General features: G+C 56.7%; 74 protein-coding genes and 1 tRNA gene (2 of these 75 only partly in view). 41 read left to right on the forward strand and 34 right to left on the reverse strand.

Going from position 1 to position 115,343, the window contains the following annotated elements; genetic code table 11:
* Together ACQK2L_RS27540 and ACQK2L_RS27545 are read right to left on the reverse strand one after the other, a co-directional pair.
* On the reverse strand, positions 1-2,462 hold the 5' portion of the coding sequence (locus ACQK2L_RS27540) for a PEP-CTERM sorting domain-containing protein (protein ID WP_425400261.1). 217 nt of this gene lie to the left of the window's left edge; only the first 2,462 of its 2,679 coding nucleotides appear in the window; the start codon lies at positions 2,460-2,462; the stop codon falls past the left edge of the window.
* A gap of 94 nt (positions 2,463-2,556) precedes the next feature.
* Positions 2,557-3,702: a DUF1559 domain-containing protein gene (locus ACQK2L_RS27545; RefSeq protein WP_425400262.1), complete on the reverse strand. Its 1,146-nt coding sequence runs from the start codon at positions 3,700-3,702 to the stop codon at positions 2,557-2,559.
* A gap of 652 nt (positions 3,703-4,354) precedes the next feature.
* On the opposite strand from ACQK2L_RS27545, the gene ACQK2L_RS27550 reads away from it, so the two are divergent.
* From ACQK2L_RS27550 to ACQK2L_RS27575, 6 genes are all read left to right on the forward strand, one after another.
* A complete protein-coding gene (locus tag ACQK2L_RS27550) occupies positions 4,355-4,873 on the forward strand; it encodes a sigma-70 family RNA polymerase sigma factor (RefSeq protein ID WP_425400263.1) in 519 nt (172 codons plus the stop codon).
* Positions 4,874-4,921: 48 nt separating this feature from the next.
* A complete protein-coding gene (locus ACQK2L_RS27555; RefSeq protein WP_425400264.1) occupies positions 4,922-6,424 on the forward strand; it encodes a hypothetical protein in 1,503 nt (500 codons plus the stop codon).
* A 197-nt stretch (positions 6,425-6,621) separates the two neighbouring features.
* Complete coding sequence (locus ACQK2L_RS27560) at positions 6,622-9,339, forward strand: DUF2961 domain-containing protein (protein ID WP_425400265.1); 2,718 nt, start codon at positions 6,622-6,624, stop codon at positions 9,337-9,339.
* Positions 9,340-9,553: 214 nt separating this feature from the next.
* On the forward strand, positions 9,554-10,303 hold the full coding sequence (locus tag ACQK2L_RS27565) for an SDR family oxidoreductase (protein WP_425400266.1): 750 nt from the start codon (positions 9,554-9,556) through the stop codon (positions 10,301-10,303).
* Between the two features lie 32 nt (positions 10,304-10,335).
* On the forward strand, positions 10,336-11,184 hold the full coding sequence (locus ACQK2L_RS27570) for a fumarylacetoacetate hydrolase family protein (protein ID WP_425400267.1): 849 nt from the start codon (positions 10,336-10,338) through the stop codon (positions 11,182-11,184).
* Positions 11,185-11,201: 17 nt separating this feature from the next.
* Entirely contained in the window at positions 11,202-12,641 is a 1,440-nt protein-coding gene (locus tag ACQK2L_RS27575) for a Gfo/Idh/MocA family protein (protein WP_425400268.1), read from the forward strand.
* On the opposite strand, the gene ACQK2L_RS27580 is transcribed toward ACQK2L_RS27575, so the two are convergent.
* From ACQK2L_RS27580 to ACQK2L_RS27590, 3 genes are read right to left on the reverse strand one after another with little or no spacing between them, the layout of a single operon-like run.
* Positions 12,634-13,476: an SMP-30/gluconolactonase/LRE family protein gene (locus tag ACQK2L_RS27580; protein WP_425400269.1), complete on the reverse strand. Its 843-nt coding sequence runs from the start codon at positions 13,474-13,476 to the stop codon at positions 12,634-12,636. The genes ACQK2L_RS27575 and ACQK2L_RS27580 overlap by 8 nt on opposite strands.
* A gap of 53 nt (positions 13,477-13,529) precedes the next feature.
* Positions 13,530-15,152 (reverse strand): LamG-like jellyroll fold domain-containing protein, encoded by a 1,623-nt coding sequence (locus ACQK2L_RS27585; RefSeq protein ID WP_425400270.1) that lies wholly within the window; start codon positions 15,150-15,152, stop codon positions 13,530-13,532.
* 11 nt (positions 15,153-15,163) lie between these two features.
* Complete coding sequence (locus ACQK2L_RS27590) at positions 15,164-18,850, reverse strand: hypothetical protein (protein ID WP_425400271.1); 3,687 nt, start codon at positions 18,848-18,850, stop codon at positions 15,164-15,166.
* Between the two features lie 147 nt (positions 18,851-18,997).
* On the opposite strand from ACQK2L_RS27590, the gene ACQK2L_RS27595 reads away from it, so the two are divergent.
* Positions 18,998-20,209: a DNA-binding transcriptional regulator gene (locus ACQK2L_RS27595; RefSeq protein ID WP_425400272.1), complete on the forward strand. Its 1,212-nt coding sequence runs from the start codon at positions 18,998-19,000 to the stop codon at positions 20,207-20,209.
* A 16-nt stretch (positions 20,210-20,225) separates the two neighbouring features.
* On the opposite strand, the gene ACQK2L_RS27600 is transcribed toward ACQK2L_RS27595, so the two are convergent.
* From ACQK2L_RS27600 to ACQK2L_RS27635, 8 genes are all read right to left on the reverse strand, one after another.
* On the reverse strand, positions 20,226-20,987 hold the full coding sequence (locus ACQK2L_RS27600; RefSeq protein ID WP_425400273.1) for an SDR family NAD(P)-dependent oxidoreductase: 762 nt from the start codon (positions 20,985-20,987) through the stop codon (positions 20,226-20,228).
* Positions 20,974-22,854 carry a sodium:solute symporter family transporter gene (locus ACQK2L_RS27605; RefSeq protein ID WP_425400274.1) on the reverse strand — a complete coding sequence of 627 codons (1,881 nt, stop codon included), beginning with the start codon at positions 22,852-22,854 and terminating at the stop codon, positions 20,974-20,976. The genes ACQK2L_RS27600 and ACQK2L_RS27605 overlap by 14 nt, the downstream gene beginning before the upstream one ends.
* A gap of 73 nt (positions 22,855-22,927) precedes the next feature.
* Positions 22,928-24,169 (reverse strand): mandelate racemase/muconate lactonizing enzyme family protein, encoded by a 1,242-nt coding sequence (locus ACQK2L_RS27610; protein WP_425400275.1) that lies wholly within the window; start codon positions 24,167-24,169, stop codon positions 22,928-22,930.
* 68 nt (positions 24,170-24,237) lie between these two features.
* Complete coding sequence (locus tag ACQK2L_RS27615; protein WP_425400276.1) at positions 24,238-25,332, reverse strand: extracellular solute-binding protein; 1,095 nt, start codon at positions 25,330-25,332, stop codon at positions 24,238-24,240.
* A 33-nt stretch (positions 25,333-25,365) separates the two neighbouring features.
* Positions 25,366-27,717, reverse strand: a complete 2,352-nt coding sequence (locus ACQK2L_RS27620) for a hypothetical protein (protein WP_425400277.1) — start codon at positions 27,715-27,717, stop codon at positions 25,366-25,368.
* Positions 27,718-27,756: 39 nt separating this feature from the next.
* Entirely contained in the window at positions 27,757-28,215 is a 459-nt protein-coding gene (locus ACQK2L_RS27625; protein WP_425400278.1) for a hypothetical protein, read from the reverse strand.
* A gap of 48 nt (positions 28,216-28,263) precedes the next feature.
* The gene (locus tag ACQK2L_RS27630; protein WP_425400279.1) at positions 28,264-29,238 is read right to left on the reverse strand and encodes a DUF1559 domain-containing protein; all 975 of its coding nucleotides are present in this window, start codon (positions 29,236-29,238) and stop codon (positions 28,264-28,266) included.
* A gap of 53 nt (positions 29,239-29,291) precedes the next feature.
* A complete protein-coding gene (locus ACQK2L_RS27635; RefSeq protein ID WP_425400280.1) occupies positions 29,292-29,990 on the reverse strand; it encodes a GntR family transcriptional regulator in 699 nt (232 codons plus the stop codon).
* An 863-nt stretch (positions 29,991-30,853) separates the two neighbouring features.
* On the opposite strand from ACQK2L_RS27635, the gene ACQK2L_RS27640 reads away from it, so the two are divergent.
* The 4 genes from ACQK2L_RS27640 (at position 30,854) to ACQK2L_RS27655 (ending at position 37,783) form a co-directional block, all read left to right on the forward strand.
* Positions 30,854-32,143, forward strand: a complete 1,290-nt coding sequence (locus ACQK2L_RS27640; RefSeq protein ID WP_425400281.1) for a hypothetical protein — start codon at positions 30,854-30,856, stop codon at positions 32,141-32,143.
* A 77-nt stretch (positions 32,144-32,220) separates the two neighbouring features.
* Entirely contained in the window at positions 32,221-34,671 is a 2,451-nt protein-coding gene (locus ACQK2L_RS27645) for a hypothetical protein (RefSeq protein ID WP_425400282.1), read from the forward strand.
* 47 nt (positions 34,672-34,718) lie between these two features.
* Complete coding sequence (locus ACQK2L_RS27650; protein ID WP_425400283.1) at positions 34,719-36,071, forward strand: hypothetical protein; 1,353 nt, start codon at positions 34,719-34,721, stop codon at positions 36,069-36,071.
* A gap of 119 nt (positions 36,072-36,190) precedes the next feature.
* Entirely contained in the window at positions 36,191-37,783 is a 1,593-nt protein-coding gene (locus ACQK2L_RS27655; RefSeq protein WP_425400284.1) for a hypothetical protein, read from the forward strand.
* 382 nt (positions 37,784-38,165) lie between these two features.
* On the opposite strand, the gene ACQK2L_RS27660 is transcribed toward ACQK2L_RS27655, so the two are convergent.
* Genes ACQK2L_RS27660 through ACQK2L_RS27670 form a run of 3 tightly spaced genes read right to left on the reverse strand, consistent with a single transcriptional unit; the run spans position 38,166 to position 41,828 of the window.
* The gene (locus tag ACQK2L_RS27660) at positions 38,166-39,689 is read right to left on the reverse strand and encodes a glycoside hydrolase family 71/99-like protein (RefSeq protein WP_425400285.1); all 1,524 of its coding nucleotides are present in this window, start codon (positions 39,687-39,689) and stop codon (positions 38,166-38,168) included.
* On the reverse strand, positions 39,652-41,235 hold the full coding sequence (locus tag ACQK2L_RS27665; RefSeq protein WP_425400286.1) for a hypothetical protein: 1,584 nt from the start codon (positions 41,233-41,235) through the stop codon (positions 39,652-39,654). Before ACQK2L_RS27665 ends, ACQK2L_RS27660 begins: the two co-directional genes overlap by 38 nt.
* Positions 41,236-41,294: 59 nt before the next feature.
* Positions 41,295-41,828: a sigma-70 family RNA polymerase sigma factor gene (locus tag ACQK2L_RS27670; RefSeq protein WP_425400287.1), complete on the reverse strand. Its 534-nt coding sequence runs from the start codon at positions 41,826-41,828 to the stop codon at positions 41,295-41,297.
* A gap of 398 nt (positions 41,829-42,226) precedes the next feature.
* On the opposite strand from ACQK2L_RS27670, the gene ACQK2L_RS27675 reads away from it, so the two are divergent.
* The 3 genes from ACQK2L_RS27675 (at position 42,227) to ACQK2L_RS27685 (ending at position 48,344) form a co-directional block, all read left to right on the forward strand.
* The gene (locus ACQK2L_RS27675; protein WP_425400288.1) at positions 42,227-43,552 is read left to right on the forward strand and encodes a Gfo/Idh/MocA family protein; all 1,326 of its coding nucleotides are present in this window, start codon (positions 42,227-42,229) and stop codon (positions 43,550-43,552) included.
* A gap of 150 nt (positions 43,553-43,702) precedes the next feature.
* Entirely contained in the window at positions 43,703-45,940 is a 2,238-nt protein-coding gene (locus ACQK2L_RS27680) for a glycoside hydrolase family 95 protein (RefSeq protein WP_425400289.1), read from the forward strand.
* A gap of 400 nt (positions 45,941-46,340) precedes the next feature.
* Positions 46,341-48,344: a sodium:solute symporter family transporter gene (locus ACQK2L_RS27685; RefSeq protein ID WP_425400290.1), complete on the forward strand. Its 2,004-nt coding sequence runs from the start codon at positions 46,341-46,343 to the stop codon at positions 48,342-48,344.
* Here ACQK2L_RS27685 and ACQK2L_RS27690 read toward each other — a convergent pair.
* A complete protein-coding gene (locus ACQK2L_RS27690) occupies positions 48,341-49,432 on the reverse strand; it encodes a substrate-binding domain-containing protein (protein ID WP_425400291.1) in 1,092 nt (363 codons plus the stop codon). The genes ACQK2L_RS27685 and ACQK2L_RS27690 overlap by 4 nt on opposite strands.
* A 404-nt stretch (positions 49,433-49,836) precedes the next feature.
* Between ACQK2L_RS27690 and ACQK2L_RS27695 the strand changes: the two genes are divergently transcribed.
* From ACQK2L_RS27695 to ACQK2L_RS27725, 7 genes are all read left to right on the forward strand, one after another.
* On the forward strand, positions 49,837-51,330 hold the full coding sequence (locus tag ACQK2L_RS27695) for a PEP-CTERM sorting domain-containing protein (protein ID WP_425400292.1): 1,494 nt from the start codon (positions 49,837-49,839) through the stop codon (positions 51,328-51,330).
* A 93-nt stretch (positions 51,331-51,423) separates the two neighbouring features.
* The gene (locus ACQK2L_RS27700; RefSeq protein ID WP_425400293.1) at positions 51,424-52,575 is read left to right on the forward strand and encodes a PEP-CTERM sorting domain-containing protein; all 1,152 of its coding nucleotides are present in this window, start codon (positions 51,424-51,426) and stop codon (positions 52,573-52,575) included.
* A 292-nt stretch (positions 52,576-52,867) separates the two neighbouring features.
* Entirely contained in the window at positions 52,868-55,846 is a 2,979-nt protein-coding gene (locus ACQK2L_RS27705) for a DUF5010 domain-containing protein (protein ID WP_425400294.1), read from the forward strand.
* Positions 55,843-56,919, forward strand: coding sequence for a DUF1559 domain-containing protein (locus ACQK2L_RS27710; protein WP_425400295.1), 1,077 nt, complete (start codon positions 55,843-55,845; stop codon positions 56,917-56,919). The genes ACQK2L_RS27705 and ACQK2L_RS27710 overlap by 4 nt, the downstream gene beginning before the upstream one ends.
* 245 nt (positions 56,920-57,164) lie before the next feature.
* Positions 57,165-57,488, forward strand: a complete 324-nt coding sequence (locus tag ACQK2L_RS27715; RefSeq protein WP_425400296.1) for a hypothetical protein — start codon at positions 57,165-57,167, stop codon at positions 57,486-57,488.
* A 39-nt stretch (positions 57,489-57,527) separates the two neighbouring features.
* Complete coding sequence (locus ACQK2L_RS27720) at positions 57,528-59,921, forward strand: GH92 family glycosyl hydrolase (protein ID WP_425400297.1); 2,394 nt, start codon at positions 57,528-57,530, stop codon at positions 59,919-59,921.
* A gap of 67 nt (positions 59,922-59,988) precedes the next feature.
* A complete protein-coding gene (locus tag ACQK2L_RS27725) occupies positions 59,989-61,359 on the forward strand; it encodes a family 43 glycosylhydrolase (protein ID WP_425400298.1) in 1,371 nt (456 codons plus the stop codon).
* A 324-nt stretch (positions 61,360-61,683) separates the two neighbouring features.
* Here ACQK2L_RS27725 and ACQK2L_RS27730 read toward each other — a convergent pair whose 3' ends face one another.
* On the reverse strand, positions 61,684-62,802 hold the full coding sequence (locus ACQK2L_RS27730) for a hypothetical protein (protein ID WP_425400299.1): 1,119 nt from the start codon (positions 62,800-62,802) through the stop codon (positions 61,684-61,686).
* Positions 62,803-63,006: 204 nt separating this feature from the next.
* Between ACQK2L_RS27730 and ACQK2L_RS27735 the strand changes: the two genes are divergently transcribed.
* From ACQK2L_RS27735 to ACQK2L_RS27755, 5 genes are all read left to right on the forward strand, one after another.
* On the forward strand, positions 63,007-64,005 hold the full coding sequence (locus tag ACQK2L_RS27735) for a hypothetical protein (protein ID WP_425400300.1): 999 nt from the start codon (positions 63,007-63,009) through the stop codon (positions 64,003-64,005).
* Between the two features lie 76 nt (positions 64,006-64,081).
* Entirely contained in the window at positions 64,082-64,453 is a 372-nt protein-coding gene (locus ACQK2L_RS27740; protein WP_425400301.1) for an ArsR/SmtB family transcription factor, read from the forward strand.
* Positions 64,447-64,875 carry an arsenate reductase ArsC gene (locus ACQK2L_RS27745; RefSeq protein ID WP_425401131.1) on the forward strand — a complete coding sequence of 143 codons (429 nt, stop codon included), beginning with the start codon at positions 64,447-64,449 and terminating at the stop codon, positions 64,873-64,875. Before ACQK2L_RS27740 ends, ACQK2L_RS27745 begins: the two co-directional genes overlap by 7 nt.
* Before the next feature lie 2 nt (positions 64,876-64,877).
* The gene (gene arsB, locus ACQK2L_RS27750; RefSeq protein ID WP_425400302.1) at positions 64,878-65,984 is read left to right on the forward strand and encodes an ACR3 family arsenite efflux transporter; all 1,107 of its coding nucleotides are present in this window, start codon (positions 64,878-64,880) and stop codon (positions 65,982-65,984) included.
* Between the two features lie 224 nt (positions 65,985-66,208).
* The gene (locus ACQK2L_RS27755) at positions 66,209-66,754 is read left to right on the forward strand and encodes a GMC family oxidoreductase N-terminal domain-containing protein (protein ID WP_425401132.1); all 546 of its coding nucleotides are present in this window, start codon (positions 66,209-66,211) and stop codon (positions 66,752-66,754) included.
* Positions 66,755-66,966: 212 nt separating this feature from the next.
* Here ACQK2L_RS27755 and ACQK2L_RS27760 read toward each other — a convergent pair whose 3' ends face one another.
* The 7 genes from ACQK2L_RS27760 to ACQK2L_RS27790 are packed head-to-tail and all read right to left on the reverse strand — an operon-like array spanning position 66,967 to position 73,179.
* Positions 66,967-67,812 (reverse strand): MBL fold metallo-hydrolase, encoded by an 846-nt coding sequence (locus tag ACQK2L_RS27760; RefSeq protein ID WP_425400303.1) that lies wholly within the window; start codon positions 67,810-67,812, stop codon positions 66,967-66,969.
* Between the two features lie 20 nt (positions 67,813-67,832).
* Complete coding sequence (locus ACQK2L_RS27765) at positions 67,833-68,954, reverse strand: alkene reductase (RefSeq protein ID WP_425400304.1); 1,122 nt, start codon at positions 68,952-68,954, stop codon at positions 67,833-67,835.
* A 56-nt stretch (positions 68,955-69,010) separates the two neighbouring features.
* Entirely contained in the window at positions 69,011-69,799 is a 789-nt protein-coding gene (locus ACQK2L_RS27770) for an SDR family NAD(P)-dependent oxidoreductase (protein WP_425400305.1), read from the reverse strand.
* Positions 69,800-69,848: 49 nt separating this feature from the next.
* Positions 69,849-70,358, reverse strand: coding sequence for a peroxiredoxin-like family protein (locus ACQK2L_RS27775; RefSeq protein WP_425400306.1), 510 nt, complete (start codon positions 70,356-70,358; stop codon positions 69,849-69,851).
* A gap of 42 nt (positions 70,359-70,400) precedes the next feature.
* Positions 70,401-71,408 carry an NADPH-dependent aldehyde reductase Ahr gene (ahr, locus tag ACQK2L_RS27780; RefSeq protein WP_425400307.1) on the reverse strand — a complete coding sequence of 336 codons (1,008 nt, stop codon included), beginning with the start codon at positions 71,406-71,408 and terminating at the stop codon, positions 70,401-70,403.
* Between the two features lie 28 nt (positions 71,409-71,436).
* Positions 71,437-71,733, reverse strand: a complete 297-nt coding sequence (locus ACQK2L_RS27785; protein ID WP_425400308.1) for a putative quinol monooxygenase — start codon at positions 71,731-71,733, stop codon at positions 71,437-71,439.
* A 42-nt stretch (positions 71,734-71,775) separates the two neighbouring features.
* Positions 71,776-73,179 (reverse strand): NAD-dependent succinate-semialdehyde dehydrogenase, encoded by a 1,404-nt coding sequence (locus tag ACQK2L_RS27790; RefSeq protein ID WP_425400309.1) that lies wholly within the window; start codon positions 73,177-73,179, stop codon positions 71,776-71,778.
* 129 nt (positions 73,180-73,308) lie between these two features.
* Here ACQK2L_RS27790 and ACQK2L_RS27795 point away from each other — a divergent pair, with 129 nt between their 5' ends.
* The 7 genes from ACQK2L_RS27795 (at position 73,309) to ACQK2L_RS27825 (ending at position 82,161) form a co-directional block, all read left to right on the forward strand.
* The gene (locus ACQK2L_RS27795) at positions 73,309-73,869 is read left to right on the forward strand and encodes a TetR/AcrR family transcriptional regulator (RefSeq protein WP_425400310.1); all 561 of its coding nucleotides are present in this window, start codon (positions 73,309-73,311) and stop codon (positions 73,867-73,869) included.
* A 7-nt stretch (positions 73,870-73,876) separates the two neighbouring features.
* Positions 73,877-74,407 carry a DinB family protein gene (locus ACQK2L_RS27800; protein WP_425400311.1) on the forward strand — a complete coding sequence of 177 codons (531 nt, stop codon included), beginning with the start codon at positions 73,877-73,879 and terminating at the stop codon, positions 74,405-74,407.
* A 472-nt stretch (positions 74,408-74,879) separates the two neighbouring features.
* Positions 74,880-75,767: a carbon-nitrogen hydrolase family protein gene (locus ACQK2L_RS27805; protein ID WP_425400312.1), complete on the forward strand. Its 888-nt coding sequence runs from the start codon at positions 74,880-74,882 to the stop codon at positions 75,765-75,767.
* Between the two features lie 5 nt (positions 75,768-75,772).
* Positions 75,773-76,762: a carbon-nitrogen hydrolase family protein gene (locus ACQK2L_RS27810; protein ID WP_425400313.1), complete on the forward strand. Its 990-nt coding sequence runs from the start codon at positions 75,773-75,775 to the stop codon at positions 76,760-76,762.
* On the forward strand, positions 76,725-78,791 hold the full coding sequence (locus tag ACQK2L_RS27815) for a polysaccharide deacetylase family protein (RefSeq protein ID WP_425400314.1): 2,067 nt from the start codon (positions 76,725-76,727) through the stop codon (positions 78,789-78,791). Before ACQK2L_RS27810 ends, ACQK2L_RS27815 begins: the two co-directional genes overlap by 38 nt.
* 201 nt (positions 78,792-78,992) lie before the next feature.
* Positions 78,993-80,189, forward strand: a complete 1,197-nt coding sequence (locus ACQK2L_RS27820; protein ID WP_425400315.1) for a Gfo/Idh/MocA family protein — start codon at positions 78,993-78,995, stop codon at positions 80,187-80,189.
* An 82-nt stretch (positions 80,190-80,271) separates the two neighbouring features.
* Entirely contained in the window at positions 80,272-82,161 is a 1,890-nt protein-coding gene (locus ACQK2L_RS27825; RefSeq protein ID WP_425400316.1) for a right-handed parallel beta-helix repeat-containing protein, read from the forward strand.
* 37 nt (positions 82,162-82,198) lie between these two features.
* On the opposite strand, the gene ACQK2L_RS27830 is transcribed toward ACQK2L_RS27825, so the two are convergent.
* The 7 genes from ACQK2L_RS27830 to ACQK2L_RS27860 all read right to left on the reverse strand — a co-directional run bounded on the left by ACQK2L_RS27830 (position 82,199) and on the right by ACQK2L_RS27860 (position 103,892).
* Positions 82,199-85,540: a right-handed parallel beta-helix repeat-containing protein gene (locus ACQK2L_RS27830; protein WP_425400317.1), complete on the reverse strand. Its 3,342-nt coding sequence runs from the start codon at positions 85,538-85,540 to the stop codon at positions 82,199-82,201.
* Between the two features lie 44 nt (positions 85,541-85,584).
* On the reverse strand, positions 85,585-87,720 hold the full coding sequence (locus ACQK2L_RS27835; protein WP_425400318.1) for an alpha-L-rhamnosidase C-terminal domain-containing protein: 2,136 nt from the start codon (positions 87,718-87,720) through the stop codon (positions 85,585-85,587).
* Positions 87,721-88,057: 337 nt separating this feature from the next.
* Positions 88,058-90,646 (reverse strand): glycoside hydrolase, encoded by a 2,589-nt coding sequence (locus ACQK2L_RS27840; protein WP_425400319.1) that lies wholly within the window; start codon positions 90,644-90,646, stop codon positions 88,058-88,060.
* A gap of 221 nt (positions 90,647-90,867) precedes the next feature.
* Positions 90,868-92,376: a CehA/McbA family metallohydrolase gene (locus ACQK2L_RS27845; protein ID WP_425400320.1), complete on the reverse strand. Its 1,509-nt coding sequence runs from the start codon at positions 92,374-92,376 to the stop codon at positions 90,868-90,870.
* 1,616 nt (positions 92,377-93,992) lie between these two features.
* The gene (locus ACQK2L_RS27850) at positions 93,993-98,711 is read right to left on the reverse strand and encodes a CehA/McbA family metallohydrolase (protein ID WP_425400321.1); all 4,719 of its coding nucleotides are present in this window, start codon (positions 98,709-98,711) and stop codon (positions 93,993-93,995) included.
* Positions 98,712-98,922: 211 nt separating this feature from the next.
* A complete protein-coding gene (locus ACQK2L_RS27855) occupies positions 98,923-100,221 on the reverse strand; it encodes a DUF1501 domain-containing protein (protein ID WP_425400322.1) in 1,299 nt (432 codons plus the stop codon).
* 131 nt (positions 100,222-100,352) lie between these two features.
* Positions 100,353-103,892 (reverse strand): PSD1 and planctomycete cytochrome C domain-containing protein, encoded by a 3,540-nt coding sequence (locus ACQK2L_RS27860; RefSeq protein ID WP_425400323.1) that lies wholly within the window; start codon positions 103,890-103,892, stop codon positions 100,353-100,355.
* Between the two features lie 335 nt (positions 103,893-104,227).
* Between ACQK2L_RS27860 and ACQK2L_RS27865 the strand changes: the two genes are divergently transcribed.
* The 7 genes from ACQK2L_RS27865 to ACQK2L_RS27895 all read left to right on the forward strand — a co-directional run bounded on the left by ACQK2L_RS27865 (position 104,228) and on the right by ACQK2L_RS27895 (position 112,915).
* On the forward strand, positions 104,228-104,713 hold the full coding sequence (locus ACQK2L_RS27865; RefSeq protein WP_425400324.1) for a sigma-70 family RNA polymerase sigma factor: 486 nt from the start codon (positions 104,228-104,230) through the stop codon (positions 104,711-104,713).
* Positions 104,714-104,746: 33 nt separating this feature from the next.
* A complete protein-coding gene (locus ACQK2L_RS27870) occupies positions 104,747-106,618 on the forward strand; it encodes a lectin-like protein (RefSeq protein ID WP_425400325.1) in 1,872 nt (623 codons plus the stop codon).
* Positions 106,608-107,609 (forward strand): hypothetical protein, encoded by a 1,002-nt coding sequence (locus ACQK2L_RS27875; RefSeq protein ID WP_425400326.1) that lies wholly within the window; start codon positions 106,608-106,610, stop codon positions 107,607-107,609. The genes ACQK2L_RS27870 and ACQK2L_RS27875 overlap by 11 nt, the downstream gene beginning before the upstream one ends.
* Before the next feature lie 176 nt (positions 107,610-107,785).
* Entirely contained in the window at positions 107,786-108,967 is a 1,182-nt protein-coding gene (locus tag ACQK2L_RS27880; protein WP_425400327.1) for a hypothetical protein, read from the forward strand.
* A 58-nt stretch (positions 108,968-109,025) separates the two neighbouring features.
* A complete protein-coding gene (locus ACQK2L_RS27885; protein ID WP_425400328.1) occupies positions 109,026-110,063 on the forward strand; it encodes a DUF1559 domain-containing protein in 1,038 nt (345 codons plus the stop codon).
* 33 nt (positions 110,064-110,096) lie between these two features.
* Complete coding sequence (locus ACQK2L_RS27890; protein WP_425400329.1) at positions 110,097-110,612, forward strand: carboxypeptidase-like regulatory domain-containing protein; 516 nt, start codon at positions 110,097-110,099, stop codon at positions 110,610-110,612.
* A gap of 230 nt (positions 110,613-110,842) precedes the next feature.
* Positions 110,843-112,915: a CehA/McbA family metallohydrolase gene (locus ACQK2L_RS27895; protein ID WP_425400330.1), complete on the forward strand. Its 2,073-nt coding sequence runs from the start codon at positions 110,843-110,845 to the stop codon at positions 112,913-112,915.
* 268 nt (positions 112,916-113,183) lie between these two features.
* Here the strand turns inward: ACQK2L_RS27895 and ACQK2L_RS27900 are convergent.
* Positions 113,184-113,270 (reverse strand) — tRNA-Ser (locus tag ACQK2L_RS27900).
* 149 nt (positions 113,271-113,419) lie between these two features.
* On the opposite strand from ACQK2L_RS27900, the gene ACQK2L_RS27905 reads away from it, so the two are divergent.
* Positions 113,420-113,611, forward strand: coding sequence for a DUF6800 family protein (locus tag ACQK2L_RS27905; RefSeq protein WP_425400331.1), 192 nt, complete (start codon positions 113,420-113,422; stop codon positions 113,609-113,611).
* Positions 113,612-113,617: 6 nt separating this feature from the next.
* Here ACQK2L_RS27905 and clpB read toward each other — a convergent pair whose 3' ends face one another.
* Positions 113,618-115,343: the 3' portion of an ATP-dependent chaperone ClpB gene (clpB, locus tag ACQK2L_RS27910; RefSeq protein ID WP_425400332.1), read on the reverse strand. The gene runs 920 nt beyond the window's last position; only the last 1,726 of its 2,646 coding nucleotides appear in the window; its start codon lies beyond the right edge, outside the window; the stop codon is at positions 113,618-113,620.

The raw sequence follows: 115,343 nt of genomic DNA on the forward strand, positions 1-115,343 counted from the left end.
AGGTTATTGCGCCATACGGTGTAGTCGGCCAGGTTGACGACACCGTCATTGTTGTAGTCGCCAGCAACGGCCGGCGCGTCGCCTATGTATTCAACGCGGGCGTTGTAGACTTCGCCTTGCTTGTTGGTCCACAGAAAGACAAGATCTTCCAGGCCCGACAGGTTGTTGTAGGCGCCACCCAGGCTGATGGGACCGGTGCCTGCGGTGAACGTCGTCTCGCCAGTGTAGAATGCCTCGACCAGGCGATTGGAGGTGCCGTTTTCGGCGAGTTCCCAACCATTGCCACTGCCGTTCCCAGCCGTGAACATCGCATCGCCCTGCACACCATCGAAGCTTCCAGGCAGCAGCGCACCGCCCGGACTTTCGATGGAGTAGCTGTCCATAAAGATGTTCTCCGCCCCTGCCAAATTGTTGCGAAGCGTCATGGATCCATCGCTTCGGTCGACTGTGAGGACTACATCGCTTGGTCCGTCGAGCAACCGGAACTCATGACCGCCGATGCGGCTGGTCGAAGTGAGGGCACCAGATTCATCCGTCTCGGTGATTCGCATCGCTACGTACCGACCGGAGTTCTCGCCTCCCAGCGTGTAGGGGCGGATCGCGCTATCGTCGATCCGATTGTCGCTGGGCAGCAGGTTCACGATTGCGTCGGCGGGGGTTGCAGGAACGACACCACCGAAATCGGTATTACTGAACCAGAACTCGAACTTGCCGACTTTATCAGCCACCGGGTTACCACCGGTGCGCTGGGCATAGGCAAACCAGTTAGCGGTGACGGAAGTCCCATAGTCCATAAACACCACCGCCGAATCGGCGACGCCTGGCATCTCGCCACCGATCGCGTACTGGCCTAAAAAGCCGCCTGGAAACAGATCAGCGTCGGTGTAGTTAGTAACGAACAGGTCGCTTTCAATCCGGGTGGGCGATTCGTCCAATACATCGTCATCGAACAACTGATCAGGGCCCGCGTTCTCCCCTTCATTCAGCTGCCCTTCAGGTATCGAAACGGTGGGAGTCGAGCCAACCACGCTAAAGCCTTGCAGCGTCTGTGCCTGCAGACTCGCACCACCGGAGATCACAGCAATTGCCACCAGCATGGCAATCGCCCGCCCCAGGCGACGCCGCCCGCAAACGACAACTCCGGCGAGCGCCAGCATTGCCACCGAGGAAGGTTCGGGAACCTGGCTCGTACCAAACAGTGTGGCAGCACCGCCTGCAAGCTCGACGAACAACTTGTAGTCAAAGACGTCGCTGTCGAAGTCGCCATCCAGGTCGCCACCCAGATAGGCTTGGGCAGCGGTCAAACCGGTATAGTCCTGACCAAGACCTGCACGGAACAAGGGCCAGTCTTGAATATCGACCGACAAGTCACCGTTGTAATCGCCCCAAGGAACGACATCGCCAACATATTGTGGAGCGAGGGCCAGCAGCGTTCCACTCTGATCGTAGATTGTGAAACCGGCATCTTCCCAGCCAGTGGGGGTCGTTCCATCGGCCCTATACGTAGGCAGAATGCTAAAGGCTTGGCCCAGGTTGAATTGCCCACCCGCGCCCAGGGATACGCCGTCGTTGGTTCCGCCTGAGCCATCTGCTTCGTGCAGCGAAGTAGCCGTTTCGCTCACGATAGACCAATCGTCGTTGGGATCGGCGCTAGTATTGGTGATGGAACTCCAGCCGGCGGGGTTTAGCGCGGCGGACGGTGATCGAATCTCGTACTCACTAAACGACAATGCCTCGTTCGCCCGAATGGAGGCAGTACCCGCGTTGGGACCGCTGCGGTTGATTTCGAGCCTTCCAATGAGATCAGACAGGTCAGGGAGCTGATTGAAGCTCAGATTGTCGACTCCATGACGACCGTTGATCGGGTCGTTGATCCCTTCGAGAACCAGCGTGTAACTCTCTCCCATCGCCCCCGTGAAATTTGGGGCGACGGTGATCGTATCGCTATCGGGGTTGGTAAGCGTAACCTGCTGACTCCAAACCACCGAATCGGAGGAGTCGGTAATCGAAAGGTCCCAAGTGCTCGAGTCCATTGTTTCCGCCGTGTTCGCGAAATCGAACGAGTTGAGCACCAAGGCGGCCCCAGGGTCGACAATGAAACCAATGGAGTGGTAGTCGAAATCGAGCTGACCAATACGCTCGTCGGGGCCCTCGTTGTCCCAATCTCCGCCGCCGATCGTATGGTTCTCGAGTTTCGCGAAGTGATCGGAGGTATGAATGTCCCAACCGTTGCTGTCAGGGTTTCCGTTGCCATCTTCGCCGTTGATATCCCAGTTCAGCGAGATATTGGGCGTCGTGCCGTTGCTGACGACAAAGCCGTTGCCATCCGCCGCTGCTCGGGATGCCAGCGTCTTCGGAACTGGTGCGTTGCTGCCACCTAGTTGACCGAAACCAACAATGGTCGCTTGGCTGATGCCAGATGCTAAGAGCGATACCGCCAGAACAATTGCCCTTTGCTTCATTGAAGTTACTCCCTGAGTGTTTACTGTCGCTTGTTTGATTGCCGCATGCGGCGAGTGTTAGATCGATACTTGCTTTGTCACATCAAAAGTGGTTCTAACGAGGCGCGATTTTGGCTACACCGTCATCGTTGCGCGCCCCCATCTGGCGAAAGACTTCTGGATCCACGTCGAACTCGACGCCTGATACCGAGCCATCGCACATGGAGAACAAGCACACCGCTGGATGGCTGCTTCCGAAAATCTCACGAGCAGCGTACTGGCCGACGTCTGCTACCACTTCATCCCAAGTTTCATTTGTCGACCGAGGCAAGTGAGTCGCCTTGCGTGGCACCCCCGAGGAAGAGACCCCGATGTAGTAGGTCGACCGAATCATGTCGTCCTGAAAGCCGACGAACTGTGCCCAGTCGTCGCCTTTGTTAAGGCCGGTCTCAAAATCTTCGGCAGGGATCCACTTCTCCCCCAAGGCGATGGTGTTGGTGAGACCATCTGTCACGGAACGCGACTTGATCGCATTGCCGCAGAACGAAACTCCCGAAAACTCCTGCAGGCTAGGAGGAAATCCGACGGGGAACGTCTCCTTGACATAGTTTTGAGGAGTGACGTTACGACAACGGCTATTGCCTGTTCGATCGTAGTCCACTTCGTCGCCCACACTGACTGCATAGTCGCAACGAGCGGCCTGGGTGTATTTGTATCGTGTCACGCCGCCTTGACCATCGCCAACCAATGCATCCCCACCGTGCGGATAGGGATAAGGCCCTCCTTTGCGTCGGGAAGGACAATTGGCAATGGAGACGGGTGTTGCGTCGCGTTGTTGCAGCAACGCCGTGCGCGTGGCGCCGGTGGTCCCCTGCCCCATATCGTGCAGCGATTGCAACTCGATGAACGGAAGTGTCACAAACAGCCATGAGCCGGGCTGCTTGGCGCCGCTTCCACGGTCGGGATCAGAGTTCCACTCTCCTGGCCAACCCGACGCAGGCCACTGGCCGTGAGTGCTCTCGTGGTTGATCATGCCTAGAGTCAGGTTCTTCAACTGGGAAGTGCACTGAGTCCGCCGCGCGGCTTCTCTCGCAGCTTGCACCGCAGGCAACAATAGCGCCACCAGGATGCCGATGATGGCGATCACCACCAGCAGTTCCACGAGCGTGAACGCGACGCGCCGGCACCTGGGCTTGGTACGATACGCCAGCATGGGAGTTGGCTGAGCACAGAAGGCGGAAGTTGATCCTTCACGATTCATAAACGGGAGCCTCTCACTGCCCTGTCGGGCAGAATCGCCGACGCAGGTCGGCGGTGTGTATTGCTTTCATCCAATGGACAACCGCGGCCGCCAAGACGCTCGTTAGAGCATCTCACCCACCTGCACGATTGCCGAGCATCTGTTCCACGGCGTTACGGCGAATACACGATGGCCGCCCAAGTGGCTAAACGAGTCCGTGCGGGAAAAGAAACTTCGATCAGTCGCGGGCGTCTCTAGCGACGCCGCCTTTTACCGCACTGTGGGACTCGCGATCCTGGGCCATTCCAACTGTCGACCACAAAAACGCCGTCTCATCAGATACATACCGGTCCAACAACATTGGTTGCGCGACAAACCAAGAACTTTCAGACTTCCGAGCCCCATGAACCGACTAGCACCCCCAAGAAACGGCTGATTGGCTCGACAAAAGGCTACCCAACCGCGAAGAGCTACAAGTGACCGAAACACGCTACGGGAGGGCAAATTAACGAAATATTCATGATTCAGCGCAACGCTTCAGTTGGCCGCGGTATGTAGGTGCAAGGAGAGGTTTGTGGACGTTTTGGGGTCGTGCTAGTCTGGTGCTCATCGGGATTCGTGGCGAATGTTGCAGGATACACCGTTGAGCAATGGGGGTTGGCGAGAGTCTGACATGAGAAATCCTCCGAGCAGGGATGCGTTCGTCCAGTCGCTTACGAAGGCGCAACTAGGGCTGCTGCGATACATCACAGCCCTGGTTGGCGACCCCGAAGCGGCCAACAACATCCTGCAAAACACCAACTTGCTGCTTTGGAAGAAGGCCGACGAGTTTGAGCCAGGAACCAACTTCGACGCCTGGGCCACCAAGGTTGCCTACTGGCAGGTCAAGGCATACTGCCGGGATCGCGGGCGTGACCGGCATGTGTTCGGCGATATGCTGGTAGAGCAGTTGGCAGATCGGGCTGGGCAGTTGGAAGACATTGACCAGACAGTTGGCTTGTTGCGAAAGTGCTTGAAGAAGCTGCATGAAAAAGACCGGGAGTTGGTTGCACTGAGGTACGACAACGCGTTTTCGGTGCAGCAGCTTTCCTCTCGCTTGGGCAGATCGCCATCGGCGATCAAAGGCGCGTTGCTCCGGGCCAGGCGCTCGTTGAGGGCATGCGTCGAACGACAAATGGCGAAGGAACTTTAGCCACAGGCGACGTTGCAACAGGCAACGTCACCCGCTCAGGAGATTGCCTTGGGTAGCAAACTGGAAGAACTCGAAAAGCTCGTATCCGAACTCTACGACGATGGCTTGTCCGATGCGGCCATGGCTCGTCTAGAGGAGTTACTTCTCGATGACGCAGAACTCCAGGACCGCTACTGTAGCTTGGTCAATACCCACATGGCCCTCTCGGTTGCAGGAGCATCGAGTATCGAGAACGCCAAGCCGCACGGTCAGCCTTCGGAGGCTGTGCCAACGTCTCCAGGAGAGCCCCAGCGGACTTCGTCGCTGAAGAAGCACAGCGAGTATAAGTACAAGTTCTGGTCGGTGGCTGCGGTCGCAGCGGCCGTTCTGATATCGGCCTTCAGTTGGTTTCAGTGGACGGATGCCCAACGTCCTCAGGCATCCGCCCCTGCGTTTCCTCCGGCTGCGAACTCGTGGTCTTCGGGCGTAAGTTCGCTGCCAACTATCACCAATGTCACTTGGGAAGGTCCGAACTTTGCTTCCAATTCCGACTACTGGCAACCGGTGGCAGCGGTGTCAGGAGGCGCAATCTCGTTACAGCAGGACCAAGGCGAGGCCGCCGATGGCTATTTGTTCTGCCTGCAACCTGGCATGTCGGTGGAGTTGATTGCAAGTTGCGATGCCACGGGACAGAACAGCCTTTCAATCACCGAAATCACTTACGACGCCAAGCCCTCAACGAAGAAACTCACCTTCCACAACAAAGGCGACGGCAAAGGTCCCAAACCACTGCACGCAAACCCACATGCCAAGCACCGTCGATATGGCGTGCTGGGGCGGTGGTCGGAAATCAACGCCACCGCGCGGCCGCGTTATTTTCTGCTGACCGGAGTCCACAAATTGGTCGACCTGTTCCCCGACGACCAATGGCGCGTGAGCGAGATGGGGGTGCTACTGGAGACCAACTCGGTCATCCATGTCGGTTGGGATGATAGTGGCCCCGCTCCTGTAGAACGTGGCGAACCCTACCAACAAGATTTGGACTATGACGACCTAGCGGCCACTTTGCTTTTTACGCCGATTGGCGGATTTGCAACCGAACAATCAGGGGAAGTCATCGTGGTTTCGCCCCATCAAGTCCCCCAGTTGAGGCTTCCGCCAGAAGGAGTGGAAGGACTTGACTTTGAGCTGGTGCCTGGCGCAACTGCTGTAGTAAAGGCCATCTCCGATGCTACCGATCCCAACGCGCTGGCTGTGATCGATCCGACAACTAACGAAGTTCTCTGGTCGAGTAGCAAAACAAGTAGTTCCTACCTGGGTACGACCGCATTGCAAAACACTTCGGAACAAACCAGGCAGCTCCGTATGGTAGGCCTGAACATCCCTAGAAGCATCGCCGAAGAGTCCCGCGAGTGGATTCCCTCTCAGTGGCAAGTATCCTACTCGCAATCCAACTTCTTCATCGTTGGGTTCGAAGACTCCCGAAACGATGGCGACTTCAACGATATCCGAGCGAGCCTTCTTCTGGAGCCCGGCGCGTCGGACGAGGCAGAGTCATCGGACGACGAGTAGCTAGTTCGCCACCTACGCAATAACGGCCACTAGGTCCAACCAGCGGCGCACTGCACAGCAGTTTGCAGTGGTTCTCGCTCAGTTCGCGCCTTCATGTGGATACACCGCTGGAGCAGGTCGCCTAGATCGTGTCGTTGCAGGCCGCCTGGGCTTTACCTAGAATCAAATGCGTTCGATTACCAGGTGGGGAGAAAGTCATGCTGAAGAATTGGCGGTACTGGTATGCATTTGGCGTGCTCCTGGCGCTTTGCTGCGCCTCGGCGTTTGGGGCCGAACCCCCGAGTATTCCAATCGGGTACGACGCCTACCTGCAATGGCACAAGTGGCCGCAGCAGCGTGTAGGCGCGCGCGCCTACATGCGGAGCACCTACGATCGTCGCGGCAACAACGAGGGGGCCGATTCGTCCCACTACCTGTACCAGGCGCGCGAGGACTTCAATGTAACCCTCGATGTCGAGGGCAAGGGGATGCTGTACTTTGCCCGGTACAATCACTGGCACGGTAGCCCATGGCACTATGAGGTGGACGGCTCCGATTACATTGTTAAAGAGACCACCACTGCCGATCCCTACTCGCCTCTCGAGGACGCCGTGTTTCTTCCCGAGGCGGCCCTGCCCCAGCCGTTGACCTTCACCTACGCGACCACCAAAGGCGCCGACCTGATGTGGGTGCCCATCGGATTTCAAGATCGGTTTCGCATGGCCTATTCGCGGACCTGCTATGGCACGGGCTATTACATCTACCATCAGTATCTTCCCGGTGCGTCGCTGAGCCAACCGATCGAGCCATGGAACGATTCCATGACTCCTCCCACCGAAGTACTCGATTTCCTGCGTAGCGCCGGAACCGATATCGCACCGCACCAGCAAGTGGAGCAACAGCAAACCAGCAAGTCCTTGGCTCCAGGTGAGGCAATGGTGGTGGAACTAGAAGGTGCAAAAACCATCAGGGCGTTTCGGCTGAGCGTTCCGGCAGACGCCGCGGTGGCCTCGGACGACCTTTGGATTCGTATGACTTGGGACGATCGCGAAGCTCCGTCGGTTGATTCGCCCGCACCACTGCTGTTTGGCACCGGTACGTTCTTTAACCCTTCGAACCGTGAGTACCTGGTCAAGGCGCTGCCTGTGAATGTACGGTTTCGCGACGGGCGGATGGAGCTAGGCTGCTATTTTCCCATGCCGTTCTTCCAGTCCGCACGAATTGAGTTGATCAACAAAGGCGACGCAGAGATCGACGACCTGCGGTGTGAGGTACGGACCGAGGAATACACCGGTCAGCCCAACGAGGTGGGCTACTTTCACGCTACCTATGTTGATCATCCGAACCCCGAAATGGGGCAGGACCTGGTGTTTCTCGATACCGACCAAGTGGAGGGAGGAGGAAGCTGGTCCGGCAGTTTTGTTGGCACCTCGTTTATCTTCTCCGATCGAGGGCGCTTGTGGACACTGGAGGGCGACCCACGGTTCTTCTTCGACGACAGCCAAAGCGCACAGGCCTATGGCACAGGCACCGAAGAGTGGGGCGGAGGTGGTGACTACTGGGGCGGCGAGGTCATGACACTGCCACTGGCGGGACATCCTGTCGGCACCGCGGGTCACCCGCGTGGCGGACGTCAGTTGGAAGTGGAACACGAGAAGGGCCTGATCGAGTCGGCCTATCGGTACTTGCTCGCCGATCTAATGCCTTTTGGGCGTCGAGCCGTGATACGTTTCGAGCATGGCGGCATCAACAACTTTCCGGAGCATTATCAAAGCCTTACCTACTGGTACGGAGCGCCATTCGAAACGCTCAAGCTGACCGACACGCTCGAAATCGGAGACCTGGCCAGCGAGGCCGCGCACGAATACCACTCCCCCGACGCCACGGAGCCAGAGGTCGTCACGTCCCGGTTCGAATGGGGGCCAGATCGCGTGCCGCTGTCCGGAAGCATGCCGCTGGTGCAGCCAGACGACTACGCCGACTTCGAGTTTCAGGCCAAGGCCGACACGCCGTACTACATTTGGGTCCGCGGACGTTCGTCGGGCGACCTGCAAAGCGACGCCACGTGGTTTCAGTTCGATCAGGATATCGGCATCGTCCGCAGCTTCTACGCCACGCAGGAGAAGGGCTTCGGTAACTGGCGCGACGATACCCTGGCCGGCGAGTGGAGTTGGTCGAGCGAACTGCCAGGCCAGCCACCAAAGACCGTGGAGTTTGATCGACCAGGGCGACATCGACTCCGCGTGCAAAGTCGCCACGGCGGTCACGACATTGATCGGATCTGGTTTAGCACAACCCAGCGCGAGCGTCCCGCCAGCGACTACATTCCCGTGGAAGACGACGATAACATCGTGCTGACGGTCGACGAAGCTCTGGCAATCGAAGGCGCCATGGAGCGACAAGAGGCCGCCGAAGGACAATCGGTACTGCATGTGGGTGGTGGATCGAAAGCCTGGCTCGAGACCTACCCAGCCCACGCCGAGACCGGGCGCACCACGACCACCAGCAGTGAATTCACGCTGGCCATCGACCCAGAAAATGTTGGCGTGCTGTTGCGCCGACTATTGGACTACAGCTACCCCAATCAGCGGGCCATCGTGAAGGTCGCAGACGATGACGGCCATTGGCATCACGCCGGTGTGTGGTACTTGGCCGGGTCGAACACCTGCTACTTCTCGTCCCCCCGTGGCCCGCGACGCGAACTTGGTAAGTCGAATCCCCAGGTGCAGACTTCAAACCGCCGATTCCGCGAAGACGAGTTCATGATCCCGAAAGATCTTACCGCTGGCCGAGACCGAATTCGGGTTCGCATCGAGTTCGAACCCGCCAACATCCCTCTGCTGCCAGACAGCGATCTGCCGGAACAAGCTTGGTCGGAGATGCGCTACAAAGCATACAGCTTCGTGTTCCCCGACTGGTCGCCAGACGCCAATTGAGCTTCCAGCGACTGGCTTGATTTTGCATCTAGGAGGTACACCCGACATCCCGGTGACCTCCTATTCGGTGAAGCCTTCCCTGAACCGCTGGCGTTTAGCTTTGCCTTAGGCGGCGCGACGCAAAATTGTCCGGCGGAAGGTGTGGACACGGGCCCCATCTTGGATACAATATCCATTCCTGGGCTGCGAAACTCCACCACTGGCGAGGGCGATCGTGAGCGACCGATTGGCGGGAAAAAGGGTCTTTATCACTGCGGCGGGCCAGGGAATTGGACGCGCGATTGCCGAGACATTCGCCGCCGAGAAAGCGGAAGTTCTTGCTACCGATGTAGACATGGCGGCGCTCGAATCCCTATTGTCGTCGGGGTGCGAGAGCATCCGGACTCATCAGCTGGACGTCACCAGTTCCCAGGCCATTGCCGGTGCCCAGCAGGAGGTTGGCGATATCGATATCCTGGTGAACTGTGCGGGATACGTCCACCACGGCACGATCCTGGACTGCGACGACGAGTCGTGGGACCGCACGTTTGAACTCAACGTCACTTCGATCCGTCACACGACTCGTGCATTCCTGCCCGGGATGCTCCAGCGCGGTACAGGAAACATCATCAACATCTCGTCGGTCGTATCGAGCTTGCGAGGAGCGCCCAACCGCTGTGCGTACGGCACCAGCAAGGCGGCGGTCATCGGTCTCACCAAAGCGGTGGCGACCGATTTCGTAGGCCAAGGCATACGTTGTAACGCGATCTGCCCCGGAACGGTCGATTCCCCTTCGCTGCAACAGCGGATGGCCGACTTGGGGGGCTCTTTGGAAGAGACCCGCGCCGCGTTCATCGCCCGTCAGCCAATGGGGCGTATTGGTCGACCAGGCGAGATTGCGATGTTGGCGTTATACTTGGCGTCAGACGAATCGGAGTATGTTACCGGCGCCGCGTGGAACATCGATGGCGGTTGGATTTGCTAGTTGACTTGCTCGAACAAAAAAGGTAGAGACGTATGCGATTAGCCAGGTATGGCGAGCCCGGTAGCGAAAAGCCGGCCTTGATAGACAACGACGGAACCTTGCGAGACTTGTCGCAAGAGGTCCCCGATATTGCCGGTGCGGTCTTGCTTCCTGAGAGCCTGGAGCGACTTCGGGCGCTCGAGCCATCGACGCTGCCGGAAGTATCCGAAGCACCGCGTCTCGGCCCGTGTGTCGGACAGGTCGGCAAGTTCCTGTGCATCGGACTGAACTACTCCGATCATGCTGCCGAGTCTGGTTTGGAAGTACCCACCGAGCCCATCCTGTTCGGCAAAGCCACGAGCGCCATCTGTGGCCCCAATGACGACGTGGTGATCCCACGACACTCGACGAAGACCGACTGGGAAGTCGAACTGGGCGTCGTAATAGGCAAGCCGGCCAAGTACGTGGAGTTGGACGACGCGTTGTCGCATGTGGCCGGTTACTGCGTTGTGAATGACCTGTCGGAGCGAGAGTTCCAACTCGAACGGAGCGGGCAATGGATCAAGGGCAAGAGTTGCGATACTTTCGGCCCCATCGGCCCTTGGCTGGTCACCGCGGATGAAGTGGGGGATCCTCAGAACCTTGCGCTGTGGCTCGAGGTCGATGGCCACCGCTATCAAAACGGCCACACCAGTACGATGGTGTTTGGGGTTGCCCAGTTGATTCACTACCTGAGTCAGTTCTTCACGCTGCACCCCGGCGATATTATCTCCACAGGGACACCGCCGGGTGTGGGCTTGGGCATCAAGCCCGAGCCGGTTTATTTGCGTGCGGGGCAAACCATGCGTCTGGGTATCGAAAAGCTCGGCGAGCAAACACAGCGAGTTGTTACCGACGACTAACCGTATGAGGTGAGGTGATGAAATTCGAGCAGAGCCGTCGTTGTTTCTTATCCGCATCGCTGGCTGCCACGATGCTTCCTCGCATCAGCAGAGCGGCGTCGCCCAACGACGAATTCCGCGTCGCGGTGCTGGGGCTTCGCTGGCGGGGGCAACAGCTAACGCACGAATTTATCAAAGTGCCGGGCGTGCGCGTCGCTGCGTTGTGCGATCCCGACAGCAAGCTGCTGGCGGAGCGATCGGAGGAACTGGCATCGCTGGCGCATGCCCCCAAGCGTTACGTCGATCCCAGGCAGGTGATGGACGACACCGAAATCGACGCGGTCGCCATCGCCACGCCCAATCACTGGCACAGTTTGCTTGGCATCTGGGCGTGTCAGGCCGGGAAAGACGTCTATATTGAGAAGCCCGTTTCGCACAACTTGTTTGAGGGCTGGCAGTTGTTGAATGCGGCGCGCAAGCATCGACGGATTGTTCAAACCGGCACGCAAAACCGCTCCGACACAGGGCTTCGCGAAGCCGCCTCGCAGATCCACAGCGGCCGACTCGGCGCCGTGAGGTTGGTGCGCGGACTTTGTTATAACCGACGCCCGTCGACCGGCATGGTGACGGCACCTCAACCGGTTCCCAAGGATGTGGACTACAACATCTGGTCGGGGCCGGCCGAGTTAGAATCCATCATGAGGAAGCAATTTCACTACGACTGGCACTGGAATTACACCTATGGCAACGGCGACGTCGGCAACCAAGGCGTGCACGAGTTGGACATTTGCCGTTGGATGATTGGCGCCGACGATCTACCCGCCACCGCAATTTCCGTGGGTGGTCGGTTCGGCTACGAGGACAACGCGAACACGCCGAACACACTAGTGACGTATCTTGGCTACGAGCCCGCGCCAATCCTCTTCGAGGTGCGTGGCCTGCCCGCCAAGGCTAATGAAAAGCGCATGGACACCCATCGAGGCAAGAGCGTCGGCTTGGTGGTGGAGTGTGAAAACGGGTACTTCGCGGGTGGTCGCGGTGGAGGCAACCTGTACGATAGCGATGGCCAACTGATCCAAAGCTGCCCGGGAGACAACGGAGATACCCACGCAGCAAACTTCATTGACGCGGTGCGAAGCCGCGATGCGACAACATTACACGCCGAGATTGCCGAAGGCGTGCTGTCGTCGGGGCTTAGCCATTTCTGCAATCTCTCCTACCAGTCAGGCGAGCCGATTGCGAGAGAGCAGATCACCGAGCGACTGCTGTCTGAGCCGATCGCCGCGAAGGCCTTTGATCGCATGGCGAATCACCTGGAGGCCAACAAGATTGACCTGAGTGAAGCCGCAGTGACCTTGGGACCCATGTTGAAGTGGGACAGCGCAACTCGGCGGTTCGAAGGCAACGATCAGGCGAACCAGTTGCTCACGCGGCAGTACCGCAAGCCATTCGTCGTGCCTGACTTGTCCACTACTTGAGTGATGGTCGATAGATTGGGGCGGGCTCCATATCAGTGTCGACAACGGTTATGTGCCAGCCGCCGACGTTCGAGATATAGAGCTTGCCGTCGCCGATGGCCACGTTCGTTGGACGACTGAGCAATTCGCCCGTAGGGTCTGCGAAGATCGTCTCGACGGAGCCATCGGGGCGGGCAACCATCACGGCGTCGGGCTTGTAGCAGCCAATCACCAGCGTGCCATCGGCGGCAAACGTCATGCCATCGGGAACCGTGCCACTGGGCAGAATGTGGGTGATTTCGACGGGGCCGTTGGGACGATCCAGCGGAATGCGAACAATATTCGCGGCCGTGCTCTGCGCTACGTACAGCCACTCACCGGTGGGATGAATGGCCACCCCGTTGGCAAACTTAAACGGTCCGGCGTGAAACATCTCCGTCGTGTCATCTGGTCGAACCACAGCCACGAAACCCGTGCCGGTAGTCTGCTGCCAGTAGTCGCCCGACTCGCTTAGATAGAAGTTTCCCGCGGCATCGAATGCCCCGTGATTGGGCACTTCGAATGGTCGATCGGTCACGCCACGGGAGCGGATGGCCGTTGTGCCGTCTGGGTCAACGCGAATGAGCGCTTGATGCTTGATGTCGCTGGCGTGGATCGCTCCGTCGCCATCCAGCGCGATGCCCAACAGAAAACCGCCAGTCGATCCGACTATGTGCTGCTGGCCGCTGGAATCGAAGTGGTAAACCTGCCCAGCCTCTCCGCCCGCGTACACGTCGCCATCGGGTCCCAGGCAAACACTTTCCGGATGGTCAAGTCCATCGCCCAAGGTCTGGCAGTTGTCGGGTGTAACGATCATGCATCTCTCCAGTGTTGCCGCTGGCTAGGTTGTTGAGTTGCTAGCCGATGAGGTCAATGTTCAACTGTCGGAAGCAACTCTCCCATCGCGTCGATATCCAGTTGGTTCACCTGGCCATCGAAGTTAACGTCTCCCGACTCCCCCAGAGGGACTCGTTTGTTCCTATTCTTCCGCACGATGGCGAGGTCCGCCACATCGACGCGACGATCGTTGTTGAAATCGCCGCGGCGATAAATCACCAGCGCGGCGTCGTCCTGTGCAAACTTGGCCGACCACGGTGCGGTGGCCTTGCCAGTTTCGAGCAAGCGGATGTTGTGGTCGATGGTGGGCAGCAGGTCGGGATCGAAGAACCCGGGCAGAACGTCGAACTGCCGTTTGTCGAGGCGCCATACGTCGTTATCGAACTGGAACGCAATGAGTCGCTTGTGCTGATAGTCGACGATCAGGTTGTAGTAGTGCCACTTGCCTAGCCCCTCGGCGTAGTCGACTTGGTAGTCGGGATCGAAGTCCCAGTGTTTCGCATCGCCATGGTACGTCACCCATCCGATGAGCAACGTTTGCTGCACTCCGTAGTGCGTCTCCCGCCCCGTCCACACTTGCTGATCCCAAAACAGCCGCACGTGATCGATACTCTCGAAACAGACCCACCCCCGCATCCCAATGATCGGATCGCCGTTCGTCGCAGCGATGGGCAGGTTGTAGTAGAGCGACGCCTCGTGATCGGTTCCAGCAGCGGCGTGGTCGTGTCGCAGCAAGTGACAATGGCGTCCCGAGTGAGCGAACTCTCTGGTGGGCTCGATGCTCACGGCGTTCGTCTCCTCAATGATCCGCCAGTGGTTGCGTTCGCCTCCCCGGCGGCTGAACCAATCGCCGAAGCCTGCGTAGTTCTCCAAGCTGTCTCCGAAGATGACTCGCGGTGGTCCGTAGTGATGGTGGAGGAGGAACTCGTCTGGCGGGACGACTCGGCTGGAAATGCGAACTTCGTCGAGCCACACTGTGGCGGATGAGCTTTCGCCGGACGCGCGGCCAAACCGCAGTGGCTCCGCATCGGTCTTAACCAAATCAGTGCAACTGCGCGTGCCGACCAACTTACCGTTCAGGCGAAGCCGAATCGTCGAGCTCTTGCTGTCAAACACCGCGGCGACGTGATACCATCGGCCAGGCACCGGGTTACATGGCTCGGATTGAACGACGTAGGCTCCGACCGAGAACTCAAAGCGATCCGATCGCCATGCCAAAGCGTAGCCAGATTGGGCATCTCCTTTCGATACCAACTGCCTTGCACCTACTGGGCTTTCGAAAGCAACCCAGCACTCGATGGTGAAGCCGCCTGACAGTTCGAGCGAAGGTTGATGAACCACCTCGACGAATCCAACACCCGACGCAAAGTGCAAACTACCATTGTAGCTGGCCGAGTTAGGGGAGTTGGTAGCATAGCGGGGCCAGCTATTGGGCTGCTGGAGCGGGGCACGCAGGCCATGGTTACCGCGGCCCGATTGGTCATAGACAGCCCAGTTCTCTTCTCCTGCGGGACCTTCCCCCTCGTCGAACAACCACCACCCGATGGTATCGGTAGCGGGCTCCGGGATGGCCGCTTGCGAGTCGGGTGCAGCGCGGGCAACCGATTGGCACAGCAACGCCATGCCTAGCACGAACCACCGTAACAACATGGGCATGGCGACCGCCATCATCGCCTCCCAATACAGGTGACAAGCTGTCGTCGATACGTCCCAAGTGCAACAAGAGCACCAATTGCCAGCAGGCCTGCAGTGTTTGCTTCAGGGACCGCTTGGGTCCCTTGCGACGGAGGGGAGGCTGTGCCGAAGTACTCGTGCTTGAATCGATCGAAGTCATAAATGTTCACCAGACCGTCGCCGGTCACATCACCGTCCTCGAATGGGGTAACTTCTTGCTGCCAATTGCTTAGCAGCGTGGCGTAGTCGTCCATGTCGACGACGTGGTTGCCATCGAAGTCGCCGATCAGATCAAACTGGTCAGCGTACTGATCGAGTTCCACTAGCGCTTCCAACAGCAGGGGCACGCCGTCCAGTTCTTCGTAGTAGGGCTTGTTGGGGTGCCCGCGGAAAAGCCCTTCGTAGTACAGGCTCGAAACCGCATCCTTCGCCAAGTCGCGGGCGGAGGAAAGATAGTGCCCTTCGCCCGTATGGTCGTACATGGTGATAAAAAAGTCGATGGTCCGACCGTAATGCTCGGCGTACGTGCCTAGCGGAGCCCACGACTCGCTGTATTCCCCATAGATCGATTGCAGCAGCGTTTCCTTGGTGGCCGCCGTTTCGCGAATGAGCTTGGCAAAGCGGTCGGCGTTCAGCCGCATTGTAGCATCGCCGGTCAGGGCAAAGGCCTTCGCGTAGGCTTGCGCCGCTTCGGCCGGAAACTCGCGATCGATGACGTTGGGCTGCCAAAAGTCAATGTGCCCCGTCGGAAATGCGATCAACCCTCCTTCGCGCGCGCTGGTATCGGGCGTACCATCGAGCGCCAGCGTGCCCCAGTAGGTTTCCGCCTGCGAATCATAGCCATACGTGGCGTAGGCTTCGAGATACGCAACGGCCTGATCGCGAAACGTCGTGTCGCCGGTATGCTCGTAAGCCTCGAGCAACCCCAAGCTCAACAGGTGCATCGTCGTAAACGCTACGAATTCGTCCTCGCGGTTCAATCCTTGGTTGGGGATGTGAGCCACCAGGTTGGTTGTAGGGTCGCGGCGACTCCATGGGTAGTTCGCCAGGCGTCTGGAGCGTTCGAGCCAAGTGTCGATCGTGTGATCGGATTCGCCTGGGATGCTCCCCGGCACTTTGGTGCTCAAGAAGGCGGTTGCCTCAATAAACGAGGCGCTCGTCATGATGAAGCTGACACCGGTGCCGCCGTGATCGTGACGATTGATCTGCCCCGTGTTCTTATTCACGACGTGACGGTTCCATATCTGCTCGATCTCGGTCTGAACCGCCGATGGATTCTGCGCCCACATACGTTCCCATTCGGGCTGGTTCACAAAGTGCATCTCGTGGTTGTCGCCGTCGCTCTTGAATTCATCGGTCACCACGTCGTACCAGCGATGCCACCCCCATTGGAACATGCCATTACCATCCACCAGGTTATTCAAGGCGTAGTTGATGTTCGAATTGGCAAAACTAGCGTAGGTCCCATCGCCTGTGATATCGGACACGCGGTACAAGGTTCGCAACAGAGGCTGCGACTGCAAGAAATTGGCCCCTTGCGGACTGCGACGCTCGAAACGGGTGTCCGCCCGCCAGTAGGTGTCGCCGTAGTCGGGGATGGTGGTCTCCTTGGTTCGCACATCGAGGATCGTGACGAGCAAATCGGACTGCTCCGATCCATAGCGATCCGTGCCATAGATCATCAGGTTGTCGAGTACTTCGGTGGACCAACTCAAGTAGGAGCGGTTTTCGACATCCCCACGCGAAACACCGCTATCGAGAACCTGCGCCGTGCCTGTTCGGCTGATGCATAACAGGCCGATGAGCAGCAAGCAGAACACAACCGCGCCTCGCGAGACTGAGTGCTTAAAACGTTGCGCGAAGATTGCCAGACCGCAAAGCCCCAACAGCAAGATGATAGCGGGGGGCTCTGGGACACCTGTTGCAGCAAGTTCGCTTGAATCGCCCTCGAAGTACTCGTGCTTGAAGCGTTCGAAGTCCAACAGATCGACAAACCCATCGCCGGAAACATCACCATCCTCGTAGGGAGCTACTTGCTTGCGCCAGTTGCCCAAGAGTGTTTGAAAATCGGTCATGTCCACGTCGTTGTCTCCGTCGAAGTCGCCGAACTTGGTGAAACTTGCTGAGTAGCCATCGAGCTGAATGAGTGAATCAACCAGCACGCCAACTCCATCGACCGCCTCAAAGTACGGTTTGTTGGGATGGCCACGAAACAGGCCTTCGTACCACAAACTCGAAATGGCCTCCTTCGCCAAGTCACGTGCCGAAAACAAGTAATGCTCCTCACCCGTCTCGTCGTGTAGAGTTACGAAGAACTCGACAAGGTGGCCGTAGTGCTCCGCGTAAGTACCGTGAGGCGCCCACTCCTCGCCGTAAGTTCCGTACCAGGTGTCGAGTAGCGTTTCAGTGGCGGGCAGATTCTTGCGCACCAGCGTAGCCCACTTCTCGGCGGTATCGAGCAAGTCTGCATCGCCAAGCTGGGCGAAGGCCAACGCGTACGTTTTGGCGGCGTCGGGATTGTACTGAGCCGTGATGAACTCGGGCGCCCACAGGTCGACAAGCCCCCGTGGTTCATAGCGTGCGTAGCCGCTTTGAGCCCAGGGCCCAGGAACAGGCGTGCCGTCGAGTTCCAGCGACGCCCAGAAACTGCCGCTCGCCGGATCGTACGCGTATTGGGCCCAACTCTCCAGGTAAGTTAACGCCTGATCGCGAAACAGGGTGTCGCCAGTGAACTCGTACGCCCGCAACAACGCGGGCACGTACACGGCGGGCGTTGTAGTAGCGCTACGCAGCCCGTCCCAGCGCTCGTTTTCGTTGGGCGTGTGAGCCAAAAGGTTGGTAGTGGGGTGCCGGTCGTTCCAGTTATAATTGGCCAGCAGCTTGGCGCGGTCGAGCCACTGCAGTTGCGTTGTTCCCGTGGTCTTGCTGCTGAGGAAGGCAAACGCATCGATAAACGACGCGGACGAAGTAATGAACGAAAGTCCGCCGGGAAAGTCATGCCGATTGATATGTCCCGTACCCTTGTCGACCACATGCCGGTCCCAGATGGTCTCGATCTCGGTTTGAACAGCGGCCGCATTGCGGTTCCACATGTCGTCCCACAAGGGGATGTCGACAAAGTGCATCTCGTGGTTGTCGCCGTCGCTGACGAATGAGTCGGTATGCACATCGTAGTGGCGATGGTAGCCCCACCAGAACAGCCCATTGCTATCGACCAGATTGCCGAGCGCCCAATCGAAGTTGCTATCCACGAAGTTCGAGTAGCTGTTATCGCCGGTAGCAAGTGACGCCGACTTCATCGCGGAGTAGATCGACTGATTGTGCAAGAAGTTCGCACCGCCGGGTGCGCGGCGCTGCCGCCGATCGGTGCGCCAGGCCTCGTCGGCAGCGGCCAATCCGCCTGCGAGGGGGTTGTTCTTGGTAGTCACATCGAGATTCGACACCAGAAGATCACTCTGCACACTGCCGTAGCGATCGGTCCCGTACTGCATCATCGTATCCAGCGATTCAGTGGCGTAGCTCAGGTAGCTTCGCGTCTCGACCTGACGTCGCGAAATGCCACTGTCGAGCGGCTCGGCAGAGGCGTCGGCGCAGCAGACAATTACCGCCAGGCACGCCATCGATGCGTGCCCACTACAGAGCTTTCGTCGTCGCAGTATCCGCCGGTGAAGAATGTTCATCTTAGGTAGGCCCCCTCCATCTGTTCCGGTACACAAGCACTCAGCGCTCGCAAATCAACAAAAAACGCCTCCGCCAGCATGCAAAATACTATTGGTTGGTGTAAGATTTTCAATAGTCGTTCCATGTCCCGCGCCACGAGAATCTGTATGGGTCGTTCCGCCTCGGAGTTTCGCGTTGCCATCGTGCCGGACTTTTCCGAGCGGTACGACCGATCGGTACTCGATGGCGTAAGTCGCTACGTGCATGAGACGAACCGTTGGCAAGTCTACGTGCCGCCCGATCCGACCCATCGCGCGTCGATGCTCGCCAAGTGGTCGGGAGCCGGCATCATTGCCAACTTCGACGATCCCGATGTAATGGAAGTCGTGCGTAAGAAACGCGTTCCCGCAGTAGGCTTTGGGGGAGGTGAGGGGCATCGCTCGCGGAGAGTTCGCTACATCGCCACTGACGACGCTCGGATTGGCCAGTTGGGCGCGGAGCACTTGATGGAGTGCGGGCTGACGAACTTCGGCTACTGTGCCATGTCGCTCGCGCGGCGGAACCAGCCCTGGAGCGAAGACCGAGGCAATGCCTTTCGGACGGCAGTCGAAAGCGCGGGCTACGCATGCACGACGTTTCGGGTGACGGAAGTGATGTCGAGCAACTGGAACCTGCTGCTCGAAGCGCTGTGCCGATGGCTGGAAGGATGCAGCTTGCCCATCGGAATCATGGCGGCGTACGATCGGCAGGCGCTGTACGTTTTGGAAGCATGCCGCGAACTGGGACTGCGTGTACCTGACGCGGTCGCCGTACTGGGCGTGGACAACGACGTGGAAGCCTGTGAACTCGGCATTCCGCCGTTGAGCAGCATCGAGCAAGGAGGTTCGCAACTGGGCTACAGAGCGGCCGAGATGCTCGACCGAATGATGCGTGGCCAGAAAGTCGAGTCGGCTAGAAGCGTTCGCATCGAACCCGTGGGGGTGGTTCAACGCCAATCGACTGATGTGCTGGCCCTCGACGACCCGGTTGTCGTGGCCGCGCTGCGGGATATTCGAGATCGGGCGTGCCAAGGAATTACGGTAAGGGATGTCGTACGCAAACTCTCGATGTCTCGCGTGGCGATTGAAAACCGCTTTAAAGCGGCCCTCGGCCACACGATGCATGAAGAGATCAAACGATTGCAGATGCAACGAGTGAAGAAAATGCTTCGCGAAACCGATCTGCCAATTCGAGAAATCGCTAGCCAAGCAGGATTTGAGTACCCGCAGTACTTGTCGAATCTTTTTCAACGCAAGTTCAAGCAGACCCCCGGCGAGTACCGGCAGCAGATGCAGGGCACGCAACACACCAAAACTGCGGCGAAGGGTGACCATCGATGAACCGGCGATTGTGCCGTCAAAAGGTAATGGTAAGACCGCCATCCACCACGAGTGTTTGGCCGGTGATGTAAGTACACTGATCGCCACACAGAAACACGATGGCGTTAGCGATCTCTTCGCTGGTGCCGGGGCGCGCCAGGGGAATCTTCCGTTGGCGAACGTACCATTCCTGGAAGAACTCGCTCTCCGTCTCGTCCACTCCGTCGATCACACTCATCTCCGTGCGCGTGCAGCCGGGCGCGACGACGTTCACCAAAATCCCGTGCTCGGCCAAGTCGACCGCCAACGCTCGGCTCCAGGCATTGATCGCCCCTTTGCTGGCAGCGTAGGCGCCCACCACCGACTCGGCCGCGATCGCCTGCGTGCTCGAGACATTCACGATGCGGCCGTAGTTCTGATCGCACATGAGGGGCACCACCAACTTGGCGAGTGCGAACATCGCTTCGACGTTCACCGCCTGAGTTTCGCGCCACTGTTCGAGCGAAGTCTCATGATGCCTGGTGTAGTAGCTGAAGCCGGCGTTGTTCACCAGAATGTCGATCCGCCCACACTGCTTGACTGCCTGCTCGACTTGCTGCTCCAGTGCATCGTGATCGCTCACGTCGCACACCGCGGGATGAATGTTTGGGTACTGCTGTTGCAGCTCGTCGAGTCGCTCGGCGCGGCGGGCCATGGCGAACACCGTAGCGCCGTCGCGGGCCAAACGCTCGGCCGTGGCGCGGCCAATGCCGGAGCTGGCGCCAGTGACTATGGCTACTCGTTGGTCAAACGGTTTCATACGCCTGCTTTCTCATGGAAACTTCTTTACTGGTGGCCGGGCGCTCGGCAACCTCGCCAGGCAGCTTGAGATACCAAGTGAAATAGAGCGCAACACTACAAATCAGTACCACACCGCCCGCCAGCGCGAATTCGCGCCATTGATGTGTGACCGCGTAGGTAGACATCAGGTAGAGAGCTTGTAGCCCGATGGCCGTAATTACTGTGGAGAGGATATCCCAGCCAAAATGCGATCCTTCGCTCGAGAACTCGTTGCCGGCTTCAGACTGCTGTTCGATCGACTTCTTCACAGGGCCCCAAAATCCAAATGGCTCGACACGGCGGTAGAACTCCTCGAGCACCGCTTGGTCCGTGGGTGGAGTGGCCAAAGCAGTTAGCACGCTCGACAGGAAGCTAATCGCCAGCAACACGGGGAACGAAACGTAAGGCGGCGCGTCGGGGAACAACAACACGCTCGCGATCGCCGCCAATACACCCAGCAAGGTGCCGATGGCGAATCCCATGCCGTTGAACCGCCACCAGAACCAGCGAAGCACGTTCGGCACCAGCACGCCGGTGCCGAGCACCATCATGATCCACTCGAAGATGGCGTTAATGTCCGGCGCCGACATGCCGATCAGGATTCCACCAATCACCACTAGCAAACTGCAAACCCAACTGGCGCGAACCAAGCCGACTTGGGTAGACGCGGGGCGCAGAAACTTGGCATACAAGTCGTAAGTCAGATACGAAGCCCCCGAGTTGACTGTCGCTGAAAACGTCGACATGAAAGCGGATAGTAACCCCGCGAGCACCAGCCCCTTGATGCCGGTGGGCAGCATCGTGCCTACGACCAACGGGTAAAGTTGCTCGGGGTTACTGATGTTGCCACCCCACTTCACCAGTCCGATCGTTCCCACCGCGGCCGCCACCATGAACATGGGCACCAGGCCGACGCCCCAGATCATGCCCGCCAGGCTGGCTTCGCGTGGTGAGCGTGCGGCGAGAAATCGCTGCAGGTCATACAGTTGCTGCGGGCCGCCGACGCCCAGAGCTGCGCCTTTGACCACCCAGGTCAAGGCCACCGGCAACAGCAACACCCATGACTGGGTAAGGCCCCACTCGCCGAGGCGGGGATTCTCCATAGCGGGGGCGAAGTGAAACCACTCCGCCGGCACCGCTTCGGCGATTTGCTCGTAGGATCCTAGTTCAATGGCTTTGACGATGAGGACCGCTGATCCGAACAGCACGATGAAGAACTGAATGAATCCGGTGAACCCGACACCGATCAATCCAGCGGCGACCGTGTAGATGGTTGTGATGCCCATCAAGCTAATCGCCAGGATGTGTGGCCAGTTCTCTGCGGCCCAACCTGTCTTCCAACTCGCAGGGCGAGGGATGAACACACTCAGAAACGAGCCGCAACCGTACTCAGCAAACCCGATGAACGCGACCGCGATCACTACGGCCATCACCGCATAGGAAGCACGGGCGATTTCGCCTTGGCTGCCTTTGCCAAAGCGGAACTCCATCCACTCGGCGCCGGTCAGCACTCCGCTACGACGAAGCCACTTGCCCATGAAAGTGGCAAAGCACGCCAGCATGGCGATGTAGCCCCACATGAACTGCGGCCAGAAGAACTGCTGGCCCATGACATAGAAGATGCCAATGGTCCACATCACGCCGGCAACGTCGAAATAGCACGCCGTGCCAGAGAGGCCCAACAGCCACCACGGCATCTTGCGGCCGCCGAGAAAGTAGTCGTCGATACTCTTGTTGGCCAACCGGGAGAGCAACGCCCCAACTGCGATGATAGCCACAAGATAAGCGCCAACGACCCAGAGGTCGAGTTGCGAGACGCTAATCCCATCGGTGTCTAACTCTTGCATCCAATTCCCAACTGGTCAAAGCGGGATAGCTTGTCACTCCCATGCTTTCATGGGCCGGAGATCCATTCGCATTCTACTGCTCTGTAGGCACTTCCTGCTGCGGATTGAAGTGCGGCATGCGGACCTGGGTCTCGGTGCGCTTCGGCTGGTAACTGTACTCTCGCACCGCGTCCATGTTCAACTCGATTCCCAAGCCGGGCTTCTGCGGAAGCGGTATGCGGCCATCCACCAGCTGCAATTCCTCAGCAACCAACTCCTTGCGAAGCGCCGACTCGCAAATGTGCGCGGGGATGAACTCGATGAACGGGCAACACGCGGTTGCCGCGGCGAAGTGGGCGCTGGCGGCGATGCCGATGCCGCTTTTCCAGCAGTGTGGCACAATCGTCAGGCCCCGTTCTTCGGCGATCTTGCCGACCTTCATGATCTCGCAAAATCCACCCACACGACCAACATCGGGTTGCAGCACGTCGAGTTTCCCGCGATCCGCCAGATCGAGGAACTCCCAGTGGGTGTTCTGCCATTCGCCGGCGGCGATTGGCACAGGCGACTCTTCCGACAACCTGCGGTAGCCGTCCAGGTCGTCGATGTCGATCGGGGTCTCGAGGAAAAGTAAGTTGAAGGGTTCGAGTTGCTTCAGGTACGGCAACGCCTCATCGGCGTCTTTCCAGCAGTACGCCACGTCAACCATCATCGTGAAGTCGGGCCCCACCACCTCTCGGCATTCTGCCACCAGTTCGATAATCGCCTCACTAGGTTCCTGCAGTCCGCGGTGGGTGTAAGGTCCGTTGATACAGACTTCCATCTTGCCGGCGTGGAAGCCAAACTCCTTGGCCTTTCTGGCCGAATCGAGCAAGCCGCGACGGTAGTATTCCAAATCGCCGCCACCTTCGGGGATCAGGCTGGCGTAAGGCGTGATGAAGTCCTTCACGGCTCCACCTAGCAGGCTGTGAACCGGTTTGTTCTCCCACTTGCCTCGAATGTCCCACAGCGCCATGTCGATCGCGCCCATCGCGCAGATCACTGCACCGCGGCGCCCCGTCATCTTCGAACCACTGTAGAGCTTCTGCCAAATGCGTTCGGGTTCTAATGGGTTCTCGCCGATCAGCATCTCCTCTAACCCCAGGCCCATACAATGGGTGCCAGGGGCGCGGATGCACTCTCGCGCTACCCACGGATTGGTGTCCGTTTCGCCAATGCCTATCACGCCTTCGTCGGTGTGGATTACAACAACGAAGTCATCCTGAGCGGAACTGCAAGCTCCCTCGTCATAGTCGGGAATGACCAGCACATACGTATCGATACGAGTGATTTTCAATGCAAAGCTCCAGGGATACCAGAATCGCAGACGTTGGTGTCAATCAGTGAAGAATGGGCTTGCGCCCTCTAAGTCATGCAAGGAATGGCGTTTTGTAAACGTTTGAGGGAGGGTTGCCGGCGGTCCGACGGATTTCCATCGGCTAGCCAGCTGTGAATCTCGCTGCCCACCGCAGACTGAATGTCGTTGAAACCAGGACAGCGCGGGCGTAATTGGGCCGTTCCCATCGCCAGTCGAGTGTCGCGGTAGAACGGGTTGGTGGTTGCCAACGCGTTCCAAGCCGCGCGATGCGCCGGTTGGCCTCCGCTAGTAGGCCATAAGCTCGATTGCACTTCGCTGCTACCGCAGAATCGGCAAAAGTCTTTGGCCACATCGGCATGGCGGGAGACGGCCGATACCGCCATTCCCGCTCCGCCCAGAATGCCGCGGCCCCGACCGTGAGCGTTCTTGGCCGGCAAATCGTGGAAGCGGATACCACAAGATTGAAAGTGGGCGTAGCCAAACGTGATCGGCACATAGTCGCACTTGCCGTCCGCGAGCGCCTGCAGTGCTTCGATCGGATTCCACTCGAGCGACTCCGCCAGGCAGATGCTCTTGAGCCAGCGAAGCTGATTGAGCGCGGCGGAGACCTCGTCCTGGGTGAAGGCTACAAAGTTAGCCATGTCGGCTGGCCGCTCCGATGCGATCAAAGCGAGTAGCGCCATCAGGCTGTGCACGCCAGCCAATGGGGTGGCCACTCGGGCGCCTTCCTGAACCAATTGCTCCACACCATTCCAACTTCGCGGCGCCGCCTTGATCCGGTCGGGGTGGTAAGCGGCCACGTGGCAACCGGCGTCGACCGGCACGGCAAAGAATCGATCTCCGTAGCGGTAGCTCTCGCGAGTCAACCCGACGTAGTCGTGCGACAAATCGTCGATAGGACACAGCAAGTCCAGCTCGGCTGCATCGGCCATGTGTGGATGGTCGGCAACGATCAAATCGAACTGACCAAACACTTCGACCAGCGGGCGGCTTTCGAAACCGCCCAGTGGTTGGATCGTCCACGAGATATCGACCGCCGGCCCGGTAGTCGCAGCGTTGTACGCCGACTCCACGGCCTTTAGCGGACCGTATCCTCGCGGATCGTCCCAGGTCAGCCCTTTGAGTTCAACACGCTCTATCATCCGAATCGCCCACCATCGCCCGCTGGTTACCATCTACGAAACGCGTGATTTGCTGCGCCGGCAAGCGCAGAACACCAAGCACAATCCACCGAGCACCAAGCACGATGGTTCAGGCACCTGAGCGGCGCCCACGCCGTTGAGTGCAGAACCAGCGGAGGCACCGAAGTTTTGTTTCCACAAGTCGTAGTCCGTCGCGTCTACGACATCGCCATTTCCGTTTCCGGAGAGCAGATCGCCCTCGGGAGCTCCCAGGTTGTTCCGCCACACGGTGTAGTCGGCAAGGCTCACGGTGCCGTCGCCGTTGAAGTCGCCCAACAGTCCCGCGTCGACGTACACTACATCCCCGATAAAGGTACCTCCTTCGGCCAACGTGTAGGCAAAGAGGAGTTCGGCATCTTCGTCTGCGCCGGGAGTATAGGTCTGGCCGAGGTAGATGCTGTCCCCTTCCTCGATGGGATGCGAGGAATCGATGCTCAGTTCACTCACCGACGTGTTAACAACCACGTCATCCACTTCTTCCAGCACAATCTGGAAATCGCTAATACCTTCTCCCGTGAAGCCGCTGAACGTCGTCGGCGAGAGGGCCTCAGCAGGAGAGTAGATGGTGTAACCGTCGACATCGAAGATGGTATTCACGCGCTCGTCGACGCCAGGATTCTTGATCCATGCGTTGCCGGTTGTTCGATCGACTTCGAGCGTGAGTTCCACTACTTCTGGAGGCAACTCGTTGATGAAGAGCCTCGCTGGGAAGCTGTTGGCAGCGTCGCCCCAACTGTGAGCGTACTGGATGCCTTCCCCTTCTTCAGCGGCTTGCATCACGATCGACAGCTTCTGATTGGCAACCGAAGTCCCATTGGCAACGGATTCGAGCAGATCGTTGTCGTTCGAACTCGCCAGGCTATCGAAGTAGACTTCCACCTCGGTCGGCTCCTCTAAGTCGTAACTCCCAAGGGTTTCGAGGGCCGTCTCCGTTCCGGCGTACTCGCTTTGATAGATGTTCCAGGTGAGTGAACTGAGCGCCGTTCCGCTCGAAGTATTAATGATCGAAGACGATTGCTTGATGGCCGCCGACTCATCCAGCGAGTTGGTATCGCCGCCCCAAAGTTGCAGATAGGCGGAGGTGATCTCCACTCCACTCAAACTGCTGAGGTCGAATTCCACCAGACCGTACCGAGTCGACTCGGGTGGAGTTTCGAACGCGTTCGAAACCTGCGAGTTGAAGACGGACATCAAATCGTTCTCATAAATAGTATCGGGGGCTCGCTCTCTGATCCAAACGTCCGCCACAGGTTCCAAGACTACCGCACTGGCGGGCACTGACAGCGTGAGAGACAAGCAGACAGCGGCAAGTACGATAGATGCTTTCATGGCGGAACCGGGTGAGCTGCGGGTGAATCGATGGTGAGCAGAGAGTCCGCACCAGCAGTGCTTGGCAAGTTGCGATGCACGGCGTCGAACGGAAAGCAAGAGAACGGGCACGGCCATCAAGGCCACCGCGACGTTCGTGGGTTCGGGAACCGCAGTCCCCTGCCCCAGCGACAAACTCATGCCGGGGTTGTGCGTCAAATAGATTTCTTTAAACAGCTTGAAGTCGAGCAGGTTGATCGTCAGGTCGCCGTTCATATCAAATGCTGTCCCCGCAGGAACATCCTTTAGCCAGTTATCGGGGTCGATCAGCACATCGAAGTCGGCGGTTGTCACCATGTTGTCTCCGGTGAAGTCGCCCGGAACATTTGGGGCTTCGTTGATTACAAGACGCGCGGGGGTTCCGTTGTTGTATTCGATGTCGCCCCAGTCTCTTTCACCGGTCGTGGCCTCGAGAATCATCGCCACCATGTTCGAGTTGTTGTCCCTGGTGGTTTCCAGCAGCGCGATGTCGCCCGAGGTCGCCAGGTCGCTTGGCTCGTAGCCATTGGTCAGGTCGCCGGCGGCGATGTTGTACGCTCCCAAAGAAGCGAATGCCGACTCGTTCGCGCCCTGATCAAACATCGCGTACTCGTCCCACGTATAGGCTTCGATGTTGAAGAGGGCGGGCAAGACATTTAGAACTTTTACGTTTTGCACAAGCGGCATGGTCTCCGACCGCCCATTCGGGCCCTCGTCGCGATCGTAGAGCTCCAGAAAAGCGCTGTCGATCGTCACCCCCACGGTTGAAGAGAGATCGAACAGAAGCACACCTTTCCGCAGGTCGTTCGTTCCATCCCATACCGATACCAAGTCGTTCGAGTACGCAGTGGTGGGTGCCGATTGTCGAATCCAGGTATCCCCCACCGCATCGATCACGAGTGCTCGCGAGTTCGGTGCGATCGCGACAAGTAGACACAGCAACGCCCCTTGCAGGAGATTCTGAAAACGTGCTCTCTTAAGTCGAAGCATGGCATTCATGGATGTCGCCTTGTTTACGTGGGTCATTGATAAGAAGAGTCACTCCGTTTCGATGGTTCCGGTGCCATCGGACGAAATCTTGATTCGAAAGAAGTTGCGCTGGCCGGCAGACACTTCGCACTCCAACCCAGACAGATGGTGGTCGGAGAAAGCCTCAGGGATCACGCGACGAATGCCTTGATATTTGTCTTCGACACTACCCCCTGCATCCACGGTCGCGCTAACGGTCACCGCGGCGGGACCGACGATCGCCCCATCGGCGGAATCAAAAGTCCCCAATCGAAATGAACCGTCATTGGGGTCGATGGTCCCTTTCGCAAGCCGCCCCCCGGTGGGAGTGAAGATGACCGCTCCGTGATCGAATCCTGTGAGAGGCTTGCCGTCGTATTCCACCACACCACTCACCGCACTGGTGGCCGGTAAGTTGCTGCCACACGATACACAGGTGGCCACCAGTGCGAGAGTGAATGCAATGCGTAAGATACCTGCAGGCGTCATCGGGTTGTTCCCGTATTGGACAGTGAATCGGATTCCAAGCTGGGCGGATCAGAACAGTGGCTCTGTAAAGACCTCTTCCTGATCACGGCTGGCAGCGGAAACTAGCAGTTGGAGTGAAATGTCTTCTTGCACAAAGTGCACGCTGCCATCGGCCATCAGGAAGTGGGCTCCACGCCCCGCATGCTCGCTGCCAAAGCTGGTGTCGTTGATGTCGAGGGTAACCAGGTCTTGATCGAATCGATAAGAGTTCAGTGGATAGCGAACATTCTTGGAAGTCATGGCGTTCTGCCAGGCTGGGCTCAGGCCTCCGGGCCAGGCTTCGTACTCGCCGATGTCCCAGGCCATCTCGCCCATCAGAAACGTGTTGCTGAGTCCATCGGTAATACGCTTGGCGGCAACGCCTTTCTCGCCGGTATCGACGCGGATCATGATGCCATTAGATGCAAAGCCACCGTGGGCCGTGTCGGAAGACTCCATGGAGTATCGATCGCGGACCGCAGGATTGATCGGTAGCACGAACCCTTTGGCGCCCATCACGCCCATGTATTCGGTCGGGTGTTCAAGAGTCTGCTCCGCCGCGATCCAACTGCCATCCTCGTAGTAGTACGAGGTCTCATGCTTCTCTTTGCTTGGGCACTGAAAACCGGGGATAAGCGTTTGCCGCAAGTATGTATGCTCGTTCATCTCCCAGCTTTTGGTCCAGGTGATCCGGTCGTAGAGCGGTTGCTGTTCCAGGTAAGGCAGCAGTATCACATGCGGACTGAATCGGGGGTCGTTGAAGTTCCCAGAACCCGCAGCCACATCCCTAGTGGAACCCGGAGGAAAGGCCCCGTAGGTGCTGTGGTAGTTTTGCATTCCCAGGCCGAGCTGCTTCAGGTTGTTGGTGCACTGCATGCGGCGTGCCGCCTCGCGTGCCGCCTGAACTGCGGGTAGCAACAGCGCGACAAGGATTCCGATGATGGCGATCACTACCAGCAATTCGACCAACGTGAACGCATTTCGCTCAGTCTTGGCGCATCTCATGACAGTTCATCCGTGTCGGTTTTTGGGAAAAGGGTGAGTCGACCAAGCCGCTACTAGCTCTTCTTGCGTCGAGTTCGGCCTTTCGACTTCTTCGATATCAGCAGATCCTCAAACATAGCGCTCGCATCGGTGTCGCCGATTCGTTGGGCAAAGTACGAGGCCGACTCTTCTACATCGCCACCGCGGAACGTTTCAACAATCGCGGCGTGTTCGCGATAGACGTCCATCAGATCGTCGTAAGCGCGATGCGACTGCTGGAAGTGCATTCGCACTTGCCCCACGAGCGTGGTCCAGATCTTCAGTAGCGAAGGTTCATCCGCCATTTCGATAATCGAGCGGTGAAAAGCAATGTCCTGTTCGGCCACGCCGGCATAGTCGTTTGCTTCACAGGCCTCGCGCATCTTTTGCAGAATGGCATCGAACCGCGCGAACTGCTCGTCACTCAAGCGGCTGAAGCTCAGCTTGAGTGCGTAGACTTCAATGATTCGCCGTATCGGAATGAGGAACTCCCGAATGCTATCCGGCGCCTGCTTGGCCACGCGTGCACCCCGGTTGGGCGTGGTTGTGACCAGCCCCTCTTCAGCCAGTTGAATCAGTGCTTCGCGAACCGGCGTACGGCTGACGTTGTAGCGTGCTACGACTTCGTCTTGGCGAATGGGTTGCCCCTCGGCGTAGTAGCCGGAGAGGACATCGGACCGCAAACGGTCGACCAATTGATGGCGTAGACCACGAACCACAGAGTCGGAAGACATTCGGTCTCTCCTGGGGAGTAGATCGGGATAAGCAGGGCCTCCTCCCGCCACATCGTGGCGTTTGGAGCACCCATCGCCGGGCACCAAATTGGATACAATGCCCAACTGATTGGATACAATATACATATCCACTCCGCCCGTCAAGCAATTCCAAACCTTTTTCTCAACTTTGTTTTTCGCTACCGATTGCCTGCGGAGCGACGCACTCCCTAACGACCCCTGGCAATGCTTTTTGCTACTAGTCGACTCGACTCGCAAGTTGACCAACCAAAAGACGAAGCTTGCGAATGAACTCAACTCGTTAGTGCCATCTCACGTGGTATGGTGGTGACAAGGACGCTTGCTTCCAACTCGTTCTTGAATGGGAAGCGCGCTTAAACCGCAGCATCGCAAATTCCAATCGCATAGCACCCGGCGACGTTGGTTTCAGCGTGCAACTACAGGTGCGCGATCTCGTGACGAGTAGGATTGCTGGAAGAGTCTTTGCTACGACCTAATCGATGATGAGGAACAACCATTCGCGAATTGCTTCGCTTGTGTGTCTCTGCTCGGCTCGGTGTATTCATACAAAGAACTCTTGCGCGTTCTCTCTGCCAACCTAACCGCTTTGTTCAGACGCGAAAGCAAGGAATCGGGGTGATATAAAAATTCATACAAACTTTGTGAAATATATTATTCCCAACATCCGTTGAGTTGGTCATACTGCCGAGCAGCAAGTGGATATTGTATCCAAACCGAAGGGCTGTGTTCCCTTCGCCTAACTCCTCCTCTTCAAAACACGACTGCTCGAACGACACGTCCACTTGCCACAGAGAAATTGGCGGAATTTCTAACCGTGTGTCTACTTATCTGAGAGAAGCCTGATGAAAAGACTACCGCGACTCTTCTGGCTAATGTGCACCATGGCAACCATCTCATGTTCGCCACATGCCATGGCGATCTATGTCGACCTCGTCCCGTCCGGTGATCAGTGGATATGGGACAACACGCCAGATACTCCCCGCACGAGCGACGCCGTGAGCGTGTGGGGGATCACTCCTGGCAACATCCGCGCGGGGCTTATCCAGTTCGACGTGCTCGGAGCAGGCGGGTACACGGGTGCCGACTTACTGAGCGCCGAGCTACGTTTGAACCTTCGCTCGTCGGAGGATCAAGTCTTGCAGACAACCAACATCGTTGACCTTAGTAGCGGGACTCAGGCAATCGACGCGGTGACATGGAACGGATACCAGGCCGAACACGTCGGCAACGAGTTGGAAGCCAACACTTCACTGGGATTTCACGACGATATGGTCGGCGCCTCTGGTGGGGCAGTCTACTCCTCGTTTGCAGACGCTTCGGAACTCGGCCTCATCGCCAACATGATCGATGGTAGCGTGGCCGATGGACTGCTAACGCTGTCGATGTTTGCTTCCGATGCCACGAACCACGACTGGACCGATGGTCCCGGCCAGCTGGACAACGCACCATCGATTTTACGCCTGGAGTTTCCGGGCGAGACTCCGCCTTGCTATGTGTGCGACGTTGACTTGTCCAAGGCACGCTGGGTGCGGACAGCTTCGGCTCATCCAGGCGATGGCCTGCTGGTTACCAATAACCCGGCGATTGTCGCCGACGCTCCAGCAGTGGGCCTCATGGAATGGGACCTTTCAGAAATCACCGACGACCCCGCGAAGCTCATTTCGGCGGAGTTGACTTTCACGGTGGTGGATGAGTCGCGCACCATGAATCCAGGTCAGATCGCGGGTCTGATCGATACTAGCGGAGGGCCAACCATCGACGAAATCGATAGTTCCGTGGAGTACGCCACCGAGTATCAAGGTACCGAGTTGATACTCGAAGGCCTGGGCGTGGTGCCGGATACCACTGGACCGCTAGCTGGCGGAGAGACCTTCACCACGCTGGCGACGGAGGCCGACCTGGAGTTGATCCGCAACATCATGAACGGCACCGACCTGATGACCATGACCTTGGCGGGATCCGATCTACTGAGTCCCGACGGCGTAACCGGACAGTACTGGGGTGACGGAGTCTTCGGAGCCGCTCCCACGCTAACACTTACTTTCATCCCAGAACCGAGTTCGGTGGTCATATTGTCGTTGGTAGTCGCCAGCGGCGTGATTCTCCGTTTTCGTAACTGGCGACTGCAATAGAATAGACAGTACACTTGGAACGAGTGCACTACGGTGCGCTCGTTCCATTCGTTTTTGCTCATAGGGAATTGCCAAGAATGCAGCGAGCATGGAACCTAACCGCTTCCTTCATCCTCTGCCTTTGTATGGGGGTTGGTGTTTTTGCGGACGAGACGGTAGTTCTGCCGGCCCTCGAAGATCAGTTCGATTCACCAAAGTCCGAACTCTGGCAGGAGCCCAACACGGCGCATGGCTGGGCGGTGGAGGACGGGGTGTTGCGAAACACGGGCTCTGCCGACTCCATGTATCGCACACGCCAGGCGTTTCCCGCGGACGTATCGATCGACACTCGCGTGCGGTTGATCGGCGGTAACCGCCAGACCTTTGGCATCGGTCTGCGAATGGAAGACAACACATACCTGATCGTTCGATACTACGACTCGGCAGGAGGAATGCAACTGCTTTCGTATCACGGGGGCTCATACACTCCATTTCGCGAGACATCCGACCCGATTGCTGTTGAGCAAGGGAAGTGGTACCGCATGAAGGTGGTGGGTGTCGCCGATCAAGTTCACGCCAAGCTGTGGCCCGAGGACGAAGACGAGCCCGACTGGCAATTTCAAATTGAGGTTCCCAATTCGCTAGACGGCCAGTTCGCCCTGGTGGCCCATGACGATACGCAACTCGAGTTCGACTGGGTCCGAGCCAACGCGGACGCGGAGATCGTCGCCAAGCTGAAAGAGCAGGCGGAGCAGCGCGAACAACTACGGGTGCAATCGCTACGCAAGAACCTACGCCTGGCTGTATCCGTCAGCACCAGTCCGGGAGGATCGGGCTTTCGCGTGCACGTGGTTCCGTTCGTTGAGAACGATCGCTTGCCGGTCTCGGGCACGGTGACTTTATCGTGGAACGATCACAAGGAGAAGCGAACGGTTACTGTCGACGACTACCAGCAGAACGGCCTGGCATTTGACCTTCCCGCCCAGGCAAGTGGAGCGGAGGTGAGTGTCCGCTTCGAAACCGATTTCGGTAAGACACTCGAGTCCACGACCAAGATTCGAGACCTCAAGTCGCTGTCGTACCGCGACTATGTTCAAGAATGCCTCGACACACTGATCGAGCATGGACGAGACGACTACGGACCTAACAAGACTCCGCTGTTTATGGCGGTTCTCGACGCAGATACGCTCCGGTCGCCGCAGGATCCCCTGCTGCTGGACTCGTTGGTGAGGCTGGAAGACCGAATCCATCGCCGCGGCGAGCGTGGTACGAATCTGTGGTACGACCAAGGCTTGTTGCAATGCTTGTATCGCATGTCGGAACTGACAAACGACGAGCGATATAAGAATGCCGCCGACGACTACGTCAGCCACTTCTTCAAGCACTGCTACAAATACAACGACCCCGCGCATGTGTACCTCAACGGCATGCCGGCCTGGGGGACGCACGTCTACTGGGACTGCTACGAAGAGAAGCCTGCCGGGGACGGCGAGGGCAATGGGCCCCATGAGATCCTAGTCTATCGAGCCGACTGGGAGTCGATGTATCGCCAAGACTCTGCCGCGGTCGAACGACTTATCGAAGGGATTTGGAGGTACCACATCGTCGACAAGTACGCTGGCCTGCACAACCGGCACGACGATAGTCGTCAGGGGTGCGACTTCTCCTTCTCGGGAAGTTCCTTCGCCCAAGCCATGGCCTTCATGTACAAGAAGACGGGCGAGCAGCGCTATCTCGACCGAGCCAAGATCATCGTCGACTGGCATTGGAACAACCGCAACGTCGAAACCAATCTAACGGCCGATTCCCCGGGACTAACTGGTCGGTACGATGGCCACCACTGCTTCACCACGGTGGTGGGACCTCATGCTTTGGGCTTGCTTCGCTGCTATCAGCTCACTGGCGATCCCCACTTTTGGGATCTCGCGCGATCGTACATCGAAGCCTACGATCGCTACGGATGGAACGAACAGGAGCAAACCTATTGGGCTATGATCAAACTCGACGGAACCCCCGTGCCCGCGCAACCCAAAGGCAGCGGCTATGACGCCTACGCTCCGTATGGCCTGGTGGATGTGTGGCGCGGGACGATCTACTCTTACGAATTCACGTTGGCTGCGGCGCAGGCCGCGATGGCGGCCTACGAAGTGTCGGTCGAAAAGGGTGAACCCGACAACAATCTGCTTAAGATCGCCCGGCGATGGGGGGGCGTCGTCGAGCGTTCCTTGCCGGCGAACACCGGCCGGCGCTGGAATGCCGACTTGCTCTCCGCCATGCCGGCAGCCGCTGAGCAACAGGGAGCCTACGCGGAAGACTACGGTCGCGCAATCAGCCTGTTCGTCCATCTGCATCGCGCAACCGGCGAACAGTCGTACCTCGACCTCGCCGAATCGCTGGCCGATGAAGCCACCTCGAAGCTCTTTCGCAATGGCGTGTTTGTCGGTCACCCTGCGAAACCCTACTACGAGGTCGCCAACGGCGTCGGTCTGCTGATGGTGTCGTTGCTCGAACTCGATGGCATGGAAGGCAATACGGGGGGAGCATGGTGACGAATCGCTCCCGTCGATGGCGATCATGCGTGGCGGCGGGCGTCCTGATGTCACTTGCAACGCCAGTCTGGGCCGACGACCTCCCCGCTGCCCTGCCCGAGAGTACACAGGTGCAACCCATCGACTGGCAACGCTTTCGTGGGCCAGTCACTACCGACGCTCGCTACGAAGCGTGTGTCCAGTTGGTTCGCAACAGTTCGAAGTACAACGTCGCCTGGATCTCCGGTACTTTCGAACTCAATAGCGAAAGTGACGCTTATCTGCTGACCGGCAACAGTGAACACCACGTCCGCCCGGCTTGTAGCGTGATCTATGGAATGGCCACGCTACTGAAGACTGGACTCTACGATGCGGAACTTACGGGAGTCGATGCGAACGCCGCCAAACAAGAGACCATCCGTCTCTTGCGAGGCGTAGTGCGTGCGCATTGCGCCAACAGCGATGATGATTCCGCCTGGGGAGTTCGCTATCCAGCGCCCGAGCCCGCCACTTACTGGCAGTCGGGGTTGTGGGCAGCATTGAGCGGCATGGGCGGTTGGATGTTGTGGGAAGACTTGGATTCCGATACGCAGGTCCAGCTAATGGCGATGTTGGACGCCGAAGCCAAGCGGTTCCTCGCCGACGACTATCATGTGCCTTACTGGAACGGCCAGGGAGGCGATACCAAGGCGGAGGAAAACTCGTGGAACTCGATGCTCCTTACGCTGCTTGTCGCCATGCGTCCGGAGCACCCGGATACACCGCGATTGAAACAGCGTTGCACCGAGTTGATGGTCTCGTCCTATTCGACCGAGCGGGATTGGAAGGGCAACTCGAATGTTGTCGACGGCCGCAAGGTATCGGAGTGGCTCAATGGCTACAACGCACTGGCGGGTGGGGTGGTTATCAACCACGACTTCATTCATCCCGACTACATGGTCGCCGTTTCGATGAACTTCTGGGGGCTGACGACTCAGTCGCTGGCCGATGCGCCCGTCACCGAGGCTTGGGACTTCAACGCTCCGTTGGTCTACAACACCTGTGTCGAAAAACAGTGGCGTTCCCCGCCCTACGACAAGCCGGGCGGGACGATCTACTTGGCCGGCCGCCCGGACGTTTACTATCCGCAGGGTACCGACTGGAGCCGGCAGGACTACACGCTGTTCTACTTGATGGACGTGTACGCGGGGCTGTACTCCTGGAACGACCAGGCGCCCACGTGGTGCGACGTCCGCGCCGACGCAATGCTGGCCATGCAACAGCGCCACGCAGATCGACGCATGTTCGCCGACGGCGAATACGACACCTACCCCGGTCGCGAACAGTGGGCCTTCTGGTGTTTGACCGACGCCCTCCTGCCACAGTGGCTTGAGAAGCATCAGGCGCTTGGCAAGAAACAAGACTGGCTGACCTCACCGTAGTACCGCATAGGCTTTTATTTGCAATCTCACTCCACCGAGTCATCTTGATGAGTAGGCCTATCTTTCGGCGTCTGAAGGCTATCTGCATTGTTGTTGTGGCGGCAACGGCAACTACCGCGATGGCTGACGAACAGCTGGACGCAGGGAACGACACGCGGAAGTGGACACCGTACGTCACGCAGTGCCTCACCACGCTGGCAGAACGAGGGACCGACCACTACGGTCCACAGAAGACGCCATTGCTGATGGCCGTGCTCGACGTCAGCACACTAACCTCTCCGCAGTACCCGGCAGTAGCCGGCAGCTTGGTGCGACTGGAAGGCCGAATCCACCGCCGCGGCGAGCGCGGCTCTAACTTGTGGTACGACCAACCGCTGCTGTCGGCCATGTACGAACACGATCGTCGCACCGGCCAGCAGCATTTCACCAAAGTGGCCGACGACTACATGGCCTACTACTTGGAGCACTGCCGCAAGCCCAATGGCATGCTCGCCTGGGGTTCGCACATTCACTGGGACTGCTATCGCGATCGTATTGGTGGCGATCGCGACGGCGCCGGGCCGCACGAGATCCTGGTTCACCACGCGCTGTGGGAGCGGATGTACGCGCTCAACGCCTATCAAGTGCAACGTGAGATCGACCTGATCTGGCAGAACCACATTCACAACAAGCAAACCGGACGACACAACCGCCACGACGATGGCCAGCCCGGCGCGGACTTCCCGTTCTCTGCGGGGTCATTCATCGAGGCCTTCGCGTTCATGCACAGCGTCTCCAAGAGCGACACCGAGTACCTACGTCGCGCCAAGCTGGTTACCGATTGGCACTGGCATCAGCGCAACCGCAAAACCAACCTGGTTGCGTTCGAGCCGGGGAACCTGCTGCACAATTTTGAGCCCTATCGTTTCTATGGCACCACTTTCGCCTCGGCGGTAACCGGTCCCCACGCGGCGCGACTGCTGGGAAGCTATGAACTTACCGGCGATGAACACTTTCGCCACGTGGCGACAAGCTACTTGCTGGCCTACGACAAGTACGGCTGGCGGGAGGACCAGCAGACGTTCGTCGGTATGCTCAATCTCGATGGTACGGTCACCGAACTGGACGACGTGCACCCCGAGTACCTCTCGCAACTGCCCGACCGCGACGAGGAACCGAATCCCGAGTACTCGGTTCCGCCGATTGGCCCCGTCGATGTCTGGCAAACGACCATCTTCCCGCTCGACTTCCCGCTGGTTACCGCCCAATCGTCCCTGTATGCCTACGAGTTGACTCCCGCGGAGCAACACGAAACTCGCGAGGCGCTACTCACGATGGCCCGTCACTGGGCGGTGGTAATCGAGCGGGAGTTGCCCGCTCACACCGGACGCACGCTGCGAGAAACCCTTACCGCTGCCCTGCCCGACTTGGAACAGACCGGCGGAACTTACGCAGGCAACTACGGCAGTGCGATCTCGTTCTTCGTTCACTTGTACCGGGCGACCGACGATCCACACTACCTCGAAGTAGCGCGTTCGATCGCCGCTGACGCGGTCGACAAACTCTACGTCACCACCACGCTTGCCAACGACACGGGCGAACATCGGGAGTACTGCATCTTCCGCGGCCACCCAGCCAAACCGTACTACGAAACAGTCGATGGCGTCGGCCTGCTGCTGTATGCCTTGCTGGAACTCGATGCCCCCAAAGGTGATACTCCCGGGGCATTCTAGCGGCGATTCGATTTCCTACATCGTAAAAAAGCGGCCGGGGAGGGATTCGAACCCCCGGTACTCTTTCGAGCACGCCGGTTTTCAAGACCGCTACTTGCGTGTGGCAGATGTGTGTCATTTGGTGGACAGCTAGGTAGAACGTCCTTCAAAACTAGACATTACCACAAAACCTGCATGGCAGCTGGGTGGCACTTAAGTTGTCTTTGCGTGTCCTCGGCTGTGTCAAAAATGTGTCAGACTCACCTTGCTTGGAACAGTTTCTTTAGTTGCTCGAAGGCCGCGAATGGCTATTGGCAGGAAGCAATCATCGATGACCGACGAGGTTCCACAAGCCTGAGTGAAGCTAGCTCCTCAGGCATGTCGCCTTCTTTGCCACTGGACATCAATCGATGCACGTTTCACTGGACAATTCACGGACTGGAAAGCCCCTCTGTGGTGGCAACTCGCCGCGTAGCAAACTACGACCTTTTCCGACTAGCCATAAGTAGTGGTCTGTGGGTAATCCTTCGTAGTCGAGAAAACGAGATTCGCCGACTGGTGGGTTGTTCGTACACTTGAAGATTGCCGTGGCTTCGTCGACTTCATCAAACATGGCAACGTAGGCTGTCTCTACACCTGTATCCTTGAGCTCTTCGAATTGTTTCCATAGAAAACGTCCCTTACGCCGAGGAATCTGGTTGAGCGGGAAATCTGGGTTAAGGTTGTGCCAGCTGAATCCTGGGAACACCACCGGCAAGTACGTGACATTGTTTTTTTTGCACCACGCCAGATCGGGCCTCCATACTTCCTGTGCGTATCGCTGCACCTCTTCGTCGTCGCCAAATCGGCCTACGGCCCAGGGGCTTACGACTTCCACTTGTTTTATCAATTCATGAAGTGCCGGATCATCGATGCAGTCGGTTCGCAGCTCTCGCCAGTACGATGGCACCCCCACCATCACGGAAAACCCTCCATACTTCGGATCGTTCTGCAGGAAATCGATAAGCTCCGCACATTCTTCGATGGTGTAGCGACGACCATCATTGAATCCGATGCCCCAGAGGGCGACCAGCGGTTTCTTGCCGTGATGCAGGTAAGCTTGGTCGGCAGGATCACGCCCCACATTCATCCGGTATCGTAAGGCCTTCCAGTCTTCGATGACCGAGCGGGTCCCTCCCTTCTCCAGCCCCGACAAATCGTACATGACTGCCCAGGCACGGCCATGTCGATTTGCGCCGGCGCGACAGTTATCGAGCACAACATTGAAATGATGCAAACCCTTCTCCCCACGCACTTCTCCCGCAAACCGCTGGACGAAAACACCATCGATCTGGTGTTCTTGCATCCACAGGAAGTGTCGATCAACCGTCTCGGGCGTTAACGCGCTGTAAACTTCTGCGGGTTGACCATTTTCGAGTTGAAAGGCTGTTTGATACCGTTCGTCAGGGTGCAACTCGCTAACGTCGGGCCACAGATCGATCGTGCAGGAACCGGGCTCAAAGCGGCGTCCCTTCTGCCAGTGGTACCAGCCGCGACCTGCCCCATCTCCTGGGCAGGAAAACCATCCCTGATACCCACACATCACGCTTCCAACGAGTTGAGGCTTCTCCCCCTCATGAACAGATCGACCACCGTAAGGCTCGAGGGTGGCGTCGAGTATCTGCTCGCGAGAAACCCCATCGCGCATTTGGAACGGTTTGTCGTCCTGAGCTTTGGCCACAGAAGGAAGGAGAAATAGCGATGCCAGTACAAGGGCTGACTGAAAACGGGCGCGAGACATGCTGAACCATCCTCTACTACGGTGTTGAACGCTGGATTCGATGCTGCATACGGTAAGGCGAACCAGCCATGGCAGTCCCCTATGAGCCGGCGGATCAGCATGATGCTGATCACTGAGAAAACCAGCGAGCATGAACACTGATGCCATTGTAGTCTGGTCCGGTTGGAGCTTCTGGCGGGTCGCGGAACCCAATCGTCTCCGTATTCAGTTCCTCCGCAAGCAACTCCGCCGGCCACTCAGTCCACCTGACCTCCGCTTCTGCTCCCTCGGCGCCACTTGGTGCATCGGCGTAGCAGTAGCTAAAGGAGTATTGCCTGGTTGCTTTGGTTGAATTGCGGATAACGTAGACCTCATGAACGGTTTCGATCAGATTAGGCCGAGATCGGCATGGCTCTCGTACGTCTAGCCAGATTACCTCGTTCTTCTCATTGCTTTTAATCTGAAGCTCTGATCGACGTTCGGTCGCGCGCGTAACTACTATTACGAGAATCTCTTCGGGCGGAACATCGAACACTGTTCCTGCGCCATGGTTTCCTGAAGGAGCAGCGTCGGTCGTTGGTGCTGGCGAGTACGGCACCGTGTTGGCACTCCGACTATCTGGCGAACTCAGGTGGACAATCGCGCGCAGGTCATTGTAGTCGCCATCGCGGATGTACTCGTTGGTTGTCGGTTGCCGGACAACGTAACGACTGTAATCCCATCCCAAGACGAGAATATCGGCTGCCTCGAAGATCACTTCGTAGTCACTTTGAAACCACTGCTCCGTGGTAGACACCTTGTCGTCGAAGTGAGACCCGGTGAGCAGGTAGTACAGCGTACGCTGACTGTCGTTGAAATCAGAGTAATTCCCGAGTGATCCATTGCCCTGATTGGTGCTGCGAACATACCCTTCAATGATGTTATCAAACGTGAGTGCCCCCGTTTTCGGCGCCCCTTCAACTTGACTGGTTATCGATTCGTCCATTTTGATGACGCTCAACAGATTCCGGCCAGCGGCATTTGCGTCGACAAACAGTTCAATCCTCGCGTGTGATGGCACTTCTAACATGAATCCGCGTTCTCTTCTGCCATCGCTTCTCTCCATCCAGGCCGTTCCTCGGCACAGTGCAATCTCATCCGGGTTGTTATGTTCTCTCGCTGGCAATTCGAGTCGCGATAGGTTGGTAGTGCGAGTCAACTGGCTAATCAATCGCAGCGCCTTGTCGTTCTTCACTAGCAGGGTTTTATTACACTGGCCGAGTGTCTGGCCACCAGCGGTAGGCTGCGTGCCTGAGAATGCACCCACTCCGAGTTTGCCTCGCATCGTCAGAATGCCGACGGCACAACAGATCGCCACCGCTGCCGCCAGAGTGTAAAGCACTCGTGGGCGAAGCGTGTTCCACCGCCTCCTGGTGTTGCCTGCCTTTGAACCAGCCGACCCTTCCGTCGCCCCAGAGGTTGGTTGCATGCCAAGCGACGGCGTTACTAACATGGGCCGTGTCGCGGGTAGGGACAGTTCCCACTCGTACTTGAGAAGGACGTGGAACCGCATAACCTCGGCGAAATACTCTTGCACCTCTGGACGACCTCGTATCAACTCCTCCAGTCGTCGGGTCCGCTCCGAGCTTGGTCCCAGATCTGCGTTGTCTGAAATGATCCGCTCGATCTCCGCCTTCTCGCCATCAGTTAAATCTTGCTTTCGTGATGCAGACATGTATCAGTATCAACCGCACAACGTGAATGTAAGTGCCTGTTAGAAGACCGTTCGCTGGCCTACTTCTGTGTCGCCAGCCGTGTTTGAATGCAGCGGAACAGGTTTCGCCGAAGTCGCCACAATTCCTTGCGTGTCGCCGAATACGACTTGCCCAGCCACTGCGATAACTCGGTAACGGACAAGTTTTCTTCATACCGGCGACGCAACAAATCGCGCGCGTGTGAATCGAGCCCTTTCAAACAGTGTCGCAGGGCGATCCTGGCTTCCACGTCATCCTGTTCTCGTACTTCCGTACTGGCTAGTTGTTCTATCACTTCTTCGCAGAACACATGGCGATCTCGCTGCCGGTCGCGCACGAACGCGAGTACCTGCCAGTAAGCGATCTTATGAGCCCAGGCTGAGAAGTTGGTGCCAGGTTCATAGTCTTTCGACTTCCGGCACATCACCATGTTTGTCTCCTGCAGGACATTGTGTGCTTCTTCCGAATCTCCCAGCAATACTGCAATATAGCGCAGTAGCTTAAGCTGCTCTGAACTCAGAAGCTGCACAAATGCCGCATCGTAACTTACCTGTGAGTCCGGTTTTTCTGACAAGAGTCTGTCTCCCAAACCTGAAGCGCGGGCTGCTCCAAGAATGCCACCTATGCACATACGGGGTTGCGCAGACGCTCTGTCGACAAACCGCCCACTTTAGAATACCGGTGCTCTCTTCGATGTTCCCAGAATTTTGAAGTAATTCGGGAATCAGGGGAAGTGTTCCAGGCGATGTACGATCTCGTGATAGAAATCGCAAGTAAGTGGAACACTCTTCTTGGAAGCGGTATTAGTTACTGGTGAGCGGTTGCCAGCGAGCGCAACCCGCATTCCGTAGATGGGCTCAGCCGGATTCCAACCACCTCTTGTGAGTTGGTCGGCATCTCGCAGAACCCCCTTTTTGAAGTCCATTTCATACGACAGCCACATCCGAAGCAATAACCAAGGGACCTTTGACAATGAATAAATCCAGACGCCGTTTCCTGCAGCAGTCGACTGCTCTGGCAGCCGCCAGTTTTTCGGGCATCTCCGCAGCCACGAAGTCCTTCGCCAACGCATCGGCTAACGACCGACCTCGCTTGGGTTGCATCGGCACCGGAGATCGAGGGATGTGGGATTCGCGCGAGCACGCCCGGTTTGCAGATGTGGTTGCCGTGAGCGATGTCGATTCATCGCATGCTGAACGCGCCAGAATCGATGAGAACATCGGGCGCGGCAAAGCCAAGGCCTACTCCGACTACCGCAAAGTGCTGGACGACCCAAACATCGACGTGGTGAGTATCGTAACGCCTGACCACTGGCATTCTAAAATCGCCATCGAAGCGCTCCAGGCGGGGAAACACGTCTACTGCCAGAAACCTCTGACATTGACACTCGAAGAGAACCAGCTTATTCGCCGGGCGGCAAAGCGCTACTCGGACTCGATTTTCTTTGTTGGAACTCAACAGCGGAGTGATCCGCGAACATTCCTGCGTGCGGTGAATATGGTGCGCCAGGGGCTCTTGGGTGAGATTCGGAAAGTGACCATTGGAATAGATGGGGCGCCAACCGGTGGACCGTTCCCAGTAAAGGATCCGCCAAAGGAATTGGACTGGGAGAGATGGTTGGGGCAGGCTCCGCTGGTCGACTATCGCGCAAAACGGTGCCATTATGACTTTCGATGGTGGTATGAGTATTCTGGCGGCAAGTTCACCGATTGGGGAGCGCATCACGTCGACATTGCCACTTGGGCCGTCGGCATGGATGGGGAGAACCAAGGCCCTATCGAAGTGGACGGTAGCGACGCGCATCACCCTGTTGAGCTGGTGGATGGGTCGCCTACCGCCCACGACTCTTACAACACTTCCCATGACTTCCTGGTGAAGTGCCACTTTGATACCGGCTTGGAGTTCGAAGTTACCAGTCGGGCTCGAAATGGAATTCTATTCGAAGGTAGTCGCGGAAGATTGTTCGTCAATCGAGAGAAGATCACCGGAGTTCCTGTGGAGGAGGACTGGGACGCTGGAAAGTACGGCAGCGAGGAACTTCGCACACTTTACAAGGGAAAGCCGCACGAGGGGCACATGGAGAACTTCTACCGCACTCTGCGTGAGGGCGGGCAGCCGGTGTCGGACGTGTTTAGTCATCTTCAAATGATGAATACGTGCCATTTGTGCGCGATTGCGGCCCGTGTCGGGCGGAGTATCACTTGGGATCCTCGGGAGGAGCGAATAACCGGCGACGACATTGCAGCTGGGTTGGCGGCTCGACAGCCACGAAAGGGATACGAGATTCCCCAAGTTTAGCGTCAGTCCCGACGCGTCTCCCAACTTTCTACTGCAACCCATGAACTGGTGATCATGAAGTTCACAGTATCTCTCGTCGTTTTCCTCGTATGTAGCAATGTGCCGACGTCCGGCCAAACCGCTGACGTTGCCGGACGCGGTGACCTAACTATGTGGTATGCTTCTCCCGCCAACGAATGGGTAGAAGCGATACCACTTGGCAACGGCCGACTCGGGGCGATGGTGTTTGGCAGAGTAGAACACGAACGCCTGGCGCTGAACGAGGACACTTTCTGGTCTGGCGGTCCGTATGACCCGAATCCTACCGATGTTACTAGCGAGCTTCGGCAAGCTCAGAAGCTGGTATTCGAAAGAAGATACAAGCAAGCAGAGGACTTGATTAACCAGCACCTGCTCGGAAGGCCCAAGTCCCAGAGTACCTACCAGCCCATTGGCGACTTGCTGCTGGACTTCGAAGGCCACGAATCGGTAACGGACTACAAACGCAGCCTGTGTCTCGACACGGCCGTGTCCACAGTCGACTACGATCACGATGGCACCCACTTTCGCCGGACTGTGTTTATTAGTCCTGTTCATCAGGTACTGGTAATGAAGATAGAGGCCAATCGGCCTGCTAGTATCGACTTCTCCTTGAAGATCGACTCGCCTCAGAAAGGCATTGTGAGCACCAGCGAAGACACTTTTGTGTTTCAAGGTCGCGGCCCAAGAGGGAACGGCGCATCTGACCAGCGATTGACCTTCGATTGCCGTGCGAGGGTGCTAACCAATGGCGGAAGTGTGGAAGCCGAGGATGGATCGCTTAGGGTGAGCGATGCAAATTCCGCAGTGGTGCTCGTTGCGTGCGATACGAGCTTCCGAAGTTACCGCGACGTTGATGGCGACCCCAGTGTTGTGCCGAAGCGGCAACTCAATGAGGCCGCGAAAATCCCCTTCGACGAGCTGCTTGCAGCCCACGTGCGGGAGCACCAACGGTTGTTCCGGCGGTGTTCCCTTCAGCTGGGAGCGGAGAAGGAAGCCAGCAGTGAAACAGCTCTTCAGCCCACGGACCTAAGGCTGCGAGCGTTCGCTCAGGGGAGCCACGATCCATCTCTTGCGGCCCTCTACTTTCATTTTGGTCGCTATCTGTTGATATCGAGTTCACGTCCAGGAACTCAACCAGCGAACCTGCAGGGGATATGGAACGACAACACCAATCCACCCTGGGGAAGCAAGTACACGATCAACATCAACACAGAAATGAACTACTGGGCCTGCGATGTTACGAATCTGGGCGAGTTGATTGAACCACTCCAAAGTATGGTGATGGACCTTTCGAAAACTGGTGTAAAGCCCGCCCGGGCTTTTTATGATGCTGGTGGCTGGGTGACATTTCATAACACGGATTTATGGCGCGCAACTGCACCCGTGGATGGGGCTTTCTGGGGCTATTGGCCGATGGGTGGTGCGTGGCTGACAGTGGAGCTTTGGCGGCACTATGAATTCACTGAGGACAAGGAATTCCTCTCCGAAATCTATCCGGCGATGAAGAGTTCATGCCAGTTCTACAGCGAAACGTTGGTGGAGCATCCAAAGTACGGCTGGCTCGTTACGTGCCCCACCAACTCGCCGGAAAACGGGCATCCTGTCGGTGGCACTTCCATTTGTGCGGGCTCTACGATGGACATGTCTATTCTTCGCGACCTATTTGCTGCCACGGCGCGCGCGTCAGAGATCCTGGAGCGCGACGTCGCCGATCGTGCGAGACTGCTGGAAATTCGAGAGCGACTTGCACCACTGCGCGTTGGAAGTTCGGGCCTGCTGATGGAGTGGTTAGAAGATTGGGACGAAACTGCCCCAGATACTCGGCACCGGCACGTCTCGCACCTGTATGCACTCTATCCCAGCAACCAGATAGTATTGGATCAAACGCCCGAGTTGGCACGAGCGGCCGCTGCCTCTTTGGACAAGCGGGGGGACATTTCGACCGGGTGGGCGATTGCGTGGCGGTTGAATCTCTGGGCACGACTGAGAGACGGCGACCGAGCACACCGCATTCTCAAGGCACTGCTCGACCCCTCGCGTACGTATCCCAATCTGTTCGACGCACACCCGCCGTTTCAGATCGATGGCAACTTCGGGGGTACTTCAGGTATCGCTGAGATGCTGCTCCAAAGCCAAGCGGGCACGATAGATTTGCTGCCTGCACTACCTGCGGCGTGGCCCGAAGGCAAGGTGAAGGGGCTTTGTGCGAGAGGAGGAGTGGAAGTCGACATCATCTGGTCGAACGGAAAGTTGAAGGAAGTGGTGCTACGCAGCGAGCAAGAAAAGGACTGCGTTGTGAGGTATGGCGAGGACAGCCGAAGCGTTTCGATCCCTCCAGGCGAACCAGTTACAATCACGGATTGGTAGCCCAGGCGCTCAGCGCCTGCTCTAGCGCTGAGCTACCGAAGCTGTTGCTTAGCTCACACTATCCTTGAAGGCAGTTCGGCAGAGGCCTGATCGCCTTCTTTGGGGCCGCATACCACATACGCTGAAGCGGTCGGAGCCAAAGTTCCAGAACCGTCATGCCTGGTTGCGTCCTTGGCAGGCTTTGGGGTTACGCTGCGGTTAGTACGATACCGGAAGCGATGCTCCTGATAGCGATGGACGAGGGAATCCGGTCGAGCCCATGGGCTTGACGTCCCTGCTAGAAACTCTCACCGAGTAAGATGCATTGGAATCGGACACTAGAAGGTGCTAGGATCGCTCCTTTTCCGGTTTCTTGGCAAACCCCGATGGGGCTGCCGGCAGAGTTTCAAAGCAGCACCCCATGCCCGACGCGTATCTGAATCAGATCGACTATGCAATCATCGGCCTGTACCTGGCAGTGCTCTTGGTACTCGGAGTCCACCTTCGCCGGCGCGCCTCCAAGGGACTGCAGCAGTACCTAATTGGCGACCGCAGCATGCCATGGTGGATGCTTGGGGTCTCTGGAGTCATGGACTTCTGGGACCTCGCCGGGTCGATGATCATCGTCTCTTTTCTTTACTTGCTTGGGCCACGCGGTCTGTTTATCGAGTTTCGTGGCGGGGCGGTCCTGCTATTGGCCGTGGTCATGCTCTGGACGGGCAAGTGGCATCGTCGATCAGGATGCTTAACTGGGGCTGAGTGGATGACCTTTCGTTTTGGCGAGGGATTCGCTGGCCGGACCGCTCAACTCGCGCGGGCCACTATGGGCATTGTGATGACCATTGGCCTGATCGCCTACCTGGCGAAGAGTGTTGGGCTGTTCATGTCCTTATTCTTGCCCCTCACCCCGGCCCAGTGTGCGTTGCTCCTAATCGGTACGGCGACCATCTACTCGATGCTGTCCGGATTCTACGGAGTGGTGATCATCCACGCATTGCAGCTCGGGTTGGTTCTCGTCTCAGCGGTAGCAATCATTCTGCTGTGCGAGGAGCTGGTTACCGACACGCAGTCCTTGGCCATGGTCGCGTCGCATGTGACGTCGAATCCAGATTGGGGCGCCACGCTGCCAACCATAAACGCTACCATGCCCCCAGGCTACGAGGCGTATGAACCGCTGTTGATGCTGGCGGGACTCTACTTGTTGCGAAACGTTCTGTTCGGCATGGGGGCGGGCGACGACCCTAAGTATTTCGCCGCGAAAAGCGATGCCGATTGCGCGAAGCTGACGCTGTTATGGATTTCGCTCATCTCTTTTCGCTGGCCCATGATGATGGCACTTGCTGTGTTGGGAGTGTCCGTGGTCAGCAACGTCCTACCCGACCCTGAAACCCTGTCCGCCGTTTCCGCGGAAGTTGCCTCGCACTACCCAAACCAAGGCTGGGAGCAAACCACGGCGCTCTTGGCTAGTGATCCGAGTGCTGCTCCCGTCGAGTTGGTCGAGTCGCTCGAACGACAGTTGGGCCCTGACTGGGGCCATCGACTGCAACTGTTAAGCGAGCACGGCACGGTAAATCCCGAGCGGATCATTCCCGCTGTACTGCTCTATGCAATCCCCGTCGGCCTGCGCAGCTTGGTAATCGTGTCCTTCATCGCGGCTGCGATGGCGGGTTTTGGTGCGTGGATCAACCAGGCGAGCGGATTGTTCATCAAGGACATCTACTTGCAGCACGTGCGACCCACTTCCCAAGTTCGGGAACAGATGGGAGTCACCTGGTGCTTCATCGTTGTCATGGTGGCAGTCGGGTTTGGATTCGCTTACTCGGCTCCCTCAATCAATGATGTGTGGTCATGGATCGTCATGGGACTCGGCAGTGGACTCATCTTTCCCCAACTGCTCACGTTGTATTGGCGTCGGTTCAACGGCATTGGTTACGCGGCCGCCATGGTCACAGGCATGGTAGCTGCGTTGCTTCAACGTCTCTTCGGCGCACAACTGCCACCGGATCTGTCGTTTGTCAACGAAGAGTGGTTCATGCTGCCCATGATCAGTCTACTGAGCTTGATTGCCGCCATCGTCGGTTCCTACCTCACGTCACCGACTTCCGGTGATGTGCTGCAGAAGTTTTACAATCGCACGCTTCCGTTCGGGGCTTGGGGTGTTGAGCGTCGCGCTCTACCCGATAAGATCCGCCAGCGGGTGGCGACAGAGCACCTGCGTGATGTATTGGCGCTACCAGTGGCATTGACCTACCAAATCGCCATCTTTCTAGCGCCAATGCTCTTCGTTATCCACAATTGGACCGAAGCCTGGATTTGCACGGGTATCGCTGCGTTAGCGTTTGCCGTGCTCTACTTTATCTGGTTGCGGTACGTTGGCGACTCCGCGGTGCAGTTCGAGCCAACGGCTGAGCCTCCGTCGGCCTAGCCGTGCGCAGGAGCCCAGTTTCCGGTAGATTCGCCCTCGAATAGCTGCAAGCTACCAGGCTGGAGCAGAAGCTCCCGGTGCCAGTCTTGCTGCTCTCCGCCCGCAAGTATCCAATCCATGCAGGTAGCCACAAACAGCTCAGCATTGGGGCGAGCGAAGGAAGTGAGCGACGGTGTCAGGAAGCGCCCCAACCCTTCGCTGTCGATAGTGCATACGGACAGATCACGCCCGATTTGGATTCCCCGTTCTCCAGCGGCCTTCATCACACCTAAAGCTGCCGGGAGCGTCACACACAGTACGGATGAAGCATCGCTCCCAACGGCCTGCAACCAATTGCGGGCCGAGGCGAGCGCCGACTCAAAGATGTTCCCTTCGGCCGAACACGGATCGTCTACCAACTCGCCACTCACCTGCGGATGATCGGAGCACCATTCCCGCCAAGCATCAATACGAGCCATCGTGATGGTGTTATGGCCCTGCACGTTCAAACAGTCGATTCGTCTGTGGCCAGACTCATACAAGTGATCTAGCAGCTTCAACGTATCCCGGGGCGGAAAAAGCACTACGGAGGGAATGCCCAATTCGGTGAGATCTTCCGATAAGGACACCACGCCATTGGCGTTGGCAAGCAGATTGGCCGTCCATTGAGGAATCGGTTCGGAACTCGTCACCAAGAACACACCATCAAACTGACGCAGTGACTCGGTCAGAACGGGATCGTCCCAGTGCAGGTAGTTTTGGACACGAATACGACAACCATGCCTTCTAGCCACGTGCTCAGAGACGGATAGCCACTGCTGTAAGTCGGGAGAAAAGGAATCGGGAGCCAGCGACGGGGTTAAGAAGCCGATTTCGAGCCCGGGCGTGCCCCTGCCAGCTTGGGACGACGGTTTTGGGCGGCGATTGGGCGAACGTTCGACCAGCCCCTTGCGCTCCAATTCGCCCAGGGCTTTGCGGAGCGTGGCCCTGCTGACGCCGCATTCATCGGCCAATTCCCGTTCCGCCGGCAAGCCTGTTCTCGCGTAGTCCCCATTCGCGATTCGCCGTTCAAGAAGGTTGGTGAGCTGATCTAGTTTGGATCGGGCCATGGGTTGAGTAAGTCGCCCGTATGACGTCGTTCTACCGAATTTCTACAAGGTTCCTACAAGACTATAGCCGACGCACGGGCACTTCAAGTCGCAAGAATCTCCTGCCCGACCAGCACTTTCTCGTCGAACTCCACGTCAACCACCTGCGCCGACTTCCTTTTGCGACGGTGATTCCATCTTTTCTGCAGAAATTTCTTCCAGAATATTGACTTGTAGACCAAATTTGGTACACTAACCAAAGTTGGTACGGTGGTCGTTCGCGAAAAGGCGGCATTTTCTTTTCGAGCCGAGCGGCCGAACCCAGCTTGTTTCCTCATCAACATCCACGGCAGTTCCGAATAGTCGGAGGATCTGTCTGAAATAACGGCCTGAAGATCTATCGGTCCCTTTGAAGGAGAGCTCTGATGCGTAGCGCAGCTGCGGCCCTGGTGATTGGCGGATTGTCTCTTTTCTGCGTGGCACCCACTCATGCACAGATTGCTTGGATTGGCGGTACCAGCTCCGATGCCTTCGATGGCACGAACTGGGAAGGAGGCGTGGCTCCAACCGTCAACGACAGCATCCTGTTCCGAGGCGACGCAAGCACCAACCACGTTGTTGATCTTGGCAGCGGCGATACCGAGTGGGGCCATATGCTCTTCAATCACATCGGCGATGGAACCACCATCGATGGCACCGGCACCCTCACCATCACGGTGCCGGACGGCGGCACTAGCATCGGCGTCAAAGCCCTTGAAAGCCAAGGCGGGGACAAGAGCACAATCGTGAATCCCAACGTTGTCACGGACGCGGTGATCGAAGCTCGCAATGGACACGATCTGACCTTCAATGGCGATGTCGAGGCGTATACGGTCCACTCCTACAACACTTCGAACGTGACTTTCAACGGCGCACTGACAATTGATGGCAGTGGCGAACCGATCTTCACGGGCAACCACGAAGGTAGCAGCGTCGTCATAAATGGCGACTTCACGCTGCGTCGCCCCTTCTTTACTGGCAGCTTTGGTATTCGAAACGGCATAACGCTTGGAATCGGTCCCGACGCTACCCTTCGGCGAATCGATGGCCCTGCGATGACAGAAGTAGCCGGGCTGGACCTCGTGAATCTCTACAACGACTCGGTTATCCGCCTGGACGGAGACGACGCCATTGATGGCGAAACTGACCTTTGGTCCCGAACTGGTGGTGGAACACCTCGCAATACTTTGGATCTGAACGGCTACAGCACCATTGTCGAGTTTCTCGCCACCGTCGATGGAGAAGCTCAGCAGACCTTTGTGGTCGACTTTGGTGAGCAGAATGTCCCCAATACGCTGCTGTGGGCGGCTACGCATCACATGGACGGGGAATATGAAATCATCAACTTCGACATCGGCCAGGACACCTTGATGCTTGGAGGAAATGGTTCGGAACACTGGACGGCGATCGATCCAGTGGCGCCGGAGTTGGTCGAGGCAAAGAAGAGCCAAATCACCATTAACGGCATTCCCTATGCTCCCGCTGACACAGTGACGACGGATCCCTACTGGACGGTAGTCGATTTCGACACATCGCACGCCGTCGAGTTCTTCAACGTCGAGAATCCTCTGCTGGGCGACTTCAATGCAGATGGGACTGTGAACATCGCTGACTACGTCGTCTGGCGTAACAACCTCGGTGGTCCGGCATCGGCGCTCAACGGAAACGGTACGGGCTGGTCGACCATCCACCCGGACCATTCGAAAGAGCGCCTGGTGACTACGGCCGACTTCGAACTTTGGAAGGCACGATTCGGCGATGCCATCGTGCCTGGTGTTACAGCCAATGCAAGTGTGCCTGAGCCTGGAACTGCGATCCTAAGCCTGGCTTTGCTGGCCGTAGGCGCAGCCGCCTTCCGGCGTCGACGGGCACATGCGTGAGTAAAGGTGTTGGTGCAAGTTGTGGATTTGCACTTTAGAAATGACGGAATAGAGCGGTCAACCTTCTCTTAGTACCTGTGGGAGATGAATCTAATGAGTAGCTACTGGGTGAAATGCTTGCTATCGATCGTTACGTGTGCTGCGGTTACGCCCGCGCTGGCGATCCAGACTACCTGGACCGGCACCACGTCCAGTGACGTCGCCGATGCATCCAACTGGTCCGACGGTGTACCAACAGGCGCCGATGAGGCCATCCTTGTAACCGCCCCGAACTCTCCTGACTTGCTGGGAAATGCAGTCACCTGGGGCAAGCTGACGCTAAATGGCGCGACGTCCATTGACGATTCGATCGGCGGTGGCCAACTAAACCTGTCCGACGCCGGTACCTCGCTGTTCTCGGGAGGCGCGCATACCTCGACGATCAACGTCCCCCTAAACGTAACTGGTAACATTCAAACTAACGGTGATCACAGCGTAGACTTCAATTCCACCGTGAATGCAACCAAGATCGAGAGCTTCGGTGGAGCCATCGCCAGGTACTTTGGCGAAGTCACCATCAGCGATCAGTTCTTCACAATTGGCGCCACAGCGGAAGTGCAGATCCACGATGTGTTGAATTGGAACTTCGTGGGCGAGAAGGGATTCAACGGTGGCGGATCTGGACAACTTGTGCTTGGGCCAACCTCGGACGTGAACGCAGGACTGCTAAATGTGTACGGTAACTCCACGGTCCGCACTGATGGCGACTTTGTCCTCGACGAAGACACCGACCTATGGGGACGCCATGCACTTGCCACACTCGACTTGAATGGATTTAGCCAGGCGCCTGAATTCATTGCGACGAATGGCGGGTCGGCATTTGTGATCGACTTCGGTGCGACCCCTGGCGCTAACATGCTGAACTGGCAAGCCTCGCACAACAGCAATGGCATCTATTTCGTCGAGAACTTTGAACCCGGCATCGACACTTTGCAGTTTGGAGAACACGGAGCAGATACGTTCTTTAATAACCCCGCTAAGCTGTCGCAAATTTACATCAACAACGTGGCGTACTCCGAAACGGATCCCGGCAACGGAATGTCGTGGTGGAACACCATTCCGACACCCGATCCGAACGACAACCCGATGCGAACCATCGCGGTTTTCCATACGCCGATTCCTGAACCAGCCTCGTTGCTGATGGCAGGTTCCTTAATTCTGGCCCTTGGTGTCACACGACGAGTACGAGTTCTTTGCAAGAGGTGATTACTGGGCAGCCCTCTGGCAAAGAATTCGGCGGCACGTGCTTGGCGCTGGCCTAGCCCAGCGTCAAGCGTGTCGCCAGCTTTCAAAGTTCGACCGGCGGCTACTGCGGGCTCAAGAGGCAATCCGCAGCGGCCAATGGTCATAGGCAAGTGGCAAAGCAACCACTGTGGTGCGATTCGAACGGAATTGAGAACTCAAGGTAAGCGTAGATTTCATGTTTTCTTACACCAGCAAACTACAGGAGCCTAGTATCCTACCAAGACGCGCTGGTGTGCTCGTGTGCCTACTGGCAATGGCAGCATCTGCGGCAAGGGGGGACTTATTCCAGCATCTGGATGCGTCCGCCCCCAATGCCACCGCCTTCAACGGAAGCCAACTGATCTGGCTAGACCAGTCAGGTAACAATCGCAACGCAGTCGAGACGTCCTCGGGTAGCGGTGATGTTACTTACTCAGCGGATGCCTCCGTGTTTCCTACTGGGCTCAGTAGCATCCGCTTCGATGGCTCCAGCAACACCAATTTCGGTCGCCTGGAACTCTTCAGCGCAGCCACCTCGGACGCTGTACTGAACCAGTCGGACCCCAGTGCGACCGGTTTCACCGTGTTGGCTGTGATCCGCGGCGACACCAACCCAGCCGTGCAAGACTGGAATGACCTGATTGGCAATACAACCGACGTGGGAGAAGGGGCGTTCCTCATGCGGTACCACTCCGGTAGCGGGACGTTTCAGGGAGCACTAGGCGGTCTGACGGTGCAAAACAACTACCAGGGTCAAAGCAACTATGACAACGGCGTCTCAACGGTGTTCGCGTTTCGCTATGATCCAGCCCAGTCCAACAACGAAATCACCCTCGCCAGCACGTTGAACAATTACACGCAGGTGTTCAATCTGAGCAACAGCGTGACGAACCGCGATTTCTCGAACAACGATCCGTTCACGCTGGGCAAAGCGTGGGACAATGTAGGTCGTTTGTTCATCGGCAATGTTGGTGAAGTGAAAATCTACGACCACGCGCTGAATACCTTTCAATTCTCAGCGGAGATTGAATCGCTCGACCGCAAGTGGAACACGAGCCCTGAAGGGCGGCTCGATCTGGTTGTCGACCTCGCCACCGGAAACGCCACGCTTAGCACTCCAGGTTCCATTCCTGTTGACGTGGCAGGGCTACGCATTCAAAGCGATTCGGGATCGCTGGACACCAGCGACTGGCTCTCGATAACCGACAACTACGACTCGGACAGTAGTGAGACACCGATCGACAGCGACAATACGTGGTTGAAACTCGAGCAGTCCACAGAGGACCTCAGCGAGGCAACTTTTGGCACCACCTCCATTATGCCAGGGCAGTCGGTCAACCTGGGGAGCGTGCTGCGATTGGGAAGCGTGCAGGACATCACGGCCGAGTATGCCGATCCCATCACGGAGGATGCCGTGCCTATTTTTGTACGCTACACGAATAGCTCGCCTGCGAACCTATTACCGGGCGACTTCAATGGCAACGGATCGGTCGATCTAGCCGACTATGTGGTGTGGCGAAACAATCTCGGAGCTGAGATTGCTCTCGACAACGAAGTCGTTTCGATTGGCCGCGTCACCACAGACGACTACACCACTTGGAAGAATGGATTCGGTGCCTCAGCTGTTGGTGCAGTAGCCTCCATCCAGGTGCCGGAGCCATGCGGACTGCCCATCGTTCTGTTACCACTACTTGCGTGTGCCCTGAAGAAGCGGGCGGCTCGTGCTGCAATGCTGCTGGTGTCAGTCCTGCTACTCGCTGGCAGCCACCAGGCGCATGCAATCGATGCCGAGGTTGGAGTCTACTACTACCCGTGGTGGGATATTCACGACTGGAACGACTCCCTCCGTGCACGCATGCTGCCAGAGGATCATCGCCCCATAGCGGGTTACTCCCCTAGCTCCTCGCCTGACTTGATCACCGAGCACATCAATCAGAGTCACCGCGGTAACATTTCGATGTGGGCCACCAGTTGGTGGGGCCCTGGCACCATCGAAGACACGGTACTACAGCAGAGCATTCTGACGCATCCCCGCGCAAGCGAACTGAGCTACGCCGTGCACTACGAATCGACCGGGAGGTTTGGCTCCTTCGACAATCCCGATTTCTCCAACCTGTCGACGGACTTCGAGTACCTGGCGGAGAACGTCTTTTCCGATCCGAATTACCACCGCATCGACAACCGGCCCGTGGTGTTCATGTACGTCAGCCGTGCGTACTTCAACCATCCAGATGCAGGGCAGGCATTGGCCAATGCTCGGCAATTGCTCCAGGACAACTATGGCTACGACCCATACGTAGTGGGCGATGAGATCTTCAACAGCAGCGTCGACACGAACCGAACGCAGCACTTCGACGCGGTGACGACATACGACGTTTACGCAATGTCCGGAACCAGCTCGGGTACGGTGTCGCAGGAAGATATCCAGCAAGCCTACGGCAAGTACGCACAAGCGGCCAGCACCGGGGCTACCGTAATTCCCGCTGTGACGCCGGGCTACAACGATAAGGTGGTCCGTCCCGGTAACACGCCTACGGGGCGTTATTTCACGGGCGAGACCATCGAGCAAGCAGGCAGTGTATTCAGCGCTTTGTTGAACCAGGCCGCAGCACCGAATGTCGACGCTTCGACGGGTAACTTGATCATGGTCAACTCGTTCAACGAGTGGCACGAAGATACTCAGATTGAGCCAACTATCGTGGTTGCTCCCAGTTCGATGGATAACTCTGGCTCCGGCACGGAGCTCACGCAAGGCAAGACCTACGAGGGGTACGGGTACAAGTATCTGGACCTGCTTCGCGATGCGACCATCGACGGCGGCCCCTTACTCATTGATGGCGATGCCGACTTCGATGGAAACCTCGACATGGATGACGTCACGGCCTTCGCCGCCGCCTGGGGATCGGAACATCTGGTCAACGGTCAACGCGTCGGTGGGTACCAAAGCCGCATCACGCTGCCCGACTTCAACTACGACGGAGTCGTCGACTTCGAAGACTGGTTCGTGATGCGGAGGACGATTCCGCAGGCCAGTTCCGTCGATATCATCGCTCTGTCACGTGTCTCTGAACCCCACGCTGGGTGGCTGGCGGCCATCGCTATCGGCGTCTGCTGTATGGCAAGCGTTTGGAAAAAGCAATCCAAGCCAACCTCAGGCTCAACCTTGTCGAATGACAGGGCGGGCCACAACGTATGCAATCGCTCGCTCCCCGGAGGTCATACCGCCCTCCCCTATCTCTCTGTGAGGCAATGATGACTGTGCTTACACGCATGCGAAATGGTGAACATTTCCAACGAACGAGAGCACGAACCCGCCAAGCTTTTACGCTTGTGGAACTGCTGGTAGTAATTGCTATCATCGGCATCCTCGTGGCGCTGCTGTTGCCGGCAGTGCAGTCGGCCCGCGAAGCAGCCCGTCGAGTGCAGTGCACCAACCAGCTCAAGCAACTCGGGCTGGCTGTGCTGTCCTACGAATCGGCGCATCAGGAGTTTCCGCCGGGCAGTTATACCTACGGTCCTTGGGGGTCGGCGAATACGGACAAGGTGCCATTTTTGTGCCCCGACTACGACTGTAACGGCACGAACTGGGCCATCGAGATCTTGCCCTTCCTCGAACAGCAAGCGATCTACGATCAATACGACCACGATGAACACAACTTCGAGGCCAACGACCTAGATGGCGATGGGCTCATCAATCAGCGGGTACGAGACGCCGATCTGCCAATCATGATCTGCCCTTCGGATTCCTTTGCCCAAAACTGGGGATACTTCCCCACGGCCGGCTCCTACAAGGCCATGACAGGTGTCATCACTCAGTATGGAAATAGCAACCAGTGGCTGAACTGGACGAGTCCAGTTGGCTTCGCAGGTGGGGGAAGTAACCCCACGGTAGACGTTTTTAAGAAGAACTTCTACAACCGTGGCTTGTTTCACCTCGCCGGGCCATCAGGAATGCGACCCGAGCGATTCAAGAATGTGATTGATGGATCCAGCAACACGGTCATGATTGGCGAATTCCATTGGCTGCCAGATCAACCAGGAAATCCCGAGCCCGTAAAGTGGGCGGTGAGTCAACGGTGGAGCAACAAGGCGGAAGCCCTGGCCGACCCACTGTTGCGTTCGACCAACTTCGGCAACTGCGAAGCCAAAATGCAGACCGCACCGAAGTGGTCATGCTGGCGAGCGTTCGGTTCAACCCACTCGGGCGATGGCGGCAACTGGGTCAACATCGACGGATCGGTTTCGTTCATCACCTGGTCGCTGGATGGCCGGATCTACGAGGCCATGGCAACCATTGCTGGACAAGACGGACTACAAACTCCATAACACTCGGCACCACTGCACAGCAGCCATCCGGCTGCGTCAGTACAAAGCGAAACAGCGAATCAGGTATTGATGTGACCAAGCAATTTTTAACTCGAAGCTGCGGACACCGTGAGCGAAGTCGCTTCCTGCTGCTGATGCTATCCTGTTTGATAAGCTTGACCGTTGGCTGCGGAGACTCGAAATTCGGGTTTGCCCCAGCCAGTGGGCGAGTGCTTCTGGATGGCAAACCACTCGAGGGAGCCAAAGTGACCTTCATGCCAATGACTGTCCGCGAAGATGGGGAAGCTGGTCCTTATTCCAATGGAGAGACTGACGCCGAAGGAAAGTTCACGCTGGTTACGGCCGAACAGCGCGAGCGGCGAGGGGCAGTCGTGGGCAAGCACCGTGTTATCGTGAGCACCAAAAAGGCGCATCTCGATCCGAACGATCGAGATCGCGAGATTGTCGATTCTCCCGAAATCCTCCCTCGCATCTACTACGACTATCGTCAAACCACGCTGGAAGTCGAGATCCCTGAAGGTGGGACAGAAACCATCGAGCTTTCGCTCGACTCAAAAGCAGGCCGATGAGCTAGTACGTCTCCCACAATCGAGTAGGCAAATTCTCCCATGGCGATTTTCCATGCCCCGCACCTGAGTCAACTCCCCAAATTGCAAACCTTCCTGTCGATCGCCTCACTGTTGCTGGTGAGCTGCAACGCATCGGAGGCAGAGGATTATACGAAGTTAGTGAATCCGTTCATCGGCACCGGTGGACATGGGCATACTTTCCCTGGGGCTACGACTCCGTATGGAATGGTTCAGCTGAGCCCCGACACTCGGACACTTGGTTGGGATGCTTGCGGCGGATACCACTACTCGGACAGCTCGATTCTTGGCTTCAGCCACACGCACCTGAGCGGTACTGGCATCGGCGATCTGGGCGACGTACTGTTCATGCCAGTGACTGGCAAAGTGCACGTCACGCCTGGCACGCCAGAAGACCCCGATAGCGGGTACCGCTCCCGCTTCCGACACGAGAGCGAGTACGCCGAACCTGGTTTCTATCGCGTGCACTTGGACGACTACGACATCGATGTCGAACTGACCGCCACGCCTCGCGTCGGCTTCCATCGGTACACCTATCCCAAGGGCTCGTCGCACCAGCTTGTCATCGACCTCGCCCACACCATCCATGGTCACCAGAATCCTCGGACCGAGATCAAAGTGATTGGCGACCGCGAGATTGCGGGTCTTAAGTGCACCAAAGGCTGGGCCCAGAATCATCTCGTCTATTTTCACGCCAAGTTTAGCCGCCCCTTCAAGTGCAAGCTCTACCGCAATGCGGCCGAGCAAGAAGGTGCCGAAGTCACTGGTAGCAATGGGACCCAGGCGGTGCTGACGTTTGATGAGGACGATCAAGGTGTCGTGCTCGCTCAAGTCGGTATCTCGGCAGTCGACTACGAAGGCGCGCGCCGAAACCTGGAGGCCGAAGGAAGCGACACTCAATTCGACACGGTCCGGCAGCAGGCCCACCAGGCGTGGCAGCAACAACTCGGGCGAATCGAAGTGCGTGGCGGCTCCGAAGACGACCGAACGATCTTTTACACCGCCATGTACCACACGGCGATTAGCCCCAATCTCTACTCGGACTGCGATGGTCGCTACCGGGGAATGGACCAGCAGATTCACCAATCGGAAGAGGGGCCGGTCTACACCGTCTTCTCGCTGTGGGACACCTTCCGAGCGTTCCATCCGCTGCTCACGATCACGGATCCGGATCGCAACGAAGCATTCATTCGGACTTTGCTGTGTCACTACGAACAAGGTGGTTCGCTGCCGAAGTGGGAACTCGCTGGAAACTACACCGGTACCATGATTGGCTACCATTCGGTCTCCGTGATTACCGACGCCTACCAAAAAGGATGCCGCGACTTTGATGTCGACAAAGCGTATCAGGCGGTGATCGACTCGTCGAACTACCATGAGGGCGAGCCGCAGATCGCCTCGCTAGCGGCGCGCGAGAAGCTGAACCCCAAGGGCAAACAATACAACGACCAACTCGGCTTCATTCCGTGCGACCTGGAGAACGAATCGGTATCGAAGGCGCTGGAGTTTGCTTACAACGACTGGTGTATTGCCCAGTTCGCCAAGAGCTTGGGCAAGGATGCCGATGCCAAGAAGTATGAAGAGCGAGCCGGTCGGTATCGTGAGTACTACGATGCGAAAACGGGCTTCATGCGTGGTCGCAACGCCGACCGCTCGTGGAAAACGCCGTTCAATCCCAAGTTCTCCGAACATCGCAAAGACGACTACACCGAGGGCAACGCCTGGCAGTGGACATGGTTCGTGCCACACGACGTGGACGGCCTGGTTGATCTGATGGGGGGCCGAGACAAGTTCATTGCGAAGCTGGATCAGTTGTTCAATGAAGATCCGACCATCGAAGGCGAAAATAGCTCGATGGACATCTCGGGCTTGATCGGTCAGTACGCCCATGGAAACGAACCTAGTCATCATGTGACCCACTTGTATAACTATGTCGGACAACCCTGGAAAACTCAGGCCTTGGTCGATCAGGTCCTGCACACTCTGTATCACAACGACCCAGATGGCTTGTCAGGGAATGAAGATTGTGGCCAGATGTCGGCTTGGTATATCTTGAATGCCATAGGCTTCTACTCGGTGTGCCCTGGCGACCCAACCTACTCGCTAGCGCGGCCGCTGTTCGACGAGGTGACGATCCACCTGCCCAACGGCAAGCACTTCACATTGCGGTCTGAGAGCAACTCGCGCGAGAACCGGTACATTCAGTCCGCTGCGTTGAATGGCAAAGAGCTTCGCTCGCCGTTCTTCACTCACAACGATCTCGTTTCCGGAGGGGTGCTTGAGATTCAGATGGGATCTCGCCCCGTGAAGGATAAACTCGTCTCCGACCGGGATTCGTCGGCTGCCCCAGCTGGCGAGGCCTCGATGGAATCCGGCGGAGAGATTCAAGGCGGCACTGCTGCAGTCCTGCCCTAGGCTTTACGAGATCGCAGGACTATCGGCGACGCAGCCAACCACTACTACATGAGAACTAGGCACCGTTATGCAACAACCCACTCAACAACTCCTCCAAGGCATGTTGGCATTGGGCTTCGCTGCCTTCGGTGGTTCCGTATTTGCTGAAAATCCCTTTGTCACCAGCATCTACACGGCTGACCCTTCCGCACACGTGTGGGCAGATGGGCGGCTCTACGTCTATGCATCGCATGACATTGATCCTCCGCGTGGTTGCGACTTGATGGACCGGTATCATGTCTTTTCTACCGACGACATGGTTAACTGGCGCGATGAAGGGGAGATCCTCAACTCAGGGCAGGTTCCATGGGGCAGACCCGAAGGCGGTTTCATGTGGGCGCCAGACTGCGCCTACCGAAACGGCAAGTACTACTTTTACTTTCCGCATCCCAGCGAGTCCGATTGGAACAACAGCTGGAAAATCGGCGTAGCAATCAGCAGTCAGCCCGCGACAGGCTTTAGCGAAGCCGGATTCATCCCCGGAATCGGGGGTTTTGGAATGATCGATCCCAGTGTCTTCATCGACGACGATGGGCAGCCTTACATCTACTACGGTGGAGCTGCAAAGTGTGAAGGTGGCAAGCTCAAAGACAACATGGTCGAAATCGATGGAGCGACTCGCAAGATGGAAGGATTGGTCGACTTCCATGAAGCGGCGTGGGTTTTCAAACGCAACGGCATCTACTACATGACGTACTCTGACAACCTCCAAGGCGCCAACCGGCTGAGGTACGCGACGAGTTCACATCCCCTGGGGCCATGGGAGCATAAAGGCATCTATCTAGCTCCAACTGGCTGTGACACTAGTCACGGATCCGTGGTCGAATTCAAGGGGCAGTGGTATCAGTTCTACCATAACGTTGCGATATCGGGACAGGGAAACCTGCGCTCGATGTGCGTCGACCGACTAGAGTTTAACGAGGATGGAACAATCCGTGAGGTAATCCAGACAAAGGCCGGCCCGCCGGCACTCTCTCCCAGTTCCCACTTGTCGCAAACTACTGAGCACTACGCCATCACCAATGCAACGGTTGGAAAAGGGGCGACGGTTGTCGAAGGCCAGCAAGCGTCGGATGGCTATGCCGTACACAACCTCCACCTACCGGATTCTTTCATCGAGTTTACCCAAGTCGATGGCGGCGAAATGGGTGGCAGGGCCTATGTCGAAGTCGCCTACGCTGCGAATGAAGATGCCAAGCTGCGTCTACAAGTTAATGACGACGACCTCTCCTTCATCAACGCCGTCTCTACTGGCGGCTGGGACGCCTATTCAGGTCGAACCGGCCTGACCGTCACCCTCAAGCCCGGACGCAGCAACCGGGTTCGTTTCACTGGTGGAAACGACGGCGTGAATATCGCTTGGTTCAGAGTCTCTCGGCTGCAGCGGCCAAACGAGTAGGGTCAAAGTCAGACTGACCCTCTATATCCAGCGGTCGGGGAGGGATTCGAACCCCCGGTACTCTTTCGAGCACGCCGGTTTTCAAGACCGCTATTTTGGTGTGGCGGACACGTGGCATTAGGTGGACAGTTGAGTGGAACGTCCTATATTTGCAGCCATTATCTCCAATACTGCAGGGTAACCGGATGGCACTTAGATTGGCCTCACGTGCCCCCAGGTGTGTCAGAAATGTGTCAGATTATTCCTGCCCCTTGCCACCCCCTACACGTCCGGGTGCCTTGAAAGCCTTTGTATTTCCGCACAAGTACGGTCGCCAGAGACTCGCTACCTACCAACTTGCGAGCTGTCCGGGCGAGTCAAAGGCAGATCCAACCAGGCCAGGCCGATGTCCCTATACATGTGATCCATACTGTCACCACCTGGAGCGTCGTAAAAGACCGCAAGCCGATCGCCGCATTTTAAGACACTGGGCATGCCAACGCACTCACTTGACCATTTGCAGTTGCTTCCATCAAGGACAACTGCCTTATCGTTGATGTCCCATTTGTCGAGATCACTTGTCCAATACACCCAAACGGCATCTGTGAACTCCTGCCTCTCATCGTTGATCCCGATGTGGTTGGTGAACAAGTACCAAACTCCTGTTGCATCTTCGTAGTAAAGAGAACTGTTCTCGATCTGTTGGTCGAGTGGCACAATTGGATATGGGTCAACCTTCCACGGACGGTTAAGGTCGTCAGTACGCGCAATACCAAGGGTACGTTTCACGTCAGGATAGGGCGTCGAACCGCTGAAGAACATCAAGTATTTACTTCCGCGTTTCAGGATGTGACCTGGGCTCGCAGTTGCGGAGCAAAAGGTGTCCGGTTTCGTACGGAACGGCACGATATCGTATTGTTTTGTCCAAGGCCCCCTGGGATCACTGCTTGTTGCCTTTAATGTGAGGTAAGGAAATGCGGGGCAGCGGTCCGGTGGTAGCGATGCGTTTGGTGTTCCCAGGTAGAACATGTGCCATTGCGATCCATCGTGTATTACCCAGGGGGAAGCAGCTGATGCAGAGTCATCGCTTCCATTCGTACCAAGGTCAAGCACGGGACCGAGTAGTTCCCAATCCGAGAGGTTCTTACTGACCGCCAAGCAGGCGAGCCAGCCGTCAGGGCCCGCTCCATCGTAGTGCAAAAAGTATTCACCTTTGTGCTCGAAGATGATTGCTTCGCGGGCGCCGTAGATGTCGCAATCGGATGGCCCTTCCCCGTGTCGAATCATGATTCCCGCATCGTCCGTATCCAACCGCAAGGATGCTGCTGGGCGACCATCGGAGTAGCGATGAGGTTCAACAGCCAGTGCGTAGTGGGCAAACGAAGAGACTAGGCACACTATCGCACAGACTCTACTTACCCAAGTAATCCACAGAGTGATTGACTCTCGATTGAAACTATTCACGTCAGTCTCCTCTCACGAAAGTGAGTCATCCAGCCCAATGAAGTTCAGTCTGCACAGCCTAGGCTTGCGGTCAAGGGCGACGACACAGTTGCCTCGCAACTTCTGGTAGTTCATGAAATGTGCGCAGAAAACGCGTTAGAACATGCGGACTAAGAACGAGATACTTGTGTGGATTTCGCACATCGATAAAGAGGATACGGCAACATGCAGACGTCGCTTGAATTATTGAAACGTTACACTAAGTTTGCACTACCCGTGTTACTCTTGGCGTGCGCAGCGAACGCTGCCGACGAAACTTCCACCGTGGATGAAGGCGAGTTGTCTGTCCACTTTCGCGACAACTCTCAGTCGCCCAGGGTGCTAAGCGGCCTTCAATCCCTTTTCAACGTCAAGCATGCAGCGGGATACGATGCTTACGACCCGCACGGCAGCAGCACGTCGGCGGGGCTGAACTTCGAGCACATCATCTCTGGCCACAAAGATGATCGCAACATGTTCACCCCACGCCATGGACGGTACGAGTTGCATCGCATCGACGATCGGACAGTTGAGCTTAGGCGACTCCGCGAGGATAGCCCCTGGGAAGTGTCGAGTACCACGCGATACACGGTGGTCGCGCCATACTACGTCGATTTCGAGTTCAAGTGCGTCCCACACGAGAAGTCTCACTTCGACCCTCAAGGCTACGCCATCTTCTTCTGGGCAAACTACATGAACCAAGTCGACGATGTCGGCCTTCACTTTCTAGGCAAGCAGGAGCAAGACGGGCCGGAAGAGTGGATCGCGGCCGACGCCTCTCAAGCGCATCGAGACCATGTGGCCGGAGGCACCTACAGTCAACTTACAGCCAGATCCCTGAAGTACGATCCGGATCACGACGCCAGCCTGAATGTTTGGAATTACGACTGGCCGCGTTACACAAGACCCTTCTACTATGGCCGCGCGGGCAACGGCATGACCTTCATGCTAATGTTCGATCGCGGCTACTCGGATGACGACGAGATTCGCTTCAGTTTGTTCAAGTTCAAAGTCCAAGGGGAGCAGCGAAAGCCCGCGTGGGACTTTCAATACGTCATTCATAACATCGAAGAAGGCCGTGAATACGGATATCGGGGCCGTCTAGTCTGGAAGAAGTTCGTCAGTCCCGAAGACTGCAAGCGAGAGTACGAGTCCTGGGCGAAGCGATCTTCGAGTGGGGGATAATTCCTCTCGCCTTGACGCGTGCTGTGGCCTCGCATATATTTCGTCACATGGCGAAATAACGTACTGGCAGATGGTGATGCGGACTCTCCTGGCAATCACAAAAGCTCTGGCGGATGAGAACCGGTTGCGGGCCATTGGCCTGCTGCGCGGACATGAGCTATGCCTGTGCCAAATCGTGGAAGTGCTCGGCTTGGCCCCGTCAACCGTGTCCAAGCACATGTCGATTTTGCATCAGGCGAGGCTCGTCGAGTCACGCAAGGAGGGACGATGGGCGTACTTCCGACTAGCCGATGACGTCGCCCCTCCAGAAGCATTGCAGGCCTTAGAGCTGGTGCTCCGGAGCCTGAAGCAAGAAAAGCAAGGCAAGATCGATCAGCAGCAGCTGAAGGCCGTGCTGAAGATGGAACCCGAAGAACTTTGTCGAAAACAGGCGAACTGCAAGTGCTAAAGGTCCTATTTCTATGTACCGGAAACTCCTGCCGGAGCCAGATGGCCGAGGGCTGGGCACGTCATCTCAAAAGCGACGATATCCAAGCCTACTCGGCAGGTATAGCCTCGCACGGATTAAACGCTAATGCGGTAGCCGTGATGAGCGAAGTGGGGGTCGACATATCGTCGCAGCATTCCAAGCACGTTGATGAGCTAGCCGATGTCGAATTCCACTACGTGATCACCGTGTGCGACAGTGCAGCCGAGTCCTGCCCGACATTTCTTGGTAACGCCAAAGTGATACACAAGGGATTTGACGACCCGCCGCGACTGGCTCGCGAAGCTGCCACCGAGGAGGGAGCGATCGAGTACTACCGCCGTGTACGCGACGAGATACGTGACTATGTGCATACGCTTCCAGACGCATTGGAAGGGAATTAATCATGGCGATGGAAGAGATCAGAAATGAAGCTTGCCTGGCGGCTGATTCTCCCAATGGCGGCAGACTTGGTGTGCTGGATCGCTTTCTGACCGTCTGGATCTTCCTGACGATGGCCATAGGCGTGGCCGTCGGCTACTTCATGACGGGAGCCGAGGCGTTCATTAACCGCTTCCAGGTCGGCACGACAAACGTTCCAATCGCCATTGGCTTGATCCTCATGATGTATCCGCCACTGGCAAAGGTACGGTACGAGGAATTGGGCGATGTGTTTCGCAACTGGAGAATCCTGGGGCTGTCACTGGTACAGAACTGGGTAATTGGTCCATTGCTAATGTTTGTCCTGGCAGTGCTCTTTCTGCGAGACCATCCGGAGTACATGACCGGTTTAATACTGATCGGTTTGGCCCGCTGCATCGCGATGGTCATCGTGTGGAACGACTTGGCCAAGGGCGACACCGAGTACGCCGCCGGACTGGTTGCGTTTAACAGCGTGTTTCAAGTGCTGTTCTACAGCGTTTATGCCTGGTTCTTCATCACTTGGCTGCCTCCTTTGCTGGGACTCGAAGGAAGCGTTGTGGAAGTCAGTATGGGCCAGATTGCCGAAAGCGTATTTATCTACCTTGGAATTCCATTTTTGGCTGGAATGGTAACGCGGTTCGTCCTAGTGTGGGCGAAGGGTCGCGAGTGGTATGAGCAGGCCTTCATTCCACGCATCACTCCGCTCACGCTTGTTGCCTTGCTGTTCACGATTCTCGTAATGTTCAGTCTCAAAGGTGATCAGATTGTCCGTATTCCGGGCGATGTGTTGCTCATTGCAGTCCCGCTATTTATTTACTTTGTGGCCATGTTCCTTGTCAGCTTCTTCATGGGATACCGCATTGGCGCGGACTATTCGAAAACCACGACACTGGCTTTCACGGCTGCCAGCAACAATTTTGAACTCGCCATCGCTGTAGCGGTTGCCGTCTTTGGCATCAACTCCGGGGCTGCGTTTGCAGCAGTCATTGGGCCGCTTGTCGAAGTCCCTGTGATGATCGGGCTGGTGAGGGTTGCATTTTGGTTCAAGCGGCGGTACTTCCGCCGGACGACGACGGGCGTTGCGGGCTAGCGTTTCCACTTTGCAATTCGGATGCCCTACGACTCTTTGACGTCGAGACTAAGCGATTTCCGTATCGCCCCGAAATGGAGTCGGGTCAAGCTAGCGAGGGCCTTCGCCCCCGAACCCTGGACGGAAGCGAGAGTTGCAGGCAATCAATGGGGCCGGGTACGATAGACTGAGTAATAAACGAATCCCAGGGTGAGGTTACGCTCGTGACGGACGCCTTCGACTACGTGATTGTTGGAGGAGGCACTGCAGGATGCGTTGTCGCGGCACGGCTGTCCGAAGATCCCGCTGCACGAGTTCTGCTACTTGAAGCCGGAGGCGACGATTCCCATCCTGATGTCCAGAACCCAGTGAAGTGGCCAAGACTCCTAAAGGGCGAGCTTGATTGGGGCTACAAAACACAGCCACTTCGCCATTGTGGTGACCGTACAGATTGTGTGCCTCGCGCGCGCATGCTCGGCGGCTGTCACAGCCACAATGCGAGCGCCTGGGTACGCGGCCATCGCAACGACTTTGACCATTGGGCTTCACTAGGTTGCACTGGATGGGCTTGGGAAGAGATTCAGCCGGTGTTCCGGAGAATCGAAGACTGGCAGGGACCCGCTTGTGAACTTCGCGGCACGGGAGGTCCGATGTATGTTGCCCCGCCGGTTAATCCCAATCCTATCAGCGGGCTTCGAGTCGCTGATGCTTCCATCATGCCGTCGATCACTACGGGAAACACGAACGCTCCCACCGTAATGATAGCTGAACGAGCAGCAGATTTAATATAAGTCGCAAATCCAACCACGTCCGGACTACAACCTCAATATGACTGACGCGTCGCGTTGAGGACGGCAACAAAGCGGATTTTCTTCGCCCGATTCAAAGCGCCGTTCTCGCGAACACCGCTGAAAACATCGATCCCGTAGGGCCGGACCTCTGCTGGCATAGAGAAAGTTCTCAGCGATCCTCTCATTACAATCAAGGATAGCCGTTTTCCATGCTATGTTCCGGCCATCTTCGCAGTGACCCATTTTTGTAGGCTCGGCCGTCGCCGCTTCGAATCTCCTGGCGAAACATGTGGAACTTCAGTATCGAGCGAGAAAGACAACCGCTCTCCATCCCCTGGGATTACTACCTTCTCGCCCACACCCGCGTCTTCGACGAGTTTACGGAGGCGTGCACTTGTCATCGGACAATGGTCGATCGACTCCAGGTGATTGAAGACGATTCTGCCCGGCGCTTGCCTGGCAAGCTCGACCAGTTCTGCCTCGCTGAATAGCAGGTCCTTCCCAATCCCAAAATTGGCCACGCCCGCCGGGGCGACGACGACATGCGGCTGGAGTCGCTCGATCGTGTCCTGCACCGATCTTGTGAGAACCGTATCGCCAGTCAAGTAAACGGTCGGTTCACCGGGGCACGCGAGATAAAAACCCGCCACGGGCCCCATAAGCCAGCCGAGGACTCCGTGTCCGTGCGTTCCGGGAATAACTTCCACAGGTAGCCCGCACTCGTCGTCAATCACGTCCCGTGCATCCAAGCCTTTTCTCTGCAAATTGGCAACGTCGACGCTGCTTGCCCAGACTCGCAAATTGCGAGACGCCACCCACGCCAAAGCCGGCTGGTCAAAGTGGTCTGGATGCTCGTGTGTGATTAGAACGTCAGTCGCGGAACTCAATACTCCATCGATGCCCTCTGGAAGGGTGGTGAGCGGGTTCTTGCGACGGTCGCCGCGAAAGAGCCGGAAGCCCGGCAGGCTCGACGGCGGCGAGAGCATCGGATCAACCAGGATGCGGCGGTCGCCGACCTCCAGTAGGATTGTCGCGTTTCGGATCTGAGTGATTTGCATGTTACCTCCATAATGCGTCGCTAGGCCGACGCCTTAGCCACGTTATATCTCGGGAAATCGGTATAGCCCCTGGCTCCGGGACCATACCAGAGAGACACGTGAGCAGCCTCGGCGAGGGACCAGCCATTCGCGAACCGTTCCACAAGGTCGGGATTACTGATGAACGGCCGCCCGAATGCGATCAGGTCGGCGTCACCAGCAGCGATCGTCTCGTCGGCAGCCTCCTTGGTGTAGCCGACGTTGCCCATCAGGCGTCCTGAGTAGAGCTCGCGGAATTCACGCAGTGTCATCGCTGACCCCAACTTATGGAAGCCGAACCCCGTGCCATCCATGACGTGCAGATAGGCCAGGCCGTACCCGTCCAGTTGCTTAGCCACGTAGGTGAACTGCTCCCGGAAGTCGGCAGAGCCCATATCACCATGCACGCCGTTGGGCGCGATGCGGACACCGACGCGGTCGGCAGACCAGACGCTTGTCACGGCGTCCATCACCTCCCCGAGCAAGCGGTAGCGATTCTCAAGCGAGCCGCCGTACTGGTCGGTGCGGTGGTTCGACTTCGACTGCAGGAACTGGTCCAGCAGGTAGCCATTGGCCGCATGAACTTCAACGCCATCGAACCCAGCCGCATTAGCCCGCATGGCGGCCTTACGGTAGTCTTCAACGATCCCCGGAATCTCCTCAGCCTCAAGAGCACGGGGCACCTCGTGTGGTTTCTTGCCCGAGGGCGTATGGATGCCGTCGCCTTGGATGGCGATCGCCGAAGGCGCGACAGGCAACTCGCCGTCGTGAAAGTCGCTATGCGAAGAGCGCCCCATGTGCCAAAGCTGAAGGAAGATCCGGCCACCTTGCTTGTGAACAGCTTCAACGACCCGAGCCCAGCCCTGCTGCATCTTGTCGTTAAAGATCCCCGGCGTATCCACCCAGCCGATGGCCTGCTCCGAAATCACGGTTGCCTCGGTAATGATAAGTCCAGCCGATGCGCGCTGTGAGTAGTACTCCGTCATTAACTCGTTCGGCACGCGGTCTTCACCGGCCCTCGCCCGGGTGAGGGGAGCCATCACGATTCGGTTGTTAAGCTCCAGTTCACCGATTTTGAGCGGTGCAAAGAGCCCGTTCGACTTCACTGTGTTGTTTAGAGTCATGTTAATTACCTTTCGAGTAATGCTGTTCGGTATGCAACTCCGATCCGCCGACCCGGTTATGAGATAGTAGGAACGATGCCGCCTTCGCTACGCAGTGCAGCGCCATTGATAGCAGCCGCTCGTGGGCTCGCTATAAACGCAACAAGGTTGGCTATCTCGGCCGGGTCGATCAGTCGCTGAATCAGCGACAACGGCCGGTTCTCGACCATGAAGCGTCGCTGCGCTGTGCCGGGATCTTCGTCCGGGAACAAGCCGACGACAAACTCTTCGACGCCCGGCGTGAGCGTCGGCCCCGGCAGGACGCTGTTGACGGTCACATTCGTCCCCTTGGTCAGTTGCGCCAGGCTTCGCGAGATCGCCAGCTGGGCGGTTTTTGTCATCGAGTAGTGCGCCATCTCCGGCGCGGGTGTCACGCCCGATTCGCTACTGATAAAGATGATCCGACCCGAGTTTTTTTCCAGCATCGGTTTGAGGTAGTGACGTGTGAGGCGGACGCCGCTCATCACGTTCACTTCAAAGATGTGCCGCCATGCGTCGTCAGTGAGATCGAAGTAATCGATCTCCTCGAAGATGCCGAGGTTATTGACCAAGATGTCAACGTCGGGATGAGCCTCAACTGTCTGGGCGATGCCCTCTGCCGTGCTGTTGTCGGCGGCCAGTCCTACCAGTACGGCATTTGGCAGGACCTCACGAATCCTAGCGGTAGCGTTCTCCACACTTGCCTCGTTTCGTCCGTTGACGATGGTGGTTGTTCCCTCCGCCGCCAACTGAGTAGCGATCGCCATGCCTATACCGCCCGTGGACGCCGTGACCAAAGCCTTCTTTCCACTTATGCCTAAGTCCATCGCTCTTCTTCCCGCTCTTGAAGTGACTACTCGCACCGCTGTGGCAATTCTATGATTCGCCGCGGCCTGGATACTTGTTCGATACGATGTAACTGAAACCGAAGATCAACTCCTCAATGCTTGGGCGTGTGAACGGCATCGTCTGAATGGAAGCCGCGTACAGCTCTCCATCAGGACGAACGACGAAGAGCCCCGGTTCACTGAAGGTTTCCGGCTCCTCCGGCTTGATCGCCTTCGAGACGTACAGGCCCCACGCTCGGGCATCTTCGATCGACAGCCCATAGCCGATCGGCAGCTTCTCAATCCGCCACTCTTCTTTGCTCTTCCGCGCCCGTTCTTCGCTGTCGCTGCTAATCGCGATTGCTTGGATGCCCAGGTCGGCGAGTTCATCGAGATTGCGGTCGATATCGGTTAGGTACTTCCGGCAGATGGGGCAGTGGTAGCCGCGATAGAAGAACACGAACGTAAAGTTCTCTGGCTTCTGTTCACCGAGGTCCCAGAGCGGCCCATCAACCGTCTTGACTTCTAATGGCGGCACTTTGGTTTGTGGCTTGATCATGCTTGACTCCTGTACGTTCCGGTGGTCTGAGATTGTCGTCACTCAGTCGCGGTCCAGCACAATTCGGTAGCGGGCCTTCCCGCTGCGTAGACGATCCATGGCATCGTTGACTTTGCTCATCGGAAAGTGCTCGTTCACCGGAGTCACGTTGTGTCGTGCGGCGAAATCGAGCATCTGGCGAATGATCACTGGCGGCCCGACCGGTGAGGAACCGACCGAGAGGTTTTTGAACATCATTCCCAGCACGTCAAGGTCGAGTGGTTCTGTCACCGCACCTGGCATTTGCAGGCGACCGTGAGGTTTCAACGTTGTTAGAATCGCGTTCCAATCCAGCGGCACATTCACGGTCGACAGGACCAGGTCGAACTGACCCGCGGCTGCTTTGATCGCCTCGGGGTCTCGGGAGTTGACCGTGTCGTGGGCACCCATGTCGAGTGCTTCCTGTTGTTTCGACTCAGAAGTGAACGCGGTCACGTGGCACCCCCAGGCACTGGCGAACTTCAATCCCATGTGCCCCAGTCCACCAATGCCGATCACCGCCACGCTGTCGGTAGGTTTGAGTCCGCTTTGAAACATGGGGTTGAACACGGCAATGCCGCCACACAAGAGCGGACCTGCTTCCGCGGCGTTCAAGCCACCGGGGATCTTCACGACACTTGCAGCCCGGGCGCGGATAGTATCGGCGAACCCACCGTGACGTCCGGCAATCGTGGGCTGCGCATCCGCACAGAGATTGTGGTCACCACTCATGCACTGGTCGCAAACCATGCAGTAGCCGGCATGCCAGCCGACTCCGACACGATCTCCGACGCCCAAGTGAGTGACATGGTCCCCGACTTCCGTCACTTTGCCGACCACTTCGTGGCCAGGCACTAGCGGAAACTGGGACATTCCCCATTCGTCGTCAAGCATGCTGAGATCACTATGGCAGATGCCACAGGACTCGACAGCAATATCGACCTCATCTGAGTCGATCGCCCCTAGCTCGAACTCGAACGGCTGGAACTCTCCCTTGGCTTTGCTTGCTGCATACGCTTTAACGGTTTTCATGCTCGGTGGCTCCTATTCGTTTGGGTTGTCACACGAGCGTGTTGCACGTGTGGATAATTGGCTGTGTCACTAGCAGCGGTTGGAGCTGCTCAAGTGTCGAAACAAAGTGCTCTGACGCTATGTGCTCCTGGAATGCCTGCTGGTCGCGCCACGTTTCAGTCGACAGAATCACAGAACTGTTACTGGTGTCCTGCACAAAGTAATAGGCGATGCAGCCGGGTTCTTCTCTTGAGGGCGGGGCGAGCGCCCGGAGAAGATCGACGGCCTCTCCAAGTCGCTCAGCCTTCACGTTCAAGACGGCGATGACATGAAGTCGCTCGTCCAAGTTCTTTACTCCTGATGAGTTGCGTTCATTTAGTGGGACCACTTAGATGATATGATCCTTGTCAAACACGCAGATCAGTTTTTGGTTTACAAACTCCATGATTCCCAGGTCAGCCAGTTCACGTCCATATCCGGACTTTTTCACGCCACCCATCGGCATGCTGGCGTAGGTCCAGGAAATCTGATTGACGAAGCAAGTGCCCGACTCGATACATTCCGCCACGCGTCGACCGCGCTCCAGGTCGTTGGTGTGGACCGACCCACCCAAGCCAAACTCACTGTCGTTCGCGATACGTATCGCGTCCTCTTCGTCTTTGGCGATGTGAATGATGGCCACTGGGCCAAATAGCTCTTCGCAGTCTGCCGGAGACCCTTTGGGAATGTCGGTCAAGATCGTCGGCTCAATAAACGCGCCGTCCCGCTTTCCACCGACGAGGACCTTGGCTCCGGCCTCGACCGACTTGTTGATCTGCGTTTCCAACTCTATCGCAGCCTTCTCCGTGCAGACCGGACCGTAGCCAGTCGACTCATCCAACGGATCGCCTGGCTCTAGCTCAGCGAAAAGCTTGGTCGCTCGGGCGAGGAACTCATCCGCGATCGACTCGACGAGGATAATCCGTTTCGCGGCAATGCAGATTTGCCCCGTAGCGTGAAGCTTGCCAAACTTGAATCGCTCAAGCGTAGCGTCCATGTCGGCATCTTCGAGCACGATGAACGGGTCGACGCCGCCCAGTTCCATAACCGTTTTCTTGACATTGCGGCCCGCCTGCTCGGCCACTGCGGCCCCGCCTTTGTTGCTGCCGGTGAAGGCAACGCCTTGTACGCGGTCATCGTCAATGATCGAACCCGCGTTGCGAGCGGAGAGCTGCAGGTTGGTATGTACGCCTTCGGGCACACCGGCGTCCTTAAGAAGTTTGTCGAACGCCTCCGCACACTGCGGGACATTCGAGGCGTGCTTCGTGAGCACGACGTTACCCGCCATGATCTGCGGGGCGGCAACGCGCGATGGCTGATAGAAGGGGAAGTTCCACGGCTGGATGCCGTAGATCACGCCAACCGGCTGGTGAATGAGTGTTCCTTTGCCTTCCCGGGTCTCGTATGGCTTTGGAGCGAGAATGCTCTCTCCGTTCTCCGCGTAGTACTCGAAGATTGTGGCACATAGATCAATCTCCGGGCGTGCGTCTTCAATCTTCTTGCCCATCTCCAAGGTCATGATGGTGGCCAATTCCTCTCGCCGCTCGCGAATTAACTCCGCAACCCGGCGTAGAACCCCAGCTCGGTACTCGAAGCTAGTTTCCCGCCATTCTCGATAGGCCTCATCGGCCGTCGCGATCGCCGCCTCGACCGCCTGCGGCGACATTTCTTCGTATGTCTTCAAGACCTCGCCATTGAACGGATTGACTGATTTCAGTTCGCGACGTGAAGCGATTGCAGCAGTGGTTGCCATCTCAATCTCCTTTGTTTCTGCAGAAAATCTGGTCTTTCGGGAATGGCGAGGCTACGGGGCCTACCAACTGGTAGGTAGAATACGCGGTTGCAGATTGCCTGTCAACCAACCAGTTGGTAGAATCTACGTATGAAAGAGAAAATACTAGAAGCAGCCGAATCTCTAGTGCAGAGCCGGGGACTGAACGCGGTGACGTTTCAGGATTTGGCTGATGCTGTTGGTCTGCGAAAACCGAGTCTTTTCCACCACATTAAGAACAAGGAAGAACTGACTCTCGCGCTAATCGAGCGATGCAGCACCAAGCACGGTCCCAAATACGCGGCGGTCGTCGAGATGGACACTTCGGCTGCGGACAAGCTCCGGCGGGTAGCCGGTATCTTTGAAGACGGCCTAAAACAGCAACGGCCCTGCTTGATGGCTGCCCTGGGAGGCGGGATGGAATCACTCTCCGACGTGGCGTCAAGCGAACTACGGCAAGCCGCTGAGGGCGCGATTGGACGCTTCGCGATGATCTTCGCTCAGGGCCGTGAGGAGGGCTCACTCGAGTTTGTGGGTACACCAGAGCAAGCGGCCATGGCCTTCTTTGCCATGCTACAAGGGTTGCAGACACTCTGCCGTGCGAGAGGTGAAATTGGAGCATTCAAGAAAGCTGCTGCCGCCTATATCGATTCCATCGCAGTTGAAGGTTGAACATTCGATGTTGTCTCCGCAGTCAATCGTCTACGCCTGGGACAACGGACTCAAGTACGCGTTGGCACTGCTTGACGATGTGACTGATGATCAGATGCTGCTTCGCCCCGGTAGCAACATGAATCACCCAGCTTGGATTCTTGGGCACTTGTCCATCTACCATCCAATTATTGAGGCTCTGTTGACGGGGCGACAATTTGACGACCCTGCGGATCATGAACTCTTCGGTTTTCGTGGACTTGGGCCAACTGATGATTTGAGCGTTTACGGTCCTAAGATCTCGCAACTTGAGCGTTTTGGATCCGGCCACGAGACCGTAGCACAAGCACTGCTGTCCGCAACGGAAGAGCAACTTAGTCGACCACCTTCTTTGGAGCGTTGGGCCAGTGCCTATCCGTCCGTCGCCTTCATGCTCCCCGATCTGATGCTTCATCACGAGAGCCTTCATATCGGCCAGTTAAGCATTTGGCGACGTGCCGCCGGTCTCTCCGCCGTTGAGTTACCCGACCGCACTCCGCGCGCAGGTATCACGGACTGAAACGTGGCTGGCTGTACCACGTGGTTGACCGCACGCTTCTTACTGGCCCCGCTTCGGCAAGCGGTAGCGCCACGCATTGCGAACTAGTTCTCGGCCCACACTGCCCTGCATTTGGAACGTTGTCCATGTTTTTTACAGTACTTTTAGGCGGCCGTTTCTTGAGGGAAACCGAGGCAGCAAATTGGCTGTGGCTGAAAAACCACCGTTAGGATGGGAGCCCTGAAAACGATCATAATCAGGGGGATAGTTTGTCTTTCAATCCGCTAGGCCAAAAATGTCGCAAGTGAGACTCTTGGTTCGGTTTACGGCCATCGTGGTTCTCGCCTCACTCGTGGGGCTTCGAGTTTATAGCCCTTGGCGGCAGTGTCTCGCGGAAGACCGCAGTTTAGTGGTCGGCGAGTCGACTCCTGAGCCAACGTCCGAGAAATGGGTTGAGCCCCTGAAGCACTCCGCGGACAGATGCCGAATCGCCGTGGCTCAGATTGAAATCAAGCCCGAAGCGATTGAAGACGGGTTGAGCCCCGTCTCTGTGCTGACGCCTTGGATCGAAAGAGCTTCTAATGATAAGGCCGACTTGATTGTGTTTCCTGAGTACCTACTCGGGCACTTCAAAACAGCTGATCCATCGATTGGGTCGCTTTGCAGTGTTGCCAAGAATCACAGCATCAACGTAATCGTAGGCGGGTGGGAATTCCTACCCGACGCAACGATCAAGCACCCACCCGATCCTGGAACCTATTGCAACACTCTGCTGGTAATCGATCGGAACGGAAACATCGCGGGCAAGCACCGCAAGATGCACTCGGCAGTCGGCGCCGGATCACCCTATTGCTGGCCACCTGATCCAGGCGAGCGCGGTGAGCACACGATGCTGAAAGGTGATGAAAACGGAGTGGTCGATCTGGACTTCGGTCGGATTGGCCTGTTGACGTGCTATGACGGCTACTTCTTCGAGAGCTTTCAGATGCCATCGTTACGCGGAGCCGAAGTGCTGATATGGGCCAACGGACGTTTGGGGATGGTAGAACCTCACATCATTCAGGCAGCCAGCTTCATGACCTGCACTCACGTCGTCGCGTCCAACCAAGCCATGGGTACTGGATCGGCAATATGCTCCTATCCTGGCTGGAAGTTGGATGCTGTGGCCCCCAGGGAAGCCGGGGAGGCGTACATTGTGGCGGATCTAGACTTGGCATCCTTGCGAGAGCAGCGACTTAACAACCGGATGTTCCATCAACGCCGCCCCGGTATCTACAAGCCGTTGGTCGAGAATTGGCAGCCATGGACCGCTTATCCAGACCTCAAGCCGTTCACCCACGACAGTCAGTCAACTAGCAATGAATCTGAAGAAGGGCAATAAGACCGATGCCGGACCGACGAGAGTTTTTGGGCCTGTTGGGTGCTGGTGGGTTAGCTGCCACCGGTGTCGTGACTTCGGCTAGTGAAGTACGACAACCGGTGCATGCAACTGGGGATGGCCTAGTCGTTGCATTGATGCAAGCGACGCCTGCCGCCAACGATCAAAAGCAGAACCTCGATATTGCAGTGGAGTACTGCAAGCAGGCCGCCGACCAAGGCGCCGACATCGTGCTGATGCCGGAGATGTGGAACATCGGTTACCAAGGGTTCACAGACTACGACGATCAAAGCGTCCAGCGGTGGCAGTCACAGGCGGTCGAAACCAACGGTCCCTGGGTGGGCAGATTTAAAAGTCTTGCCAGCGAGTTGGGTATTGCCATCGCCGCCACTTACCTTCAAAAGTGGCCTGAGAGTCCTCGCAACGCTGTAACGCTGTTCGATCGACAGGGCAACGAAGTGCTCACCTACGCAAAAGTACACACGTGCGACTTCGCTTTTGAGGTAGCTCTAACTCCTGGCGACAAATGGTACGTGGGCGATCTGGAGACCAAGCGCGGCCAAGTGAAGATCGGAGCAATGATTTGTTTCGATCGGGAGTTCCCCGAAAGCATGCGAAGTTTAATGCTCGCTGGCGCAGAGCTAGTGCTGACACCCAACGCCTGCCTACTTGACCCACTGAGAATTGCTCAGTTTCAGGTGCGTGCGTATGAAAATGCAACTGCCGTTGCGATCGCCAACTACCCTCGCGGACTGAACAACGGACAATCAACCGCATTTGATGCATCGGGCCAGGCTCTAGTTGAACCATCGGAAGCACCAGGCCTGAAGTTTGCGAGCATCGACTTGAAGTCGTTGCGGGCGTACCGCAACAGCACTCTTTGGGGCAACGCTTGGCGTCGCCCTCATCGCTACGAAAAGCTAACTGAACAAGTCAACCTTCCGATATTCGAGAGAAAGAATGCCTACGGCCAGCCATTCAATTCCAGCGACCGATAGCCGACACTTCCAATCACAACCGTTTCTTACCAGTTTCATCTTTGCTTGCGTGATTGCCGCGCTGCAAGGTCGGTCACTCGCGGCTGACGAATATCCGGTTAAACCAAGGCTGGAAACCTACGATCAAGCAGTGGTCTTCGAGTTCGCCAATGAAGATGCTGCAGCTCGAGCTGAGTTTGCTGTGGCGCCGTTGTTCGACGGACACTACCGCGCCGTTTCTTGTCGCTGGGACGACAATTGGACCAGTGACAACCCGCAAACCAGAGAGGTAATGGAACGCCACGGGATCAAAGGCACTTGGTATCTGAACGGCCCGAACTTCTCGCCAGATCACCCTCGCGGAGACTATACGGAGATCGCTCGGCAACTTCTCAGTGGTGACAACTCCGTTGGCGGCCACTCTCTGACCCATCCCTATCTCACGTATTTCCACAGCAATCGGATGTTCGCTGAAACTGCCGGGGTGAGAATGGCGTGGGAAGCAGTTTTGGATCGCCCCGTGTGTTCGTATGCCTACTCGTTCATCGATCTACGACCGCAGCCGGAGGATAAAGCTGTACTGACCCGGTCGCTGGCAACACTGGACCGCGCTGGTATCTACCACTTAGCGACCTACGTCTCCTTCTTTCACGATGTGCCACTCGCGTTCGAGCTGAGCCCTATCCTTCCACCAGAGAACTCTCCGCTGGATGTGTTTCAGCGATCGGTGGATTGGGCCTATGAAAGCGAGGAGCTGTCGAGCAAATGGCCCATGATCTCCAACTCGATGCATGCCTGGTACAACACCGAGCGACTGCATTACGGATACGACGAACTCGAGAGACGTCTGCAAACGCTAGCCAGCCTCGACGATGTCTGGCACTGCAATCAGAATCAGTACGCTGCCTATCGTCGTCAGTATCGCTGTACGACCCTCACCAAGAAGAGGGTTAAGGGCAAGAAGGTCGTTGTAGTAGTTGAGCACAGGCCATCGGTTGTCGACCTGAACGACATGGTGCCGCTGACCATCGACGTGTCGCATGTAGAGCCGGAGGAGGTACTCACCGTGCAATGCGAGGATGCAGCCGTCGTGCGGTCAACCAGAGCAACCGATGGCCACAGTCTTGTTCAGTTGGAACACTCACATAGCCAAAGACTGCCTTCACAGATTGGACTACGTGAAAGCCCTCCCGATTCGCTTGGATTGGGTAAAATCGACACCGGTGAGGAGTTTCCTCAGCTTGTCGGCTCTCTTGATGCAGAGGACGATTCTCTTCAGCTAACCCTGACGAACAACGCGTCAGTTCCTTTGACCAATGTTAGGATTACTTGGCGCACTCCGATTGGATGGACGACACCACAGTTCATCGAACGAGTGCAAGACCTAGCGGGTACAGAGAGCTTTGAAGCATCTCAGCCGTTGGTGCCACAAGGATCCGAAGAGGCAAGATTCGGCGTTAACCACTTTGTTGCCCAGCTAGATTTCGATCTAGGTGACGAGCATGGGAGACTCTACTTCACCTGCCAGCAACAGGGAGCCGAGCCGGGCAACTCGTGGCCCCTCGATGGGTTCTCTGTGCTGGGGCCCATACCGAATGGACAGTTCAACCTCGAAGAAACAGCTGAGCAGATCCAGGGTGGCACCTGCCCGTCGAAGTGGTCCTCGGAGAACGGCGAAGCGCTCACCTGGAGGCCACAAGCACGCGACGGGTACGTCAACCACGAGTGGCTTAACCCAGAGTACATTCGCACGATGGGTACCTGGGACGCCGAGTCGGAGACATACCTTCTGCGGAGTCGAGTCCACAGCCCAGACAATCGTTCAGTTCGAGTTATCGTCAGCCACCCGCAACTTAGCAAGGTGTTCATCAATGGCCAGCTTGTGGTAGACGGCCAAGCCAGCCTTGAATCTGGTGACAACGATTTAGTAATTGTCTACCCCGGAGCCAGGATGAGCATGGAAACCACTCGACTCGTAGCGTGCTTCTTGCGCATCGCCAATCCGGAGTCAGGCGAGCGGTTCTCCGATATCCGATACAAACCGTATTAAGGTTGAAAGTCTGCGCCAGGTGCATATGCCGTCGACACCATTTCATACTCGGCACAAGAGAGGTTAGGAGAAACCAAAGTGAGCAAAGGTAGAATCTCTCGCAGGGCGTTCAACGTTTCGGTGGCTGCTGTTGGGATGACGGCATTGGGAAGCGCGCACTAGCGCGCCAAGGCCCAAGTCAAACCGTCTGCCAGCGACCAAATGAACGCGGCGGTGATAGGGACCGGTGGCATCTCCCGTTTCCACGCGGCCAACAACCTCAAGCCTCATTTTGCCATCCGAGCAATCTGCGATGTCGATCGGGAAAGCCGCGATTGGTACAACAAGGAGTTTGCTTCAGGGCAAGCGGTGGTGAGCACCGAGTATCGAGAGTTGCTGGAACGTGATGATATCGATGTCGTATTCGTCTGCACTCCAGATCATTGGCATGCGAAAATTGCAATCGACGCGATGCGTAGTGGCAAAGACGTGTACTGCGAGAAGCCGCTGACGCTCACGGTAGCCGAAGGCAAGCTTGTCAGGGAGGTGGCAAGAGAGACTAGGCGTGTTCTTCAGGTGGGCACCCAGCAGCGGAGCGACCCAAACTTTCAGACTGCCGTGGCGCTAGCGCATTCCGGCCGTCTGGGTAGCGTCAAACGCATAACGGTTGCTATAGGTGGAGGGCCAGCGGGAGGCCCATTCCCGGTTACCGCTCCTCCAGCGCACCTCGATTGGGATCGTTGGCAGGGGCCGGCGCCCGAGACTCCCTACATTACACAGCGTTGCCATGGCAACTTTCGCTGGTGGTACGAATACTCTGGCGGAAAGCTGACCGATTGGGGCGCCCACCATGTTGACATCGCCAACTGGGCAATCGATCCGGATAGCTCACAGAATACAATTATCACTCCAGAGGTTGCCCACCTTCCGGTGCCCTACGCAGAAGGCATGCCCACCGTGCACGACTGCTACAACACGGCTACAAGTTTCAAGGTCCTCTGTTTGTATTCCAATGGCGCAGAGCTTGTGATTCGGGACGAGGCTACGGACCTCGGATTTGAAAACGGCATTCTTGTTGAATGTGAAGAGGGCAGGTACTTTGTCAACCGTGGCAAACTAACCGGCAAGCCTGTTGAAGAGCTAGCCACCAATCCGCTTCCAGATGATTTGCTTGCCGGCCTTCGAAGGGGCCGCGGAGTGATGCCTCACATGGCCAACTTCTACTGGAGTTGTCGCGAACGGACCGAAGGCATTTCTGACGCCACTAGCCACATGGCAGCTCTGAACCTTTGCCACCTAGCGAATGTATCCGTGCGTCTGGATCGTAGCATTCCGTGGAACCCAACAACGGAATCCACAGACGAGGCAACTGAGCCATGGCTCTCTCGCAAGTCGAGAGAGGAATACTCGATCGCCTAGCACTCGCACGGCAGGCGTTGAGTACTGTTTCCATCTTCTCGCATCTATCGGGCGGCGCCGTTGCGACCGCAGCGTGACCACCATGCACAACTCCAACCTGACACTTTCCATTTTACTGATAGCGCTTGCGATCTGTATTTCGGGGCGTAGCCACAGCCAAACGATCGACGCCAAAGATTTCGGGCTGGAGCAAATCTCAACAGGAGGGGACTGCATGCCGGTTTTTCGCCGGGCCCTGCAAGCCTGTCGAGAACAAGGTGCAAGGGAACTGGTCATTCCGCCAGGCACCTGGCACGTTTACCCGGACTATGGGTTTGAGAAAACTCTGGCAGTAGCCAACAACAATCCAGGGGTCAAACGCATTGCATTCCTACTGGATGGCCTAGAGGGATTCCGGCTGACTGGCCGCAACGCTGAGATCATCTGCCATGGAACCCTGATCCCGATTAGCGCCGACGATGCATCACATCTAACCATAAGTGGATTGACGATAGACTGGGCGAGGCCCTTTAACTTTCAAGCCGAAGTCATTGCCATTCATCCAGATCAGAAAGCCTTTGATCTAAGAGTGCATGACGAAGTCGTCTACGAACTCCGAGGTACTCGGCTCGTGTTTCGTGAGAAGCCGAGTGTCTCGCCAACTGCTTGGAAAGAGTGGGCCCCACCGACAACCGAACTCGAGTCTTGGGAGCACAATCTGCAGTGGAACATGTGGTTTGACGGACAGACAAACCACCCAATACCCGGCGAACACCAGTGGGCCCTGCAGCCCGACCCCCGTGTTCAAGAAGTTGGCGCCAGGACGATTCGCCTGTTTGACGCTGTGCACATCCTGCCGAAGGTGGGATGGGTCGTTGCAGTCAAAGGCATGATGCAGCCAAACCGCACATCTCCCGCCATTCGCATCGCGCGATCGAGCAACGTGACAATCGACGACGTCACGATCCAGCATGCGGGTGGAATGGGCGTGATAATGCAACGATGTGAGAACGTCGCCGTCGACGGCCTTCAGGTCACACTGCCCCAAGATAAAGGTCGCTTGGTGACCACCACTGCCGATGCCACCCATTTCAATGGGTGTCGTGGCGACATCACACTGCAGAACTGCACTTTCGAGAACATGCTAGACGACGCAACCAATGTGCACGGGTGCTTTGTTCGCATAGAAGAGACCGTGTCGCCAAAGACACTAGTTTGTCGTCGCGTGCACAGCCAGCAGCGCGGCCTTGTGGTCGCAGAGGTCGGCGATCACGTGAGACTCATCCGCAGCGATGACCTGCAGCCCTACGCGGAAGCGAAAGTAGTATCGACGACTGATATTAATTCGGACCTCTTTGAGGTTACCCTCGATCGACTTCCGGAGGAGGGCATACGCCCTGGATCTGGCCTCTACAACGTGACCTGGCAACCCAACGTGACGATCCGCAATTGTACGGTCCGCAACAATCGAGCTCGGACTATGTTGCTTGCCACTGCAGGAGATGTGTTAGTCGCGGATTGCCTGTTCGAGCACTCCTCGATGGCGGGGATTCAGTTTGAAGGAGACAACGGTTTCTGGTGGGAGTCCGGGCCGGTGCAAAACGTACTGATCCGTAAAAATCACTTCCGCAACAATGCCGGCGCAGCGCTGAGGATCTGGCCACAGATAGATTCTACGCGCTTCCCCAATGCGATGTACCATGGTGGCATAAGATTCGAGGACAACCTTATTGAGACCTCTCATCGGCTGATATGCGAAGGCTGTGCGGTCGACGGATTGATGTTTAAAGGCAACACCATTCGAATGACCTCCCCACAGCCCACCGCTGACACTCGCGCACCCTCCTTCGTTTTTGAGTCAGGCCGCAACCTGCGTATTGAGGGCAACGCGTTTGAGGGGAAAGACCCGCTGCTGATTCATGCCAAGACTGAATCGGCCATTCCGACGATGGAAGGCAACACGGGGATCGCACCAGCCACACATGATAAGTAACACGACTTATTGAATCACACTGATGTCTTATGCCGTGCTACTGCTGTAGGCTCTGCTGACCCTGCCGATAGTCAACTGCAAACTCATCCAGCCCGTAGTGGAAAGAAGCGTTCCGCAGTTCCTCTGCCTCAAGCTTGTGTAGTTCGTCCGGCTTCGCACTGCGTGTCGAATCTCCAGATCTCGACTTCTGCCTAGCAAGCCCCTGCGCAAGGCCTAGCAACTCTGAATCGGACTCGGGTGAATCCTTCGCGTTCGAAGTATCCCAGTTTTCAAACGCATCTTCTCGCGAAGTGCTGTGCATGCCGCGTAGATCAATCGAAGGAGACGCTCCCACTGCTTGTTGACTGGCTGATAGGGCCTGGATTGGCCCCGGGGCAACTGCCCCGAGATTGTTTCGCCAGACGGCGTAGTCGGCCAGATTGACAACTCCATCACCGTTTCCGTCAGCTAGCAGCCCGACACCGGAAGTCGCGCCGAAGTGTTGCTTCCATGCGGAATAGTCCGCAGCATCGACGACGTTGTTGAGATCGTAGTCTCCAGGCAACGTGCTGGGTACGTAGTATTCAATCGCCAGAGTTGGCCGGTAGGCGGGATCGGAGTAATTGCCGGACGCGTACGAGACGTAGTCGGCGGTGGCATCTCCGTCGTCGTCTGTAGCGTAGCGAATGCGAAACTGCGTCGACTCTGTCGTGCTAACGAGATCGGTATACTCATCTTCGAGACGACTGTAAATCGTCATGCCGCTCAAGTAGGCTGGCCAAGCAAACTTCGAAACGGCGGCGGCCGTAGCTGGAGCCTGCCAGTCGCTGGCTTGAAGTGCTGAGGTCCCTAAGCTAGGCGTAGACAAGTCCACCAGGATGTCACCGAACTGGGAGTTGGGAATTCCGATTGGTATGGATCCGACAATACTGCCAACCCGCGTGATTCCGATAGTGGCTTGAGTGACAATCGCATTATCCGGAAGGTTGGAGGTGTCAAAGGAGAGAACAGGCCGGTAGGCTCTGTTGCTGGCATCGTCGCCAAGTCGGAATGTTGTAGATCCTGCGCTTACGCTGCCGCCCACTGTGCTATTCTGAGTTGATTCCAGCACATGCCCATCAGTCGTGCCAGATGAGACGATGGTGCTGACGAGCGGAGCAGGAAGTGTGGTGCTTCCAGCGGGTTGCGAAGGTTCGTCGCTGGAGGTCAACCGTACAAAGTCAACCGACATGTCCGATCCCGCTGCGAGGGTGGGATCCAAGCGAATCTGTGTAATGACTCCTGAAACATTGACAGCCGAGCCAATCTCCACAAGGTATTCGTGCATTGCTCCATCGGGTTGGATGCTGAAGAACACACTTTTCTCTGCATTCCACACCGGATCACTATCAGTGATGTAGAATACCTGTCCGAAATCGCCTGCAGTCTGGCTCATGCGTATCCAGGCATAGGTAGGTTCGCTGGTGTTGAACCATGTAAGTGGCGAATGCACGTAGGGATCTACGCCGCTGCTGACTCCCTGCAGAGATCCGTTGGCGACGCCCGCAGAATCCCATTGGTTGAAACCTGCCCACCCTTGGAAATCGCCATCGCTGTCAAACTCCCATCGCGTGGGTCGATTGCGCACGTCCGCGTATTCGAGTTCTCTGTTGTTCGATATATCGAATCCGCTCCAGTTCGAGTTCGGCGAGAAGAAGTTTATCGAGGAATCTCCTCGATAGATGCCGTTGTTGCGAATGACTCCCGTATGATTGTCGTTGCTGCCTTGTATTTCGCTATCTATCTCGCTGTTCCACGGATCTCGTGCATTGTTGTAAAAGACGTTGCCTTCGATAACGAGATTCGTGTTTCGCCCTCCCGTGGAGAGAATCAGGATGCCCGATCCAGCGTTGTTGTGGATGACATTGTTGCGGAACGTGACATTATGCGTGTCGCCTTCAAAGTCCATGCCCGTTCCGTCCGCCGATTGGGCGCGATCGAGGTAGGAGAACTCGTTATCCTCGATCAGGAAGTTTTGAGAGCTCTGGATAAACCCGAGAGTGGTGCCTGACCAAGTGTCTTGGCCTCCGCCACCGATCGAACGTACGCGCTTGATATGACCGCCGTCGACGTTGAAGAGCTGAAATGCTCCTGCCAGGTTGTCGACAGCAACACAATCTTCGATGATCAGGTTCCGCAAGCGACTTCTGTACACAGCCGGAAAGTACCACGCTGTACCAAATAGATGAGCCGCATTCACCGAAGTAACGTGGCGGATGGTGAGGTTCTCCAGGCGAGTGGAAAACTCCGCCTGGTTCCAAGCCTGCCCACCAACAAAGACCGCATCCGACCATGCGTATTCGTAGTTGTGGGCCTCAGCATCCAGTGTTGGGTCGGAAAGATCGCGAAAATTACAGTGTTCAATCGTAACGTTGCGGCTCCCTGAGTCCTGCCACTCATAACGGAGAAAAACTCCAAGCTTGGCATGTTCGACGTCGATGTTGGAGATCCGCGCATAGCTCGCATTATTCCATATCACGCCTACATCGCTAGCCAAGTCTTGCCGGCGGATGATCGGGTTCGGCCCTTCGCCGTAGCTGGATAGTTCGACCAACGCTTCCTCATCGCCCTTGCCGCGGATGTTGAGCTCTTCGGTAAACGTGTCACCCGCTTTAAGTAGGATGCGTTCGCCAGGCAGTAGGGGAAAGTAGGGAGCCAATTGGGCGAAGCTGCCAAGCGGGGCCTCGGCATTGAACCCGTCGTTGCCGGCACTTCCGGAAGACGAACTAACGTAGAAGTCGTGTACTGCTTGATCGACCTCGAGCTGCACGTTGTCGACTGCCAACCGCGTGCCCTGTATGCGAATCTCTATCGCCTGGCCCACATTCGATGTGAAAGTCGCGCTATTGAATCCGATTCGAATGGTGTTCCACTGCCCCTCGGACAGTGTAATTTCTTGCATGTTGGGGTTGGCCGATGCGAAGCTGCCAGCCCCAGCCAATACCGTCCCACCAGAATCCCGCAGCAGAACGGACGCCTGGCTAGGTCCCGTTGAAAGCGGAAACACGTTTACTGATAGAATGTAGCGAGTGGCTTGCTCTATGACCGGCCCCGGCTGCGAAAGCGTCCAGCCGGCTGAGTCTCCATAGGCAAACTGACTTCCCTCCGTGGCTGGCGAGGGCTCAGCCGCAGCGATTTCGAACGTGGTTCCAATCACCCCCGTCGTCGACCAAGAGTCAACCGACGCATGCCATGAATCACCTGCTGTCAATGCAGGTCCTTCGAAGCCAGCGTTTGCCAGCGGGTACAGTGCGAGCAGGTTGCGCTGTTCCAAATGCTCGACGCTAAGGTGGCAACGAGCACTGCCACCGTTGCGAGTGGTGGAAGACGGTTTCCGTGTTTTCGGCGGCAAAGGTTGCATGAATCTATTGATTAGGAACTGGTGTGTGCGATCTGTCTCAGAGGCTACTTGTTAACAACTGTCAACTTCCATTCACCTGGAGGTATTGAATAGAAGACGTAGGACTCGTCCGAGGACACGCGTTTGACAGCCGATTCTTCGACGGGCGAGCCGTTTACTAGGACAAGTCGGTTTTCGCCGAGGTGCTCCAATGGAATGCCAAGCTGTGCCTTGGTTCCCATGGGCGAATTGATCTTGCTGCTATAGGAGCCGCCCGACGAGTCGTGTCGAACCTTAATGACTCCGAACCGTGTCGGTACCTTGGCCTCGATCCACTCGAGTGAACCTAGCTGAGGGCAAACCTGGTACTCTCGAAATGCGGGAGCCGTCGGTGACACACCTGCCATGTACTGACTCATTATAGTCAGCGGTCCACCGGACCACGCATGGTTGTAGGTGCCGCGACCAAGGGACCCGAACCCCGGCAACACCATTTCGTCGAACATCTCCCACAGAGTGTCTTTGTCGTCGCTGAGCATGAAGGAGTACCGACTTTTCATTCGGTCTACCGCCTGATCCGGTGACTCCATCATCAGTAGCGCTTCCAGGACGTATTTCTCCATATAGGGGCTGGCATGCTGTTCGTCTAGCAGCACCTGACGGATTGCCGGATAGTAAGCCGGATCAGCGAGCCCAGCCACAACCGCCATCGCGTTGGCGCGGTCGTCCGTGGCGAGTTCATAGCCAGGCGTTCGATACTTGTCGCCCTGCCAGAACGTCCTGTTAAAGCTTTCCTCGATCGACTTCATCGTCTGTCGGTACTTCGGAATATCTTGTTCTTGGCCCGCTAGCTCGGCCAACTCGATCGCTGCTTTCATAGTCAGGTAGACCCAAGCGTTTTCGATCACCAGGATGTCTCGGTTCTCGCCCCAATCGGTCCAATCCCAGTCTCCAGTCCGGTGGGCAATCAGCCCGTCGTCACCAATTTTCCATAGGTCGAGATAACGTTTGACTGCAGGATAAGCGTCGACAACTGTCTGCTGATCGTCGGAATACCAATAGTAAGTCCAGAATCCATACCACCCAACGCTTGCCAGCATTTGGCGTGGAAGCTCCTGGTCCCACGAGCCGTCGATGGGGTCCGTGATGCTCCGGTTCCGCACCCCAGACGGCACTGGCGAGTAGAGGGTATTGTCTTCTCGCTGCCATCTGGTCAGCTCGTAGATACCCTTCTTCGCCAGCAGCGACGATCGCTCCGGCTCAAAGACATAGAACGCCTCCCCTAGTTCATTGACCGCATCTCCCCACCACTGTGCCCGTTCGCGGTCAGGGCAGTCCATGTAGGTGTCTCGCATGGTCACGTACAGCGTTCGCTTCGACTCCTCCCACAGTTGATTCAGTTTTGGGTCGCTGCAGCGAAATTCACCAACTACTTGCGTGTCATACCCAGTTTCGCGGTACTGCAGTGAGAGAATCTTCACGCCATTGGGGATCACATAGTGGATCGCATGGCCGTTGATCCAGAACGGCAACTCAAATTCCTGCACCCCGTCGCGGGTAACGTACTCATGACGATGAATCTCTACCAGAGGAATCTTCCCATACAATTCGTAGATATCGCTGTGGATCTGAATGACCTGACCGGCCGGTGCATCCACCTTGAGGTAGGGCGAAACGTGGCAGTTGGTCGGCAGGCGACATACCACATTTCCTCCATCGCCAAGCTGTGGGATGTCGTCCGCGTTTAGATAGTCTACGCGACCTGTGTCTTGCCACTGTGGGATCGGTCGCTCGTACAGGTTGTTCCAAGGGGCGACCGGGGGTAGTCCAAAGACGGTTGGTGGCCCCCAGTCTTTGTCGTCATAATCTGCTTGCCACCACTGACCTATGTCGTGTCGCGCGTCGAACCGAAGGTTCGCTTCAGGTGGGCGCACGTTGTCCAGTGGCGGATTGGTGGTTCCAAACGCTGGGTGCACCCGCACACGCCACGATTCATCCGATAGGATCGCCGTACCACCGCAGTCTGCTTCAAACAGCAAGCCTGCTTTGCCTGACGAGTTATGGGAGAAGCCATGTCTGCCAAAGTGACACACCAGAATTGCGATTGCGTTCTCACCCTCTCTCAGATGCTGTGCGATGTCGACACGGTCGTAGTACGTATCACTGGGCGTAGGGCCTCGTTTGAGTTGCCCTTCGAACACGGCAAGTTCACCATTGATCCAGAGCCAGTACTTGCTGTCGCACGCAATGCGAGCTTCGACTACTTCTGGTATGCGATCAAGGGTTGTACTCTTGCGAAAGCAAATCCAGGTATTCGGCTTGCTCCCTCCGACGACGCCAATCCAGTTAGCATGCCAGTCCGTGGTGGGGGACCGAAGTCCTTCAGCGATCGAAGGTTCTGTGCATAGAGTCACTACGGCGAATGCCGCGAATAGTAGGGCAGTTGCACGGAATGAAGTGGTAGTAGTAGGTGAGTATGTCACGGTCCGCCTGGTAGGTCTCATGGGTTTCGGATCAAATAGGTCAGTGATAGAGTCTCTATTCGCTTTGAGCTCCGAGTTCGGAGCTGTTTTTGGCGACACGCTCTTGTGCAACCTCACGCAACAAGACGAACCGCCACGAATTGTCGTTCGATTTGAACCGCACTATCCCGGCCTCGTCGACTGGAGCAGCAGGACGATGCACTTCTCCAATGTCGTCCATGTAGCAGAGTGTCAGCTCATCTGCGGGCGTCCATCCTGTCACTTTGGGGATGTTCAGTTCGACATCACAGTTGGGGTCGACAAATACATTCCACCGGTTCTCGCCGACCTTGAATGCCGTTAAGCGGCCGTCCAGGCCAACACCATCGACAGTCGCCTTTCCCTCAGAAGCGACGGTTAGGTATCCAGGAGCAGCAATTCGCGTTTGTATCGCCCCGTCTAGCCAGAGACGCGACTGTGAAAACTGTGGCCCTTCCACAAAATACCCCTGGGGGGCAATAGTCATTGCTGCATTCGCGTGAACGTACTTCTGCGGCGTATCTGCAAAATTGACCACGACCGTAGTGCCATTGCTGAACGTCGTACGTTGCATCGAACCATCTGGAGAGAGAAAATCGTGGTTGGTCATCTGCTCAAAGGCCACGACTTTGTGAAGTGGACAAGTGTCGTGGAAAGTTCGTAGCATGCGGTGCACCTCGTCCGGATAGCGATAGCCCGTGCCATCCATCCAGACCAAAGGCGTCGTACCGTAGAGTATGTTGTATAGGTCTTTGCGGTCTGCTAGCTCGGGTGCGGCTTCGTACAATAGTCCCGCCGTATCTCCCCAGTACCAAGTGGAGAGAACGCAGTCGTGGTACACGAGCTCCCATAGTGGAATCCGGTGTCCGTATCCCATTCCATACTTCAGGTACTGGTCGCTGAGTTGATCCCGCGTGGGGCGATCCAAATAGCCTGCAGGCCACGAGGACCACCAGAAGGGACCACTCATGGTGCCTTCGAAGTACTCCACCAAGTCAGCAGCCCAGTCATTGCCGTGTTCCGTGCCCAGCACGAGCCCGTATTCTCGCATTCGCTGAAACAGTGCTCTGCGCTGTGCCAGGTCCTGTCTTCGATCGAACGTGTGCTGGGGATGGTAATCCTCCATCAATTCCGCAGCGGCGGCTACGTCGATGAAGCGCGCATTGTATGGTCGTGATGACAACTCCGCCGGCACATAACTGTCGGCGGCGGCTTGCCATTTCGCCGATGACCGCCAGTACATCTGTTGACCACTCCGCAAAGTCCATCCATGTTTGGGGCCCGCACCCTTGCGCGGTCGGATTGCATTGGCCTCTACGTCATCTCGCTGAAAGCTCACTGGCCCTTCAAGGATGTCCGTGTAGCTATCGTAGCGGCCTGTCAGATATCCCAGCTCGTTGAGCCATTCGATAATCCCGGGGTCCTTGCACGGACTGACAATCCCCTGTGTTACACCCAAGGGCCGCATTTGACGGATGAATTTGGTGGGGTATCGTCCTCCCCAGATCGAAGGAGCCCCGCGGAGCTTTTCTACATTCGGGTTCTCGCGAGCTTTGTCGGCCAACGTCCGAAATCGGTTCGTTGCCTTTAGGTAGTTGCGGTACTCTCTCGCAAGCCCCACATGACGCCCCTCTGAGACGAATCGAAGCGAGATCTGGCGGGGGTAGCCAAAAGCCTCCATCGAAGGCAGCCATCGGATCTTCGGCCAATGCCTGCCCGCTGGGTCGGCGCTCAACGCCACTTCCGCGTCGGCCGGAGACTCTACCAGGAGCATCATGGAGTCCCCCAGCTGATCGTCGAACACTCCCACCCATGGCATGTCCAGGCAGTGAGTGTTGCCGTAGACCCGAAGTGGCCAATGGGCGTACGTCGTATCAAGCTGATCGAGTAGCACACCACAAGATCGATCACAGAATACGATCTTACCAGTGTCGTATTCACCGACAAATCGGGGAGGGAAGTGTTGCGAACCACCTAGTGGCTGAGAAGCACCTTCTGGGGTTAGCACAAAACTCACAGTCCCAGACGCAGACAGCTGCAGGTCGACGATGACCGTACGCTGTGCGAACCGATCGTAGAGACTAAGAGCGGCGTGAGACTGGTTTACGATGTCTACTTTGTAGGGCACTAGCCAATTTGGTACCGCATCGCTTTGCCACGTCCTGTTGGTACGGCTATCGAACACCTTGTACTGATGGGTCACGGTGTCGACAGTCAGTGACAGCGCATCGGACGTGAGCGTGACCGCCTCTGGGAGACTTTCACGGCCAGCCTTGATGTCGGCTGGGAGCTCCCGCTCCGCGCTCTCCAGGTGAATACCTCTCATTTGGACGGTTACTGGCTTTTTGCCAAAAGTGAACCGCAGGCTCCTGAGCCTGCCAGTTGCACTTAGTGGAATGCGACACTTGTGCCAGGCACCATTCAACTGTACCGGTATGCGTTCGAAGTGCCTCCACTGTTTTTCCTCATCAACTATCCAGTAGACCAAGAACTCTTCAAGGTCCGCTTGTGTGCGTGCCTGCAGTTCCACCTCGAGTACAACTGGTGTCCCAGCGGGGAAAACGATGTCGTCGCCAGCGAGCGACACATCGACAATCGCATCCACCTCCCCCTCAGTGGATGACACGGTAATGACTTCGGCATCTTGTGACAGTGTGCAGTTGAGTGCATTCCAATTTGAAATCTTCTGCAGCTCCACTGCGCAGGACGGTTCTGCCGCGACAGTCGACAGCAATAGAGCTAGCGTCACGAAAACAAAGCGTTTGGCGAGCGACCATACAGATTGCGCATCGCTAAAGCTCGTTTGGGTTAGGGGACACACTGCACTAACGCTTTGATCCATTGATGCTACCTGGCTGACTCGGCGATCTTCTCATAAATGGCCAGAGCTCTGCGATACTCCTGCAGGGCTTCACTGCTCAAGACCTCATGGTTGCTGGCTAGTTCTTCGTGCATTCGATCAACAAAATACTGGACCTCAACCCTCCTTGGGCGGAGCGGCCTACCCTCTACGTCGATGAATACCGGGTTCGTGTGCGCGAACCGGACTCGGCCGTGTGGGCGATCTTCGAAGCACCTGACCGCTAACCAAGACGAACCGTCGATGGAGACTTCTTCCTGCACCTTGCACGTGAAAGCACCGCTTGGCTGTTTGTTGTTCGCAGGCGTGATGGTCCGGCAGACGCGGCCGTTCATTACAATCTCGATGCGGGCGAGTGGGCGCGGTGACTCTGCGGTGCCCTCGATCACAACCGACGTAGGGTTGCTCTCACCAGCACTAAATGTGTGCCCAGGCATCTTCCCATTGAAGGTCACTACCAACATGGGACCATTGGAAACGAAGCTATTTCCACGATCTAGTGCCTTTACCCACTTGTCGTAAGTGAAGGGTCCATCGACATGTGCGTACACGCGGCTGTATCCCAGCGGCACCGGATGAACGCCAGAAGCCGTGCCAGCCGAAACTCGCATGCGGAAACCACAGTTGAGCAGCATGTAATAAGTCTGAATGCCGAAATCCGTCCAGCCCGACTCTGTGAACCCAAGCTCATCCGTCTCGAGATCCAAGAAGGGCGGAAGTTTATCTAGAGTCCAGTCACGAAGCGCAAAGTCTGTTCGCCACAGGTGGTTGTTCGAAAGCTCAAACAGATCAACATCCAAAACGGGGACTAGCATCAGGCTCCAAGGCCAAGAGTGCTTCTCAAGATCGAGCAGGGCTCCCTGTTCGCGAGCGGCAGCTCCAAATTGCGATACGGGAGGAACAGTTTGATCAAATGGTTGCCTGTGGTTAAGCGCTAGTATCGCGCCCAAGGTATGTCGCCGTTGTTTGATTGAGTCTATCTCGTACTCGGTGTTAACAGGGTAGATAACATGTGTTCCGTCCACTCTCAGCAGTCCGCTTTGGACCTTATCGGCGCTGCCATTGGCATACACCGGTGCTTCCCCTGAATCGGTGACCCAGTAGCTCATCGGAAACGCTACGTTTAGGTCCTCCGCGAGCATTACATTCGGCAACTCGGCAATAGAGCGATGTACGTGCGTATCGCCGGAGTACCACCCTCTATCGGCCATGTCTACCCAACGCTGAAGTGGGAGCTCAAGGTGCATGGGTTCGTTACCCACTGCGATCTTTTGAGTTGATGGCAGGAACTCTTTGCCGCGTTCGACATGGATTTCATACTCCCCAGCAGGTAGGTTGATGCTGAATGGAGCGGCCGAGACTGTGGTGTGGACCTCGGAACTCTGCAGACTGCCTGGTTGCACGCGACTGTACGGCACCGCCGTGCCGCCTTCGGACTCGACGAACAACTGCTCGCCGCTCTCCGAGGTTACGTAAACTCGCGCAGGAATAGGCATTCCTGTTTCCGCATCTACGACAACTGCACTAACTCTTGCTGCCGAAGGATCAACTGAGTTGCTAAGCCGCCATCCTTCACGCTCAACTCGAAGCAACTCGCGATGGATGTTCCTTCCTTCGTAAAAAGAGAGCCACCCCCTGAGACGCTTGGTTTCCCCCGGAGGGCAATCTGGAAACTGGGGATCAGAGTGAAGGCAGGGGCACTGCTGATTCGCCCACGATCTGTGTATGGGGTCCCAAGCAGAGATTATCCATCTTTCCCCCGATGCATCGCGGCAGGCTGCGTAGGGGCCCCAGAACACTTTGTTGTCGTTCGTCTGCTGCTGGAATCCTCTGGCAAACTTCAGCAGAACGCAGTTTTGTACTCGAAGATCCGTGAGCGGTTCTGTGGTCCCGTTCGTGAGCCACATCTCCATGCGGACAGCTCGATCCGTTGGGATAAGTTCCACTCCAAATACGACGCCATTCGGGAGCGCACGTTCACACGTCAGCGCGCCACCCGGCCCGCGAGTCCACTCAAGTTGTTGCAAGTCAACACTCTGTTGGGACCACACCGTAGGGACATCTTCGTGCGCTAGATATAGCAGCCCGAGGTTGGACCAGATGGCCTCTGGCACGTCTAGCACCACATAGCTTCTGTTGTCCCAGGGGGTGAAGACACTTGCTTTCGTCTCACGCTGAGGGCGAATCGCGTGGTCTTTGAATCCGATTCGGGGATGTACTCCACCAGGGAATGGCATCACGGTCAACGCATCGCGACGCGGTTCCGGCTTCGACTCTGGTCCGATCTGCATCCGATCCAGTGCGACCGCTATTTCAGAGAGCGACATCCCCGTTGCCTGGCGGATCTCCTCAGCGGAGTATCCGTGGTACTGAACCATGTTCTGCAGCCAGTATCGAAGATCCTCCTCCGATGTCGGCGTGCGAGCATTGTCGAGCCCAGCACCCCGTATACAGTCGAAGGTGAGCAGAACGTCGTTCCGAAATCCAATATCCGCGGTACCTTGCCCGACGTCTGCCGCAATGACTGCCGCTCGTTTGCCGGGCCTCGCGGCGCGCAGGCGAATGACCCGATACTCGACTCGGCTACCGGAAAGCTGATCCTTCAGCACTCCTCCCGGATAGCGTTCCATCTCAAGCCATGCGCCGTCGGTCGCTTTCTTACCTTCCGGGATCAACTGTGCGGAGTCGAATCGTATGGGCGCAGTAACTCCCGCCTCGTTCACTACCTTAACCAGGAAGTAGCACCATTCTTCTGTCTTCAAACTCTTTGCAGCTGGTCCTGCCGAAACCTTTACACGAGACTCTGGATTGATTCCAATCTCCAGCAAGCAATAGGGATCTAACTGATGCTGAACGGTCTTTCCACTCGGGGGCGTCTGATCAGCGGCTGCAGCGTGAAGCCGAGCATGCAATGCGGTTCCCAGTGCGTTGCTTCCTTGCTGAACGGCGGATGCTACGTCTTTGGCGTTCTGGTGCAGGGCGGCCCCATCGACGTTCGGCACGGTCTTCAGCTCAGCCGAGTTGCTGAGCTTACCTAGAGACGCGAACATCACCGCCGCGAAGCTACACGCCAGAGTTAGCTTCGCACCCCACTTGGATGGTTTCGACTTGCTCATTCGGGGCACTCCTCCTTGATCTGTCGAAACACATTCTCAGCATGCTGAAACGCTTCGCGCGCATCTTGCTGTTCTTCGACCGAATAGGTTAGCTGCTTGGCTCTCCAACACTGCCGCACTCCTCGCAGGCACCACTCTGCGCTAGCCTTAGATGCTCGAACGGGCTGACCTTCAACGATGACAAAAATTGGATTCGTGTGGGCGTGTGGATGCACACGCAAAGCCACCCAGCTACTTTTGTCAATCTCGGCCTCAAATTTGACGTCCCGAGGTGTGCCATCGGCTGCGATTTCCTTCGAAGCCAATGGATATCCATTTACGATTAGCTCTACTTCAACCTTTGGAGCGTCACCTGCACCATAATCTGTGGTATCGAGGAGAGCCGCGCAGGTGGCAGTGAACGAGAGGCTTTGAGCCTCGTCCATCTTTAGTTCACTGCCGTTCACACCAAGCTCCACGGTAGAGCCATCCTCTGCTTGGCAGCGGAGGTCCATCAAGTGCACCTTGGCGTCACTGACATAGCTGCGCCCATCTTGAATGCCTTGAACCCAATCAGGGAAGTTCAGAGGTCCGTCCACCTTGGTATAGACTCGTCCGATACCCACTCGCTCACCGCTCATGCAGGGAAAGTCGGTTTCGCCACTCGCCCGAACTCGAAATCCGCAATTCAACGTGTGGTACCAGATATTCCACTCGTCATTTCGTGGTGTATTCATGGTGGCAATGAAATCAACTGCCGGGACGGGCGTTCCATCGGGACCTGGCACCATGTGAGTGACATCCATGATGAACTCATTGGCGCCAATGGAATCGAAAGCGGGAATGTTGTAGTGCGGCAGCCCTTTTGGACCGGCCTCAATTGGTAGCTTATCGATGTACCTGGTGAGTCCCGCAGCGGAATGGGCCGGGCCGCAGATCGCGCCTTGCTGTTTGGCCCACTTCAGTGTGTTCAAACCCAGCGTTGGCCAGTGATCCTTGGAATCGCCTCCTGGGTAGATCTGTTCGCTCAGCCGCAACAGGTTGAGGTGCCCTGAAGCATGCGAACCGAAACCGCTGACCTCCACGTCGTACCGAACGACATAAGGGTAGACGGTCATATCCTGATCGGCCCCGGTGAAGAAACGCTTCTGATAGTCGAAGCAGGGCCCCCACGTCAGACAACAGCCAACGTGCAGGTCTTCGCCCATGATCTGGCGGATCATATGCTCTGGACGGATCCCTTGCGTGGGGTTCTGATAGTGCAGACATCCTGCTGCATGGATGTGGTGGTCTCCTGACCACCAACCAAAGTCTGACGCATCGATCCAGCGCCGCACTTCATACGTCAACTCGGTTGGATCCTTCTCCACTACAAGTCTCTTCGTCTCCGGAATAGACTCTGGCCCACGCCAGCAGCGGACGGTGTACTCGCCGGGTGGAAGGTCGATCGTCTCGCCATCGCCACGATAAATCTGCGGCTGGAAGAACAAGTCAGGAGCAAGCCGCTTTGATTGTTCCGGGTAAAGGCGTCCCAGGTTGTCACGAATCTCGAAGGCAGCCATAGCCGATCCTGGAAACTTGTCCTTCACGCGAACAGTTACTGGCACCGCCGGTTTGGCCTCAAACTGAACCGCAGCGCTGGTCCAAGTCTCGCCACGCTGATGTGCATACGTTAGGTCGATCCAGTCAATTCGCATTTCAGACGCTTTCACGTTCGGATCGATCCTCACGCCGGCCAGCACGCCTTCCACCTTGATCGCTGCTTCATACTGTCTACCCACGCCAGGAGTCAGTGCGAAGGTAGCCACCTTGTTGGGGTCCGGCTCGGGTTGCTCCTCGGTCCAAAAGAACACCTGCCCAACACCGTCGTGGGATGCCTCGCCCCAGAACCGGAGCAGCAAATCACCGGAGACCCCCCCAATATCCGTGCCGATAAACGGGTCTTCGCCTTTGCCGTTGACTTGCAAAGCTCCGTCCTCGACTTCTATCTCCACTTGGTTCAACGCTTTCCAGCCATCGGCACCCTCACCGAAACGCCATTCGCGGATCGTGCGGCCGTGGCTCCCTGGCTTAGCGTCGATGCTAAACTCAAGAATTGCCTCTTTCTCCCCGACGTCACGGCTGTAGATCTGTACTATGCGATACTCGAGCTTCAGCCCGCTGAGACTCGCCTGCAGTGGGCGGCCGTCAAACATGGAAAGCCCCATCCATCGCGATGGCACATCCTTCGCCTTCGCATGGGGCAGTGATCGAGCGTTGGGACTTTCAACGTGCAGACGAGTGGTCAATTCGCCGTCGTTGCATACCTTGACCAGGTAGCTACGCCAACCCTTCTGGACCAACGACCATTGCTTACTTGCGGCGGCTGCCGAGATCGCATCTCCAGACACCCGCACTCCCGCTACACAGAGTGGATCAAGAATATCTTGAACCTCTGCGGCCACCTTGGCCTCATCTGGTTGATCGCGGAGCGCTGCCAGACGCTGCTTGGCACTTTCGGACAACGGATTGCCAATGTACTCCAATGCTTCACCAAGTCGGTCAATTTGCAGCAACAAGGGCTGGCGTTCGACTTGCTGAACCATTGGCCAAACTGGGGCATCGCGTTGCTCCAGAGACTCTGCTTGGTCGTCCGACTGGATAGCTCCACTTGCTGACGGCTGATCAGGCTGGCTTGGTTCACTGGCATCGCCTTCTGAAGCCACCGCGTTGACTAGCGACTCGTACTTGGCAATTCCTTGCTCGACATACTCAATCGCTTCCTCCATTTGATAGTCGGCAGCGAACCTACCCTTGGTGCGTATGTCATGCACATGTCGGTGCATGCGGTTAATCCACACCTTAGCTGCCTCCGGATCCACTCTTGGTTTTCCGTCGACGCTCACATAAACAGCACTAGTGTGTGCGACACCAGGACCGCGAATCGCGTTAAACTCCCCCTCTGGACCGCATCTCGCTACGACCCAGCGACTCTCCGACGCCGGCATGACCACGTTCAGCGTGCCAGTGCGATCGTTGATCACTTTGCGTCCAACGACCACTCCGTTTGAGACAATCTCCACGACCTCGACTGGATGGCGAGACTCGACGTTGACCTCAACGTGCAACACGTCGTCTCTTCCGACATCCAATGTGTCGCCAATCTCCGCTTCGTTCACGGCAAGCGAGATGAGTGGTCCAGAAGTCGTAAATGTTTTGCCCTGGCGAATGCCCTCAATCCACTTGTCATAAGTGAAATCACCATCGACCTTTACATACGCCCGGGCGCATCCCAAAACGCGAGCAGGGTGGTCGCTGCCGTTGGTTAGCGGCAACTTAAAGCCGCAGTCCAGAAATCGGTAGTACTCGTCGGGTTCGATCTGATCCAGCGAATCAGTAAGACCATGGATCACATTGACTGGGACATCCTTGTTGCCCCCGAGGCCATGAGCTTCGATACTGATGCCACCCTGTTCGCGGCACGCCAGAATGGCTGTCTTATTGATGGGATAGTCCAATGCATCGGGCCCAGCGATGATGGAGCCAGTCCCGATAGGCATCACCAGCCAATCGAGGTTCAAGAAGCACAGATGACCATAGAGGTCTTCGTTTCTGTATTCCTCTCCCATCTCGATGTGATAGTCTTGGTCGCAATATGCCTCGACTGCTCCCATCATCGACTGTTGTGGGTTGATGAATGCTTTCGACGGACCTCGTTGCAGCAACGTCAGATTGTTGGCTACGCGGAGATCTTCCGCACGCTGCACGACCGAAAGCAATTCTAAAGGAAGGTCTACATCCCATCGGTTGATGACCCAGTGAACGTGCGTGTCTCCAGACACCCACCCGCGCTCAGCCATGTCGCAGAACCGCTTCGTAGAGCAGGTAATCTCTTTGACCTCGCCAGGCTGCAAGTGCATGACAGTCGTCGTAGACTCATGCTCAAATCCACGTTCGACGGTCAGTTCAACCTTGCCTGGTGGCATTACCAATTCGAAGGTGCCATCGGAATAGAAGAACGGCAGCTGGTAGAATTTTCCCAGCTCCCAAAACTGTAGCAGTTGTTTCTGGGACAAGGTCTCGTTGTGGGCATACTTCACTCCGCGACGATACTGGCCATCGCTACCGAGCGCGAAAACCCTTGCCGGTACCGTTTTCTTGCCTAGCTCCTCAACAATTCGTCCGCGCAGCACAGCTGGTTCGACAACTTCCACGGGAAGCGACAAGTTGAAGGACGTCTCTTCTTCATTTGGTTGAAACACCAGTTCGATACTCGAAGTTGTCACAGCATCCGCTTGCACTTGAAGGAAGACCGGCTGCCGATGTCCTGGCAAAATGGTGTACTCGCTGGTGGTCCCTTCAAGAAACCCGTTCTGATGGACCTTGATCGTCGTAGCATTCGAGTCGTAATTCTCTACCAAGCACAGCAATCCCCTTGGCAGCCCGCTCGTCAGGCAGAGCTTTTGTGAAGTGTGGATCTGAGGGCCGTGCTTGAGCCATCGAACGCTACACGACGACGTCTCTTGCGCGAGTCGATCGAAGAGACCTTGTCGTTCGTTGATGTGGCTATCCACTCTTTCCCCTGCGTAACCTTCCCTGGACCGCAAGTAGTCCTGATGTGCGAAGGCGATTAGCTCGCCTTGGCTCTTCGTTGGACACTGCAGGGTGACATCTGTCAGCACTTCGCAGCCAAAGAACGCCAGCTGGCGGCGAACCTGTTTGGATAGCGGAGTAGCTTGTCGGTCGGGTGAGACCACTTGCTCTTGCGCAGTACTTGATGCTGGAGGAGCTACTACTTCGAGTGCTTGACCCAATGTGTGCCCGGGATGGCTAAGCGTTCCTTCTGTCGTGACTAACGTGCAGAGAACTGCGAGCAAGTACGTCGCCGGTGAGTGTCTTTTCAATATGCAACTTGTCATTATTTCGTCCCGTAACGGGATAGGATACTATGTGGCTCGTACTGTGGAACTACGCGAGCAACTCCGAAACGACTCGTCCGTGGACATCGGTCAAGCGAAAGTCGCGTCCTTGATATCGATAGGTGAGTCGCTGGTGGTCGAGCCCCAGTTGGTTGAGAACTGTTGCCTGCAGGTCGTGCACATGCACTGGATTGTCCACAACGTGGAAGCCGAGGTCGTCCGTCTTGCCCAGCGCAAATCCCGACTTTATGCCCCCACCCGCGAGCCACATGGTGAAAGCTTGCGGATGATGATCGCGGCCGTCTACCCTGGCCAGTGCGGCAGTCGACTCAACCATTGGCGTTCTCCCAAACTCGCCGCCCCACACGACCAAGGTATCGTCCAACATCCCGCGTTGCTTGAGATCCCTAACCAGCGCTGCCGAGGCGCGGTCTGTCGCGGCACATTCCTTCCGCAAGCCGCCCCTAACATCGCTGTGATGGTCCCAGCCACGATGATATACATTGACGAAACGTACTCCTCGCTCGACCAATCGCCGAGCCAAGAGACAATTCCGGGCAAACGACCCTTCGTTCGGATCCACGCCGTACATTTCGAGTGTGTGCAGTGATTCGCTAGAGAGATCCATTAGTTCGGGTGCGCGGGACTGCATTCGGAATGCGGTTTCGTAGTTTTCGATGCGGGTTTCGATTTGGGGATCGTGCAACAAGTCGTACCGCTGACGATTGAGCGTGTTTACCAAGGAGATGGTCTCCGCTTGAGCCTCTTGATCCACCCCAGGTGGATTGGAGACGAACAGAATTGGATCACCTGCATTACGAAACGGCACGCCGGCGAACTTGCCGGGCAAGAAGCCATTGGACCAGTTCGCAGAACCGCCACTTGTACCACCACCGGACGAGAGCACCACAAACGACGGGAGGTCACGAGTCTCGGCTCCGAGTCCATAGACTACCCACGAGCCCATGCTAGGCCGACCAGGCAACGGGCTACCCGAATTCATAAAGATCTGGGCCGGGGCATGGTTGAACTGGTCCGTATGCATGCCCTTAACGATTGCAATGTCGTCGACAATGTCGCTTAGGTACGGCAACGCCGACGACAATTCGGCGCCACATTTGCCATGCTTGCGAAACTCAAATCGCGGACCCAACAGACCAGCGTCTGGGTTGATGAACGCGTACCTTTGATCTCCGACGACGCTGGCAGGAATCGGCTGTCCCTCCAGCTGAGACAGCTTCGGTTTGAAATCAAACAAATCGAGTTGACTAGGTGCTCCTGCCATGAAGAGAAAGATCACCGACTTGGCCTTGGCCAAGTGGTGCGGCGCGGACAGGATGTGAGGCATATCGGCATTGCTCCGGTCAGATACCGAGTCGGCCAACAATCCAGCGAGCGCAATCTTCCCGATTCCAACCCCACAATCGGAGAAAAAATGGCGTCGCGTCGACAAGCGAACTCGATCCTTAGTGCTGCTTCTCATGGAGTTGTTATCGCTTCGTCAAGATTCAGAACCGCGCGACTTACCAGATGCCAGGCAGCAAGCTCCCTCACGTCTACCTCGACTGGCAAATCCACGAGGCCATCGCCATAGTGAAGTCGCATAGATTTCACCTCAACGAGTCCCTGCTCATTGCCGAAGTCAATTCGAACGCTCTGCAGCGGTTCTTCAGACTTGAATTCAGCTCTGTAGGTTGTCCACTCTGCAGGGCGTGTTTTGAACATCACGCTACTCGAAGGTGACTCCTGTTGCCGGTTGGTCGTCGTCCAAAAGACCTCTCCAGGGCCGTCCGTGTGGAAACACGCACTGACCTCGAGACTGTAGTAACCTGCGGGCAGGTCAATTTTGTGGCGTATATACGGATCCACTCCAGTGCTTTGCACCTGCAAGGCGGCGTCCAACTGGTCCAATTCAACATCGTTACTGTTAGGCTTGGCGAAACCGTTTGGATTGAGGTGAAGCTCTGTCGATGGACCCGAATTGAGGACTTGGGTTGCTGACAACTCACCCTTCGCGAAGCGTTCGAGTTGAGAAGCGTGGTATCTCAAGATGGATTGCAGTTCAGCATCGGTTGGTGGTCGAGTGACGCAGCGTTGGAAAATACTCCTTGCCACCTCGCGAGGACCCTTGTCGGGGACGAACTCTTCCATAGCCAGATTTCGCGCGGCTTCCACCATGACTTGATCGTTGAGAAGCACAAGGCTTTGCAGCGGGGTGTTCGAACGATCGCGCTGGGCAATGCAAAACTCCCCGCTTGGACAATCAAACAACGAGAAGGCTGCGTACGGGGCCGTACGTTTCATGAAAGTATAAAGGCCGCGTCGGTACCGGTCCTCTCCTGCACTGACCTCCCAGTTGAACGGGCTGTAGGCCGCCTCGGTGATGCCAGATGGTTGCGGCGGGAAAACGCTAGGCCCACCGATCTTCGGCGAGAGCAGGCCACTGGCATGAAGTACCGTATCGCGAACCGTTTCAGCATCCATTCTGCGTCGAGGAGCATAGCTGAGTAGACGGTTCTCTGGGTCCTCTTCTAATGCCGAAGGATTGAAAACCGAGGACTGTCGATACGTGTTGCTTGTGACGATTAGCCGATGGATGTGCTTGCGTGACCATCCCGAATCGACGAGTTCGACCGCCAGCCAATCCAGCAACTCAGGATGGCTTGGAAACTCACCTTGGATTCCAAAGTCGGCAGACGTCTTTACCAGCCCCGTTCCGAACAAGGTTTCCCACCAACGGTTGACCACGACTCGAGAAGTCAAGGGATTGCCACGACTGACGAGCCACCGCGCTAGGCTCAAGCGATTCGCTTCTATTCCGTCGGGCAATCCTGGCAGACAATCGGGAACTCCTGGAACAACAGCTTCCTGGGGGCTGAGGTACTCGCCCCGATGGTGCATATGTGTCGTACGTCCATCGATGCCTCGCTCGCGGAACGTAAGTGCAGTGAGAGGAGTAGGCATGGCGTTCCTAATCGCGTCGATCTCCCGGCGTGCACCGCTCAGTTCTGGGGCAACTTCTAGGTAGCGTCTTCGAAGCAGTTCTAGATCCGATTCCGTGAGTTCTTCCGGAGCCTTGGAGAGTGCGTTTAGCACGCTGTCGGTGTGTCCAGTCGCGTCGTGTGGCGAAGACGATGCCGTGGTGGAAACTCGAAACCTGCCCAATGAGGCTGGATAGATGTACTCATGCTCAAGTTCGACAACCAGCGTCTCGCTGGGCTGCAGATTGACGGGTTGCCTCAGAACCAGTACCAAGCTCTGACGCGTACCCGCCTTGCCCGCGTTCGTCCAACCTGTGTCACCTCGGTTGTCGATAGCAAGGTCTGCTGACAAGCCTGGAGGCACAAAGGTGGCGAACGCACGTTCGACAGCTACTCGTTCCTTCTTGTGCAGAGCTTCTCCGGACGTTGACTGTCTATATAGATTGACTTCACTCAAGAAGAAGTTGCCCTTACCGGTTTCGCCACCGTCCACGATAGTCTGACGCCCCGGTCCCCCCCCAGGTAGAGAGTCGTGAGGAATCGCTTCCAGCCGAATAGCGGTTATTGGCCCTATGGGTTGGTAGGTTACAGTAAGAACATCATCGTTTGTGGCATCTCCGCTTAGCAATATGGAACCGTCGGAGAGCAGCGTCGTAGTCGGCACGACATCTTCTACTTCAAGGGGATGGAGGCGATCCCATTGCACCAGCGCCTGCCGCTCTTTGGCGAGCCACTTCTCAAAGTCATGAACCATGCCCACGTTCGGATCAGTGCTCTTGCCCGCAGCGCTCCTGGGCGATTGCTTCGAGAGCTTTGCCACTAGAGAAGCGTAGATTTCCTCGATTCTGCGCCGACCGTCTACGATTTCATTGTCCACGTTGCTGGGAACCTGGACCTCGATCTCGTTTGCGTTGTTCAACAGGGCGAAGAACCGATAGTAGTCCTCATGCGTCACCGGGTCGTACTTGTGCGTGTGGCACTGGGCACAACCTAGCGTAAGCCCCAGCCATGTTGTGCCTGTGGTGGCGACCCTATCGACAACCGCAAGGAAGCGAAACTCTTGTGGGTCAATTCCCCCTTCTTCGTTTGTCATCGTGTTGCGATGAAATCCCGCAGCGATACGCTGTGATACGGTAGCATTGGGCAGCATGTCGCCGGCAATCTGCTCGATGGTGAACTGATCGAATGGCAGGTCATCGTTGATTGCCTCAATTACCCAGTCCCGATACGGCCACATCGTTCGCGGCTTGTCCTTCTCGTAGCCTTTGGTATCCGCGTAGCGAGCCAGATCGAGCCACTTACGCGCCCATCGTTGGCCGTAGTGGGGGGAGTCCAGCAGCTGATCGACCAGATCTTCGTAGGCCGTGGGGCTAGGGTCGTTCACGAACGCCTCGGCCTGGGCAACCGTGGGGGGCAGCCCAATAAGGTCCAAGTACACTCGCCGAACGAGTTCGTATCGGTTTGCAGGTGGGGATGGTTCCAGATCGCTATCTCGTAGACGCCGCAACACGAACCGGTCAATCGGATTGAGAACCCAGTCGCTGCTGTCGCCCTCAGGTAGCGCGGGTCGCACTGCAGGCATGAACGACCAATGCTCTTGAAAAGGCGCCCCGGCTTGAATCCAACCGCGAAGTGTCTCAACCTGCGAATCCGAAAGCGACTTCCCACTAGATGGTGGAGGCATTTGCAGGTCGGGATCCTTCGACAGGATTCGGACCATTAATTCGCTTCTGGACGGTGCTCCCGGAACAATCACAGAATACCCACCCAAGTCTTGGGTAGCGTGCTCGCGCCTGTCCAATCTCAACCCCGCTTCCCGAGAAGCTTGGTCTGGTCCATGGCATGCAAAGCAGTGATCGGAGAGTATTGGTCGCACGTCCTGCAAGTAGCTTGGTGGTCCGTCAGCCACTGCGTACGATGCAATGGCGAAACTCAGCACACAAACGACGGCCCGGCTGCCTTCGGGCGTCCGCAGGCGGAGCCGCAAATCTCGGCATCCGAGCAGACCCGCGTCCTGCCGCAAGAGTGTTGCGCCCATAAGCAAACCAAAAATCAGCTGTGATGAAACTACGAAAACCCCGCAAATACCTATCGTGTTGGCGTGTGGATTGTTAACGTCAAAACTTGATATGTCTTCAGTACGTGCCCGCCTGCCACTGGCAGTACGGCAAACCGTGCTCACGGCCCAAAGTACGTATTTGAACAGCGTTTATGCCATTGCGATCCAAAAAGATAAAATCTTACCGTTAGAGTTGGTTGCCAGGCCACGATAAGTGGGTAAGCCAACAGAAGTCCGAGGGCGGAAACGCTCCAGCCAATTAGAGAAGCGAGTCTTCAAGGCACATGAGTTCTTCTCGACAAGAAGCTTTCGCAATGGAGTTTGTCCAAAACCAAGGGCGACTATACGGCTACATTGCAACGCTACTCCCTCATCGGGACGACGCAGAAGACGTATTGCAACGTACCTCGCTCATCCTGTGGCAAAAGTGGGATCAATTCGATGCATCGCGCGGATTTCTTCCATGGGCAAGGGGAATTGCACATAACGAAGTCAGGAACTTTCTCCGCCGCCACGAACGCCGCAACGTCCATCTTTCGGAACCCGTAGTAGAGATGCTCGCCGCAGAGATGGAAGAAGACAAACCCGAAGAACGCTGGTCAGCTCTGGCCAGCTGCCTTCAGAAGCTTCAGCAGCGGCAACGAGACCTGGTGGAACAGTGTTATCTGGGCGCCGACGGCGTAAAAGCGGCGGCTGCAAGTTTGAATACTACGACTGCGGCCGTCTACATGCGGCTGCATCGCGTCAGAAAGACGTTGGTTCAGTGTGTTAATCGTGAGATGGCGGCAGAATCTCGTTAAAAGGCGACGCCAGTCAAAGGCACAGGACTAATCGTGAACGACTTTGACAAACAACCCGACACGGAAAGCGAGTTCGAATCGCTCTTGAACTTGCTATGCGACGGCGACATCTCTACCGAGCAACGCGATCGACTAGAGCAGTTGCTTCAGGAGAATCCATCGCTGGCCAAGGTCTACTTGGATCATATGGGCGTTGAAACTGGCCTGGCTTGGAGATATCGCACAGGGAAAGAAGCGAGCGATCGGCAGCGGGTAGACTCCGCCCACGAATCCAAGACCGCCTGGTTCGCAGATACCAGCCGGTACATCAAGAAACCTTGGATGGGTGTGTTCGCCCTTGCGGTGGGCCTGCTGTTTGTACTGGCGTCGACCCAGTGGTTTACAGGCGAATCGGCTGATGATGTATCTGCTAGCCACTCTGGGGCCACCGAATCGGCGAAGTTGCTAGCAACTCTTCGTGATGCGTCGGCGGTGGTTTGGAGTAACGGCGACAGAGCCGTAGACGTAGGAGGGCGGATTGGCCCCGGAGCATTGCGAGTCGAGTCGGGAGAGGCTGAGCTAGTTTTCGACTCGGGAGCCAAGCTCCGCATTGGAGGTCCGGCCGAACTGGAACTCAAGTCGCCACTTCTCGCCCGCTTGATCACCGGCCGGGTAGCCGCTCACATGCCGAGCACAGCGACCGGTTTCGAGTTGCAGACGCCAACATCCAAGCTGGTCGATCAAGGTACCGAATTCGGTGTTCTTGTAGAAGATTCTGGAGCGACCCAAGTGCACGTCTTCCGCGGACAGGTGGATGTGCATTTCGATGGCGATGAAGGGGCACTGGCGAATAAAGTTGAGCTCCGCGATCGTGAAGCACGGCGGATCGAACGCTTGGGCGAGTCCGGACAGTCGATTCCGTTCTCGAAGCTTGAATTTGGCGGACTAGCTCGCCGTGTTGTCGAGCCCACGAAATGGGCGATCGCCGATGGTGGGAATGGACATTACTACCAGTTGGTTGTAGAGGATCAGCCGATCACATGGCACGAAGCAGCGCGTCTGGCGATGAGTCGGCACCACCGTGGCATGCCGGGGCATCTGGCGACACTCACTGCCGATGAGGAAAACCAGTTTGTTATTGAGAAGCTCTTGGATGGCGTGCCTATTCGCGGCGCATGGATGGGGTTGACCGATGCTCTTCGCGAAGGGCACTTCAGTTGGGTAACCGGCGAGCAGTACGATTTCACTGCTTGGGCCAAGTGGCCGGAACCACAGCCAGACAACTTCCGCGAGGCCGATTGGCATGGAGGTGAAGACTATGGCATGTTCGCGCAGATCACCGTCAAGCAACCATGGGCGTGGAACGACCTGAGCATCGACAGTATGCACGAGAAGGTCTCTGCCTATGTGGTTGAGTATGAACCGCCAGTGGCTGCCCTCAAGAACGGCTCGATGGCGCTTGATCCCATCCATTGGCCAAAAGAGCGCGGAGGCAACGGCAACTACTATCGGATTGTCCTAGTGCTCGAACCGACCAGCTGGGAGCAGATTAATCGACTTGCGAGCCAATCAGAAGTTCTCGGGACGCAAGGTCATCTTGTGGCGTTGGAGACCGAGGAAGAGCGAGAGTTTGTCGCCAACGATATTCTGCGGATTTGCGGTATACCCGAGATGATGATCGGACTCAGCGGTAGCCTCGAAGAGAACAACTTGACCTGGGCAACGGGCGCCCCAGTGGAAGGTCTTAATGTGGAACGCTCGCACCTACCTACCGATCAGGTGTACGGGGTGTTTCGCTGGAACCCGGCGGGGACATGGCAGACCGGCTGGGAGATTCGAGCCATGTCAAAAGACGTGCTACCCGCAGGGTGGTTTGGATACCTTGTTGAGTATCCGGTTGGAGAGAAGGCAGAGGGTGAGTTGTGATGAATTCTTTTTGTGCAAGATCGTGACCAGCACCAATCTCATCTGGGGTTCCGGTTTTGCGAAACAACTGACTGGGAGTAAGTATCTAATGAGAGCATCTATGAACCACCGCGTGTATCAAGTAACAACACTGTGTTTCTCAGTGATAATTGCATCATCTGCTGGGGCCTTGGGGGCATTCACCCCATACTGGTTTGATGGTTTCGACGTGAGCATGAATACCACTGATATCAATTTCGAGATTGGTTCGCCCCGACAGGGCGGAGCCGCGGTCCCGACTTCCTACGCGGCCAACAGTTCTGATTACCATGTACAGATGTTCGGAGGTGGTGGGCCTTTGCAGTTGGCAACTGACATCAACGCTCCGTTTCCGGCTCACACGATGGTTTCACCAGACCTAAACTTTGTGGGGCTGGCAGGAGGAGATGTGATCGGCAAGAAAATCGACGTTACGATGGACACCTTCACGAATAACTCAGGCGGGATCTACTTCACCCAGTCTGCCATTACCATCGGGTCGGACACCCAGCTCACTCAATCCAACACAGCTGCCGCAGGTTTCAGTGTCGTGTTCATTGAGGACACCTTCGGAGGCTTCGGGAATTTTATCCAAATCTATGACGGCGATGTCTTGCTGGACAACCTAATCCCAAACCCCGCAGGTGCAGGCCCCGGAGCAGTCGAGATGTTTGTTGATGACCCAACGGATGGGAATCCCTGGGACGGGATCGGGCAAACGGATATCGGAGTAGCGGTCAATGGCATGCCAATAGGGAACTACAGTATCGGAGCTGGTGGCTACACCAACAACTTCATCACGCTTGAAGGCTCCGATCAAAAGAACGGCGTACAGCTCGGCGTGCACACCTTCGATAATTTGACTGTGTACACCGCACCTGTACCCGAGCCGGCCAGCATCGCTCTCGCCGCAGTATTGTTTGGACTCGCAACAGGTTCTCGCGTCCTACGACTGCGTAAAGGCTTGTATTGATCGTCAGCTTCATCGCCACACGAGCCTGCGGCGGCAAGCGGGCAGCGCCGTCGCGGCTCGTGTAGCGTGTCACAGTTCAGGCTACAAAACAGTTTGGTGTCTGAGGCCTTGAACGGAGTTCGGATAGGTTCACCATCACTCGCAAAAAGATTCTTTTCACCGGAGGCACCGGAAACATGACTCAACTTCAGACCATTGGCATCTTCGCATTTGCACTCGTAGCGATAGTTACAGCAGTGCAGGATGCCAACGCACAATATACTCCGGTGTTTTTCGATGAATTCGCTGTGAGCGCCGACTCAAGTGATGTGAATTTCGAATATGACACGCGTCAAACGGGCGATCTTGCGCCGATTCCTTACGTGGGGGTTCCGGAGGTGCCGGCGGAATTCCAGCAACAGCTATTTAGCACCGAAACTGCTGCCAATCAGCCGCTGCAGTTGGCCGAAGTTGGCAACAATCCCCCGGGAGCTGGCCCAATATGGTCGTACAGGACGATGGTTTCTCCCGACTTCAACTTTAATGGCACGAACAATGGAGAAGTCGTCGGCAAGCGCATAACCTTTGACCTAGACGTTGGAGTCTTTGCCGAAGACCCTGGTACGGGAATCTACACTCAGGCGGGCTTTACTGTTGGTGCGCAATCCACACTCATCGATAGCGAGGATCAGATCTCGACCCAAAACGCTGACCCAATTAGTGAGTATTTCGGTATTCAGTTCGTTGAGGATACTCTCAATGGCAACGAGCCCTTCCTTCAGGCATTTGCTGATGGCTTCATGGTGGACGGGGTGTTTGTTCCCGGTGACTTCAATGGTGACTTTGAAGTAAATCTTGCTGACTACACGGTGTGGCGTAACAACCTGGGTAGCTCGGAAGCGCTGAACAACGACAATAACCTTGGAACACCGGTTGGTAGTGCACATTACGACTTGTGGAAGAGCAACTTCGGACAGAAGGGACAGATTCCAGGAGTTTTTATCCCGCATGGTGGTGGAACTGACAACCTTAGTGTTGAGATACTCATAGACGACCCCGCAGATGGCAACCCTTGGGATGGCGTGGGATCGACCGTAATTGACGTCATTGTCGATGGCAATCACGTGTATAGCTACACAAAAGGTGACGGAGGGTTTACCGACAACTACATTACTCTGTTCGGTGGTCGTCAGCTGAACAGCAACTTGCTAGCCACCCACACCTTCGACAACTTTACGGTCTATTCTGCCCCCGGTGCGTCATCCGCTGCGGGGCTAAGCGCCCACACAACGGTACCAGAACCTAGTTCGAGCATTCTTGCCGCACTAATGATCGCCGCCTGTGCTTTCACTACAAGGCTTCGCAAGCCGGCGTGCTAAGTGCAACACTGGTTAGCCCTTGGCTAATGAGACATCTAAACTAGATAGGAACAATCCCATGCAGAGTATCCGCCGCGCTTTTACATTGGTGGAACTTCTAGTTGTGATTGCCATCATAGGCATTCTCGTCGCCCTGCTATTGCCAGCGGTGCAAGCGGCACGTGAAGCTGCACGACGGTCACAATGCGTCAACCACTTGAAGCAGTATGGTCTTGCTCTTCACAACTACCACGACACTCGAAAACAGTTTCCTCCGGGAGGCGTGATTGGCTGGACACTAGATCCGATGAGATTTAGCGCACCTAATAACACCTCATCTGGTGAGTGGCTTAATGATCACGGAAACTGGATTTGCCGTGTACTTCCTTTTCTGGAGGAGCAAGCCCTTGCTGATTCGATGCCCGATCTAGAAGATCCCGATATAGTGGATCCGATCAATTCGGTTTGGCTGAATCAATTTGAAGGAAAGATCCCGCCGCCGCTCTCCATGGGACGATGTCCCAGCGACGGGTTTGGCACAAGTGAGCCATTTCTTAATTATTCAGGTAGCACCGGCCCCATGACCATTCCTTCTACGTGCGGTGCCCGAGGGCAGGTGTTTGACCTGAACCTTGATTCGATGGGAATAACCGTTCCTTTCATCGACGCCGGTCTATGCCCCGATCCTAAGCAGTGTCCCTTGACTGGGATGTTCAACAGAATCGGCTACCATAAGGTGTCGCTTAAGAAGGTCACTGACGGAACCACAAACACGTTACTATTAGGTGAAACGCTGGTCGACCGATCGGCCCACACGCTCGACATCGCGCGCATACGAGGATACTGGGCCGGACATGACAATGGAGCTGCACATGCCGGCACCATTCCATCGATCAACTGGCCCGTCGACACTGCAGTTGAATCGTGTAGCCAAGGTGCCCAGTTCTATCGCTACAACTACCATGTTGCGATGGGGTTTGAGTCGAATCATCCAGGTGGTGCGAATTTTACACTTGTGGATGGTTCAGTACGCTTTATCAATGACTCCGTTGACTTCCGCACTTTCCAGCTTCTGGGAACCAAGAACGACGGATTGGTCATCTCAACCGACTTCTAAGGTCCTAGTGAGCTGCTAGAAAGTTAGAAACCGATGCGCGTAGAGAACCCAAGTCTTATTATGGTTGTCCGTGACGCTCTTGCCTGCGCCGTGGCCCTTGCAATCCTTCCACTTGTAGGCTGTGGCGAACCTCGAGTTGTGAACATAAATCCGCAATTCACGATTGATGGCCAGCCGCTGCAGGAGGCATCTGTCACCTTTGTCCGGAGTGACGAAAGTGGTGGTCGTGCTGCGTTTGGAGTTACGGACGAGAAAGGAGTTGCCAAGCTGACGACCTACTCTCCAAATGATGGCGTTCCGCCAGGAAAGTACAACGTGGTCGTCATCAAAGCGCCGGAGAACGCGCACACGTATGAAGCAGTGCAGGTCGATGCTGATTCTCCAGAAGAGGTGCTGCGAAAATCTTCGATGAACCTGAAGCAGGAAGCTAGAATGAAGCGCGTGCGTAGCGTTCTTCCCGAACAATACTCGGACCCCGGTACGACACCACTTACTTGCACCGTGACAGGCTCTTCAGAGGATCCCGCATTCGAACTGGTTTCTAAGTAGTCTATAACGGCAATATTATCCTGCTGTGACGTCTCTAAACTGCATTCAGATGGCCCAATTTTGTACGAGAGCTGGTTGTGAGATCCCGAGTTTTGTTGAGCATATCGCTAGTCTTACTAACCATACTCACATTCGGTTCGCATCTCATTGCGCACCAGATACCGCTCGAGTCTCCTCCCCAGTCCGAGTTGGCAAGAACGCAGCCACCGCTGCAAGGCTCCGACAGGTTTTTGAGATCAGCTCCTGCGTACCTGCGACACCTCTGCAAGGAGGAGCAGCATTCCAAGCTAGACGACATCGAGCGGCGGCTCGCCGAGGCTAGCCACATACGCTGGGGGGCCGATGGTGTGCCGCAAAGCGTTGCTGAGTACCAGCGATGGAGGGCCGAAGGGGCTGTAATCGAACTGCTCACGACTCTCCCTGAGGTTTTGGAAATCGATGCCCAGAACAATGGCCCCACCGAAGAGTCTAGCGAGCATGTCCATGTCAACCGACAGTCGCCGTGCATCTTTCTAAAGATCCATACGGGAGAGGGCCCCATCGAGTTCTTCGAAGCCGACTGGAACCTGCAACGCGAGGCTCACCCCGAGGACTTTGAGGTGGTTGCGGCTGATCGTGGTACAACTTACGCACTACTCCGACTCACTGGCGTCCCTGCGGGCGATACCCAAGAGCGATTCTCCATCAGACGTCGGACCGACTCACGCCCATTTCGCTGGCACGGCGTGAAACTCACTACTTCGCCTTGGGGCAATCTGGCCATCGCCATAGAAGACGAAGATGGAAAGCCTGCCCCTGCGCTCATCCGCCTTCGGTCTGTCGCCGATGGATCTTTGTGGGAGTTGCCCGATGCAATCGACATGCGACCACAGCTCAACAACGTCGTCAATCAAGACTTCATCAGCTTTGAGCCAGGCCAGGGTTATACGTTCTTCCTGCCCGGAACACAGCGGGGGCGTTACTGGGTTGCGAAACCGACTAGCGAGATCCCGATCCCCGCAGGCGAGTGGGAAGTGCGAATTCAACATGGCACTGAGTATCTTCCAGTCGTCGATCGTGTGAAAGTCAGTCCCAATCAGTGGACTCGCAAAACGTACAAATTAGATCGATGGGTCGATATGCCATCCGAAGGATGGTGGTCCGGTGATGATCACGTGCACGCCCGTTTAATGAGCAAAGCGGATGCTGATCGGCTGATAACTTACTGCAAGGCAGTCGATCTACACGTTGCGAATGTATTACAAATGGGCGATGTCGCTCGCACCTACTACGCGCAACGCGGCTTTGGAACAGAATACCGGGTTGGAGAAGACAACTTTTGGCTTATCCCTGGCCAGGAGGATCCACGATCGGTACTCGGTCACGCAATAGGCCTGAACCTACAGGAAGAAGTTCGCGATCTCGAACTCTATCTACAAAACGACCTGCTTGCCGCGCGAATTCACCAGCAAGGCGGTCTATATGGGCATACTCACATGGGAGCGAATGCTTGCTTTGTTGATCGAGAAATGGCGCTCTTCACGCCGATGGACATCGTTGACTTCAATAGCATTATGCAAGCTTCTCTCGGTACAGAACTGTATTACGAAATGCTGAACCTCGGCTTCAAGATGACCGCTTCGGCGGGTGCCGACACCCCCTACGGCGGCACCATTGGTGCGGTACGTGTGTACGTCCACACTGGCAATACCGAGACCCTGGACCCCGACGCATGGTTCGACGCTCTGAAGGCAGGCCGAACATTCGTCACCAACGGACCGATGATCGACTTCACCGTCGAAGATCGCATGCCCGGCGACACCATTGAACTCTCTGGTGAACGAACTTTGAGTGTCAAAGTCCGAGCCAAGGGAGCACCAGGTGGATCTTCGGTGAAAAGTTTGAAGGTTGTCCAGTGTGGAGCAGTGGTTGGCGAAGAGGTATCGGACGACTCGAGCCGTGAAGAAGTCTCCCTCGAGATGACTGTCGACCCAGACCAAGGGTGCTGGATTGCCGTGCAGGCTACTGGCCACGATGGTTCCGAAGCACACACAACGCCGGTGTATGTGACCGTCAACGGAAGTCGCCACTGGGACTTGAAATCAGTTCCAAAGCTCATTGAGAAACAGTTAGCCAGATTGGACGATATCGAGTCTGCCCTGCAAGAGTCGGAGAACGCTGTAGAACGTAACAACGATCCCCTGGACTATTGGAACCAACTCAATGCGGGACAGGCGACTGCCGTTCGAGCCAGATTGGCCAAAGTCCGTGGCGTGTATGCCGAACTCCTCGAGCAATCGGAAATCCAGGCCGCCAAAAATTGATTCCGACCCTCTCGCAAGTGCCGTGGGACTTTGAAGCGGACCCAACTGGCATTATATGGCCAGTCTTAGTTCAGTCACATATCGCGACGCGAGCCCGCGTTGCTAGCAGGGGGATGGGTTCATTCTCGGCGCAGGCATCAATAGTTAAAGTGAGCAGACAATTCCACGGCAATCACGATGCGTACCCTAGTCCCCTGGACGTGGGCACGGTGATTCGACACGCTCCCCCAACGAGAAGGGTGAGAACCAGATTCACCCACAAAAACAGCGGTCGGGGAGGGATTCGAACCCCCGGTACCTTGCGGCACGCCGGTTTTCAAGACCGGTGCATTCAACCAGACTCTGCCACCCGACCAAGGTCGCATTTCTCGCCAAAAACCGCCCGTCGCAGCCCACTTTGCCGGACGCCCACCGGGCGATACAATGGCGAGTCTATGGTTAGTGGCACGATACCAGCAAGACACGTGCCTTGGCAAGTTGGTTCGTAGTTTGGGAGTCTGGTGCATGCCAGGTAGTGAACGTCAACGTGAGATCCGTCGTCGCCGCAAGCGGCAAAAGGCTTTGGAACACCTCAAGTCGCGCCTCGCAAAGGCTAGCGCCAGCGAGAAGGGTGAGATCGCTCGCAAGTTGCGCGCGATGACCCCGGGCGCCGAAGTGCTCATTCACAACTGGCAGCTCGAGGAAGTCGATCGCTAGGAAGGCTTACTTCCTAGCGAACGTGAACTCCTCGCCGCTATAGCCAATCTCCACCGTAGCTCCCTCGGGGAATTCTCCCTTCAGTAGCTCCGTCGCCAGCGGGTTCTGCAGTTGTTGCTGCACCACTCGCTTCAGCGGGCGTGCGCCGAACAACGGATCGTAACCTCGGTTGGCAATCTCCTGCCGTGCCGCGTCGGTCACCACCAGTTGCAAACCTTGCTTGGCCAGCAACTGCTCGAGGTGCGCGATCTGCAAATCGACGATCCGCCGAATCTCGTCCCGCGCCAGCGGCTCGAACACAATCGTCTCGTCGATGCGGTTAAGGAACTCCGGCAGGAACCGCGCCGATAGCGCGTCCATCACCGCGCGGTGCATCTCTTCGGTCGAGCCACCTTCGGCGGCCAACTCCTGAATCATCTGGCTGCCGACGTTCGACGTCATCACGATAATCGTGTTGGTGAAGTCGACCGTATGCCCGTGGTTGTCGGTCAGACGACCATCGTCCAAAACTTGCAACAGCACGTTAAACACGTCGCGGTGCGCCTTCTCGATCTCGTCCAAGAGCACCACGCTGTAAGGCCGGCGGCGGACCGCTTCGGTCAGCTTGCCACCTTCTTCGTAGCCCACGTATCCAGGAGGCGCGCCGATCAACCGGCTCACGGTGTGCTTCTCCATGAACTCGCTCATGTCCAAACGCACCATCGCGTTTTCGTCGTCGAACATTACTTGCGCGAGCGCCTTGCACAGTTCGGTCTTGCCCACACCCGTGGGACCGCAGAACAAGAACGAACCGATCGGGCGGTTCGGGTCCTGCAGACCGCTGCGGCTGCGGCGCACTGCGTTCGCCACCGCTTCCACGGCCGCGTCCTGTCCCACCACGCGTTGGTGCAAACGCTCTTCCAGCACCAGCAGCTTGGCCCGCTCGGTCTCCATCATGCGATTGACCGGGATGCCGGTCCACGCGCTGACCACCTCGGCAATCTCGTCGGGGCCGACTTCCTGGCGCAGTAGCTTCCGCTTCGACTCGGTTTGCTGCGCTTCGGCTTCTTCCTGGCGGGCTTCGATCTCCTCCAGTTGCTTCTCGAGCTTCGTTCGCGCCTGATCCAACTCGTATAACTTCTGATAGTCGCGCTCGTCGACCAACTGCCCGGTCGACTGCTTCTCGTTGAGCGTGGCGGCTTGATGCTCGTACGCCAGCTTCGCTTCTTCCAATTGTTGGCGCACACTGGCCACGTCGCCAACGCCCAGCTTCTCGGCCTCCCACTGTTCGCGCAGGCTCGCCAACTGGTGCCGTAGCTGCTCCATCTCGATATTGATTTCCGCCAGCCGCTCCTTGGCGTGCTCTTCGGTCTCTTCGGCCAACTGACGCGCAGCCAGCTCCAACTGCGTGACGCGTCGCTGGACCTCGTCGATCTCCTGCGGCACGCTTTGCAACTCCATCGCCAACCGGCTCATCGCTTCGTCCACCAGGTCGATCGCCTTGTCGGGCAAGTGACGATCGGAGATGTAACGATCCGACAGCTCGGCGGCCGCCACCAGCGCCGAGTCCTTCACTTTCACGCCTTGGTGATGCGCTTCGTAGCGCGGCTTCAGTCCACGCAAGATGGCGATCGTATCTTCCACGCTCGGCTCGCCCACAAACACGGGCTGGAACCGCCGCTCCAGGGCCGCGTCCTTCTCGATGTACTTGCGGTATTCGTCGAGCGTCGTCGCGCCGATGCACCGCAGCTCG

Source organism: Aeoliella sp., assembly GCF_965227375.1.
Classification (GTDB): Bacteria; Planctomycetota; Planctomycetia; order Pirellulales; family Lacipirellulaceae; genus Aeoliella.

What these genes read in the sequence shown, in the direction of transcription:
- ACQK2L_RS27545 (WP_425400262.1), bottom strand. Translation starts at nt 3,702, where the DNA reads ATGAATCGTGAAGGATCAACTTCCGCCTTCTGTGCTCAGCCAACTCCC.
- ACQK2L_RS27550 (WP_425400263.1), top strand. Translation starts at nt 4,355, where the DNA reads ATGAGAAATCCTCCGAGCAGGGATGCGTTCGTCCAGTCGCTTACGAAG.
- ACQK2L_RS27560 (WP_425400265.1), top strand. Translation starts at nt 6,622, where the DNA reads ATGCTGAAGAATTGGCGGTACTGGTATGCATTTGGCGTGCTCCTGGCG.
- ACQK2L_RS27570 (WP_425400267.1), top strand. Translation starts at nt 10,336, where the DNA reads ATGCGATTAGCCAGGTATGGCGAGCCCGGTAGCGAAAAGCCGGCCTTG.
- ACQK2L_RS27575 (WP_425400268.1), top strand. Translation starts at nt 11,202, where the DNA reads ATGAAATTCGAGCAGAGCCGTCGTTGTTTCTTATCCGCATCGCTGGCT.
- ACQK2L_RS27580 (WP_425400269.1), bottom strand. Translation starts at nt 13,476, where the DNA reads ATGATCGTTACACCCGACAACTGCCAGACCTTGGGCGATGGACTTGAC.
- ACQK2L_RS27585 (WP_425400270.1), bottom strand. Translation starts at nt 15,152, where the DNA reads ATGCCCATGTTGTTACGGTGGTTCGTGCTAGGCATGGCGTTGCTGTGC.
- ACQK2L_RS27590 (WP_425400271.1), bottom strand. Translation starts at nt 18,850, where the DNA reads ATGAACATTCTTCACCGGCGGATACTGCGACGACGAAAGCTCTGTAGT.
- ACQK2L_RS27595 (WP_425400272.1), top strand. Translation starts at nt 18,998, where the DNA reads ATGGGTCGTTCCGCCTCGGAGTTTCGCGTTGCCATCGTGCCGGACTTT.
- ACQK2L_RS27600 (WP_425400273.1), bottom strand. Translation starts at nt 20,987, where the DNA reads ATGAAACCGTTTGACCAACGAGTAGCCATAGTCACTGGCGCCAGCTCC.
- ACQK2L_RS27605 (WP_425400274.1), bottom strand. Translation starts at nt 22,854, where the DNA reads ATGCAAGAGTTAGACACCGATGGGATTAGCGTCTCGCAACTCGACCTC.
- ACQK2L_RS27615 (WP_425400276.1), bottom strand. Translation starts at nt 25,332, where the DNA reads ATGATAGAGCGTGTTGAACTCAAAGGGCTGACCTGGGACGATCCGCGA.
- ACQK2L_RS27620 (WP_425400277.1), bottom strand. Translation starts at nt 27,717, where the DNA reads ATGAATGCCATGCTTCGACTTAAGAGAGCACGTTTTCAGAATCTCCTG.
- ACQK2L_RS27625 (WP_425400278.1), bottom strand. Translation starts at nt 28,215, where the DNA reads ATGACGCCTGCAGGTATCTTACGCATTGCATTCACTCTCGCACTGGTG.
- ACQK2L_RS27630 (WP_425400279.1), bottom strand. Translation starts at nt 29,238, where the DNA reads ATGAGATGCGCCAAGACTGAGCGAAATGCGTTCACGTTGGTCGAATTG.
- ACQK2L_RS27635 (WP_425400280.1), bottom strand. Translation starts at nt 29,990, where the DNA reads ATGTCTTCCGACTCTGTGGTTCGTGGTCTACGCCATCAATTGGTCGAC.
- ACQK2L_RS27640 (WP_425400281.1), top strand. Translation starts at nt 30,854, where the DNA reads ATGAAAAGACTACCGCGACTCTTCTGGCTAATGTGCACCATGGCAACC.
- ACQK2L_RS27645 (WP_425400282.1), top strand. Translation starts at nt 32,221, where the DNA reads ATGCAGCGAGCATGGAACCTAACCGCTTCCTTCATCCTCTGCCTTTGT.
- ACQK2L_RS27650 (WP_425400283.1), top strand. Translation starts at nt 34,719, where the DNA reads ATGTCACTTGCAACGCCAGTCTGGGCCGACGACCTCCCCGCTGCCCTG.
- ACQK2L_RS27655 (WP_425400284.1), top strand. Translation starts at nt 36,191, where the DNA reads ATGGCTGACGAACAGCTGGACGCAGGGAACGACACGCGGAAGTGGACA.
- ACQK2L_RS27660 (WP_425400285.1), bottom strand. Translation starts at nt 39,689, where the DNA reads ATGGCATCAGTGTTCATGCTCGCTGGTTTTCTCAGTGATCAGCATCAT.
- ACQK2L_RS27665 (WP_425400286.1), bottom strand. Translation starts at nt 41,235, where the DNA reads ATGTCTGCATCACGAAAGCAAGATTTAACTGATGGCGAGAAGGCGGAG.
- ACQK2L_RS27675 (WP_425400288.1), top strand. Translation starts at nt 42,227, where the DNA reads ATGAATAAATCCAGACGCCGTTTCCTGCAGCAGTCGACTGCTCTGGCA.
- ACQK2L_RS27680 (WP_425400289.1), top strand. Translation starts at nt 43,703, where the DNA reads ATGTGGTATGCTTCTCCCGCCAACGAATGGGTAGAAGCGATACCACTT.
- ACQK2L_RS27685 (WP_425400290.1), top strand. Translation starts at nt 46,341, where the DNA reads ATGCCCGACGCGTATCTGAATCAGATCGACTATGCAATCATCGGCCTG.
- ACQK2L_RS27690 (WP_425400291.1), bottom strand. Translation starts at nt 49,432, where the DNA reads ATGGCCCGATCCAAACTAGATCAGCTCACCAACCTTCTTGAACGGCGA.
- ACQK2L_RS27695 (WP_425400292.1), top strand. Translation starts at nt 49,837, where the DNA reads ATGCGTAGCGCAGCTGCGGCCCTGGTGATTGGCGGATTGTCTCTTTTC.
- ACQK2L_RS27700 (WP_425400293.1), top strand. Translation starts at nt 51,424, where the DNA reads ATGAGTAGCTACTGGGTGAAATGCTTGCTATCGATCGTTACGTGTGCT.
- ACQK2L_RS27705 (WP_425400294.1), top strand. Translation starts at nt 52,868, where the DNA reads ATGGCAGCATCTGCGGCAAGGGGGGACTTATTCCAGCATCTGGATGCG.
- ACQK2L_RS27710 (WP_425400295.1), top strand. Translation starts at nt 55,843, where the DNA reads ATGATGACTGTGCTTACACGCATGCGAAATGGTGAACATTTCCAACGA.
- ACQK2L_RS27720 (WP_425400297.1), top strand. Translation starts at nt 57,528, where the DNA reads ATGGCGATTTTCCATGCCCCGCACCTGAGTCAACTCCCCAAATTGCAA.
- ACQK2L_RS27725 (WP_425400298.1), top strand. Translation starts at nt 59,989, where the DNA reads ATGCAACAACCCACTCAACAACTCCTCCAAGGCATGTTGGCATTGGGC.
- ACQK2L_RS27735 (WP_425400300.1), top strand. Translation starts at nt 63,007, where the DNA reads ATGCAGACGTCGCTTGAATTATTGAAACGTTACACTAAGTTTGCACTA.
- ACQK2L_RS27740 (WP_425400301.1), top strand. Translation starts at nt 64,082, where the DNA reads ATGCGGACTCTCCTGGCAATCACAAAAGCTCTGGCGGATGAGAACCGG.
- arsB (WP_425400302.1), top strand. Translation starts at nt 64,878, where the DNA reads ATGGCGATGGAAGAGATCAGAAATGAAGCTTGCCTGGCGGCTGATTCT.
- ACQK2L_RS27760 (WP_425400303.1), bottom strand. Translation starts at nt 67,812, where the DNA reads ATGCAAATCACTCAGATCCGAAACGCGACAATCCTACTGGAGGTCGGC.
- ACQK2L_RS27765 (WP_425400304.1), bottom strand. Translation starts at nt 68,954, where the DNA reads ATGACTCTAAACAACACAGTGAAGTCGAACGGGCTCTTTGCACCGCTC.
- ACQK2L_RS27770 (WP_425400305.1), bottom strand. Translation starts at nt 69,799, where the DNA reads ATGGACTTAGGCATAAGTGGAAAGAAGGCTTTGGTCACGGCGTCCACG.
- ACQK2L_RS27775 (WP_425400306.1), bottom strand. Translation starts at nt 70,358, where the DNA reads ATGATCAAGCCACAAACCAAAGTGCCGCCATTAGAAGTCAAGACGGTT.
- ahr (WP_425400307.1), bottom strand. Translation starts at nt 71,408, where the DNA reads ATGAAAACCGTTAAAGCGTATGCAGCAAGCAAAGCCAAGGGAGAGTTC.
- ACQK2L_RS27790 (WP_425400309.1), bottom strand. Translation starts at nt 73,179, where the DNA reads ATGGCAACCACTGCTGCAATCGCTTCACGTCGCGAACTGAAATCAGTC.
- ACQK2L_RS27795 (WP_425400310.1), top strand. Translation starts at nt 73,309, where the DNA reads ATGAAAGAGAAAATACTAGAAGCAGCCGAATCTCTAGTGCAGAGCCGG.
- ACQK2L_RS27800 (WP_425400311.1), top strand. Translation starts at nt 73,877, where the DNA reads ATGTTGTCTCCGCAGTCAATCGTCTACGCCTGGGACAACGGACTCAAG.
- ACQK2L_RS27810 (WP_425400313.1), top strand. Translation starts at nt 75,773, where the DNA reads ATGCCGGACCGACGAGAGTTTTTGGGCCTGTTGGGTGCTGGTGGGTTA.
- ACQK2L_RS27815 (WP_425400314.1), top strand. Translation starts at nt 76,725, where the DNA reads ATGCCTACGGCCAGCCATTCAATTCCAGCGACCGATAGCCGACACTTC.
- ACQK2L_RS27820 (WP_425400315.1), top strand. Translation starts at nt 78,993, where the DNA reads ATGAACGCGGCGGTGATAGGGACCGGTGGCATCTCCCGTTTCCACGCG.
- ACQK2L_RS27825 (WP_425400316.1), top strand. Translation starts at nt 80,272, where the DNA reads ATGCACAACTCCAACCTGACACTTTCCATTTTACTGATAGCGCTTGCG.
- ACQK2L_RS27830 (WP_425400317.1), bottom strand. Translation starts at nt 85,540, where the DNA reads ATGCAACCTTTGCCGCCGAAAACACGGAAACCGTCTTCCACCACTCGC.
- ACQK2L_RS27845 (WP_425400320.1), bottom strand. Translation starts at nt 92,376, where the DNA reads ATGCCTATTCCTGCGCGAGTTTACGTAACCTCGGAGAGCGGCGAGCAG.
- ACQK2L_RS27855 (WP_425400322.1), bottom strand. Translation starts at nt 100,221, where the DNA reads ATGCCTCACATCCTGTCCGCGCCGCACCACTTGGCCAAGGCCAAGTCG.
- ACQK2L_RS27860 (WP_425400323.1), bottom strand. Translation starts at nt 103,892, where the DNA reads ATGGGCGCAACACTCTTGCGGCAGGACGCGGGTCTGCTCGGATGCCGA.
- ACQK2L_RS27865 (WP_425400324.1), top strand. Translation starts at nt 104,228, where the DNA reads ATGGAGTTTGTCCAAAACCAAGGGCGACTATACGGCTACATTGCAACG.
- ACQK2L_RS27880 (WP_425400327.1), top strand. Translation starts at nt 107,786, where the DNA reads ATGACTCAACTTCAGACCATTGGCATCTTCGCATTTGCACTCGTAGCG.
- ACQK2L_RS27885 (WP_425400328.1), top strand. Translation starts at nt 109,026, where the DNA reads ATGCAGAGTATCCGCCGCGCTTTTACATTGGTGGAACTTCTAGTTGTG.
- ACQK2L_RS27890 (WP_425400329.1), top strand. Translation starts at nt 110,097, where the DNA reads ATGCGCGTAGAGAACCCAAGTCTTATTATGGTTGTCCGTGACGCTCTT.
- ACQK2L_RS27905 (WP_425400331.1), top strand. Translation starts at nt 113,420, where the DNA reads ATGCCAGGTAGTGAACGTCAACGTGAGATCCGTCGTCGCCGCAAGCGG.